Raw genomic sequence first — 115,343 nt, 5'->3', positions numbered from 1 at the left:
CGCAACTTAAGATTTCAGTCGGTGCTAAACGGCAAATTTCGTCTACAAGATCTTTCATGTTATCATATTCTTGTAGTAGAAAGGATCCCGTAGAGAAATCTAAGCATGCCAATCCAAAAAGAGCTCCAACACGGTTGATAGATACGATGTAGTTGTTGGCTTTTTCAGGAAGTAATGAAGATGAGAGTAGCGTTCCTGGAGTAATAAATCTTTGTAACTCTCTCGATAAAGGCTCGGACTTTCCTTTGTTATCCTGCGCCTCATCTAGTTGCTCAGCAACAGCAATTTTAAAGCCTTTGCTTACCAAACGATCTATATATCCATTAATTGTAGATACAGGAATCCCACTCATAGGAATTCCTTGTCTTTGCGTAAGAGTAATATCTAGATTTTGAGAGAGCACAATCGCATCATCATAGAAAGCCTCATAAAAATCCCCCATACGAAAGAGAAGGAGCGACTCTCCTGCTTTCTCCTTACATTGATGCCATTGCTTCATCATAGGTGTAGTTTTTTTTGATGTCATAGTTCTTCTTTGGGGAAAAGTATTACCTAGAGATTAACCTAGTCTAGTGGAAGAGAACGCTTAGCAATGTTGCTATTCCATAAATTAATAACTGCTGGTTAGATTAGCAAACTCCTGTAAAAGACCATAGAGATTTTGCCGAATTTTCCTATGCGTTAGCCTGCTAGGTTACTATATTTATTCTTCGGGATCAAGATGGGTTTCTCTTAGAGTTTTGTTGATAGCTGATTCATAAGACGAGCTGCCTTTCTTTTAAAGCGGTGATTATGGCATAACCAAGGAACAACGAAGATCATAACCTATGTACACGGAAGAAAGTTTAGATAATCTTAGACACAGTATTGATATTATCGAAGTGCTTTCGGAACACCTCCATTTAAAAAGAAGTGGGGGTACCTATAAAGCGTGTTGTCCTTTCCATGTTGAAAAAACCCCCTCGTTTATTGTTAATCCAACAGGTGCATATTATCACTGTTTTGGCTGTGGAGCTCATGGCGATGCTATCAGCTTTTTAATGAATCATCTTGGGTATTCATTTAGTGAAGCTGTTCTCACTTTATCAAAAAAATTCCATGTCGACCTTGTTATTAAGATTAAAGATACCCAATCACCGTTTGCTACAGGGGCGAAGGATGAATTGCGCCAGATTAACGCTGAGGCTGAAAAACTCTTTCGTTTTTGTTTATATCAACTTGCTGAGGGGAGGGAGGCTTTACAATATCTATATCGTCGAGGATTTTCTCCTGATACAATAGGGCGTTTTCATTTAGGCTATGCCCCAGAACAAACTTTATTTGTTCACGCGATGCGAGAAAAGGGTATTTCAGAAAAACAACTGGAAGACGCAGGTTTTATAGGGAATAAATGGTTTTTATTTTCTCGTAGAATCATCTTTCCTATACACGATTCTCTCGGCCATACTCTTGGTTTTTCATCAAGAAAATTTTTGGAAAACACGCGGGGAAGTAAGTATGTAAATACTCCTGAAACAATGATCTTTAAAAAATCCCGAGCTCTTTTCGGACTACATCTATCACGAAGAAGAATCGCAAAAGAAAAACGCGTTATTTTAGTTGAAGGGCAAGTGGATTGCTTGCAAATGATAGACTCCGGATTCAATTGTACTTTGGCCGCCCAAGGCACTTCATTTACTGAAGATCACGTAAAAGAGTTAAGTAAATTAGGAGTGCTTAAAGCATATTTGCTTTTTGATGGTGATGATGCTGGTATAAAAGCAGCCGTGCGCGTTGGCGACATGTGTCAGATGGCGGGTATTGCTGCTATGGTATGCCGTCTGCCTCAAGGAGAAGATCCGGATTCTTTTTTGATGCATAAGGGAGCAGGGGTTCTTGGAGAATTGTTAGATCAAAGTGAAGACTATCTTACTTTTCTTATCAGTCAAAAAATGCGCGTTTATCCGAATTTCTCCCCAAGAGAAAAGGCTCTAGTCATCGAGGAGACTATCACACAAATTAAAAAATGGGGGAACCCCATTGTTGTTTATGAACACCTCAAGCAATTAGCTTCTTTAATGATGATTCCAGAAAGTATGGTATTTTCTCTTGCGAAGCTAGAATCAGGAATTGCACCCGCTAAATCTTCTGTAGTTAATAAAGAGAGATTACCGAAAATTCATTCCGATGTGATTATTGAAACAGATGTTTTGCGCTGTATGTTATTTTGTAAAACCCACCACACGAGCATCCCGCACACAGCGAAAAATTATTTTACGGCTATGGATTTCAAACATCCTGAATGTAGAAAACTATTTTCTCATCTCATCGAATATTACGAAAAACATCAACGTAATCTTCCTTTTGACGAAGCCCTCTCCTTGTTAGAAGATAAGGTAATTATAGAATTACTCATAAAACGCCGTATGAATACTGATTGTCTCGAAACAGTGTTTGTACAATCTTTACAAAAGCTTGCGGATCGCCAATGGAAGGAGCAACGCCACCCCTTGTCAAGGCAGTCGAAAAGTGCTCAGGAAGAAACGCTGTCCATTCTAGAGGATTATGTTCGTCTACGTAAAGATAGAGTCATAATTACTCTTTTAGAGCCACAGGAATGTTAGTCTCCTATTTATAGTTTTTTTTACAGTCCTAATTAATTATAAATTTCTTTGTAAAGATTGAAAAATTAATAAATTTAATATAAAATACTACCTTGTTAATTTTGTTAATTTGTTGATTTTTATGAAAACTTTCAAGTTTCTTTTGCCTATTCTCTCCTGGGCTTTATGTTTTGGGGGGATGGTCACGGAATCCAACCACACTCGAGGGTTCATTGTTTCAGAAGCTATGGGGTTAGCGGCTGCACGGCGCACTTCTTTGGTTAGTCGTGTAGGTGAAGTTGCTAAGGCTGCTGGTTTGGGCTACGGTGCTTCTATTTTACTTCAAGAGTGGCAAAATCAGCAGGCAGTCGAGCTAGAAACTTTAATATCCAAAAACGAGGTTATTTAGAGCTTTCGTTCACATTTTGTAATAAAATTTTTACAAATGGTGATTTTATATCTCTGTTGTTTTATCTTTTTTCGAGACATTAGCGGGCTGTGGATCAAAAATCGCAGCCTGTTTTGCTTTCATAAATCTTGATAAGTAGGGATAGGTTTTATGCGTTTTTGTTGTTTTGTTCTTTTGTTGCTGACCTCTTCTTTATCTATGTGGGGGCAAGAGTTACCTTTAAAGGATCAAGGAAACGCTGTTTTCGACAAGTTTTCCCCTCCGCAATATGTACAGCTTTCTAATGGCGAAAGAATATGGTATTCGTATCACGACGCTTATCGAGATGCTGTAAAAAAGGGCAAATGTTGTATTTTCGTTTATTTTAACCCGAGTTCTGCAAAGATTTGGTCACACCTAGTCGATAAGAATTTTTGTTTCCCCAAAGCTTTAGCTGATTTCTGTAATATTGTTGTTCTTCAACGAGGTCTAATTAGTTCTATTGATTATTATCCTAAAATGGATCCCATGGTGTTGTATATGGGGGATTTCCAGGATCATTTTTGGGAGTTGGATCTTCGGGAACCTTGCGTGATTCTTATTACTATAAGTCCTAAGGGTTATGAAAAAGTACTCAGAGTTGTTCCCGCTTCCATGTCAAATTTTGTAGACCTATAACGCTACGCTGTTATGGTCTAAGATTATCAGGCGCATACCTATAAACGCCTGATAATTAATATTATAAGTTTTATTTCTATATATTTTATTAGATCGTTATAGTTATTACTATTTTAAAATTAAAATGAACTATGATTAAAACTAAAGCTTTGGTATCCTAGCCCTTCTTGCTTCACTGAAACTAGCAATGGAGGTGCCTCATGCACATCTTGTTATCAATACTCTCGCTGTTGTTAGTCCTGCCTGCCATCGGAGGAGAAACAACCACATCATTGAAAGATGAAGAAAATGACCAACAGCAGGTCGAAGATATTTCAATGAAACACCCTTCTATATTTTACTCTTATCAGGATTGTCTGAAATCGACACGACAGAAGGGCTTGAATACTCTCATTGTTCTATACAGTGATGAATGTACGGTTGCTTTCCAACAGCTGTTCTCTATAGCGATAAATATGGAAGATTCAGTGCTAAGTAAATATGCGAATTTTGCTGTTCTGAGTCCTACAGGAATTAATTTATTAATTTATCCTCCTGTTCCTGATCCTATGCTTGCAGAAATAGCAGCTTTTAAGGAGTTGTTCTCAGAAGTCAAAGATCTTAAGGGAGCATACTTACTTACCTTATCCATTTCTGATAGAGATGAAAAAATTATGGATATCGCCCCCATAGATCTACCTGTGGAGGATTCTATAAAGCCAATTATTTCTATACGTTAGTGATAAAACATAGTTTTCCTAGAAGTATCCCGATATCAAATTTTTAAAATCGGGATATCTTTTTTCTCTATCTCCTGCTATTGTGGTGGGCATTTTAATTAGGGAAAGTAGTTTTATGCGTATTTTATTAGCTTTATTATCATGTTTCTTATTGCCTGCTCATCTGATTCAAGCAGTAGATGAGCCCACTAGTGCACTGGTTTCAGAGGATTGCTGTCATTGCGTCTTCCAAGACTATGGTGCAGCCTTAAAACATGCCCAAGATGAAGGTATTCCTTTGGTCATTGTTTTGATGAGTCATCAACATCATCCACTTTTAGAAGAGCTGATTGAGGAAGGGCTTGATCTCAGTGATTTCTTCGGATGTTCATTCGATGGTCTAGCAGTTATAGCGGTTTTACAACCTGACAGCTGTGATGAAGAAAATTCATCTAAAGTTCAAGATTTTCAGAATAGATTCCCAGATACACAATTCCCTGATCCTGCATGTGGAGTATTCTTAGTAACTATCGTTGTCGATGGATTAACAGAAACTGTTCTAGATGTCACTTCATTAGAAGTATAAGATCCTATGTATTTAGGATTGAGAAAAGTGGCCATTGATAGGAATCTATCAGGCCACTTTTTTTTTGCTACAAGCTTCTCTTAACTTTTTAAAGATTCCCAATGATACGAAGAGAATTTCTCCATAGCTACTAGTAACAGATGAATGCGTAAGTTTTTTAATTCTTCGCTGCCACTAGTCACATGAACTTCATTTAAGAACAGATTAATGTTGTCTGCAAGTTCTCCAAGACAGAGGAAATACTCTTTTTTATTCTTAATATTTGCCGATGCATCAAACTGATGGAGAGCAGCTTTTAGACGACCTTCCTGTAGACCAAGTTCCATGGACGTGTGTTTATTCGTAGGGAGTTTCAAAGAAGCTAAAATCTTTTTTAAGCGATTATGCGTCGTTGTAATTTTTTCTAAAGTAGCCCCTTGATTCGCTTTCATTTCTTGAATGGCTGTCGCAGATTTTATAATTTCTACAGGGTTTTTCTCGGAGGTATCAGAAAGTACAGTCGCAATTTCATCTTTGCTGAATCCTAGAGAGGCCAAAAAGGTTTTTAGTCTTCCCCATATAAATGCTAGGAGATCTTTGATAACCGCAGGTTTATCCCAGGAAGTCCCTTCAACGGTAGAAGGAAAGTTATCCGCTAAATGATAAAGTAGATTTTCAAGATCCAGAGAAACTTCGGAAGCATGTAACAGTGTAAGAATCTCTAAAGACTGACGACGTAAGGCATAAGGATCATGAGATGAAGTCGGTCGGAGATTTAATATAAAACAAGAAAGTAAATTATCAAAACGATCTAGCAGACTTAATAGAGTTCCTGTCGTGGAGATCGTCTGACCATAAGTAATATGACGTAAATGTTCTCCTATAGCTACCGCAGATGCATGAAATAATCCCGCATGTTTCAGGTAATATTCTCCCATGATACCTTGAAGTTCTGCAAATTCATTAACCACAGCAGAAACTAAGTCAGCTTTACAGAACTCTATTGCTGTGTTTATGTCTTCTTCAGAAGATAAAGGCATGAGTGGGTAAACTATGTTTTTATGAGCTTTTAACCTTTGTACTTTGTCATAAAGTGAGCCAAGAGCTTCAAAATAGGTTACGGATTTTAGTTTATCCACAAAAGTTGTTAACGGAGTTTTTAGATCTTGTGCAAAGAGGAATGCTCCATCGGTGAGACGAGGAGTTAAGGCTTTTTCATTCCCTTGAATAATAATGTCATTGGGACAGTTGTCACAAACTAAAATAAACTGATTGGTAATTTGTTGAGCTGTATTTTGGGTAGGGAAGTATTTTTGGTGATTTACCATTTCAGCAATGAGAAGCTCTTTAGGTAGTGAACAAAACTCAGGATCGAATTGTCCGCAAGTAACAAAAGGATGCTCTGTAAGGAAAACAGTTTCCTCAAGTAAACGAGGATTAGTTATCGGCGAAACACTATCCGAGCTGTGTAACTTTAACCCTTGTTCAATAATTTCTCTTCGTTCTTTATGAGACACAATCACACATGCATCACGTAGTGTATCTATATAACGTTCACAAGAAGGAATGCGTACTTCTCTAGGATCCAACTGGCGATGTCCCCAGGAAATATTCGAAGCAGAGACTTTGCCAAAGGAAAAAGGAAGCACAGAGGTCCCATATAGAGAAACTAACCAACGAATAGGGCGAGCATATTCTACACCACTATCATCATAGGTCATTTTCTTAGGGAATTTCATAGACTGAATTAATTTAGGCAATTCATTGGATAGAATCACAGCGGTGTCTTTACGCACTTCAGGATGGAGAAGGAAGAGATATTGTACACCATTGATTTCACGAATATCGAACAAAGAGTGTTGTGAAAGCTCACTATAATGACGGATATCCACATGATGAGTAGCAAAGAATTGCTCACCCTGCGTAGTTACATCTCCGGAATCACTAAATAAAGAGGATAGGATGGGGCCCTTCTTCTCAACAGCTTTTTGTATGGCTGTCGGCTCTAAGTTGTAAATTAATAAAGCCAGTCTTCTTGGAGATCCTAAGACTTCTAAACTGTCATAACCAATATTGTAGTCAGATAAAAGCTTCTTCGCCAAAGATTCTAACTGCTGAATCCCGATGGGGACGAAAGTTGCAGGCAGTTCCTCAGCACCAATCTCTAATAGGAAATTTTCCGCAGTTTCCATTTTAGGACATGGAAGAGCTTGTGTATCTACATGCTTATCAGCCTTCCTATTGCGAAGTAATGGGTAATTTAAAGAGGCGCGCCAATCTACATAACCATCTGCAACAGCACGGGCTAATTGACGAATTCTAGTAATGTAGCGGGTACGCTCCGTAACAGAAATCACGCCTCGAGCATCAAGAATATTAAAGGCGTGAGATGCCTTAATAACAAAGTCGTAAGCAGGAACGGGTAACCCTTGATCTAGGGCAGCTAAAGCCTCTTGAGCAAAGTCTTCAAAGTGTTTTAACCACATCTGGGTATTGGCAGCATCGAAATTATATTCACTCCAAGCTTTTTCAGAAGCTCGAGTCACGTCTCCATAGGTGAGCTCATCACTCCAGAGAACATCGAAAATGGAGTTTTTCTTTTGTAGGTACATAGCAATGCGTTCAATGCCATAAGTAATCTCTCCACTGATTGTATCGAGAGGCTTGCTTCCTATAGCTTGGAAATAGGTCAACTGGGTAATTTCCATGCCATTTAGCCATACTTCCCAACCTAAACCCCAAGCACCGATCGTAGGATTTTCCCAGTCATCATGGACAAAACGAATATCATGCTCACGAAGATCCAAACCTATAATTTGTAGTGAATCTTTATATAAAGAGAGAAAATTTGTGGGGACGGGTTTAAGAAGTACCTGAAGTTGGTGGTAGTTTTGCAGGCGGTTGGGATGCGTGCCGTAACGACCGTCTTGAGGGCGTCTAGAAGGCTCTACATAGGCAGTTTGATAAGGCTCTGGACCTAGAGCACGCAAAAATGTTGCAGGGTTAAATGTTCCTGCACCTACCTCTAGATCATACCCCTGATGAATCACACACCCCTGTTCACTCCAGAATTGTAAAATTTTAGCAATCATTGCTTGTAAAGTAAGAGGTTGTGACATAGTAAAACTCCAATCAAAAAAAAACGTAGAAAAATCCGTGATTTACACGATAGATAGTGTTAGAAATGAGGATTTTTCTTAAGAATAAGGGCAAAGATATCACTACAAATAAAAACAAACAATACTAAGAAAAGAACTAGAGGCTGTCCTGTAGCAGAAAATACTATCTTCAAAAAATAGTTTTTTAACATTATAACACTCGATACTTGCGCTCTAATTCTTATCTATTTAATTTGTCTCTTAGGCATTCATTATAGTGCTGAGGTTCTCGTTTAAGCAATTTTTTGATAGAGGTATGGGGTGGGACTACCTAATTATCTAACTTTTTCCCGGCTATTTATAACGCCAATTTTCATGCTGCTCTATCTCAAAGGAAAGTGGCTGGGGATCACCCCCGTGGTTCTTCCCTATGTTTTACTGGCTCTTTTGGGCCTCTCAGAGCTTACGGATGCTATCGATGGCTATGTAGCTAGGAAGTTTTCTCAGGTGACTGATTTAGGGAAACTTCTTGATCCTATGGCCGATAGTATTTATCGAATTTCTCTATATCTCACATTCACTCAACCTCCGGTAAATTTCCCCTTAATTCTTGTGTTCATTTTTCTCGCTAGAGATTCTGTTATTAGTACATTACGTACTGTATGCGCTTTCCGAGGGGTTGTACTAGCTGCTAGAGCGAGTGGAAAATTAAAGGCTATTTTACAAGGTATCAGCTTTTTGTTGATTTTGCTCGCTATGATCCCTCATTCACTGGGAATGATTTCTGAGAGAGAGCTAGAGCTTTTTGCTTCGGTAGTTGGGTCTATAGTGGCTATCTATTCCGTATGTTCAGGAGCTGAGTATTTTTGGGTGAATAAGAATCACGTGCTACAAAGGGCGAAGTCTAAGGGAAACGATCAGAATAAGGAATTATAGACCTCTAAGTAATGGGTAGCCATGGTGGTGAGTCCTGATGGTCGTAACATGCCCTCTTCAACAAGTTGAAACCATACGTCAGGCTCATGCCTATAGGTAGAAACTGCTTGGGATAACATATGAAAGAAGTCATTGAAGTTATCCGTATGGGAAAAAGTAAAACCATTGACCCCCATAGTAACGGTATCAGCAAGACCCCCAGTAGATCTAACTAGAGGCACGGTTCCATAGCGCATTCCAATAAGTTGTGTAAGTCCACAAGGTTCAAAATGTGAAGGAATGCAGATCATATCCGCAGCACCATAAATTAAGCGTACTAGGGAATCATTATAATCCAAAATAATCCGAATATTCGGCGAAGCCGTTAAAGATTCTTGTAAATTGGTAAATTGTCTTTGAATTTCTTGATCGTAGCATGTGCCTGCAATGACTAGAGCATAGCTATTTTCCATAGCATGAAGAATAGCAGCTTTCATAAATTCAGGACCTTTTTGCTCAACAATCCGTGAGATTACACACATTAAAGGAGAGTATTCAAGAGATAGCCCTAATTTCTCATACAAGGAGATTTTGTTTTCTTCTTTCTTTGTAAATAGGACATCAGGAGACTCAAGCAAATTGTTACCATAATGCTCCGCTAAAGCAGGATCTGTTTCTGGATTCCAAATATTTTCATCTATACCATTCAAAATACCACAAAAAACATGACGTCTAGACATGATGGCATCGTGTATTTCGTAATCCGAATAATCATTGAGTATATCCTGAGCATATGAAGGAGATACGGTAGTAATGTAATCAGAACAATATAAGGCTCCTTTGAGGAGGACGCTCGTGTTCGGATCTCTAAATAATTGGTAATTGCTTAATCCGAAATCACTGATTTCAGAGGCTCCAAGCAATTGTGTACTGCAATAGCCTCGATAACTAAAGTTGTGAATTGTGAAAATTCTTTTTGGATAGCTAGGAAGATTAGGTTCTTTTAACAGCCCCGCTAAAAGTCCTACATGCCAGTCATGCATATGCACAACATCTACTTTATCTAATTTTTGAATATATGCAGCAGCAGCAGCAGAAAAAGCACTGAAACGTAGCGTGTCATCTTCGGTGTAGATCGTCGACGTGGAAAAAAGCTCCGATTGTGAGTCCAATGTAATCACAGTAAGAGTCATCCCTTCATATTCATAGGAGGTGGCGGTCGCATTTTGTCTTCCTAAAAAGTTATAAGAGAAAAATTGCTCATTAAGCGCTTTAGAAGAAAACGCAGGGAAGAGAAAAGGATAGAAGGGGAGGAGGATTTCAACGTCATGGTCGATAGATAATGCTTTCGATAAACCATAAACAACATCACCTAGTCCACCAGCTTTAATAAAAGGAGCACATTCTACAGAAGCTTGTATGATTTTCATGGCTTTCTCTTTTTACAGCTTATCTACGCGTCATAGCAAGCTAAGAACAAAAATCACAAGACGAAAAGGCCTATTTTTTGCCATAACCACTTGATGTTGTGGCAAAATTCTTAGCCATTTTGCAATTTTCTTATTTTCAAAAACTGAAGATTAGATAAACTATAACCTTATGCTGGGGTGTAGCCAAGCGGTAAGGCAGCGGTTTTTGGTACCGTGCATCGGAGGTTCGAATCCTTTCACCCCAAGGTTTCTGTTATTTCTTTTTTTTATTCCCCTCAGCATGGTTTGTCGTTCTGTTAAGGAAAACTTCATTTTAGGGAAAAGATTGACTTTTTCCGAGATAGAGCTATAATTTTGCCTCGAAAACTGTTCAGATATATGTTCTAGACATGACAGTCAATGGTCCCTGGGAAAGCGTGTTTTAACTCTGGGAAGAGGTGTTTTTGCAGAGGATTCTTTTAGCTCAAGATTATGGAGAATAGCACATTATGGAGCTCGTAGTTACAAGTCGCGAGACTGATAAAAAATCTTTGCTTAAAAAAATTCGTCAAACAGGAGGTATTCCTGCTGTTATTTACTCTGGCGGAAAGAGCCTAGCAAATATTGTTGTTGATGCTCACGTGTTTAGCAAATTTTTATCTAGCCTAGAAAGCGGTGCGCTATCTTCTACAATTTTTTCTTTATCTTACGAAGGTCGTACGATTAAGGCCTTAGTTAAAGATATTCAATATCAAGTGACCTCATATAAAGTGATCCACTTAGATTTTGAAGAACTTATAGAAGATCGTGATGTAAAATTAAATATTCCAATTCGCTGTATTAATGCCGTGGATTGTGTTGGCGTAAAACTAGGCGGATCTTTAAGACAAGTTATCCGTGCTTTACGTGTCGTATGTAAACCTAAAGATGTTGTTCCCTACTTAGAATTGGATGTCCGCTCTCTAGGATTGTCTCAGACAAGAAAGCTTTCGGATATTCAACTCCCTGCAGGGCTTCGACCTATCACCCCTCTGAAGGAAGTTGTTGTAACAGTATCTAGAAGATAATTTATTTATGACTAGTCTGGTTGTTGCCATAGGGAATCCGGGGCGCCAATATATATGGACGCGACACAACATAGGATTCCTATGTGTGGATAGGCTAGTTCAGCAGTTCCCCGGAGTGCATTTTAAAGAAGCTCCGAAATTATTTTCTGATATTGCCAAGGTAGAGTCGTCCCAAGGGTCTATGGTTTTTATAAAGCCTAGGACTTATGTTAATTTAAGTGGTAAGGCTGTTTTAGCAGTTAAGGGATATTATAATATTGCAACAGACCGTATTCTAGTTATCGCTGATGATGTGAACCAACCATTTGGTAATATTCGTCTTCGCCAAAGTGCTGGAGGAGGCGGTCATAAAGGGATAAAAAGTATCACACAAAGCCTAGGTTCGAATGACTATTGGCAGTTGCGTTTGGGTATAGGTCGACCTCAAAGAGAAAATGTAGAGTTGTCGGACTTTGTTCTCGGGCAGTTTACTGAAGAAGAACAGATTGGAATACAATCCTTATTTATCGAGGCCAGTGCGTTATTTTCTCAATGGTGTTCTGGGGCTCAAACAGCCTAGGAGATCCCTTAAGTAATTTTTGTAGACTGGGATATCTTAGGGAAATAAACTACTCTAGCTATGTTTAGGAGTTTTTAATGAAAGAAAAAACAACCCAACTATACGAAGGGGCGTATGTATTTAGTGTTACTCTCAGTGAAGAAGCTAGACGCAAGGCTTTGGAGAAGGTAACTTCAGGCATCACAAATTATGGTGGCGAAATTCTAAAAATTCATGATCAAGGACGCAAAAAATTAGCGTATACTATTCGTGGAGCTAGAGAAGGTTACTACTATCTTATTTACTTTACAGTAGTTCCTGGAGTGATAGCCGAGTTATGGAAAGAGTATCATCTTAATGAAGATCTTCTCAGATTCTTAACCCTTAAAACTGATGCAGTCAAAGAAGTTTTAGAATTCGCATCATTACCAGAATAATTGTTTAAGGAGAAAATATGAATAAGCCTGTTCATAATAATGAACACAGAAGGAAGCGTTTTAATAAGAAATGCCCTTTTGTTTCCGCAGGTTGGAAAACAATCGATTACAAAGATACGGAAACTTTAAAAAAATTTATTACGGAAAGAGGTAAGATCTTACCTAGAAGAATTACAGGTGTCTCTTCCCGCTTCCAAGGTATTCTTACCCTAGCTATTAAGAGAGCGCGTCATATAGGGTTTCTACCTTTTGTAGGAGAAGATTAATTTAGAGGAAAAGAGACAAAATGAAACAACAACTACTTTTACTAGAGGATGTTGAGGGTTTAGGCCGTAGTGGCGATATTGTAACTGCACGTCCTGGATATGTTCGTAACTATCTTCTGCCTCAACAGAAAGCTGTGATAGCAGGAGCTGGAACCTTAAGGTTGCAGGCTAAATTGAAAGAAGAACGGTTACTCCGTGCAGCAGCAGATAAGGCAGAATCTGAAAAATTAGCAGAAATTCTTAAAGATATCGTTCTTGAGTTTCAGGTCCGTGTAGACCCGGATAATAATATGTATGGTTCCGTCACAGTAAGTGATATTATTGCCGAGGCAGCTAAGAAAAATATTGTTCTTACACGTAAGAATTTCCCTCACGCTCATTATGCGATTAAAAATCTTGGAAAGAAAAGTGTACCTTTAAAACTAAAGGAAGACGTAACTGCAACTTTAATGGTTGAAGTATCTTCTGAAAGTTCGTACGTTGCCGTTCTTAATACGCAACCGTCTCAAGAACAGACAGCTGCTGAAGAATTAAATTAGGCAAGGTGGGGAGTCTGCTCCTCGCCTATACAAAATTGGTTTTATGGATCTTTTTTCTCCAGCAAAACTCAATCTCTTTTTAAAGCTTCACGGCAAAACAGCTCATGGCTTCCACGAGATGACAACCCTATACCAAGTCATCAATTTTGGAGATAGCCTGAGCTTAGAGAGTAGTAGTGAAGATTCTCTTATTTGTAATCTACCAGAATTAAATACTCCTCAAAATCTCATATGGAAAAGTGTTCAGGTTTTCAGAGACTACACCAAAATCTACAGTCCTGTTGCTTGGCGGTTGTATAAGCGTATTCCTATAGGATCTGGTATGGGAGGCGGCAGTAGCAATGCTGCTACAGCACTCTATGCTTTAAATCAACATTTCCAAACGCAACTATCCAATGATGTTCTGCAAGAGCTAGGGAAAAAGATTGGCATGGATGTCCCTCTGTTCTTCTCATTGGGATCTGCTCTAGGCATAGGATGTGGCGAGCAAATCCTTCCTTACGAAAACGATCGTGGCGATGAAAGGTATGTCCTCTATTTCTCAGACCAAGCTGTCTTGACTAAAGACGCTTTTTCTTATGTACGCCCCGAAGATTTTTCTAAAAGGGAAGAATGCTTATCTTTATACGAGAGAAACAATGATTTAGAAAAGTCCGTGTTTCGTTTTCGTAGGGATCTTGAAGAGAAAAAAGACATGCTAAAAAGGATATGGAGTCCTTTTGATGCTCACGTTAGTATGTCTGGGGCCGGGGCAACGCTATTTGTAAGTTATCCCAAGGAAATCGAAATAGACCCCTCCATAGTTAAAGCTATCCATGCAACTATCCACAATAGCCAGGGTATGCTCGTAAATAGCTTACGCAAATACACTGGATGGTTTGAGCATTGCGATAGTCTATTTACAACAACAAGACAATAAGGTTCCTTCAGCAACAGAAACTATCTTACTTGCCTCAACAGAAAGAGTACTCTCAGCTTGGCAAACTTCGTAAATCTGATCAGCATTTTCTTGTTCATGTGAAGATCCAAGAACACATGAATAAGCTGTGGTAATCCTTTGAAGTGCTTGTTTAAGCTCTTCAGTATTGTTGTCAGTAGTCAATAGTGTAATTGTATGCGTCATAATCAGACCCTCATCTCTTTCTCTTACTTATAGAAATAAAAAATTTTTTACAATTTCTTTCCCACATTCTATTTTCAAAAGGAAGTGATTTTCTAATTGCTGACTCTCTGAGTTAGGAAAATGCTTTTGAGTCTTTATTTTTACTCAAGATATCTCTATTGATAATTATAAGAATTGTCGTCTCCTAGGTTGTTTATGATTTTACCTCAATACTCTTCGTCATTGAAGACCGGAGCGGCTCTGCTTTTTTTCTGTTCTATACTGCATACATTTCTTACGCCTTGGTTGTTCAGACAATGTCAACGGTATCAGCATAAAAAAATGGTATTCCCAGAAAGGTGGAAGAAATATCTTTGGTTGAGTGAATTTTATCGATTAGTAAGTAGGGTAGAGCTAGTTTTCGTTCTTTGGGCAGCTCCGCTATTTTTATGGTTCCTCTATTCTGAAGGATATAGAGTGACTATGAGTTATTTCAATAGTAGGAACTACGTATTTTCCCTGTTTATTGTCATTATGCTCATTCTTCTTGAATCTCGACCTATCGTATACTTCTCAGAACGTGTTTTCTCCAATATTGCAAAAATAGGTAAGCAGTCCCCACGGTGCTGGTGGTGGACGCTGATGATCGCTTCGCCATTGTCTTCCATCCTTCTGAAAGAGACAGGCGCTATGATTATTGCTGCGACTTTGCTAGTTAGGAATTTCTACAAGTTTTCTCCAACCCCACGTTTTGCTTATGCAACCATGGGATTGTTATTTGCTAACATCTCTATCGGAGGATTAACTTCCGCATTATCTTCTAGAGCTTTGTTTATTATTTTACCCTCAGTGAAATGGGGAAATAGCTTTATTCTACAATATTTCTGTTGGAAAGCAATAATCGCTATCCTGTTGTCGACAACTATCTATTATCTCATTTTCAGAAAGGAATTTAATAACTTCCCTAAGGTAGTGAGAAATCCCTCTGTGATGAATGAACGTGTGCCAAAATGGATTATTTGTGTGCATATCATCCTTGTGGGCTCTGTTATTCTTGCAAGATCAGTTCCACTGTTAATGGCAGCTATCCTCATCTTTTATTTGGGATTTCAGAAATTTACAATTTTCTATCAACACGCAATCAACCTTTCTAAGGTGTGCTTTGTAGGATTATTTTATGCAGGTCTAGTGATTTTTGGAGAACTCCAAGAGTGGTGGGTGTTAGAGCTCATGCATAGAATGTCAGATTTTGGTTATATGATCACTGCGTATACCTTATCCATATTCTTGGATAATGCCTTAGTGAATTACCTGGTGCATAATCTCCCGGTGGCTACAGATTGTTTTCTTTACCTCGTTATCGCTGGGTGCATGTCTGCAGGAGGATTGACGATTGTTTCTAATATGCCCAACATCGTGGGCTATCTTATTCTGCGACCCTCATTTTCATCGTCATCATTATCTTTAGGATGGCTATTCTTATTTGCCCTAGGACCATCTATTATTTCTTTAATGACCTTTTGGTTTTTAAGAGATATTCCCGAATTTGTTTATTGTTTCTTTAGATGAAAACCTAACCCTCTTTTCCATGAATGTATACAGGAATTTCTGATCCTAATTTCTGATTGAGAAATTCCTGGCAGTAAACTTTAAAATCCGTGTAGTTCATATTTTTAGCAGCGGCAATTTTTTCGTTAGGTAGTGAAAATTGTACAGACGCTTTTTCAAAGGCTAGCGAAAATAATGCCGACCCCATAGATTCTAAGGAATGGGTAGGATGAGTAATATTTTTTATATAGGCGTCTTTTAAGTCAGAAAAATATGCCTCTGACATACCAAAATCCTCTACCGAAGCAGCAACACTTTGGATGAAAGCCTGTGTTTTCATTGCCAATTCTTGAGGAGTATATGCATTAGAACGGATGTACAGTATCCCTGAAGGACATAGTAGAGGTTCGTGGTAACATGCTCCTATAACGTAGCCTAATTGTTGTTCTGTATGCAAATGAGAGAAGGCGATGTGATGTAGCCATTTAAACATCATTTCTGTGGCAACGACATGGTCTATGGAAGAAGAACGTCTATCTTGAAGGACTAACAACATAGCGTTCCCTGATAAGGGATAATCTATGTTTATATTGGCGATGTCTTTCTCCTGCCTTTGATAGTAAAAACCGTCGACATCATATTGTGGATAGCAAGAAGAAAAATCCTTAACTATAGATAGTAGTTCGTCTTCTTGTTTTTTTGATGGCGGTCCAAGAACTAAAGCATCAACATGTAGTTGGTCAAATAGACTGTTTACAAAACTTTCTACCTCTTCAAAATCCATGGTTTTTAGAGAGGCAAGCTTTTCTTGATAAGAGTACACGTCGTGTAGTGTATACGACCACAGTTGATCGATCCCTGCACGTATAGGACATTCTGAAATCTTTCTCTGATATATTTCTAGAAGCTGTTGCTTCTGTATGTCGAACTTGTCTTTATCTATAGCAGGTTTCAAAGAAGATAAAATAGACTTCAGTAAGATAGGGGCCGTAGTAGTATATCCAGTAATTTCTAAATTCAACCCATCTCCACGCAAAGAAGTAGAGAAAGAAAGACCCGCTTGAGCTGCTAGGTAGTATTGTTTAACAAGATTTTCGTTAATAGCAAGAGCACATAAATCCGTAGCTATTAAGGAGCGGATATTCTTTCTAGAAATCTTGGGAGAGCGTATGCGTAAATTGATGGTGAGCTTAGGTGTGGTATAAAAGTTGTCCTCGCAATAGTAAAAGGTAAGACCCTTATCTTGATAAGCTAATCTAGGTAAGAAAGGAAATCCTTCTGTGTCTGTTTTAGACACGTTTGCAACCTCAATATTTTTCGGAATATAAATATTCGGTTGCGGCAAAGCCATACATCCTTTTGAGTCCGCTTCTTGGTAGGCTTGTAGATCCGATAAGGACTTTTCATAATAGACCATATCAAAAATCGTATCATGGTGTTGTAGGGCTTCTTGCCAATTTTTAGGGTTTTTTGTTGATAGCACATAACGCGCTTGGCTGGGATCTGAAAGCGTTTTTAAAATGCTTTGCTCTTCCTCAGAGGAATATTTGGGATAAACAAGAGAGCGATAGGGATATGTGGTTAAATCTTCGTCAATAAGATCTGCAATTTGTTCCTGCAGAGTTTTGAAAAGATTCGTGTTTGAGCCGTAGCAATACTCTAGAGTATTAATAGTAGTAATGTCTTTTAGACAGTGTTCAGGAATGCCCTGTTTTTGGATTTGATGTAAGTAGGCAAAAGTGTGGAGTAGTACTCTAGAGTATTCTCGTTCACCTTTTTCAGTGAGCTGATAGTATATTGTGAAACTCACTGTGTTGTCTGAGGTTTTATAAAATCCAGAATCTAACTCTGTAATGAGGTTTTCCTTTTTTAATAGATAGACAAGACTATCAGTTGCTTCGTGCTTTAAGATATAGGAAAGGGCGGCATAACAGCCTATGGGAGCTTGGGAGGTAGTATAGAGATGCCAGTAGACCTGCATACTTGCTGTAGGCTCCACCGCAGCATTTATGTAAAGTTTCCCCGATGAGAGATAGTCATCAACAGAAGATAACGTGGGATGTCGATGGTTTTTCTTAGAAGGAATTTGCGCAAAAATCTTGGGAAAGATTTTGATAGCCTTTTCTAGAGTTTCTGCTGTGTGGATGACTGCTATCATATTTTCAGGGTGATAACGCTGATGAAACCATTGATGCATGTCCTGAGCTTGAACTTGCGCTAACGTGGAAGCATTGCCACACCCAAATCTTTGTAGAGGATGTCCTTTAGGCGCAATAAGTTGTTGAATGCGGTGTACACGACGAAGATCCTGATTGAGATGCATAGAAAATTCCTGGTGTACGGCATGTTTCTCTCTGTCAATATCCTCCTGACGGAAAAGAGGGTGGATAAATAAATGCACAAATTGATTAATCGCTTCAATAAACGCTGAGTTTTTATAGAAAATAGGAAGCGTGTTGTATAGGAACTCGTATAGGCGTTGTATACGCCATTGTTGTTACTTAGGAAATGAGAAAACCCGTTGGTATCAGGATATTTGGCATTTCCTAGAAAGACACAGTGCTCTGTTAAATGTGCTAGCCCAGGAAAATCCTATGGATCTGGGGAGTTCCCCGTTTTCACTGCTAAAGCAGCTCCTGAGTTAGAAATCCCTGGATGGGAAATGATGAGCAACTGCAGTCCGTTGGGACAGATGATTTTTGCTGTTCTTTGATTGGCTATGGAAGGGGTACAAACTTTTAGGGGACAATGATCAGGAAGGATCTTGGAAGATTGTTTGCATGACGTTACTGCTATAGATATAAGTAAAGTAACGAATAGTGCCTTCCACTTCATTCTTATAATTCCTCGTACAACTGTGTTAGAATAGAAAATGCTTTTTTTGATCTCAAGGCTCGTTGGCTATGCTTATCACTTTGGCTAAGCTCGTCTTCAGAGCATAATTGGTCTAATAAAATCTCTTCACCAAAGCTAAAACGAATCGGAGCAAAGAAAATTGCTCTGTATTCTCCAATAGTGTCTTCTATTGTTGGTGGAGGAGGAAGAATGTCATAGGTTTTTAATGCAAATGGATAGAAATGAGCAGGTCTCCCTGATGCCTTGGTGAGCAAGCGAAACATCTCTACACTTTCAGGTTGAAATTCTGCAGGATAAAGAAGATTGTCTTGCGTTTTCCTATCTCTACCTCCTGCAGGGGCTACATAAATAAACTTGCCTCCTTCATGGAGTAGAGTTTTCAATGTTTTCATGCTTTTCTGGTTATGATGAAGCTTCTCTTCTTTTTGCTCTGGAGGATTGTTGATATGGCGTTTGGAGTAAATGCATAATAAATCGCATCCCATACTAAAAGGACGTGCTAAAGGATCGGAAGTTACACGATCTCCTGCAACAAAAATCATGTTTTCTAGAAGTTCAGGGTGGGTCTTCCCTAAGGCATAATACATCAGTTGGGGATCGCATTCTGTTTGATGATTGGCAAGCAAAATTACGTTATCTTTACGCCCGATGAATGCTTGAATGTGATCCAAATGATGAAGGTTATAAATTTTAGATTGCTCATCATCTACAAGTACTGAAAAAAATTGTTTGCCGAAATCAAACAGGTCTACCGGTGAACGGATTTTCTTATGGTACGGAGGGAAAACAAACGGCTCTTTGAGATCTTCAATGACAATTTTTAACCATTGTAAACACAATTCTTCTGCCTTTTCTAAAGAACATTTCCTCGTCGCTGCATCGATATAATTTTGATGATAAATCTGAAACTTCTGATACAAGGACTCAGGTAAGGATTGGTTGCCAAAGGCTTCTAGTAGATAGGTAGAAAAATGCATAACCATGCCTATAATTCAATACTCTCTCCTGTAACTAATGAAAAGAATTGGTAGTGATTGAGGTGAAGCGAGTCTGAGGTATTGATTTGTAATTTCGCTTTTAAATGTTTAGCCAATCGGATGAGTTCATCATCATCTTGTTCTTGTTTCATAAAACTGGCAATTTCAGGATGCACAACTAAACACAGGTGGGTGTGCTCCTTATGATTGATGACTTTTTTGAGATCGCGTTCAATTTCAATCACCACGCTTTCCGGGGTTTTGATAATCGCATTCCCACTACAGTAAGGACACGTAGTGAATAGTGTCTGCATTAAAGATTCGCGATTTCTCTGACGGGTCATCTCAACAAGACCAAATTCACTCATACTTAAAATCGTACAGCGAGCAGCATCGTATTTCATATGTTCTTTTAGGCGTTCTAAAACACGACGTTGGTTTTTCCGTGACTTCATATCTATGAAATCAATAATGACTAAGCCCCCAACATTACGTAAGCGGAGTTGTCTAGCAATTTCCTCAGCAGCCTCTAGATTGATTTGTACCAGAGTTTCTTCAACACCACTTTCTAGTTGCGTGCTTCTACCTGAGTTAACATCAATTGTATGCATCGCTTCTGTTTTATCGAAAAATAGATAACCACCGCTTGAAAGCCAGATTTTCCTTTTTGTTGCTTTATCTATCTCTTTTTCAATGTTAAAACGTTCAAACATAGGGATAGAATCACGATAGTATTCAATCTTTACAGAAGAATTAGGGGAATATTTTTTGAGCATACGCTTACATTTTTGATAGGTAGAGTAATCATCTATCAATAAGCGTTTATAATTCTTATCTATACAGGTGATAACAGCCTTTTTTAAGATATCAGTCTCTTCATAAAGTAGACAGGGCTGATCGGTAGAATGGAATTTCTCCAGGATGCCCTTCCATGTTGCAAGTAAGTCGTGAGCTTCATTGATTAACGCATCTGTAGAAGCAAGGACACTAGCCGTTCGACAAATTAAACCCATATCCTGAGGCATTTCAAAGGAGCGGATGAGCTGTTTCAATTGATCCCTCATATGCGGATCTTCTATTTTTCTAGATACACCACGATGAGGGGAGTTAGGAAGTAAAACTAAATAACGTCCAGGAATAGAAATGTTAGAGGTGAGACGTGCTCCTTTAGTGCCTATAGGTTCTTTCACCACTTGAACGAGTACAGGACTGTCTAATTTCAATAACTCTTCTATAGGAGCTTCTGGTTTTTCATTGTTTTCTTTGTGGAGAACATCGAAATCCATATCAAACATTTGTTCAAACTTCTTAGAGTTCTCCAATACGTCGGAAATGTGAATAAAGCCGTTTTCTCTTTCATCAATATTGATGAATGCGGATTGAATGTTTCTTAAGATATTAGTTACGCGACCCCGATAGATGTTGCCCTTGAGCTGGCGAATTTTTTTTCTTTCAATGATGAGGTCAAAAAGCTGGCCGTTTTTTAGATGAGCGTAGCGAATTTCTTTGGACTCTATATTTAATAAGATGTCGTTTTCCATGGTCTTCCTTGATGCCTAATCCGTATTTCCCTGCTTTTTTCTGGGACATAATTCAGGAATAGGTTTGTTTGTAGAGGCGTGGTCTTAAACTTCCTAGATATTTGTCTACTTGCTGAGAGAAAAATTATAAAAAAATTAGGTAAAAAATTCTACAGAAATGGTTTATTGATTCTTTTAATTTAAAATGATAGTTTTATTTATTGTCTCAATAGATTTACAGCATGTCTTTGTTTTCTATAATTACCTTGTTTGGTAAACTCCTGTCTTCAAACTCGCAGAAGCTTTAAACATTGCTTTGAGATTTTTTCTTATGGGAAACACAGACGATCTAAAATTATACATTTGCCGACTCAAACTTCCCGGAGAAAAAGAGGTAATAAAATATTCTTTAAGCCCAGCAAGTATACGTGAATCTGGTGAAGAAGAACTGTTTTCCAGTACCATTGATGTATCCGGAAGCTTAGAAAAAATAGATAATGAACAATGGATTTTGTCTTTAAATATCGCTACCGACTTAGGGTTACGTTGTTGTATTTGTGACAAAAGTTTTCTATACTCTGTGCATTTAATGGATGTATCTCACCTGATTTGCCATGAAGATGCGAAATCGGGTGTATTTGATTGCAAAGATTTAATTAGGCAAGAACTCCTCCTAGAGAGCGACCATTTTCAAGAATGTAATAAAGAAGGCTGCCCTGAAAGAGGAAATATCGTACAATTTTTAGAAGATAGAAAGAAAATCAAAGGGGAAACCCCTTTCGATAATTTATAAAAGGTGAGAGATATGGCAGTACCACGCAATCGACATAGCAATGCGCGAAAAAATATCCGAAGAAGTCATCATGCAAAACAAGCACGTCATGCGGCTGTCTGTAACAACTGCAAACAAGCTTTTATTCCTCATACAGTCTGTACTTCTTGTGGTTTTTATAACGGGAAAGCCGTTATGACTGTAGAAAAGAAATAACAAAATATTTGTGCTATGAACGTGCAAATTGGCATAGATCTGATGGGAGGAGACCACTCTCCTCTCGTTATTTGGGAAGTGCTAATCGATGTACTCAACTCTAGAGCTTCGAACTCGCACATTTCTTTTATTGCTTTTGCTTCTCATGAAGTGAAAGAGCAGATACTCAGTCACAGTACTTACAAGGGATATCCAGAGGTAATATCTTCAGAAAGCTTTATCACTATGGAAGATTCTCCCTTGTCGGCTATTCGCAAAAAGTCTTCATCCATGGCTCTGGGTTTAGACTATCTCAAAGAGGATAAGATAGACGCATTGATTTCCACAGGAAACACTGCGGCATTGATTACCTTATCACGAACAAAAATTCCTATGTTCCCTACAGTTCGTCGTCCTGCTTTACTTGTTCGTGTTCCTACTATGCACGGATGTGCGGTTATATTAGATGTTGGTGCTAATGTCTCTGTGAATCCTGAAGAGATGTTAGGTTTCGCTCGTATGGGGTTAGCCTACAAGCAATGTCTTGGGGATACAGAACATCCGACCGTGGGTTTATTAAATATTGGTTCAGAAGAACGTAAGGGGACGGAAGCACACAGACTGACATTTCGCTTGTTGAGAGAAACCTTTCAGCATGCCTTTCTAGGGAACATTGAAAGTGGTGATGTCTTCAGTGGTAGTGTCGATGTTGTTGTTTCAGATGGGTTTACAGGAAACATCTTTCTGAAGACAGCAGAAGGCGTTTTTGATTTTCTCAGTCATATTCTAGGGGATAAATTAGAGTCTGATGTGAAACGTCAATTGGACTATACGATTTATCCCGGTTCGATGGTATGTGGGCTATCGAAACTTGTCATAAAATGCCACGGGAAGGCTTGTGGCCGGTCTTTGTTTAACGGAATTTCTGGATCTATAGATTTAGTTCGAGCACGTGTCTGTGAGCGGATTTTATCTAGTCTCTCTTAGTGTTTGCGTTTACCCCTTTGTGATCTTTCTTTATTGACGGGATCGTGTTGATAGTGATAAACCTTTTGAAAACGAATACTGAAACATCTCTGAATTAGGTTTACGATGATCGAAAAAAAGGTATCCAGGTTTCAAAAGTCTACATTTTCTCACTCCGTAGTTTTAGCAATATTAGTTTCCACTGGGATGATCACCAATAATGATAAATTATATGGTTATGTACCAGCTTCAGAGGTGATTCTCGATACGCTTTCTATGCCTAAAGCAGAATTAGAAGTACCTTCTGCAGGTATTTTTAAGAAAGAAAAACCTATCCATGCGCAAGAACCTAAAAAAGGAGAAACGGATCAAGAGACTTCTCTTTTAGATAATACATCTACATGTGTGTACAAAGTTCTAGTTGCAGAGGATGAACAGAGACAACATTTAGAAAATACGAGCACCATATTTCAAACATCCAATGTTTTATCTTGGGAAAATCTAGATACCAGGTCTACAAATGCTGAAGCGGAGCAAGAGAAAACCTTTCCACAATACGCTGTAGAGGATCTCCAGCAGGGATTAGCATTCTGCTATAAAAACGCACCAGAGCATCTTGTAGACGCAAATACTCCTGGATTCTTAGGCATAGCCCTAAAGGGAACAGGAATGAAATCGGGCCTATCTCTCACTAACTTAAAATCTACAGCTGCAGGAGCAGCTGTGTATTCTGAAGAAGACGTCCTGTTCGAAAGCTTTAAGGAAAAACTCGTTTTTGATGGTTGTGAGTCTCAAGCAGGTGGTGGAGCTGTTTCTGGACGTAGTATCGCTATACATGGTTGTCATGCTGTTACAATAGCGAATTCTAAGACAGATTTAGAGCTTACACCTGCTTCTGGAGAGAGTTCGGATTTTTCCGTAGGGGGCGGTGCTTTTAACGCTAATCAAGTACATCCAGTGCATAAGTCTCGATTTGCTAGTGGAGACGTTGTATTCTTAGATAATCAGGGATCTGTTCTCTTAAGTGGGAATCATTCGGACAAGGCTAACGGAGGCGCTGTAGCTTGTGGCAGTTTTATTTGTTCTGTAAACCATAGTGATATCCATTGCCTCGATAATTATGCTTTATCTGGAGGCGCTGTATCTTCTTCAAAATCTATGGATTTTTGCGGAAATTTGGGATCCATAGAGTTTCTAAATAATCAGGCCTTGGCTTCTTCTGAAGGTTCTCCGTTCTTGGGAGGAGGAGCTTTAGCTGCTGGAGAGAGAATTAGTTTTCTAAATAATCATGGAATACTGTGTTCTAAAAACACTGCGAAGTGCCGTGGAGGAGCTCTTTTATCTAGAGAGGTAAGCATCGTAGAGAACGTTGGCAATTCTTTGTTTAAGGAAAATACAGCCGAAGTCACTGGTGGTGCGATTAGTTCTCGGCATCAAGTAGAAATTGATCAAAATTTTGGAAACGTTACCTTTGAAGGTAATACCTCTAAGTTCGGTGGTGGGGCTATTTATTGTTTGCTTCCTGCGCAACCTGATACAGATGCTCAAGAGCCACGTATTGGATCTGGTGATATTAAAATAGTCGATAATGTTGGAGAGGTTCACTTTACATCTAATGCGAACCTTCTAGATTCTCAAGAGACTCATAGCTATCTCGGTGGTGGGGCTCTTTATGGATCCAATGTGTTAATTTCTGGAAACATCGGAGCGATTACTTTTTCTAAGAATCAAGCGGGTCAATGTGAATCTTCTAGTACACACATTGGTGGCGGAGCGATTTTTGCTCATGAGGTGGTTACACTGTCCGGGAACTCAGGAGAAGTCACCTTCTCTTACAATAAAGGGCAAATTCTTCCCTTGCCTTTATCTCCAACACCTGCCGAAGAATCCAGTACCTCGAATGCTCCTATAGAATCTTCTACACCAGTAAATTTAGGGGTCCGTGGTGGCGGAGCGATTTTTGCTAAGAGTATAAGTGTAGAAGATAACTCTGCATCCGTGTCGTTCTCTGAAAACTCTGTGGAAATTAGAGATAACCAGGCGCAAAAAGAAAATCCTTTAGGAGGAGGAGCTTTGTTTGGGCTTGATTCTGTTGGTTTGAAAAATAACGTAGATCTTGCCTTTAGCAATAACCGAGTTTCTGGGGGAAATAGTAGTGGAGGAGCGATTCTATCTAAGGAGGTTGCCATTGCCCACAACGGGAAAGTTCAGTTCACTCGTAACTGTGCGAAATTTCTTGGGGGTGCTGTTTGCGCTTTAGGAGATACATTACGTATTGAGAATAATGAATCTACTGTATCTTTTGTTGGAAATAGAACAATTGCTGCTGGTGGAGCACTAGCAAGTGCCGCAGGCGCTGTGTCTATTTCTCAAAACCTAGGGAAAGTGGAGTTTAAGGATAACTTTGTTTTTGGGGATCCTTATATTGAAAATCTTGAGGAAGGACAGATCAATTCAGAAGGGCATCATAGCGGAGGAGGAGCGATTTTTGCTAAGACATCAGTAGTTATTCGAGGCAATGACAATAAAGTGCTTTTCTCAGGAAATTCTGCAGGATGTTTTGGTGGGGCCATTTTAACAGGTTCATTAACCTCAACCGAATCTCAAGAGCGTTTTGCCGCTAAAGTAGAGAGCGATAATACAAAAGTCGTGATTACCGAGAATACCGGAGATGTGATTTTTTCAGGAAATAGTACCACGGCTTCTAAACACCCTGAGCATAATTTATTTGGCGGTGGCGCTATTCATACTCAAGACCTGATCATTAAGAACAATGAAGGTTCCGTAGCTTTTTATAATAACTATGCTCCTACAGGGGGAGCTGTTCGTATTAGTGAAAAAGGCAGCGTGGTTTTACAGGCTTTAGGAGGGGATATAGTTTTCCAAGGCAATAGGAATTCTGAAGATGTCTCTAATGGGATGTACTTTTCAGGAAAAGAGTCGAAATTAGTTGAGGTTTCCGCTGCTGGAGAGACTTCTGTGATTTTTTCCGACGCTATTGTTTTTGAAGATTTGACCTTAAGAAAGGGCACAAAAGATCATGAGGATGCGTTAAATGATCCTACGTTGATATTTAATTCTAAAGCTAAAGATGATGCAGAAATTGCCCATTCTGGAAATGTACGTTTTTCTCATGCCACATCTAAAATCCCTCAGGTTGCTTTGTTAGAATCAGGAACTCTGATGTTATCTAATAAAGCTCAGTTATGGCTATGCGGCTTAAAACAAGAAAAAGGTAGTGAGATCTTACTTTCTGCAGGAACAGTTTTGCGTATTTTTGATCCGAATGCAAAGCCTACTGAGAAGATAAAAAGCCCTACATCTAAAGTGTATTATAGTGCGTACGAGTCTGTTAAACAGCCGGAAAATAAGACTTTGGCAGATATCAATTCTATTGGAATTGACCTAGCTTCATTTGTTTCCAGTGATGACGAGACGCCTTTACCTCCTCAGATTATTGTGCCTAAGGGCATGACAATTGGCTCAGGATCTCTAGATTTAAATCTTTTAGATTCAGCAGGTGCCGGTTATGAAAACCATGCTTTACTAGGTAAAGAAACGGATATTACTTTACTTTCGTTTAAGAGTGCCTCCTCGGTATTAGATACTCCTGATCTGGATCACGCTTTAGAAGAATTACGTGTTAAAGTTTCTGTTCCAACAATAACAGAAGACACTTATGGACATATGGGAAGGTGGTCTGATCCAAAAGTAGTCGATGGAAAATTGATGATCAATTGGAAGCCGACGAGTTATAAGTTAAATCCTGAGAAGAGTGGGGCTATCGTATTAAATTCCTTATGGGGGCATTGCGGAGATTTACGATCTTTAAAACAACAACAGTTAGCTCACAATATTACCGCACAAAGAATGGAGTTAGATTTCTCAACTAATATTTGGGGATCTGGGATGGGAACTTTCACTAATTGTGCAACAATTGGTAAAGTGGATGGCTTTACTCACCGTGCCGGTGGCTATGCTTTAGGATTGGATACTCAATTAATAGAGGACTTCTTAATTGGAGGAAGCTTCGCGCAATTCTTCGGTTACACCGATAGTCAATCTTATTCATCACGTAGTGATCAAAGTGGTTATTTAGGTTCAGGATACTTGGGTATCTTCACTGGGTCGTGGTTATTTAAGGGTATGTTGATTTATAGTAACGTGCATAATGACTTAAACACGCAATATCCTCAGCCGAATTTAGGTCGATCCAAAGGATCTTGGGATAGTCGTGGTATCTTGGCAGATGCTCACGTAGATTATCGTTATATTCTAAACTCACGTAGGTTGATTTCTTCTATTATTTCTGCGGTTGTACCCTTCGTGGAAGCGGAATACGTTTATGTGAATTTTCCTAAATTTACAGAGATAGGTAGTGAGGCAAGAACATTTGACGAAGGACATTTACAGAATATAGCAATCCCCTTTGGTGTAACCTTAGAACATAACTATTCCCTAGGGCAGCGTTCAGAGGTTAATAGCGTGAGTTTTTCTTATGCTATTGATATTTATCGTCAGGAATCCACTGTTCTTATTCACTTGCCAGAAGCTTCTTATTCATGGAATGGCGTTGGTTCTAGTCTTTCTAGAAAGTCTATGAAAGCTCAGTTTAGTAATGATACAGAGTGGAATTCGTATTTCAGTACTTTCTTAGGATTTACCTACGAATGGAGAGAGCATACTATAGCCTATGATTTGAATTGTGGTATGCGTTTGATCTTCTAAGGCGTATTGTTTGAGACTTGTAAAAGCAAAAAAGCGTTGTGAAATCTCTCACAGCGCTTTTTTATTGTTTAGCCTGACTATTTTAGGTGCTTTGAGGAACTATGATGTCCATAATGTAGAGTGGGTAGACGATTCCTTCGGGTTTGAGTTCATAATTTTCATTATAGAGACGATCAAGTACAACATTAATGCGAGCTCCTGTTTCAGGAAGATTGATTGTGTTAGTTACCATATCCAGTAGGTAGTTATAAATTTACGCTTGTATTTCTGGTGTTGATGTTATAAATGCGTTGTGTAGATAGGACACAAGTGGAGAATACTATGCTGTATAGGCTTGTTTGAAACTCTTTTTAAAAGCCTTGTATTTTTCTATGTTCTGAGGTAGTATTGGGGTTTGTCTTAGGGTTAGACTAGCAAGATTCTGATTTAGATGATGAATGGCTAAGCCAAGTTGTTTCTCATAGATATGTTTTAAGCCATTAATTTGATGCCATTCCTCTTCATGTGTAACGAGTTGTTGTTGTGTGAGTAAGTGTTCTTTAAACATTTGCAGCCACAAGAGTATCTGGTCTCTTCCAGAAGTTCTTGTATTGTACAGATGATTAATAGACCTGCAAATTGCTTCACCCCAAGTCGGTCGGCACATATTTGCATACGAAGAAATTTCATTAAGAGCGGAGAGTTTTTTCCGCAGAAATCGTGCGATCTTCTAGAGATAGAATGAGGTGGGTGCATCATGATAGGAAATGTCTCAGCATCGGGATGAGAAGGATCTTCCGATAATACAATAGTAAGATAATTCATGATGTTCTCCCAACCAGAATCCCAGCAATGCAAGTTATGAATTGGTCGTATTAACTTTTTGTAGTTACACGAAATTTTTTCACAAGATGCTGTCTCTAATGAAGTTAAAAATGGCGAAAGAATAGGAGTTAGGGACAAGATATCTTTGGACATCTATTAATTTCAAATTCATTAGTTAGATTTTGAAGAATGGATCGTTTTACCTCTTCAACGAAGGCTTCTTGTATTTCTGTTAAGGGTATAAGGACCTTTGTGAGGTTTCGGGAACCAAAGAGGTTCTCTGGGTCTTTCTGCAGTGGGGAAAGAGTTATTGCGGCAACTACTAATTTAATTGGAATAAGTAGCACACGAAGTATTAGAGAAGTAAGAACCAGGGGTAAGGTACGCTAGAGCAATGGCGAGTTAACCAAAAAGACTCTAGATGTTCGATACCAGATAGAGACTATTTTTGACAAGATGGTTGAAAATAAGGAACACAGAAATTCGCCTCTTTTATGCAAGTAAGTGATATGTTGGCAACACGATAGGTGAGGAAAAGAATAGAGAAATAAGGCGGTGTCAGCCGTGAGTTGCTTGGGTTAAGGTAATAAGGAACACGCTCATAGAGGTATTCTCTAAATATTAAAAATAGTTTAAGGTTTTTAATACCCTATCATCGTATTAATCTGATGCTAACCTAAACTTTGTTAGTGAAGTGCTTTAACTCTAGTTTTAAATATTAATTAAAATATACGGATCAGCCTACTTAGGATTGGCCTTAAAGAAGGAACTCAGCGATTCAAGCCAAGAGAATAACCACTCCGTATTGTGGATTTTAAACTTGAATCGAGAATATACGAGCAGCAATATCGGAATTATATTTTTAGAATGTACAATGGTACCATTTTTTGTTTGGGGTAAAAGATAGAGGCAACACAACTGTGTGGTGGTTATGTTGCCTTAGCTTCGGTGGGATATGTTGTGCTGTGAACTATTTCGATATTTTATTCGTTATAGTTTTGAGCGGTAATAACGCCTTCTTTAAGTAGTAAGTAACAGATAGCCTCTCTCGAAGGTTTGTAGTCATTTTCTTCCGAGAAGAAGACTTCTTCCATAATTTGAGCACGACATCCTTCAGGAATACCAGCAGCCTCTAAGTCTGCTAGGATGGTGTTGGTTAGAGCTTGTATCTGATCTTCAGAGCCTCCAAGAGCCTGTTCTAGAGCAGAGTTAATCAAGTCTTCACCACTATTTCGGTAAACACTTAGGAATCGTGAGAAATATTGGTTATGCTGATTAGTATATTGACGACCGGCTAGCATGGTTGTATATGGATCTAGAATAATACCCACATTGTCTAATCCCAATTCAGAACCGTAAACTATCTTGAAGGCTGTCATCATGTGCCATTCTCTTTGGTTCCTGAAGATTTCTGATAAAAGCCCTTCCTTAAACATTTGTACCCAAACAAGCACAATATTTGCTGTCTGATCGTTAGCATTAAAGACAGCTTGTAACTCCTGGCCAGCAACTCGGACCCAAGTAGGAGGACACCTATCACTGTATGAAGCTACGTTGCTTATGATGGATAATTTCTTTTCGTGCGTTATGTTCGAACTACTTATGAGCTTACGCATTTGATACATTGTAGAGCGGGAAAGAGCTTGGGCCTCGTATGAAGAAACTGATGCCTCCCTACCTCTAGATAGATCGAGCAGTATGCTATGCCAACTATAGCGTATCTGTTGGTTCTGTGCTAATCGTAAAGTTCGAGATCTAGGGTTTTGTACTTGTTGAAGAATACGACTGTCCTCAATATCTAGAACCTGTCTGATGTGATCTTCTAGTGGTTGACGGATTGGTTCCCAGGTATCAGGTACTTCTCTTGTTAATGAGGTTAGGTAGTGATCATTTTCCGGAGCGAGGTGGACATTACCCTCCTCTATGAACATAGGGCTTGATAGAAGGCTTCTTAACAGTTGGATATATCCATCTACTTCTTCAGGAGTTGCTTGAGTGGCTAGGGGAGGAAGAATTCGATTAGCAGGTGAGCCGATGCCTCCTACTGCACCCTCGGTATCAAAAAGAATGAACTCAGGTGTTATCTCATTTTGTAAAGCAATTTCTTCTTGCATAGCTACTAAACACATTGCCACAGAGTTTGGATCATAATGAGAGGCTATGTATTTTAATATGTCTGCTTTTCTTTCAATGGGAACCTCATTATTTTTTAAAATATAGTGAATTCTGAACAGGTAAGCACGAGCAGTATTACTTACATCTTCTATTTCAAATTCTGGACTGGTTTTATTAACAATCATGTCTATTATTGAGAACCATTGTCTACGTAAGTCTGCACTTTGAGTAGAGTTAGTAATATTGGTTCTTAGTCTATTTAGAAAAGACCAGTGATTAGGCGTGTTTGCTAGGAGATTCTGAATAAACTCGTTATTTCTTCTTACATATTCTTCGGGGGAGATATCCCCCAATCTTTCTTGCAAATCCTCTGAAGAAATCGGCTCATAATCTAGATTGGGTGTCGTATAAATAAATGCTTCCAAAGGTAATTCAAGAAGATTGAAGCTTGCTTCATCCAACCCAGAAAGTGAAGCTAGTAAATTAATGTGTCTGCTGTAATATTCAGGTTGTAGATCAGGAAAGTGTTTCTGTAGGAAAGCATATCGAGGGTCGTTTGGTGAAATTAGTTCTTCACTAGGAGGAGGCGTAACAGGTTCGACTTCTAGAGAATCATGGCGCAATAGTGTGTCACTGAGAGTTAAGGAGGAAGGACGTACGGGTTGTCCAGCAACTAGATCTGGGAAAGTAGTGACTGCGGAAAGATTAAGAACATCGTCATCACTGAGGGGCTCAGGAATGCCTTGAAGTCTTAGGTTTACACGAGCACTGCTAATAAATCTTGCGTGATCCATATTAGGATACAATCTATTTAACAATTCTCTGCCAGAGAGAGTGTGGTTAACTTCTACAACAGGAATAGTTTCAGACGTATCATTGACTAGAGAAGTTCGTCCAGTAGCTCCGCCACCTTGATTGTGAAAATCTTCTAGATCATCTTCTGGGCGTTCAAGAAACTCGGGTAGAGAATCAGCTAAAGATGCAGAAGACGGGTCAGCTTCATGACCTTGGAAGAGGGGGAGTTCAGATAGGTCACAACTACCAAAAAATAGAGATGCGGGGAGATCAAGAAGAGTATTTTCTTCTTGAAGATCTTCTGGTGTTAAAACTTTGATTCCTAAACTGTCTAGGGTAACAGTGTTTAAGTCGATTGTGGGGAAGTTTGCTTCCAAGAACTCTCTAAGAGTTATTTCTTGAGAACCTACTTCTCCTAAAGATTGAATTAAGGGTGGACTGAGAGGGGAAACAGGAATAAAAGAACCAGGAGAAAATCCAGATGCATCTAGTCCTGTAGCAGATGAAGAAAAGGCACTAACTCGTCTTCTTGCAGGCGAAACTGGGGGTCTTGAGGAAGATGTAACTTGGGTCGCCTCAAACCTTGTTGTAGGTTTAGATAAGCAAGGGCAGCAGCTTAATCCTAGAAGGATTAACTTCAAAGGGAGGAGGATAACACAGAGCAGAACCGTAATAATAGCAGATAAAATAAAGGCAAAGATCTGTCCTGCTTTATTAGAACCGGGCTCTGGATTTAAACAAAGACAAGAACTAATTTTATTTCTTAAGGCATTAAATATAGATAGAAAAGAAATCTTTTGATTGGCGGTTTTTATTAAAGAGGTTCCATGTAATGCTGAAGCAGGTTGCGAGCGTGCAGAGGCAGCCCAGAAATTATTGTTTTCTAGTGACATAGAAACTTACCTAAATAAAAAATAATTAGGCTAAAAAACTCTCCCCGACGGGGTCTATTTTCGCGCCTTTTTATGAAAAGATAAAGCATTATAGAAGAATTTGATATTAATTACAACTTTTATTGGTTATATAATTGAAGTTTAAGAATTTTTAACTCAACAATTGTTCGTGTCTTTTATAAAGATTTTTTATAATTCTATTTATTAACGGAGTGTCGAACAAAGTCGTTTTTTTTATTTTTTGGGTGGTTGTCTCTGGATTTGATCTTTAGGATCCTCAACCTGAGTAAGGTGAACGTAATCGGAGAGGTATTCAGATCAAGCGGTCAATAGAAGGGGGTAGAGAAAATTTCGTTTTCGGGGACTCTTCATGTTCTCATGGTTTCGCATAGATATTATCATAGATACAGTGACAGAGAGTTTTTTAGATCTTGAGAAGATTCGGAGATTTGATAGCGGGTGTGGGGTATTCAATAAGGTTTGATGCTGAATGTCTGTAACTAGAAATGAATCTTTTATAAACGCGGTCATATAGGCTTTGTTTTTTTAAGACAGGGTAGTCTGTAAATTGAATCCGTGCGAGGGAATCCATGTTCATCCTTAGGGAACACCTGTGGTAGTTTTTAAAGCTAGTTATGTAGTGTCCGGTGAAGAACGGTTCGTAATAAACCGCGGCAATTTTCTTGAACATTTGTACACACAGTAGGAAGTAGTTTACACTAGTTTCTTGTTTCTTATAGATCCTGGTCAGTTCTCGAAATATCACTTCTATTGATGTAGGAGGGTATGCATAAGATCCAATACAGTTTAACAGCTGTTCTTTTCTTTATCTTGTGATAGATGGGTCTTGTAATTCTGCTGTAAGTTTCTCTAGAACGGAATAATAAAGAGATTCTTCTAGGGAGTCTTGTTTGGCTAGAAGAGGAGTCGTTTTTTTTGTAAAACTTGGTGTTTACGTGGTTAAGAATTTTGAATAGGGGATCGGGTATATCGGAATATATTTTGCTTATCTCACTTTACAATAGGCATAACTTCAAGGATTTTAAAAAGGGAGAGGACTCAGGAGTTACATGAAGGGTATAGGTATTGATACACAGCGTTTCATTACATATATCCTGTAAATGACAAGAAAAAACCTTTATAGAGGGGATATTGTAGCTGTTTTAGCATCTTTCAAACATAGGCTGACTCCTAAGAGAGCGAGTTTTAACGGATAGAGAAATACGAAAAGAACACTACTGACAACTACAGAAAGAATAACAGTAAGAAGTATACGCGCATTCACTAGATTTGCAGTATACGGGTGACGGCTTCAACAAGGTAGTTGTGATGAAAAAGTAAAAGACGTATTGGTGGATGTTTCCTGCACATGTCTGTAAACGCTGTTTTAAAGATAATTCAGCAACGGGACTGGTGGAGTAGTTAGGAAACAATTCAGAGTGATGTTTGCTATAGAGATAGCTCAGTCTTACAAAATTCATGAAGCGGTCATTCAATATTGTATTCACACATGCGTGGTTAAGATTAGATGAGGAGCTCATTCATAAGCAATGTATGATTTGTGACTAAAAAGTAATTCTGAGGTGCTGTGTTTAATTACAGATCTCGGATATAGAAAGGGAGCGTCTAAGCAATAACTTTACGGATAAAGGAAGTCGATATAACTATAAAAAGAAGTAATTCTAATTAAAAAACATCTGAATGACAAATTATGAAAATAAACAAAATAGCGATTAAACAAAGGAATTTCCTAAAGATTAGTGAGATAATGTTTTTTCTGAAAGTATCTTCCACTTTTCTTTTTATACTTAGTTTGTTTACCTTCCTCAATTTCGCATTTTCCTTCAAAGTATGTAATTTTCTCAATGATAGCGCTTTTTCTTTTGATTTTAAATGAGTTGCATAAGTTCATCTAATCATAAAATCAGATTTTTAATAAGAGTTTGAAATAAAATAGAGTGGAAAATACCATGCCCCAGCCATTTGTAAATTGGATTGATTTTATATGAAATGTATTTCTCCTTGTTTCTATTTGAAATTGGGGAACTCTGAAGGTTGCTGCTGTAATTTTTCTGCTTCTCGAGTTCATTTTCTCATGACGATTGTATCATTAACAGCAAGTTTATTGATTACTACTAGATCTCTGTACTATAGCTGCTGTGATTCTATTCGGGAAGTAGTTAGGAGTACTGTATTCTACCACAATTATCGGTATATCTGTTGTTATTGGGGTATTACTTTTCAGCGCTAGTTTACAATGTTTTTCCTGTCACGTTGTAATATCTCACTCTCAGCGTTTTTCAGAAGATAATTCAAGATCTCGTAATCAATGATTATAGGCCATCACTCAGAAGTTACTATACTCATATAGGAAAGTGTAGCAACCATAGAAAGAGAATAATGAACTTTTTTGTCAGAATACGAGCAAGAGAGTCTCGCCTGCCAATGTTGTATCAGTCAGAGAGACCTATCAAAAATCAGCATGGGTAGGCGCTAGGGAGGAGCTTGACAACGCTATATACAGGTTCCCAAAGGTTCTAAGGATTGCTTATTATAGTCGAGGACGTTAGTAATCTCAACAACGAATGTCAATAGAGCTTGCCTAGATACAGAGAAAGAAGGATCAACCATGTACGTTTTATATGGAGTTATGAAGATCTTCTTCAGCAAATTCACTCTCATCATGATCTTATTGATTTTCGGAAAATTGTCCCCCCCATTATACACATCAGCAAGTTCGTATTTTAGTGCAGGAAAAAGATGAGTCGCAAACGCGTATACGTTTTTAGAAGATGCGTTCAGTCTAGGGTGATAGGGATTTCGCTGTCTTGTCTAGTATGAAAAGAGATTCGCACAGTTCAGTAGAAAAACTACAGAAGGAGAATATTGTGCACTTGTGGCTATTTTTAAGGCCTGGCGTATGTAAGGAACTCGTTCATTTCATTAAATATTAGTCCATAAGTTATTTGTCTATATTTTCACTTAAGTTTTTTATTTATCTTAACTCATAAAATTCTTGTATTTAAAACGTGATGACTGCTTCAATGTCCTGAGTTATGTTATTAAAAATGAGTGGTGTATGACAACCGGCCCTGTAAAGACTAATCCCATTGCGATTGCGACACATGTACCTATAGCGCAACACATGTTCTCCAGCAAATCGCCGATTAAATATCAACGAATTGCGACTACTATTGCTTTATCATCAGGCATGGTGCTTGTCGGGACTTTAATAGGTGCTTTGGTTTTCTTCGCCTTACCTACATCTATAACTCTAGTCGCTCTTGTATCTATTGCTTTACTAGCTAGTGTTATTCTTCTCTCCATGGCTATGTATAATTTAGTTTCTCAATCTCGAAGAGTTTCTAATCATGCTCAACTTTGTGAAGAAAATACACGTCTACAGGCAGAAATAATTGAGCTAAGAGAAAAGCTTAGTTTTGAAGTGTAGTTTGCAGAAGAATAAGAATATTATAGCGAGTTGTCAATGAGGTTAGTGTGCGTGCCATAGGTGATTTAGCACAAGCTAATTGAGAAAAAATTTCTTTAGAATCTAAAGTTCTCGCACTCCAGGAATTAGCAGCGAGCTATCTAGAAGTGTCGAAAGAAGTACAAAAAATTCAAGAAGAGTTGGGATAGAAGACCTCAGAGGTTGCTTCGGTCTAGAAAAACATAAGTGATTTAGAGGAAAACGTACAAAGTTTACAGGCGCAATTAACACAATTGGAAAAACGAATTCAAGTATATCAAAGCAAAATGACGAGCTGGAAGCTTGTTTGCAACAATTACAAGATGAGAGGGAGTTAGTACAGTAGTAGAGTTGCAAGGTAAAGTCATAGATCTTGTAAAAGAGAAAAATCTTGAATTTTATGATGAGAGTATTGGGAACCTTATAAGTCAAAATGTAGATCTTGTTACTACGGTGCAATGTCTTGAATCAAAGAAGGACAAGGATCGATAGAAGATCTTGAAGATCGAGTTTCTTTGTTGGCTTATATGATAGATGGATTAACGGAGGAGGTGAGAAATCTCTACTGTGATCTGGATACCCAAGTTGCAGCCAAGCTGTCTCTAGAAAAGAGAGTTCAAGAGCTGGAATAGGAAAAGAAAAAAGTAGAATAGGACTTCCTTAAGATGCAAAATCAAATCAAGGTACTAGGGGCTTCTGTACCAAGTAAAGTTAATGTAACAACAATGCAGGAAACAGCACGTCTCTTAAGTAAGGTTGCAGCATTAAATGATCGGCTTGACGAGAAGCAACAAGGAGATTAAACTTTTTCAAAGTGAAAAATCTAATCTGATAGCTAGGATAGACAGGCTGCACGCACATCTAGATCAATTACAAGAACAATTGGCAATGAGTGCTTCTAGTAGTATAGGTGATACAGCTCTCTCTGAGGCAGACAGTAGCGAAGTATCGGCTACAGATGATTATGTAGGCGGTTCTAGAAATTAGAACAATTTTGAGGGATAATTATAGAAAAGACTATAAATCAGATCTATAGTCTATTTAAAATAGTGTAATCTTTGCCCCATTGGGTAAATAGAGTCGGGTTTTTATCCATTCTTTTGATTCATTTATGATCTCATTTATATCTCTAAGTCTATATTTATCTGTATATCTTGTATAGTGAGCTGGATTACTTCTTCATCAGTAATAAACTCTTTATTCTTCTAAGAAAAATTTAGAGAGTAAAATGCAGTCTCGATCCTGCTTACATCCTGGGTAATTGTATCGGGATCGGGATAACAGTTAACCAACATATACTGGATTTTTAAGTATAAGCAAAGCCTTGTGTTACCTACATACGAAACTTTTGTTTTTCTCAATAGAGATGTTTTTTCATTTTGTTCTAGAGCAGGTATGAATTTAAACAGGATTTCTGTTCGTGGATTCCAAGGCCATTTTCTGTGGATAACCTTGAGTATAATCATCATTGCTGCGCAAACTATTATTTGTGTAGCCTCTCATATTTAGGTGGGATTTCTTTACATCATTGTTCTGACTCTTACCTTAATCGCTTCTATTTTCATTATTTGTGTCGCTGTTTACAACCTTTTTCATCTTCATGCTACTATTATGCAGTATAGCCGCGAAGAGTAAGAGAGATTATGTCAGTATATACAGAATCTAGAAGCGGTCGAGACAGAGTTGAATAGACAACTATAAGAATAGAGTTAGATTATCTTAGAGAGGAAATGGTCTCTCAATTGAAGAAGAAAAAGAAGATCTAGAACAATAATGACTCGTTATCAAAGGTGAGGTGGTTAATCTTTCTCTAGAATTAGATTCTAGATTAGCAGATGCTATTTGTGGATAATGAAGAAGATGATGATAATGCAGATTGGTTTGAAGCTAATCACGTTATAGGATCCTTATGTCAGGAATCCGGGAATGGTTTATATGGTGATAGAAGATAGTAATGCTGATGATGAGGAAAGTATATCTTCTAAACATGAATTTTCTAGATAATTTTATAGTTATTACAAATCTTAAAAAAGCCACCTTGCTTGTATTTAGAACTTTTTTGTGTCATATCCAGTCAGTGTCCCATTTTCTTAATTCTAGAAATAATTAACTTGCTAATAAATACATTACATATATTCTCCTAACTTATTCTATTTAGGATTAGTTGTTTATCATACTATGTTTAGGCGAGAAACTTATGAAACTTCTCTATCGCTTAGAACTTGCTAATGCGCAGCCATTAGGTTCTAGTCGTTATCATATTAATAAACCGTACATTGTTCTTATTACTTCTATACTCGCAGTTATTGCAGGTTTAGCCGTTATAGCGTCTGTGATAGCGTTACTTGTGATATACCATGCTCAATCTTCTGCAATTTTTAACGGAATTCTTATTAGTATAGTTCTCGGAGTTATATTGATTCTCTGCATAGGAGGAAGGCACTCCTGTATTATTTTGCAGTTAGCTCGTCTTCATAGTCCCGAAGTTTCGGGGTCTGAAAGTGTCATTCAGAAGTTACAAACATATTCACAGGATTTACAGAATCGTTTATCAGAAGAAGACTGTCTTCTCCAAAATCAACGGAATCATGAGATTGAAGAGGCTTTGCAAATGCAGACTCTCTTAAAGAGCAAGCAAAATGAATTAAATAGCCTCACACATAGGTATGCTGCGATGGCTCAAGAGCACGCTGATTTAGAGAAGATGGTTTCTCGTTTACGTAAGGAATGAGTAGAGTTGAAGCATACTCTAGAGGGAAATCAAGTTGCTTCTCATATAGTTATAGAGAGACTCCAGGCTAGTAATGAATTGCTTAAGAAAGAATCTATAATTGCTCGTCAGTCTGAACAGGCGGAAAAACTTATATCTGGTAGTCTTAGGTTTTGCTTCTTTAAACAGAACTCCGAGCTCCAAGGACACTCTGCGTTAATTTTTCTGAAAGATCAGACAATTGAAGAATTAACAAACAAAGTTGCTGAATTAAGGGGAAGGATTTCTAGCCTACAGCTTTTTCTTACAGATAATCTAGAGTCCAGAGAACAAAACCGGGGATTTTTTCTAGAGTTGAGTCAAAAACTTATCACATTGAAAAGTAAGTTACAAGATCTCTTGTTATTGATTACTGATAACACAAAAAACGATCAAATAACAACTCCTACGGGAAATAGCTTAATAGAATTTGTTAACGCATTGGATGTCTATGCCTCTGGTATTCAAGAATTCATGAATAATGCCTTGTTCTAAGAATAGAAAAGAGTAAGACTTACCTATATTTTTTATTTGGAGTGTTTGAGATTATGCATAATGTATCTTTTCCTAAGCGTTTAGAGCAAACGTGTGTTGATACCTTGACCACATATTCTTGTGAAAAGCAGTTATTAGTTTATACTACTTTGATAGCTATAAATGTTGTTTTCATTCTTTCTAATGTCATTGCAGTAGCTGCTTTTGCTTCTCTACTGCCTTCTTTTGTTGTTGTACTTTCTGTAACTTCAGTAATTTTAGGGTTGGCTTTATTGGCGTTAGGAGTGAAGCACATTTTTGCTTATCCTAGGAAAATTAAAACTGTAGATTTTGGTAAACATAATGAGTATCGGTCCACGATACAGAAATTGCTTTTAGAAATACAAGGTCTTCAAAATAAAGTTCTTGATTATAAACGCGGTGCACTTGAGATGAAAAAGGAATACGATTCTCTTGTACAAACTTGTATAGAAGACAAGGCTGCCTACATTGACAGTGAAGAAACTTGGCGCTTTGAAAATGATGAACTAGAATCCTGTATCGACAAGCTTAATGAGCGTATAAATGATTTGCAACAAATAAACGAAGATTGTGAGAATCGACTTCAAGAAGAACAGCGAATGCATTTTGAAAGTATGGTAGCTTATGAAACAGAGCTTTATAATGTGGAAGTAAGGCTCCAAGAATCTAATAATATAATTGAACGGCAACGATTACGCATACAGGAAATGAACAGGAAATTAATACAATCAAAAACAAGATCTGAAACATAGCTTTAAGATGGCATAGATGTCCATTTCATTAAATCGTTGTAAATTTGCATGTTTTTCCATTACCTTGTTCCAATCTAATTAGGAAGAAAGGCAATATCTTGTTTTAGTCAAACACAAATCATTGAAAGTTTTAAAGACTAGTCCTGATATCCTTTTGGACATAGTTTCCCAAGTAATCATTTTCTGTATGAAAACGACTTTTTAATGAGTGTATAGTTTGTAAACATTCTTGAACCGTTACGACATTTGTTTCCATTGTTTCAAGAAGTGTCTGACACGCACGTTTTTGTTTTTCTCTAGATTTGGGATTAGCAAGGATATCAATAGCTGCTGCTACTTCTTCAGGAGTAAAGTCAGATTTACCTCCTATAAATTCTGGGAAGATAATGGATTTGGTAATGATATTGGGGAGGGAATATGCAGGCATAAAGATCTTGAAGATATACTTTGCTAAAAAGATATCAAAAGGTCGAAGAAGACAGGTGACAATTGTAGGTGTTTGATTTAAAGCTGCTTCCAAGACAATAGTTCCACATTTCGCTAAGGCACAATCGCAATCTCGCATAAGGTGATAACGGTACATCGCTGGGACAGTTTTACCACAACAACCTTCCTTTTCTAAGAGATCGAGGATGGTCTGATCGTGTTTCGGGTTGTAAGAAGATACCAGAAGTTGATGTGATTCTGCTAATGATGAGGCAAGAAATGCACGAATTTGTACTTGTAAATTTCTGAGAATATCCCGAGGTCGGCTACCCGGAAACAGGGCGACAATAGGTTGATCAGAAATAGCGAGTGTTTGTTTCCAGGATTTGCAATGTTGGAAATTCGATACCGTCTTTACTAAAGGATGTCCTAGATAGATTGTTTTTAAAGGGGAGTTTATGAAAAGCTCATTTTCAAAAGGAAGTACGAGCAAAAGGGTATCTAAGTACTTTTCTAGGATCTTTTTTCTTTTAGGTCGCCATGCCCAAATACTCGGACAGACATAGTGAACGATTTTTCCTGTATAACCGCATTTTCTTAGCTTTTTAATAAGGAAAAAATGGAAGTCTGGGAAATCTATGCAGAAGACTATCTCAGGATTTTCTTTAAGAATAGCTGTGTATAGCTTTCGGTATTTCTTAAGCAGAGTAAAGATAGAGGTGAGGATTTCTAAGAATCCTGACACCTGAAACTCTTCCATGTGGATTAGAGGTTCAAAACCTTCTTTGCGCATTAAAGGTCCTCCAACGCCAAAACAGCGCTTATCGGGGTGAAGAGCTTTGATATGGCGAAGAAGGTCGCTGCCTAAAGTGTCGCCACTAGCTTCTCCAGCAGATATGAAGTAGCTGGGGTTGTGAAATTCCGAAAGACGTGATTTCTTATATATAATACGTAAATTGGCTATGGAGGGAAACAATCCACAACCATAACTCAGAATATTTACGGGATCTCCTGTGCGTATAAAATAAAGAAAGGCCAGGAAACCTCCCACAAAACCTACCTGCCAGAATAGCTTCGGTAATGTCGATTGATTATTTATTTCTAAGTGGCACCACTGAATAAAGAATCTACACGAAAAAGTGAACAATCCTAAACAACCAATCATATGCCAATACATATTCGGTGGGGGTAGAGGAAGGTGAAAGATATTAGGAGAAGCCATCCACTGCATGTTAGGATGATAGTAAGCTTCTAAGGCAAAAGGTAATGCAGTGAGAAGCAGTGTTACAGCAAGAATGATCAAAGTTGTTTTTAAAGAGAGCTTACGGGAAGAGGAGATATTTAGGTTCCTAAAATAGATAACCAAATTTGCCCCGTGGAGAACTGCTATAGGAAATTGACTTTGAATAAAGCCGTGGGCAATCATCAAAATCGCCCCTATGGATGAAAAGATCCAAAAAGCCTTAGGGACACAAGCTCTTTTGTGTCTTTCACTTAGAAACCACTGGAGAGTAAACGCAAAACCAAAAAATAGATTAGCTATTAGTCCTATGGGATACAGCAGACGAACCAGATAAAGAGGAAACATGGCTAGTTTAAACTCAAGAAGGAAGTTCCTTTTTAAATTGTAATGCTTGGTAATGCCTTATCCAAGCAGCAAGTATTTTATCTAGCTTAGGATAAACTAAGCTACGTATTTCTAATAGGGAAAGAGCTTCAGAAAAACGTACGTGGTTTAAAAACTTCCGGTTAAAGAAGTGGATTTTTTTCGTGGGTACTATTGGGGTTAGCCGATATTGCATCTGCAAAATCAAAGCTGTTAAAATAAAATTTTTTTTAGAACAACTGGTAAATGAATCTGCAAAAAACTTTCCTAAAAAATTTTTAATGTAGTCAAAGACAGATGTGAGTGAAAGGCTCGGGTACTGGCGGTGCTTATAACGTACATTAAAGTTTACAATAGGAAATAAAAATATCGCCATGAGCTGATGACGGTCATAGTTATGTTTTTTGTTGACTATGTGCCTATCTAAGACATCCAAACAGGCAAAGGTTTGTTCTTCTAGAGTCTTATTGAGACGAAACGCTTTGTCCATATAAGGGAAAAGAATTTCTAAAATCTGATATTTTGCCGTTAATTTAAAAAATTGCGAGGAAACTCCCGAACCTAGCATTTTTATGAGTTCTTCAAACACACGCGCTTGGGAACTCTTAATTAACTCATAACGGCACTCTTGAAGAGCTTCTAATGTTTTGGGATCCACAGTGAAATGCGCTCTCGCGAGTATTTTTAATAAACGCAACATTCTTACGGGATCTTGTTTAAAACGAACAAAAGGATCGCCAATAGTCCTTAAGTACCGATTCTCTAAATCGCTCACACCCCCAGTATAATCTATGATAGTTTCTTCTGTAGGATCATAGAACAGACCGTTGATGGTAAAATCCCTTCTTAAAACATCTTCTTCAGCAGTTCCCCAAAGGTTATCTTTGGTAATGAGGCAGTCTTCATCAGCACTTCCCGAACGAAATGTAGATACTTCAATGATTTGATTTGAGAAACGAATATGCGCTAAGCGGAAGCGTTTCCCAACAAGTATACAATTCTTAAAAACGGCTTTGATTTCCTCAGGCTTCGCTGATGTAGAAATGTCAAAGTCTTTGGGAGTTGTGTTGAGTAGTAAGTCGCGGATACATCCGCCAACAATATAAGCTTTATGTCCAGCTTTTCGTAGGGTCTTTACTACGGAAAGTGCGTGTGGAGAAAAGTCTTTAAGTTTGATGTTGTGGTCGGCAGCTGAGTAGATAATTGGAGTGGGTGCAGATTTAGAAATTTTTCTAAACAATTCTAAGCCTCTACGCAAGAGAGTTTTGTTGTCACAGACCATTTATTATAGATATCGGGTGTTAAAAAGTCTTGGAAGAAAAAGGGTTTATATGAGCACTCTTTTTTCTAGGGGAATTTCACCATAACAAAAACATTGAAGTTTGCAAGAACAAAATGCCTAGCAGAAAGACACACATTTATACCTCATACAAGGATTTTTATGATTATTTATCTACGTTTCTTTATAGAATTTTCATTTTACTTTTCTGTGATTTCTAAACTACACCAATTTTCCGATAATTAGACCAGACGGTGTCTTAAGAAAATCAGTGTTTTCATCACGAACGAGGACAATTTTATAAAAATTCATAAAGAACAAGATCATAATTTTTAGAAAAATTTTACACATATCGACAATTCCACCTAGGATGAGAGCTTGTCAGGTTCAAAAATAACTGAACCACATGATTTTTCTAATAACAATTCTAATTTTTATGATAGAAAATTTAAAAAGTGTGAGGGAGAGATGAAAAGAACTTTAAATTCAATAATCGTAAACACTTGTTGTCTAAGAATATCCTAACAGTGTTTCTAGAGCATCTTGCCTGTTATAAACCGAAAGAGTGAATCACTCTTAATCTGTTGAGAACGAATCTTTAAGGGAATAAATGACTAAGGAAGTAAAGCAACTTTTTGGCACGGATGGGGTGCGTGGGAAAGCAAATTATGAACCTATGACTGTAGAGCTTTCGGTATTATTAGGAAAAGCTGTTGCAGGTGTTCTACAAGAAAGTAAATCCGGGAAACACCGTGTTGTCGTAGGTAAGGATACACGTTTATCGGGATATATGTTTGAGAATGCCCTGGTTGCGGGTTTGACTTCTATGGGGATAGAAACCTTAGTATTGGGGCCCATTCCCACTCCAGGAGTAGCGTTTATTACCCGTGCTTACCGTGCCGATGCTGGGATTATGATTTCCGCATCTCATAATCCTTATTGGGATAATGGGATCAAGATTTTCTCGTCTGAAGGATTTAAAATTAGTGATGTCATAGAACGACGTATTGAGCAAATGGTTGCTCTTAGAGAGTTTGGAAATCTCCCTGATGATTGTGCTGTAGGGAAGAACAAACGTGTCGTGGATGCTATGGGAAGGTACATAGAGTTTGCTAAAGCTACTTTCCCCAGAGGAAGAACACTAAAAGGGTTGAAGATAGTTTTAGATTGTGCCCACGGGGCAGCCTATAAAGTAGCGCCTTCTGTTTTTGAAGAACTTGATGCTGAAGTGATTTGTTATGGTTGTGAACCTACAGGAAGTAATATTAATGATGGCTGTGGGGCTCTTTTCCCTTCCGTGATTCAAAAAGCTGTGATTGAGCATAAGGCAGATGTAGGTATTGCCTTAGATGGTGACGGTGATCGCGTGATCATGGTGGATGAGAAAGGGCATATTGTTGATGGAGATATGATTTTAAGTATCTGCGCTAATGATCTAAAGAAAAAGGATCTCTTACGAGGTAATCGTGTTATAGCTACCGTTATGACCAATTTCGGTGTATTGAAATATCTTGAAAGTGTAGGAATAGAAGCATTAATTTCTCCCGTGGGCGATCGTCATGTCTTACAGAATATGTTAGAGTATGATGTCAACCTTGGTGGTGAGCAAAGTGGTCATATGATCTTTCTGGATTATAATACTACAGGAGATGGTATTGTTTCTGCTTTGCAGGTTTTGCGGATTATGATTGAAAGCGAATCTACGTTATCAGATTTAACATCCCTGATTGTAAAAAGTCCTCAAGCACTGATCAATGTTGCAGTGAAAGAAAAAATCCCCTTAGATACCTTGCCTTTAGTTCAAGAAGCACTTAGAGATGTTAGATCATCTTTAGGTGATTCTGGTCGCGTTTTATTAAGATATTCTGGAACGGAAAATATTTGTAGGGTTATGGTTGAGGGTTTAAAGAAGCATCAAGTAGACTCTCTCGCTAAGACTATAGCGGACATCGTTGATTCTGAGTTGGGAGTAGGCGTGGTAGAGTAAGGTAATGTATGTGCGGAATATTCGGATATCTAGGTTCTAAATTAGCTATTCCTGTAGTTTTAGATGGTTTGGCTAAGCTAGAGTACCGTGGATACGATTCCGCAGGATTAGCTTCTATTCATCTTGGACGCCTGTTTGTGCGAAAGACGCTAGGACGTGTCGATGAACTTAGACATTCTTTAGAACAAGAAAACATACAATCTTTATTAGCTATCGGCCATACGCGTTGGGCAACGCATGGCGTGCCTACAGTAAGTAATGCTCATCCCCACGTAGATGAGAATTCTACTTGTGCTGTTGTTCACAACGGGATTATTGAAAATTTTAAAGAATTAAAATCCTTCCTTCTTTCTGAGGGGATTTCTTTTTCTTCAGATACAGATTCTGAGGTGATCGCCCAGCTTTTTGCATTTCATTATCAAACTACAGCAGATTTAATCCACAGCTTCTCCTCGACCTTATCTCAACTGCAGGGGAGTTTTTCGTGTGGCCTGATTCATAAAGATCATCCTGATGTTTTACTTTGTGCATCTCAAGAGAGCCCTTTAATTATTGGATTGGGAGAGGGGGAAAATTTTATAGCTTCAGATAGTCGAGCCTTCTTGAAACACACGCAGAGTATTCAGGCTTTAGCTTCTGGAGAATTGGCGATTGTAGGTCTTGGTAATGAAGTCGAGACGTACAATTTTGCATTAAAGCGTATTTGTAAACAAGTTCGTCAGGTCACGTATACCGATTCCGGTTCGGATAAGCAAGGATATAGCTATTATATGCTTAAGGAAATCTATGAGCAGCCGGAGGTTTTGGAACGTCTTGTTCATAAATATATAGATCCTCAAGGATGTATTAGTGAGAAATTTTTACAAGGTTTTCCTTTAGAAGATTTTGATGAGATTTCTATAGTTGCTTGTGGTTCTTCTTATCATGCCGGGTTTTTGGCGAAGTACATTATAGAGTCTTTAGTCTCAATTCCTGTTCACGTTGAAGTGGCTTCAGAATTTCGGTATCGAAGAGCATATATTGGACAGAAGACATTAGCGATTTTAATTAGCCAATCTGGAGAAACAGCCGATACTTTAGCAGCTTTAAAAGAGTTTCGTCTTAGACAAGTGGCTTGTGTTCTAGGGATTTGTAATGTTCAAGAATCTGCGTTAGCTACAGGAGTGGATCATTGCTTATTCCTAGAAGCAGGTATTGAAATTGGTGTAGCTTCAACAAAAGCTTTTACTGCCCAATTACTTTTACTTATCTTATTAGGATTAAAATTAACAGTTTCTAAACATACGCTAAGTTTAGAAGAACATTGTGCTTGTGGAAAAGGGTTGCTGGAACTTCCAGAGTTATGCAATCGTTTATTGGCAAATGAAAATTTACATTCATGGGCACAGGCTTATTACCATGAGGATAGATTCATATTTTTAGGACGTCGCCTAATGTATCCTATCTGTATGGAAGCAGCCTTGAAGTTGAAAGAAATTGCATATGTTGAAGCAAACTGTTATCCTGCAGGTGAAATGAAGCATGGACCCATTGCTTTAATTAGCAAAGGATCTCTGGTGATTACCTTCTGTGGTGACTCTACTGTCTATGAGAAGATGGTTGGATGTATTATGGAAGTGAAAGCTCGGCAAGCACACGTGATAGCTGTGGCTTCGGAAGCACAAGAAGACATTGCTGCTGTTTCAGATTATCAAATATATGTTCCTAATAGCCATCCTTTAGTATCTCCTATTCTTTATACGATAGTGGGACAAATTATGGCCTACACCATGGCTTTGAAAAAAGGCAATGAGATAGATTGCCCTAGGAATCTAGCAAAATCTGTAACTGTTGAATAAAGTAAGAGCTTGGTGTTTTCATTCCAATTATCATTAATTCTAAAGTATAATACAAAATTCTAAAGGTTTTTCTATGTCTAGCAAGGTCTTGGGTGGTTCCCTTATTATTGCGGGGACAGCCATAGGTGCTGGTGTGTTAGCAGTTCCTGTATTAACAGCATATTCAGGATTTCTTCCTACAACTCTTCTTTATGTTCTTTCCTGGCTGTTTTCTATGGCGTCTGGACTTTGCCTTCTTGAAGTTATGACATGGTGTAAGGATAAGCAACAGGTCAACATGTTATCTATGGCACAATATACCCTAGGGGATATTGGGAAGATTTTGATGTGGCTTGTGTATCTATTCCTCTTCTACTCTCTCTTGATTGCTTACTTTTGTGAGGGAGGGAATATTTTATTTCGTATTTTTGGCTGTCAAGGATTGGATATTCCCTGGATACGTCATGGGGCTCCTTTGGCATTTGCAATTTTGATTTGTCCTACTTTAATGATGGGAACAAAAGTTATCGATTATTGTAACCGGTTTTTTGTTTTTGGATTAGCCGTTGCTTTTGCAGTATTTTGCATTTTAGGTGTTTTAGCATTGCAACCCGGACTACTTTTACGTGGTTCCTGGGTGCGCTCCTTAGATGGATTATCCATCCTTTTCCTGTCCTTTGGTTTCCAAAGTGTAGTCCCTTCGCTGTACTACTACATGGATAGAAAAGTTAAAGATGTAAAAAAAGCAATCGTTATCGGGAGTTTGATCCCCTTAACCTTATATGTAATTTGGGAAGGACTGGTTTTAGGAGTTATCCCATTAGATTTTCTTATAAAAGCTCAGGAAAATGGATTCACAGCTGTAGAAGCTATGAAAAATTCATTACAGTGTTCTATGTTTTATGTTGCAGGGGAATTCTTTGGTTTCTTTGCTTTGGTTTCTTCATTTTTAGGTGTAGCTTTAGGAGTTATGGATTTCCTAGTTGACGCTTTTCAATGGAGCAAGAAAAAACATGGTTTCTCTATTTTCTTTTTAACTTTTATTGTCCCTCTAGCATGGTCGATGTGCTACCCTGAGATTGTTCTCAAATGTCTCAATTATGCCGGAGGTATAGGCGCGGCTTTAATTATAGGAGTATTTCCTGTACTTATGGTCTGGAAGGGGCGCTATGGGAAAAGACACTACCAAGGAAAGCATTTAGTCCCAGGAGGGAAGTTTATTTTATTATTAATGCTCTTGGTAATAGTAATTAATTTAGCTAGTCTTTATTATAAATTTTAAATAAATAATAGCAAGTCTGTTAATTTTAAATTATATGTGAGTATAGGAGGTTAAATGGGACTATACGATCGCGATTATGCACAGGAATCTCGTTTGCCGGGAACGTTTACATCCAGAGTATATGGTTGGATGACTGCGGGTCTTGCTGTCACGACTTTTGTATCATTAGGATTATACTTTTCTGGAATGTATAGAAGTTTATTTTCGTTCTGGTGGGTTTGGTGCATCGCTACTCTTGGAGTATCGTTCTACATCAACGCGAAGATTCATAAGCTTTCTGTTCCTGCAGTTATAGGACTTTTCTTAGCATATTCCGCTTTGGAAGGTTTGTTTTTTGGAACTTTAGTTCCTGTATATGCCGCACAATATGGTGGAGGTATTGTTTGGGCTGCTTTTGGATCCGCCGGTTTGATTTTCGGTTTGTCGGCAGCTTATGGAGCTTTTACTAAAAGTGATCTCACACAGATGAGTAGCATTTTGATGTTTGCTCTGATTGGTTTGATGTTGGTTTCCGTTATATTCGGGGTGGCTTCTTTATTTGTTTATATGCCGCTGTTCTACCTATTAATTTGCTATTTAGGATTAGCCATTTTTGTAGGATTAACTGTCGTAGACGCGCAAGCTATCCGTAGAGCAGCTCAAAATGTAGGCAATGATGGCGATTTAAGCTATAAGCTATCTTTAATCATGGCATTAAAGATGTATTGCAATGTGATTATGATATTTTGGTACCTTCTGCAAATTTTCTCTTCCTCAAAAAGAAACTAAAATATCTTTTAAGGGAAAAGCTTTGCTAAGAACCTATCTATATGAAACTCTTCAAGGTCCCCTATAAGTTCGCCGTAGCCGACGAATTTTGTAGGGATCTTTAATTGTTTTGCCACACGAAATAATGTCCCGCCTTTAGCAGAACCATCAACTTTGGTTAGGATGAGTCCCGATAGAGGAATGGCGTCATGGAAAACTCGTACCTGCTCAATAACATTTCCTCCCAAAGTCGCATCTATAGTCATGAGTCGTTCGTGCGGAGACCCTGGGTGTATTTTATTACATACTGAAACAATTTTTGATAATTCATTGAGTAAGTTGGTATGCGTGTGCAAACGACCTGAAGTATCAATAAGTACACGGTCGTAACCTCGAGACATAGCAGAAGCAATGCCGTCATAAGCAATAGCAGCAGGATCGCCGCCAGGCTTCCCTGATACGAATCCACAACCTAATTTGTCTGCCCAACAACGCATCTGATCCATGCCAGCACTACGGAAAGTATCCGTGGCAACAATCATAACTTTCTCTGATCGAGACATGTGGTAGTGGGCAAGTTTAGCCACAGTTGTGGTTTTCCCCGAACCATTTGTTCCCAATATCAAAGAAACCATAGGAGCTTGTCCTTGACAAGGTTCTACATGAGGTAAGTTGTCTAGAGTTTCACGAAGTAATGAGGAAACTAGATCTTTAACAGTAGACGCATCTGGTTTACGACATTTGCGCAAACGAGAACACAACTCTTCAGTAAGATCTGATCCAAAATCTGCTTCATAAAACAAACTTTCCGTAAATTCTAAAAGATCGGGGGAGAGAGTTTTTTTAAATAGAGACTGAATCTTGCTACTAAAGAACTTGGACACGGATTAGAGCAAAGTTAGTTGAAGTAAAAGGAATGATACAAGATAAGGAGGAAAATTCAAAGGGTTATTTATGCACCTTCATGAATACCAAGCTAAAGACCTCTTAGCCTCTTATAATATAGCTATTCCTCCTTATCGTGTAGCCTCGTCTGTTGAAGAAGGTAGACATACGCTCAATGAGTTAGGAATCAGCGCAGGTGTGGTTAAAGTACAAGTACATGCTGGAGGTAGGGGGAAAAACGGTGGTGTCATTGTTGCGAAATCTCCTGATGAGATTCTTGCAGCTGTGGATAAATTGTTACGCATGCGTTTTACCAGTAATCAAACTTCTGGAGAAGCTTTACCTGTAGAGAAAGTTCTGATCACACCCTTAGTGAATATTGCTACTGAGTATTACCTAGCAGTAATCATGGATAGGAAAAATCGCTGCCCAGCGATTATGTTATCGAGAGCCGGAGGTGTTGATATTGAAGAGGTAGCTCAAAAATATCCTGACCAATTGCTTACTATACCCCTGACTCCTTTTGCTCGTATATATAATTATCAACTTAGACAGTTGATTAAATTTATGGGTTGGGAAGGCGATACAGGGAAACAAGGCGTACAGCTGATTAAAAGTCTTGTTCAATGTTTCTATGATAATGACGCTTCTTTACTGGAAATTAATCCTTTAGTGCTTACTCAAGAAGGAGATCTTCTTGTACTAGATGCTAAGGTCACTATTGATGATAACGCCTTATACCGTCATCCAAAACTTGAAGTATTGTACGACCCTTCTCAAGAAAATGTTCGTGATGTACTTGCTAAGCAGATAGGACTTTCCTACATTGCTCTAGATGGCAATATTGGGTGCTTAGTTAATGGTGCCGGATTAGCTATGAGCACATTAGACATTCTTAAGATTCATGGAGGATCTGCAGCAAATTTCCTTGATGTAGGCGGGAGCGCTACGGAACAACAAATTCAGGAAGCCGTATCTTTAGTGCTATCAGACGAAAATGTAGAGGTTCTTTTTATCAATATTTTCGGTGGCATTATGGATTGTTCTGCAGTTGCCTCGGGACTTGTTGCTGTGATGCAAACTAGGGAAAATCTCATTCCTACAGTAGTGCGTTTAGAAGGAACAAATGTAGAACTTGGCAAAGAAATTGTACAGCGTTCAGGAATCCCCTGTAAATTTACCGATTCCTTAAATACGGGCGCACAGCTTGCTGTAGCATTAAGTAAATAAGGTTAAGGAGCTCTATGTTTTGCTCATTAAGTAAAAACACCCCGATTATCACTCAAGGAATCACAGGAAAAGCCGGCTCGTTTCATACAGAGCAATGCCTTGCATATGGATCAAATTTCGTAGGAGGAGTCACTCCTGGGAAAGGAGGGACAAAACATCTAAATCGTCCTGTATATGATTCTGTATTAGAAGCAAAACAAGCAACGAATTGTCGCGCAACAATGATATTTGTCCCTCCTGCTTATGCTGCAGAAGCGATAATTGAAGCTGAGGATGCAGGAATCGAGCTGATTGTTTGCATTACAGAAGGTATCCCTGTCAAAGATATGCTCGAAGTGAGCCATGTGATGCAATATAGCTCTTCCCGATTGATAGGTCCTAATTGCCCAGGAATTATAAAGCCCGGTGTATGTAAAATTGGTATCATGCCAGGATATATCCACCTTCCCGGGAGTGTAGGTGTCGTTTCAAGATCAGGAACATTAACTTATGAAGCTGTTTGGCAACTCACTCAACGGAGTATAGGACAAAGCTTATGCATAGGTATAGGTGGAGACCCTTTAAACGGGACTTCGTTTATTGATGTTCTAGAAGAATTTCAAAATGATCCTCAAACAGAACTCATATTGATGATTGGAGAAATAGGAGGTAGCGCTGAAGAAGAAGCTGCCGAATGGATCCAAGCTTACTGTACCAAACCTGTTATCGCGTTTATTGCTGGGGAAACCGCTCCTAAAGGAAAGCGTATGGGTCACGCTGGAGCTATTATTTCTGGAAATTCTGGAGATGCTAAAAGTAAGAAAGAAGCTTTGAGAAGAGCCGGAGTTTGTGTTGTTGAATCTCCAGCTTTAATTGGAGAAACTGTAGAAACCTTATTACGCTCTCTATAATTTACAAGCACTTCAGCTATAATTATTTAATAATCAACCTATTTCTATAGTTGGCAAGAATATAGAAGTTTGTAAGTCGAGAATATGACTCTGTATTTCTTCTTGCTTTCAAATTCTTTATAAGAAGATATAAACTCTTTCAGAAAGTTCTTAAGATAAAAATTCTTTGTAGTAATATCTTGCTACAATATAATCCGCTTTTCGTGATTATATCCGAAGCGGCATGTGAATCACTGTCCTTTACAATGTCTATTTAAAAAGTATTAGAATTCATAAGCTTTCACAAACATGAGCACGAGATCTAGACAGAATCTAGAGCCTATAGGGAAAAAGGTATGACGAAGAAGCCAATACATGTATTATTAGCCACAGCAATGTTTTTAAGTATTTCTACGCTTTCTCCTTTAGGATTTGCTGCTGTGAAAAAAGATTCGCGGATAGCAGAAGTCCCTCAAGAAGTGCTGCTGAAGGAGATTTCTGGAGGTTTTTCTAAGGTCGCTGAACAAGCAACACCTGGTGTTGTGTATATCGAAAGCTTTCCTAAGTGTAACCGTCCTGTGCATCCTGTTCCTGGGCGTAGGGGACCTTACGATAATCCTTTTGATTATTTCAATGATGAATTCTTCAATCGTTTCTTCGGTTTGCCCACACAAAAAGAGCGTCCGATGTCGAAAGAGGCTGTTCGTGGTACAGGATTTATAGTTTCTCCAGATGGGTATGTCGTCACTAACAATCACGTAGTTGAAGATGCCGGAAAGATTCATGTTACCCTGCATGACGGTCAGAAATATCCTGCTAAGGTTATCGGTTTAGATCCTAAAACTGATTTAGCAGTGATTAAAATCAATGCGAACAAGCTTCCACATCTTACCTTTGGAAATTCTGATAATTTGAAAGTGGGGGATTGGGCAATAGCGATTGGGAATCCTTTCGGCTTACAAGCTACAGTTACCGTAGGAGTGATTAGTGCTAAAGGAAGGAATCAGCTGCATATAGCCGATTTCGAAGATTTTATTCAGACAGATGCAGCTATTAATCCCGGAAATTCTGGAGGTCCTCTTCTTAATATCGATGGGAAGGTAATTGGAGTGAATACGGCTATTGTTAGCGGTAGTGGAGGTTACATCGGTATTGGTTTCGCTATCCCTAGTTTAATGGCTAAGAAGATCATCGATCAATTGATTAGCGACGGTCAGGTAATTCGTGGGTTCCTGGGAGTTACTCTACAACCTATAGATGCTGAATTGGCGGCTTGCTATAAACTAGATAAAGTTTATGGAGCTTTGATTACAGATGTCGTTAAAGGGTCACCAGCAGATAAGGCAGGATTAAAGCAAGAAGATGTAATCATTGCTTACAATGGTAGAGAAGTAGAATCTCTTAGTGCATTCCGCAATGCCATTTCCCTGATGAATCCTGATACAAGAGTATTACTAAAAGTAGTTCGTGAAGGACAGGTTTTGGAAATTCCTGTTATAGTTTCTCAAGCTCCTCAGGACGACGGTGTCTCTGCTTTAAATCGCGTGGGTATCCGAGTGCAAAATCTCAACCCAGAAACTGCTAAGAAATTGGGAATGACTCCTGATAGTAAAGGTGTGCTGATTATTTCTGTCGAAGCAGGTTCTGTCGCTAGTTCTTCAGGTATAGCTCCGGGACAGCTTATCCTCGCCGTCAATAGACAAAAAGTTTCTTCAGTAGAAGAACTGAATACTGTTTTAAAGGATGGAAATAATGAAAGCATCCTCCTAATGGTTTCACAAGGAGAGGTAATTCGCTTCGTAGTATTAAAACCAGAAGACTAGGCCTAAGTTTTTCCATTACACAATTTTAATGAAAGCACTCTCTTAGAGAGTGCTTTTTTGTGCTTTTGCTAATTTATCTAAAAGAAGACAAATAGAAAGGAAACCGTTGCGCATTTGCTCTAGGGAGAAGTTTTCTTCTGCAGCATGAATGGCATCACTTACATAAGATGTGCCGCAAATAATCGGTTCTGTTTTTGAGATGGCACCTAATAATGAAGCTATAGGAATAGTAGCTTCCATAAATACTCTCAGACACGGCTGGTGATACAGTTGGGAGTAAATCTCTTGTAAAGCTAAAACAATGGGTAAATTGGGAGAACTTCTCCATCCCGGAGAACCCTCAAAGATCTCATAAGAGAATTTCAATGTAGGGGGAACGAGTTTTTCTAAATGCTGGATAACTTGCTTTACTGTTTTCTGAGGATCCTGTTTAGGAACTAACCTGCAAGAAAGATAAGCAGTCGCTTTATAAGGAATGACTGTTTTAAATCCCGGTCCTGTATAACCTCCAGAGATACCATTGATATCTAAAGTAGGATAAATACTCAAAGCTTCTTCTACAGTTGTTGCTGGAGAATATAGAGTAGGACGAAATCCTAAACTTTTTTCCCCATCTTTTAAAAGATTGCTTTTCGGATTGTCACTGCGCTCACTCTCTTCAGGAAGAACAACGTCATCATAAAAACCTTCTACAGCGATAGAATTATCCTTGTGGTGTAGTGATGCCAGCATTTCTGCTAAAGCCCTATTTACGTTATAGGCAATACCACCAAAAATGCCTGAGTGCATATCTTTCTGGCCTTCTTCTAAGGTGATTTTCATAATTGCTAAACCTCGAGCGCCTATACTAACAGCAGGAGCTTTTGCAGAAGAAAAACCCCCGTCAACAATTAGGAAATAATCAGCTTGTAATTGCTCTTTCTTCTCTTCAAGAAAAGCCTTTAATGCAGGGCTGTCGCTTTCTTCTTCTCCCTCAATGATCCAGGTAATGTTTGCCGGGAACCCTTTTCTGGATTGATAATAGTGTTCAAGAGCCTTCCAGGTATAGAAACACTGCCCTTTATTATCGGAAGCTCCTCGAGCAATCAGATGTTCTCCTTTTTTTCTCATTGTAAAAGGATCGGCTAACCATCCATCTGCCATATCCGCGGGTTGTACATCGTAATGATTGTAGAGAAGTAGGGTGGGGGCTGTTGAACCTGCTTCACGGTAAGTAGCATAAATTATAGGAGGGTGGCCCGGTTTTTCCCATAATTCTATTGAGAATACATCTTTAAGATTGTCAACTAAGAAAGCAGCGCAGCTTTCACAGTTGGATAGACAACTAGGATCTGCAGATATAGAACGAAAGTGAAGAAAATCTGAAAATTCCTTGAGTAATTTTTGATAATGACTTTCAAAATAATTGAGATCATTGTTCATAACTTCCCCCAGGAGTTATTGAAAATAATACCCAAGGTAACTTAACTTGGTTTTGCTGAAAAGCAAGAACATTATAGTGTAATTAACTCTATAAAATTAAAAAAAGATGGAGAACACCTGATGTGTCACATTAGGGATTTGGATAGAGTATGAAAGCTGGAGATACATATAGAAATTTCGTCGTTAAGTTAAGTCAAGATCTCCCTGAGATAGAAAGCAAATTACTCGAGGTGGAACATAAACCTTCGGGCGTTTCTATTATGATGATCGTTAATAACGATGATGAAAATGTTTTCAATATTTGCTTCAGGACTTGCCCGTCAACTTCTAATGGAGTGGCTCACGTTTTAGAGCACATGGTGCTTTGCGGTTCCAATAATTATCCAGTGCGAGATCCTTTTTTCTCCATGACACGACGTAGTTTAAATACGTTTATGAATGCCTTTACAGGTGCAGATTTTACCTGTTATCCTGCGGCATCACAAATCCCAGAAGATTTTTATAATTTACTCAGCGTATATATAGATGCCGTTTTCCATCCTTTACTGACTGAAAATAGCTTTTTACAAGAAGGATGGAGATATGAACTCAATCCTGAAAATGCCCTAACTTATACCGGTGTGGTTTTTAATGAGATGAAAGGCGCGATGATGTCAGGAGAATCTCGGTTGTCAGAGGCATTAAATGCGGCTTTATTCCCTTCGGTTACCTATGGTGTAAATTCTGGAGGCGAACCTAAGGAAATTCTTACCCTATCTCATGAAAGTGTTATAGCGTTTCATCAGAGCCAGTACACTCTTGGACGTTGCTTATTTTATTTTTATGGAAATATTAAACCTTCTAGACATTTGGATTTTCTCGAGGAAAAGCTATTACGTCATGTAGGGAAGCTAGAAAAACAAACAGTTACTGTTCCTCTGCAAAAAAGATTTAAAGAACCTGTAAGGAATATCCTTAAATATCCTTCGGATACACAAGATGAAGACAAGGTTCTTTTTGGTTTATCGTGGTTGACATGTTCTATATTAGACCAACAAGAATTATTGGCTTTGCATGTTCTTGATGTTGTTTTAATGGGTACCGACGCGGCTCCTTTGAAATCTCGCTTGTTAAAATCAGGTTTTTGTAAACAAGCCGATATGGGAATTGATAGTGAGATTCGAGAGATTCCTATCACCATCGTGTGTAAAGGATGTTCTCATGGAGGAGCTCAAAAATTAGAATCATGGATTTTTGCTTGTTTAGAAGAGATCATCAGAGAAGGTATCCCGAATCATTTGGTTGAAGCTGCTGTACATCAACTAGAATTGGCAAGAAAAGAAATCACAGGGTATTCCCTTCCGTATGGCTTATCTTTATTTTTCCGTTCAGGATTGTTGCGACAGCATGGAGGGCATGCTGAAGATGGATTAAGAATTCACAGCTTATTTGCTGATCTTCGAGAAAAGCTCAAACAACCAGATTATCTTCCAAAACTTATCAGGAAGTATTTTCTAGATAATCCCCACTTTGCTCGTGTGATACTTCTTCCTGATTCTGATTTGATTGCTATAGAAAATCAAGAAGAGCAAGCTCTTCTTAAAGAGATTCAACAGAAGCTTTCTCCTGAAGATATTGAAAAAATTCGTCTAACTTCTAAAATTTTGGAAGAATATCAATCTCAGAATGAAAATTTAGATAAGATTCTCCCAAACTTTTCTTTAGATAAGGTACCAAATTCAGGAAAAGAATTTCCCCTTGTTAAGGAGAATGTATCTCGTGGGGAAGTTCTCCATCATGATTGCTTTACCAATGACTTGATCTTCGCAGAATTGGTAATGGATCTTCCTCCTTTGTCTGTTGAAGAACTGCCCTGGTTACGTCTGCTTGTTTTCCTAATGTTACAGTTAGGTTGTGGAGGAAGATCTTATAAAGAGCAGCTGGAATTTCTCCTAGAGCATACAGGAGGTGTCGATGTTTCCTATGAGTTCTCTCCACATGCTAATAACAACACTGTGTTATCACCATCAATAGGTGTGCGTGGGAAAGCTTTGATATCGAAAGCTGATAAGTTGTTTCAAGTTATGGGAGATACTCTCCTCAGTATTGATTTTACAGACGTAGCAAGAATCAAGGAATTACTCATGCAGCATAACGAGGCATTGACAAATAGTGTGCGCAATAGCCCTATGAGTTATGCTGTCAGCATGGCTTGCATGGATAAATCTATAACCGCAACGATGTCTTATTTAGCTTCAGGCCTGCCTTACGTAGATAAAATTCGTGATCTTACGAATAATTTTGATAAGGAAATAGACAATGTCGTCGGTATTTTACAATCCTTATATAAAAAGTGTTTCTTTGGTAAGCGTCAACTCGTTCTTAGTGGCAGCAAGGCAAATTATCAACACTTATATGAGAATAATTTCTATGGGATTTTAGATGTCGAAGGTCAATCGTGCGAACCTTGGGTAAATCCTTCTATAGATATGGTCCTAGGATCACAGGGTTTGTATATTCCTGCTCGTGCAGCCTTTAATGCTCTAGCTTTCCCTATAGGAGATTTGCCTTATGATCATCCTGATGCTGCTGCCCTTACCGTAGCTGCAGAAATTCTTGATAACACCGTGTTGCATACAAAAATTCGTGAACAAGGTGGAGCCTATGGATCAGGAGCAGCAGTGAATCTTGGTAGGGGAGCATTTTATTGTTACAGTTATCGCGATCCTGAAATTTTTGATTCCCATCAGGCATTCCTCTATGGTATCGAGGAAGTCGCTAAAGGAAATTTCTCGAATGATGATATTCATGAAGGAGTTCTTGGCGTTATCCAAAATTTAGATGCTCCAATTGCTCCAGGCACTCGTGCTTCTACAGGATATTATAGATTACGATGTGGAAGAATTCCTGCTTTACGGCAAGCATTCCGTAGAGCTGTCTTAGCTGTAACTAAAGAACATATCTGTTCTGTTATGAAGAAGTACCTACAGGATCACAAAGATAAAGCCACATTCATTTCCTTTGCTGGGAAAGACATGCTACAAGATAACGCTAGCCGATTTGATCAAGAGTTATCGATAAAATCAGCTTTATAGGTATTACAGCTTATCTTCTTGGAATAAGCGATCTTCTGAAGCGATGTCATCTTCTTCGCAGCCTGGAAGAAAAGATATTGCAGGATTATGGATAGGAGATGGATCCTCTACTCTGTGTAGAGAAGATGTTATCTCTAAATCTTCGAATTTCCGTAGTGTTGGTAATATCCTATGCTGCAAGCTAGACGACATATCATTATAGCTTTGCACAGTATTGTTAAGATTTTTCCCAATCTTGTGGAAATAGTTAAAGACCACATGTAAACGATGGTGTAACTCTTTTCCTAATTGTCCTATTTCCTGGATCTGTGCTCTTAAGTTTTCCTGTTTCCATGTATGAGCAACAGTTTTTAATAAAGCGAGTAGTGTTAAAGGTCCCGATAGAATGACATTAGAAGTGGCTGCGATATCGATAAGTTCAGGAGCAATACGTAGAGCATCATTAAAAATACTCTCGCCAGGAAGGAAAAGAATGACAAATTCTGGGGAGTAATGAAATTTTTCCCAGTAGCTTTTTGATTTTAGTGTTTTGATATGATCCTTGATTTTCCCTACCAAGTCAGATTTATCAGAAGTATCCCCAGACAAATATGTTTCTGAAAATGGAGCCTTGGAATCGATGATCAAACAGCGTTCGTGAGGGAGACGGATGACCATATCAGCTCGTACTGAACCTTCAGTATCGGTAGCTTGTGTTTCATAATCGCAATATTTAAGCATACCTGAAAGCTCTAAGATTCTTTCTAACTGAATCTCTCCCCAACGGCCTCGTGATCCTGGATGTTTTAAGATATCCGTCAAAGCTTGAGCTTCTTTTTCAAGTTTTTTTTCCGCAGCAAGAAGCTGGGAAATTTGTTCTTTTAAGGAACCACGATCTTCAGCATGCTTAGTCTCGAAAGTTTCTAAGTTTTGCTTAAAAGCAGTCAGCGTAGCCTGAACAGGAGTTAATATAGATTCAATAGTTTTAGATTTCTCAGAGAAGTAGCTCTTTGTTTCTTCTTTCATCTCTTTAATAAGAGATTGTGAAGAAACAGCAAGTTTATTGCTGAAATCCTCCATCAGTTGTTCTTGACGACGTGATAACTCTAAAGAACTTTTAAGGAGTTCATTTTCATGCTCCAAATTTCTTCTTGCTTCGGAATGCGAAGATTCTCTCTTGCGATAATAATAAGAAGATAAAGAAATCCCTAAGCCGAGGCCAAGGCAAGCAACAAGAAGATGTGTTATTGAAAAGTCTATCATAACCGTTTTGTCTTTCTCTGATATGTGATCGCAAAAATAGGGAACGCTACCAAAACATATAACCAAGAAACTAAGAAAAATACTTCGGTAAAATGATCAACAAGACCTAGGAAAAACAAACATGCGACTAAGCCAGTAGTAACGACAAGTAAAAAAGAAGAAACTTTAAAACGTAGGTTTTTGAGCCCTGGGAATTTCCAAGGGGAGATCATCAAACTTCCAATAAATAGTAGACCTAAAGAAATCAAAGTAACACGCACTTGTACCGGAAGTACTGTACCAAAGTCAGAGGCTATGAATAAAGCTAAAGAGACAACACATGCAGCAGCAGCAGGAATCGGCAAACCGATAAAGCATGGAAGCCGTGTTGTTTCGTTCGGTTTTTTAGAGAATAAATTATAACGGACTAGCCGTAACACTCCACACAAGGAGTAAATTATAGAAGTGACTAAAAGCAGAGAAGAAAAAAATCCTCCAGCGTACACACCATCAAGACTCTTAATTGCAATGAGTGGAGGAGCTATACCGAATGTGACCGCATCAGAAAGAGAATCAAATTGTGCTCCGAAAGCACTTTCAGCTTTCATAATGCGAGCAATAGCACCATCAGAAAAATCTGCAATCATTGCACTAATTAACAAAAGCGAAAGCCCCTGTAAACGATGCAAGAGTTCTACAGAAGATGATGTCTTTAAAACACTCTTAAAAATAATAAAAAGTCCACAACAGAGACCGAAGGCTGTGATAGCGTTCGGAGTCACGACTCGACGCTTGCCTCGGATTTCTGGTTCCAATTCTGCCATGAGAATTCCGGAAGTTCGTTACAGGTCTAAGCATAATATATTCATCAAAAATCAACAAGTTTTTGCCAAAAAGATCATCGTATATCTAAGTTAAAAAATGTTCCTCAGAAGGATATTTTTTTCCAGAGAATGATCGTACTTTTCAATTGCACGAAACGTTGTCTATTCCTATATATGGTATACAAGTGCATAATGTTTCACTACATATTGGGTTTTCTAGAAGAAACGTCTTCTAGGAAAGGGAGACTTTTCTCTAAGTTTTTTGATGTTCAACTATGAGAGATCTTCTGGGATTTTCCTAAGTGTTTAGTCGAATTCCGTTATTGCTTAGAAATACTTATTTTGAATCGAAAATACAGATTTTAGGGGATGATATATGGTCGAGGTAAAAGAGAAACATTATACTATTGTAAAACGTAATGGCATGTTTGTTCCCTTTAATCAGGAACGGATTTTCCAAGCTTTGGAAGCTGCTTTTCGTGATACACGTAGTCTGGAAAATGATTCTCCCTTACCCAAAGATTTAGAAAATGCTATTTCCGATATCACTCATAGAGTTGTAAATGAAGCCGTTCAAAAAATTAGAGAAGGTCAGGTTGTTACTGTTGAACGTATTCAGGATATGGTAGAGAACCAGTTGTATGTGAATGGTTTGCAAGATGTCGCTAGAGATTATATTATCTACAGAGACCAGCACAAGGAACAACGAGAAGGGTCTTGGCATTGTGTTTCTGTCATACGTAGGGATGGAAGTACTGTAAAATTCAATCCCATGAAGATTTCAGCAGCCTTAGAAAAAGCTTTTAGGGCCACACAGAAAATCACAGATGTTTCTATTCAAGAGATTCTTTCTGAGATCAATGGGCTGACGAATAAAATAGTAGAAGAAATCTTAGGCGTTTGTTCTCCAGAAAAAACTATTGATATAGAAGTCATACAAGATATTGTTGAAAAACAATTAATGGTAGTTGGCCATTATGACGTAGCTAAAAATTATATTTTGTATAGAGAAGCACGTTCTAGAATTCGTGAAAACAAGCAACAGATAGATGCTCAGAAAGATCCTGTTGAAGAAGTATATGATGTCGTTAAAAGTGACGGAACTACATATTCGATAAATAAATCTCAGCTAATTGATAAATTTATTTGGGCGTGTCAAAGATTCCCTGAAACAACAGATCCCCACGTGCTTGCTGATATGGCATTTGCCAATTTCTATTCTGGAATTAAAGAATCAGAAATTGCTTTGGCCTGCATTATGGCAGCGCGAGCCAATATTGAAAAAGAGCCTGATTACGCATATGTAGCAGCCGAGCTGCTCATGGATGTGGTCTATCAAGAGACCATGGGGAAAACCGCAACGGATTCTGATCTTGCTGAAGCGCAAAAGCAATGTTTTAAAAACTATATTCTTAATGGAGAAACGTATCGGTTAAATCCTCGTTTGAAAGAGTATGACCTTGATGCTTTGGCCGAAGCTTTAGATATATCTAGAGACCAAAAGTTCTCTTATATGGGAGTACAAAATCTTTATGATCGTTATTTCAATCAACATGAAGGGCTTAGAGTAGAAACAGCTCAAATTTTTTGGATGCGTGTTTCCATGGGGCTTGCGTTGAACGAAGGTGATGATAAAACTTTCTGGGCCATTACTTTCTACAATCTCTTGTCTACATTCCGTTATACGCCAGCAACACCTACCCTGTTTAACTCTGGAATGCGTCATTCACAATTAAGTTCTTGCTACTTGTCTACAGTACAGGATGACCTCGCGCATATTTATAAAGTCATATCAGATAATGCTATGCTTTCTAAATGGGCTGGAGGTATCGGTAATGACTGGACTGGAGTACGTGCTACAGGCTCTTTGATTAAAGGAACTAACGGAAAAAGCCAAGGTGTCATTCCTTTCATTAAAGTAGCGAATGATACAGCAATTGCTGTGAATCAGGGAGGTAAACGCAAAGGCGCTACGTCCGTATATCTAGAGACATGGCATCTAGATTACGAAGATTTCTTAGAGTTAAGAAAGAATACTGGTGATGAGCGTCGACGTACTCATGATATCAATACTGCAAGCTGGATTCCCGATTTATTTTTCAAGCGTTTAGAGCAGCAGGGTATGTGGACTCTATTTAGTCCCGATGATGTTCCTGGATTACATGAGGCTTATGGTATCGAATTTGATAAGCTTTATGAAGAATACGAAAGCAAAATAGATACAGGAGAAATCAAATTATATAAGAAGATACCGGCTGCAGATTTGTGGCGTAAGATGTTAAGTATGCTCTACGAAACAGGACATCCATGGATGACCTTCAAAGATCCTTCTAATATTCGTGCTGTGCAGGATCATGTTGGTGTTGTACGTTGTTCGAACTTGTGCACAGAAATTTTGTTAAACTGCTCAGAGAATGAAACAGCAGTTTGTAACTTAGGTTCTGTAAACTTGGTAGAACATATTGAAAATGGTGATATCAATGAAAAGAAACTTGGGGAAACGATATCAATAGCTATTCGTATCTTAGATAACGTCATAGATCTTAACTTTTATCCAACTCAAGAAGCGGCTAACGCTAACTTATCTCATAGGGCTGTTGGTTTAGGAATTATGGGTTTCCAAGATGCCCTTTATAAACTGAATATTAGCTATGCATCTCCAGAAGCTGTAGAGTTTGCTGATAAGAGTTCAGAGCTGGTTGCATATTATGCCATACTATCTTCAAGTTTATTAGCTAAAGAACGCGGAACATATAGCTCTTACAAAGGTTCTAAATGGGATCGAGGTTATCTCCCACTAGATACCATAGAGTTATTGAAAGAATACCGCGGAGAACAAAATGTTTTGATGGATACATCATGTCGTAAGGATTGGACTCCTGTGCGTGAAGCAATCAAGTCTTATGGAATGAGAAACAGTCATACTATGGCAATTGCTCCAACAGCAACTATATCCAATATTATCGGGGTCACTCAATCCATAGAACCAACATATAAGCACCTGTTTGTGAAATCCAATCTTTCTGGAGAGTTTACAATTCCCAATGTCTATTTGATCAATAAGCTCAAGGAATTAGGAATATGGGATGACGATATGTTAGATGATTTGAAGTACTTTGACGGCTCTTTATTGGAAATAGAACGGATTCCTGATGATTTGAAAAAGATCTTCCTTACAGCCTTTGAAATTGAGCCTGAATGGTTAATTGAATGTGCTTCTAGAAGACAAAAATGGGTAGACATGGGTCAATCCCTCAATTTATATTTATCGGAACCTAACGGTAAAAAACTTTCTGCTATGTATCTCACAGCATGGAAAAAAGGACTGAAAACTACGTATTACTTAAGGTCCTTAGCAGCCACCTCTGTAGAAAAATCGTTTATTGATATCAATAAACGAGGAATTCAGCCTAGATGGATGAAAAACAAGTCTGCTTCTACAAGTATAGTCGTAGACAGAGCTAAGAAAACACCCGTCTGTTCTTTCGAAGAAGGTTGCGAATCTTGCCAGTAATATAAAAGAGAAGGATGGAAACAATGGAAGCAGATATTTTAGAAGGTAAATCAAAACGCGTCCAATTAAATAGCAAGCGCTTGGTTAATTGTAATCAGGTGGATGTGAATCAGTTAGTCCCTATTAAGTATAAATGGGCTTGGGAACACTATTTAAATGGATGCGCGAATAACTGGCTACCAACAGAAGTCCCAATGGCTCGCGATATCGAATTGTGGAAATCAAACAATCTTTCCGAAGATGAACGTCGAGTTATTCTTTTAAACCTTGGGTTTTTCAGTACAGCAGAAAGTTTAGTAGGGAATAACATTGTTTTGGCTATTTTTAAGCACATTACAAATCCTGAAGCACGCCAATATTTATTGAGACAAGCATTTGAAGAAGCTGTGCATACGCATACGTTTCTTTACATTTGTGAGTCTTTGGGACTAGATGAAGCAGAGGTTTTCAATGCTTATAACGAGCGCGCAACGATTAGGGCTAAGGATGATTTCCAAATGACCTTGACTGGGGATGTTTTAGACCCTAATTTTTCTACGAATTCGTTAGAAGGATTGAGCCAGTTTATTAAAAACTTGGTCGGCTACTACATCATTATGGAAGGGATCTTTTTCTATAGTGGTTTTGTAATGATCCTTTCTTTCCATCGTCAAAATAAGATGACTGGAATCGGAGAGCAATACCAGTATATTTTACGAGATGAGACTATCCATTTGAATTTCGGTATCGATCTTATCAACGGAATTAAAGAAGAAAACCCCGAGGTATGGACTCCAGAACTTCAAAGTGAAATTATCGCACTTATTGAAAAGGCTGTAGATTTGGAAATCGAATATGCTCGTGATTGCTTGCCACGTGGGATTTTAGGATTAAAAGCTTCAATGTTTATTGACTACGTACGTCATATTGCTGATCGTCGTTTAGAAAGAATTGGTTTGAAGCCTATTTATCATTCTAAGAATCCTTTCCCATGGATGAGTGAAACTATCGATCTTAATAAAGAGAAAAACTTTTTTGAAACTCGTGTAATAGAATACCAGACTGCTGCGAATTTAAGTTGGTAGTTTTTTGAAATCATTATTATATACGTACTTTGACGACTTTTGGGATTCCCAAAGGTCGTTTTTTTTTCTGATATAAATTGTATTTTCTCTCTTTTTTTCTTGAAAAGAAAACTCTTAAAGAAAACCGAAAGAGCTTCTATAATTTCTTGAGTTGTAATCTCTTATTATTATTTCTAAATGAAACCACAAGATTTAAAAGCTCCTTTTTTTTGGGAAGAACGTAAAACCCAAATCAAGGATGATGTCCTTTACATTCCTGAACATTATTTCAAACATGATCAGTTTGAGATGCCTAGTTGGGAAGAATTTTTCGGGAATAATCACCCAATTTTCTGTGAACTTTGTTCAGGGAACGGTGATTGGGTAGTTGCGCAAGCTAACAAAAACCCGAATATGAATTGGATAGCAGTTGAAAAACGCTTTGATCGGGTAAGGAAAATCTGGTCTAAAATGCATAATTCTCAAGTGAGAAACTTGAGGATTGTTTGCGGTGAAGCTCAAACCTTTTTCCGTCATTATATTCAGAATGAGGTTATACAACGTATTGTTGTTAACTTTCCTGATCCATGGCCAAAGTCTCGTCATCGTAAACATCGTTTATTTCAAGATGAGTTTATGAACGATATTGTTAGGGTTCTAGTAGACTCTGGAATTATCATTCTCGCTACAGATGATAAAAATTACCTTCTTCAGGCTATCAAGATTATGCAACAACGCTTACTGCCTCAATTGGAAGAGCCTTATTATTGTAAGATGCTGGAGAATTACGGAGATTCTTGGTTTGAAAGGTTATGGAGATCTAAAGGACAGGAAATTTTCTACACAGAATTTGTAAAGAAAGTTGGGATATAGCTGACTTGAACAGCTGACCTTCACGATGTCAACGTGACGCTCTAACCAACTGAGCTAATACCCCAAAAACTAGGGTATAATGTTATCGAGAAAAGAGTATCTTTGCAATAGGCTTATTGATGTTTAAAGGAATAGGATTGCTTCAAGGAAATGTCGTCCGGTTATCTCACGAAATCTTTCAACATGTTCTTACTCCTGGAGATACCGCTGTGGATGCGACTTGTGGGAACGGTAAAGATTGCTTGATTTTAGCCCGTATACTGCAAGGAAAAGGGAAACTGGTAGCCTATGATGTGCAAAGAGAAGCTTTAACAAAGGCTTCTCTTTTGTGTTCTAAATCTTTGTCTAATGAAGAAAAATCTATTATAGAATTTAAAGAGATGTCTCATGAACATATTAATGAGTCAGGAGCTAAACTATTTCATTATAATTTAGGTTACCTTCCTAATGGCGATAAGAGTATTACTACTTTAGAAAAAACAATTATCATGAGCATTCAAAAAGCACTTACCTTAGTAGCTCCTCAAGGGGTAGTTACCGTAGTATGCTACCCAGGTCATGCAGAGGGAGCAAATGAGATGTGTTCTGTCGAGGGACTGGCATGTACATTAGATCCTAAGCTTTGGGAAGTGGGCTCTTTCTATATTATGAATAGATATAAGGCTCCAAGACTTTTTGTGTTCCGTTCTCTTAGGGTAGTTGGTAAGGAATAATACGCACTTCTTCTTCTAAGTTGATTCCTTGTGATTGTAACTTGTCTCGAACCATTTGAATAAGCTGTTTCACTTCTTGAGATGTTGCTCTGCCCGTATTCACAATGAAATTAGCGTGCTTTGGAGATATTTGTGCTCCTCCTAGAGAAAAGCCTTTTAAACCAGCTTCATCGATGAGCTTTCCCGCGGAATTTCCTGGGGGATTACGGAAAATGCATCCCGCAGAAGGTTGTTGGTAGGGTTGAGAAAGTAACCTACTCCGAAGCAAGTCTTTTGCAATTTTTGCGGATGAAGAATTTCTAGATAGGCGGAAAGTTGCCGAAAGAATAAATTCATTGCAATCTTGAAAACGCGATGTCCGGTAACCAAATGCGAGTTCTTCAGCATTATACGAAAGGATTTCTCCTTGAGAATTAATGACTTCCACGCTTTCAATTACAGAGGCAGTGTCTTGACTGCCGATTCCAGCATTCATAAATACAGCCCCACCAACTGATCCTGGAATACCTACTGCAAATTCTAAACCTGAATATCCTGAAGAAGAAAGAGTTTTCCCTAGAAAAGAAAAAGAAGTTCCCGAATAGACTTTGATAGTAGTTTCAGAGATAAATTCTTTTCCTTGTATACCATTACACAAAACAAAACCATCAAACCCTCGGTCATCGAATAAGCAATTCGAACCTTTCCCGACGATAATAAATGGATAGTTGTGACTGTGTAAGAACTGAATCACTTGCTGTGCTTCGCTAGCTGAACGCACTTCTTTAAAGTAATTCGCAGGACCTCCGATACGAAACGTAGAATACTTATTCAACCAAACACTACGGCGAACTGAAAAGGGGAAACGAATGGCAGTAGATGCTTTCACATTTAGAATTCCAGATAAGTTTAAAATAACATTAGGTTTAACAACACATTAGAGAAGTATCAGGGTGTGCTATCGGCGTAGCTAAACGAAAAATATCATTTAAAACTGCATGAACAAAAGAGCAAGCTTCAACATAGCTAAACTTCTTGACCAGCCTTGTAGCTTCCGCAATCAAGATAGCGGTATTGATAGGCTGCCCGTGAAAGTGCTCATATAATGTTAAACGCAAAACGTTTTTTTCCATCAAAGTCAGCTTCTCAAAAGAGGTATTTTTAACTGTTTGAGCAATTAATAAATCCAATTCAGAAGACTTTGCAAGGATTTCTTTTGAAAAATTTAAGGCAGAAGAAGCGTGTTTTTGAGTAACGGCAGTCTCTGACATTAAGAGAGGAACAAGGCTCTCTTCAGACATAGGATCCATGTCCAAGGCATAAAGCATTTGCAGTACGATCTCCCGCATTTTTTGTTTGGGGAGAGGACGAGGAAGTTTGACGTAAGACCCTAAGGAGCTTTCAGGAGTCAGAGTAGACATTATGACACCAAAACAACAATGATTTATTAGTTATAAAAATACATTTTCAGTTTGCTAAATTAGGCACTTAGTATAGAAAGACGCGAAATGAGAAAGTACTAAGGTTATATTTTATAAAGTTTTAAATGCAACAAAAAATCATAAACCTCAGGATGACTTTCAACCATTTTCTATTTAGAGAATTGTAAAAACAAGTTTTGAAAAGATGGGATTTGCCTATGTTAGGAGATGAAAAGTTCTCAAACAAGCTATTGAGCAATGGGATTTCAATTGCTTTTCTTTTAAGGATTCTCTAAGATTCTATCTTTCTTTGTCTAGATGAAGGGAAGATTGTTTCTATAGGTTTTCTCCAGGGCAAAGTACTAGCCTCTGATCATTTAAAGAATCGTGTTAACGAGCAACTGGGATAGAGTGTGGCATTAAATTTAAAAATTAACAGACAGATACGAGCTCCTAAAGTCCGTCTTATAGGTTCTGCTGGTGAGCAATTGGGCATATTGAATACCAAAGATGCTCTAGACTTAGCCAGGGAGTCCGATTTAGATCTTGTGGAAGTTGCTTCAAACAGCGAGCCACCTGTATGTAAAATTATGGATTATGGCAAATATCGCTATAATCTAACCAAGAAAGAGAAAGACTCTAAAAAAGCTCAACACCAAGTCCGTGTTAAAGAAGTCAAATTAAAGCCAAATATTGATGACAATGACTTTGCTACAAAGCTAAAACAAGCACGAGGCTTTATTGAGAAAGGGAATAAAGTAAAAATTACGTGTATGTTTCGAGGCCGTGAACTTGCCTATCCAGAACATGGGTACAAAGTTGTACAAAAGATGAGTCAAGGTCTTGAAGACGTAGGATTCATAGAATCTGAGCCAAAATTAAATGGCCGTTCCTTAATTTGCGTAGTCGCTCCGGGAACGGTAAAAACTAAGAAAAAGCAGGACAAAATCAATGCCCAAGATGAAAAGCAATAAGTCCGTTGCGGCGCGTTTTAAGTTGACAGGTTCTGGCCAGTTAAAGAGAACTCGCCCAGGCAAGAGGCATAAATTATCGAAAAAATCTTCGCAGGAAAAACGCAACCTATCTAAGCAGCCTTTAGTAGATAAGGGACAGGTAGGTATGTATAAGCGAATGATGCTTGTTTAAAGGTAAGGGAATTGTATTATGGTGAGAGCAACAGGTTCAGTAGCTTCCAGGCGCCGTCGTAAGCGTATATTAAAACAAGCTAAAGGCTTTTGGGGAGATAGAAAAGGCCATTTTCGTCAAAGCCGATCCTCAGTAATGAGAGCTATGGCGTTCAATTATATGCATAGAAAAGATCGTAAAGGTGACTTCCGTAGCCTTTGGATTGCTCGTCTTAACGTCGCTTCTAGAATAAACGGTTTATCCTATAGTCGTTTAATTAACGGCTTAAAGTGCGCAGGAATCGATTTAAATAGAAAAATGCTATCAGAAATGGCTATTCATAACCCTGCGGGTTTTGCAGAAGTGGCTAATCAAGCTAAAAAAGCTTTAGAGGCAAATCTTTAGGAAGTAAATCTCATGGCGATTCAAGAGGAGCTTGAAGCTACAAAGCAACAATTTTGTGCAGAACTAAATCAAGTTAACTCTTCAAAAGATCTTTTTGACCTAAAGGTTCGTTATCTAGGAAAGAAAGGTCTTTTCCGTTGTTTTGCAGATAAGTTAAGGGAGTGTCCTGCAGACCAAAAGGCTCTAATGGGTGCTTCCATAAATGACTGTAAGACCTATATCGAAAACCTAATCCGTGATAAAAATAACGCTATCCTTTTGGCAGAAGAAGCCGAGGGATTCTTAAGAGAAAAGATTGATATTACCTTGCCAGGAGAACCGCATTGTCCTGGAGGGAAACACATCGTGAAAAAAGTTTTAGACGATGTTGTGGATATCTTTGTTCATCTCGGTTTCTGTGTTCGCGAAGCTCCAAACATCGAAAGTGAAGAAAATAACTTTTCTTTGCTGAATTTTGAGGAAGATCATCCCGCGAGACAAATGCATGATACTTTTTACTTAGATGCTAAAACAGTATTACGCACACATACATCTAACGTCCAGGTTAGAGAATTACGAAAAGGGAAACCCCCTATAAAAGTCGTTGCCCCAGGTCTATGTTTCCGTAACGAGGATATTTCAGCACGCTCTCATGTGATTTTCCATCAAGTAGAGGCTTTTTATCTTGATCGTCATGTAACACTTTCTGACTTGACAGCGATGCTTACGGAGTTTTACCATACGTTCTTTGAAAGGGAAATAGAGTTGCGTTTACGTCACAGCTACTTTCCTTTTGTTGAACCAGGCATAGAAGTCGATGTTTCTTGTGAATGTCGACAAGCAGGGTGTTCCTTATGTAAACATACTGGTTGGCTAGAAGTAGCTGGAGCTGGTATGATACACCCTCAAGTTTTGCGTAACAGCGGAGTTGATCCTGAAATCTATACAGGATATGCTGTTGGCATGGGTATCGAGAGGTTAGCTATGTTAAAACATGGTATTTCCGATATTCGTCTTTTCTGTGAGAACGACTTAAGGTTTTTACAGCAGTTTTCTTAAGGAAGAATGGCAGAGCGGTTTAATGCACCTGTCTTGAAAACAGGAGACCTGAAAGGGTCCGGGGGTTCGAATCCCTCTTCTTCCGTTTCTTTCTAGATATCAATCTTTTAGCGCATTTCAAGCTTTTCTCTTGTTTTTATCTTCTCTTATTTTTTTTTATCAGTTTTTAATTTCTTTAATTCAACGTTTTATTAATCGTAGTTTCATTTTCTTTTTAAATTAGTTTGATGGTTAAATTATTTTTATAATAAACTAATATAACGATTGTAAGATAATAATCTAATTTTTTGATTCGTTTATAGAGTAAATATGCGAAAGTCTGGTCATAATTTTGAAAAAGCATTGCAGCATTTAGAGAAGTTAAAAAAGATTTCTTATAATTCGCCATCGTCTTTCATTAATAGCACCAGGTCGGATGATATATTTTCTGAAGATCATCATGTTGATGAAATGAAACAGGCGATCAAGAATATAGAGGATTATCTTAAGAAAGCCGGTTCTCTACCTAAGAGCGAAGCAAATAAGGCCTTACAAGAGTCTAATTTCCTTATCGCAGGGGTACAAAACGTATTTTCTTTCCTAGAAAGTAGAGAACGAGAGTTGTATCAGAGTTTAGTTCATGATTATTCTGAGCTAAGTAGGGTTTACAATAAAACGCAAGCCAATCTCAGCCGAAAGATTATTAAGGAGGAAGAAGAAGAAGAAAACGAAGAACTCATCGAACGGGAATTAGAAGAAATGCATGAGGAAGAGCATTTCTTAAATAACTTAGTAGAAGTGAAACGAGACCGTTCCTATGAGCTTTTCTACATGTCTGACGAGGAGAATAAGCGTTTTTATACAGATACACTCACTCAGATTATCTGCAAACAAGGGAAGATTCATGAAACAGCTCATGAAGGTGATCCTTTAACAAAAACATCGGTGTGGAATAGCGAAGAGCTTCATAATTTAGCGTCTTCATTAGTATTCACGAACGATATGCCTATACGGTTATTTTATCAGAAGGCTTTGAGTAATCTAGAGATTAAATCTACAGAAAAAATACACAATGCTGTCATGGGGCTATTCTTATCTAGATATCAAACCACCGTGGTTTCTAATAATCCTAAGAAAGATAACCTTCAATACTTCAATGATTTTCTCTATTTCTTGAGAGATGCATGGAAAACTCAAAACACTGTTCCTGATAATCAGACGCATTATCGACATACACACACTCTCATGTCTTCTTTAAGTAGTGGGATTTTTGAAACTAAACTGACATTTACAGAAGCAGCTCGATATTTATATTTTCATATAAACTCAAAAATCCAAGCTCAGGAAGATAAGAAACCTCTATCATCAGGACAATATGTTTCTGAGGTGTACGAAGAATTGTATCGGTTATTTTCTAAATACCCAAGCGGTCCTTTATTTAAAGCGATAGACAGAATATTAGACTCGCGCGCCACAGTGTTTGATCCTATTGTTTTAGGAGTATTTCCGGGATTAGAAGGAACATTGAAGTTGGGAGATAAATCAATAAATATCATAAGATCTCCAAGCCCTATCACACAAAGCTCTATACTCTATGCGAATTGTAATGAGGAATTTATCGGGTTTCTCAATGCTAAGGAAGACCTAGGAGATATCACACTAATTTTAAACATACAGAATCGTTTATCTAGGAAAGATCGTGCAAGAAGCCGTGTGATAGAAGAAAGCTTAGATAGAATTGATAAGGCACATATATTTTCATTCCCAGAACCAGAGGATCTATTAAAACATATTGAAAAAGTTCACGGAGAACAAGAAACCTTTTTTGGATTCTTTTCGATTTTCAAAGAAGAATTCAATAAATCCGGATCTTTATCATTATTTTCCGTCCCAGGTATATCCAGAGGCCAAATTTATGATTTTCTTGACGCTAGCCTCTCAGTTCTAAAAGACACATTCTTTTCTAAGAAAAAGATTTTATTTAAAAACGATAAACTCTTGCTGTTGCATATTATTTCCTACCTAACCGTCTTCAAGCTTATAGAAATTATAGATCCAAATAACCTGATAGTCATGTCTAAGGATGGGTTGGATTACGCATCGATATTCATTGCAGGGTTGACTTTCTTTTCTAGTGAAGAAGCCTGGGATGAGCACAGATTAAAATTGCTTATGACAAAGGTTCTTGCACCCACTTTAGTAGCTAGAGACCGGCTTGTATTTGCACATCATATTGAATTGATGAGTAAATTTTTAAATTGTTTGAGGAAAAATAGACAAAACCTTTCTAACCTTAAACCGTTCTACAATTATGATTTAGAAAAATGGCAGTTCTCAGGTTATCTCAATGAAATTATTGAAGCTTAGCATAAGCATAGTTTGTGAATATAGCTAAGATAATTAATGGGAATAACATTACAGGTAATATCGGTAAAACACTACTGTTAGACAGAACCATACCTGCTTTTAAGAAGATAAAAAAAGTATTTATCGTTCCTAAAGGCACAAGGTAGGCAAGAGTCACTGCAGGAACACGACTGAATCTTAAACAAAGATACGCAGAGATAATCATCGAGGATATGCAAGCTAAAGGAGAAATTAGCATATAGTAAAACGTAGACAATAAAGATAAGATTCGCTGAGGAATAGTTGTAGACAACCCTAAGCCTGTGGCATTCCAAGGAATAGCTTGGAACGACTCCGAAAGGCGATTTTTACCTCCGGCCGTGAAAATTTTAGAAAAAGGATTATCGTAGAATCCAAATTCAATTTCAGGGAACTCTTTCATATCAGAGTATTCACTAAGCTCTATACTTCCAGATTCTGTTTCGGAAAAGCGTATAACATCAAGTCCTATAGGAAGAGATGGTGTTGTAAATGCCAGTTTTTCCATGGTGTAGATCGTTTTAGGATTTTTAATCCAAAACACCTGATTAAGAGTTAATGTTTTCTGCTCAATAGAAGAATAAAGTAGAACTGTTTGATCTTTAAGATAGAGAGCGGGGACTTTGTCATGGACTTTATCTAGAGTGCCTCTGTCCATATGCTCTTTGGTTATGGATATTTGTTCACATATAGGATGTAGCCATTGGAAATTCGCATACAAAAGTAGTGTAATAATAAAACTCGAATGGATCAAAGGAGCTGTTAAAGACTTCAAAGAGAGTCCGGAGGCTTGTAGGAGAAGGACTTCACGTTTATTTTGCATTGAAAATAGAGTGATGGTAGTTGCCACAGCAACTAGCTGGGGAATGAGAAATTCTGCTTTAAGAGCTATCTGTGATAGATAATAAAGAATAGAAAGCTTTAACGATGCCCCTGAAGCCAGAGAGGTAGTATTCCCTTTGATAGTATGAAGGGAGTGATGAATAGAGGCATAAAAAACAAAAGCCAATACAATTAATGATACTAAAGAAAACCAAAACTTGGTTAATACATAACGTTTCCAAATATACATGACTTATGCATAACCCCTATTTTCTCGATATGCTTTGATCGCAAAAACAATCCAAGAAACTACCTGAGGGAAAATAAACAACATAAGAGCAGGAAAGAGAGAGGACGTGTTTTTGCCAACTATTAATAAAATTAAATCTATAACGGGGAAAATACAATAAAGAGTTATTGATTTGCGAAATCTTGGTTTATAGGTTCCTAAAACCATGCCAGAATAGGTAAGAGTAATACAGAGCAAACCTATACCGATTCTTCTTAAGGTTTCGGGTAAATAGGTGCGGCTAAATGATTGTTTTACAAGTTGCTTCCAAGGTAAATAATCTGTCCGTGTTTTCATGTAAGATTTTCCAGCAAATAACGTTGAAGTTATCTTAGGAATTAACATTTCATCCAAGGTCTCTATATAGTATTCTTTAGAATTCGAAGAGCGTTGATCTGTCAGTGTGGAGGGCAGCTTTGAGATCATAACAACACCCCGTGCTTGTACAGTATCATTAGCAACATCAGGAATGATAGTTTTAATCAGCCCTACATTAGCAATTTCTTTGTCTCTTTTTAAAGCAATAATCACATTATCAAATTTGCTTTTGGCACAATGATCCACAGTAATAAAAATACGATTGCTTTCTTTCTTCTGTAGTGTCTGGAGTAATAATGTCGGAGAAGTCATAGCCATATTGGCAATTTCTTTACAGGTTTGAAAACGACAAATAGAAGCCAATTCAGAACATGTATAAAAATTTACACAACAAATGGCGCAAGAAACCATAAGAACAGGAAAAGTGATGATCGCTTGGGAAGCTCCAGATGCTTTAAGGAAGGTGATTTGGTTATTATCAGACAATCCTCGAAAAAGCGTAAAAGCAGAAATAAAGCAAGAAATCGGAAGAATAAAGGGCAATAAGTAGGGAATCTGGTAAGCTGTTAGTCGCAAAACTGTCGGATAAGGAACATCTTTTGCTATGTAGCTAACGATTTCCTGAAGGGAACTAATAACAGAAATACAGATAAGGCTAAGCGTGCAAAAAGTCACAGTTTTTAAATAACGGAAAATTAGGACTTTCCATAGAATGGGCATAGCATACCTGGTATCAGGAGTTCTTCAAGGTTAAGGACAAAGTAAGCATATATCTGTAAGTTGATAAGCCTTAAAGTATTTGTAATGCATTTACACGGACATGTATTTAGATTATGTTATCTTGCCTACTCAGAAATGATAAGCGATTAGAAGTTTTTTTTTCTGCTTTAGATATGAAAAAAAGCTATCTGCTTGCTTTATCAGGAGGAAGCGATTCATTATTTCTCCTCTATCTTCTTAAATCTCGGGGAGTCTCTTTTACTGCTGTTCATGTAGATTATGGATGGAGAGAGTCATCCTATCGTGAAGCTGAGGAGCTTAAGCTTAGATGTCAAGAAGAAGGTGTCCCCCTTATAGTCAATCATGTTCCTTCCAAAGATAAAACATCAAAAGATCCAGAAAATGCTGCGAGACGTTATCGCTATGAATTATTTTATAAAATTTGTCGGGAAGAAAATCTTGCAGGGATCTTTTTAGCTCATCATGCTAATGATCAAGCAGAAACTGTTTTAAAACGCGTGTTAGAGGGAGCACATTTAGGAAATTTAAAAGGGATGACTAGTGAAGCATCCTACAACGGAATCCCTCTTTTAAGGCCTTTATTACATATCCCCAAACAGATTTTAATTCATACTTTAGATGCTGAAAATATTCCCTATGTTCATGATGTAACAAATACTGATGAACGGTATCTACGTGCTAGAATGCGTAATAAGATATTTCCTTGGTTAGAAGAGATTTTTGGTAAAAACATCACGCAACCTTTACTCACACTCGCTCAAGATTCTGAGGAACTTTCCTGTTACATGAAACAACAAGCACAACCCTTTCTTGAAAATATACGGCAAGAACATACAACGTGGTCTATTGAAATTCCTAAATCATTGATAGAACAAGTTTTTCTTGCTAAGTGGGTGTGTAAGGAGTTCTTTTATAAGGTTGGTATTGTTGTCTCAAGGCATTTTTTACAAATGGTTTATGATCATTTGAGCCGTAATTTACCAGCAGAAATGCGACTTCGAGATAAAAGAGTCATCGTAAAAGCTGGGGTAGTAATGATAGAATAGAAAGTATATAATGATCGTTCTTATACTGTATTCGAAGATGATGAGTAGTAGGTCATTGTATAAGCAGATTTTCATATTTTTTATTTTATAACTTGGTTTTATAAACAAAATAATAAAAAATATGCTACATTAAATAATTACCTGTCTGATTGATTAGCTTAGTTGTGTAGTTTATGTCTAAAGATAAAAAAATGAAGCCCGAATCGAAAAAAAATTTTCCTACGGTATTTTTTTTCCTTCTATTTGGTGTAATTTTCGGCGTGATTGCTGTTCAAAATTTCCTAGTTGCCAAGAAAGCCCGGGTCAGTTTTAGCCATCAGCTAGAGCATTTAGTAAATTTAAAATTGATTTATCCTGAAGATAGTAGAAAAATTGCTCTAAATGATAATTTGGTGTCGTTTAGTGGGCGTTTTCGTGAATCTCCAACAGCTGAAAGTCAGCTGCGCTATCATTACTTAGAGTTGATAGATCAAAAACATCAATTAGAGTTTGATCTTCAGGAAGCGAGTAAGAATGTCGATAATTTTGCAAAAGAGGTAGAGAGCTCTGTTTCGTGGTTTTCCGCAATTTCTGGGGTTCCAATTCCTGAAACAGGTTATTTGATATCTCCTAGTGTGGAATTAGGAAAGTCTTCTTTGGGAGCTCTTGTCGTTCATGGTTCGAATAATTTCCAAATTATCAATTTGCGTTCTTTAGAGCAACGTTATCAGACACTTCCTCGATCTAGTGAAACTTTACGTACGTTTGGTTCCGATTTATATGAGCTTATTGGGAAATATCTATCCCCAGCTTTGGGCATAGGTTCTGAGAGTATAAAGCGAGAACTAAAAGATTTTTATCAACAGGTTGAGCTTTCTCTAACTCAGTCGATGGATGCTGAACAGCTAAGTGTTCTTTATGAGAAAGTTTTATCTTCTCTACAGAGGATTTCTACATCACTAGTTTTATCTGATAGAGGAGACCATTTTGGACAATTGCGTTCTGTACGTTTATATCGTGAAGAACGTAGTAAATATGAAAAACTTATAGAAGATAGTCAGATTAATCAAGCACAGTTAGATAAGCTTCGTGGTGAGCTTAGCCAGGTTGTTTGGTATTTTAATAACCAAGAGCTATCTTCTCGAGCATTGGAAAAACAAGACCCTGAGGTATTTGCTCATTGGTTTTCTGGAGCTAAACAAGAGTGGGAAGGATTCTCCAATAACCGTGCTTTAACTTTCAAAGCTCCGGATCAGCCACGGAATTTAGTGTTAGAGAAAACATTTAAGAGTGAAGAGCCTGCGCCGCATTACATAGGATATCTGTTTACTTTCTTACCCATTATACTTGTGCTTGTCTTTGTCTATTTTGTCTTTTCTAGACAAGTGCGTGGTATGAACGGTTCAGCCATGTCTTTCGGGAAATCTCCAGCGCGCTTGTTAATGAAGGGGCAGAACAAAGTCACTTTTGCTGATGTTGCGGGTATAGAAGAGGCAAAAGAAGAATTAATAGAAATCGTAGACTTTCTTAAGAACCCTACGAAATTTACGAGTTTAGGGGGAAGAATCCCTAAAGGCGTGTTGTTAATAGGACCTCCAGGAACAGGAAAAACTTTAATAGCTAAAGCTGTGTCCGGAGAAGCTGACCGACCATTTTTCTCTATAGCCGGATCTGATTTTGTAGAAATGTTTGTTGGTGTTGGAGCTAGTCGTATTCGTGATATGTTCGAACAAGCGAAGAGAAATGCTCCTTGCATTATATTCATTGATGAGATCGATGCTGTAGGTCGTCATCGGGGCGCGGGTATAGGCGGAGGTCATGATGAACGTGAACAAACATTAAACCAATTACTTGTGGAAATGGATGGCTTTGGCACGAATGAGGGTGTTATCCTTATGGCTGCAACTAACCGTCCTGATGTTTTAGATAAGGCCTTATTACGTCCTGGACGTTTTGATCGTCGTGTGGTTATGAATTTACCTGATATTAAGGGTAGATTTGAAATTCTTTCCGTACATGCTAAGAGAATCAAATTGGATCCTACAGTAGATCTTATGGCAGTAGCACGAAGCACTCCCGGAGCTTCAGGAGCGGATTTAGAGAATTTATTAAATGAGGCTGCTCTTCTTGCTGCGCGTAAGGATCGTACTGCAGTAACTGCTGTAGATGTTGCTGAAGCTCGTGATAAGGTTCTTTATGGTAAAGAGCGTCGTAGCTTAGAAATGGATGCGGAAGAACGAAAAACAACAGCCTATCATGAATCAGGTCATGCGGTTGTGGGGCTTTGTGTTCAACATGCCGATCCTGTGGATAAAGTAACTATTATTCCTAGAGGTTTATCTTTAGGAGCTACGCATTTCCTTCCTGAGAAGAACAAACTTAGCTATTGGAAAAAAGAGTTGTTTGATCAGTTGGCTGTTCTTATGGGAGGTCGAGCCGCAGAAGATATCTTTTTAGGGGATATTTCTAGTGGTGCTCAGCAAGATATTTCTCAAGCTACGAAATTAGTTCGTAGTATGGTCTGCGAGTGGGGAATGAGTGAGCAATTAGGTACTGTAACTTATGATGAGCGTTCAGATACCTCTACAGGTTATGGCTCTTATCATGAGAAAAGCTATTCAGAGGAAACTGCAAAAGCTATTGACAGTGAGTTGCGTTCCTTATTGGATGCTGCGTACCAGCGCGCATTAACAATCATCAGAGAACATCGTGATGAAGTTGAATTGATGACGCAGATGTTAATAGAGTTTGAAACTCTAGACGCTAAAGACGTTAAAGAAATCATGGATCACACTTGGGACCCAGAGAAAAAACGAGCACGTTTAAAAGAAGAAGGTATGATGTTTAAGAAAGTTTCTGACGACTTACCTCCTCCTCCTCCTCAAGAAGATGCTATGAAAGATGGTACGTTAAAACTGAATAACACCACTACCTAATCTAATAGATTAGGTACTGATGTGAAAAGCCCCGAAATTCGGGGCTTTTTTTTTGTCTTTTCAAAACGATCTAAAGAAAAACAACAAAGGAAAACGAGGAAACTACTCACTGAGAGTAGCTTTATGGCTGAGTTTGTATTGTCCTTTTTCGTTGATGCTTAACAGCTTAACAGTTAGGGTGTCTCCCTGTTTAACGAAATCACCAACGTTGTCTATACGTTGTTTAGAAAACTCAGAAATATGGCAAAGACCCTCTTTACCAGGGAGAATTTCAACAAAGGCTCCAAAAGGAACAACAGAGGTTACGCGACCTTCGTAAATCTTACCAACTTCAACTTCACCAACTAAACCTTCAATAATAGATTTAGCTTTCTCTATTGCTTGTGGTGAAGAAGCAGAAATACTGACAAGACCCGAGTCATTAATATCAATTTGTACTCCAGCTTCTTCAATAATTTGACGAATCTGCTTACCTCCAGGCCCAATAACAGTAGCGATTTTATTAGGCTTAATTTGCATTGTTTCAATGCGAGGAGCGTATTGAGATAAGTCTGTTTTAGGAGCTGCAAGAGCTTGTTTCATAGTTTCAAGAATATCTTGACGACCATCTTTAGCTTGGGCTAGGGCAGCTCGCATAATAGCAGGAGTAATGCCTTCTACTTTGATATCCATTTGGAATGCTGTAATTCCTTCGGTATTTCCAGCAACTTTGAAATCCATATCACCTAAATGATCTTCTAATCCGGAAATATCTGAGAGAATAGTTACATGGTCATCATCTAATATTAATCCCATGGCTATACCAGCTATAGGAGTTTTAATAGGAACTCCGGCATCCATTAAAGCTAAGCAACCTCCGCAAACAGATGCCATAGATGAAGAACCATTAGATTCAGTAATGCTGGATTCTATTCGGATAGTATAAGGGAACTTCACAGGATCGGGTAGCGTATGACTTAATGCTTTTTCAGCAAGTTTACCATGACCGATTTCCCTTCTTCCTGGGGAGCCGATCCTTCCTACTTCTCCAACAGAGAAGGGAGGGAAGAAGTATTGTAAATAAAATTTGGCTAGTCCTTCACCATTTAAATCTTCATAACGTTGGGCCATGGCTTCACTACCTAAAGTACAGACAGCCATAGTTTGGGTTTCTCCCCGAGTAAATAAACAACTACCGTGAGTTCTTGGGAGGAAAGATGTTTCAATAGAGATAGGACGAATAGTAGTTATAGAACGTCCATCGGAACGTATGCCTTGTTCACGTATCAGACTACGCATGAAGTTAGACTTTGCTTGTTTAAAAGCAATTTTAATATTGAACTCAGTGAAAACTTCGTTTTCTTCTTGGAGTTGTTCTACGACTTCATTTTCTAATTGTTTTGAAGCAGCTTCAAAAGCTTTCTTTTCCTTAATTTTCAGGAGGTCAACAAACTTTCCTTCCACAAGTGCGTTTACAGCAGATTGGACTTCTTCTGGGAGAGAAACAATTTGACTTGTATTCTTTTCTTTACCTATTTGTTTTTGCCAATCCTTGAGTGCTTTGCATATAGTGACAATGTGTTTGTGACCAAATTCAATAGCTTCGATAACCTGCTCTTCTGTAAAGAAATCGCAGTGTCCCTCGATCATTAAAATAGCATTTTCTGTTCCTGCTAACACGAGTTCCATTCTGGAAACATCCATTTCAGCTTTTGTTGGGTTAACTACCCAACGATTGTTCACAAAGCCAACACGAACACCAGCTACAATACTAGTCTGAGGAATGTCAGAAATTGCTAGGGCTGCAGAAACACCACAAATTGCTATAGGATCAGGAAGAGTTACTCCGTCGTATGACCATACGTAAGATAAAATTTGAACATCCTGCATTAACCGGTTAGGTAATGAAGGACGCATGGAGCGATCTATGAGGCGAGAAGTTAAAATTTCTCTTTCTGTTGGGCGGCCTTCCCTTTTAATAAACCCACCTAAAGTTTTTCCTATAGAAGAAAACTTTTCTTGGTAATCAACTCTTAGAGGTAGAAAGTCGACAGCTTCCTCAAGGTTAGCCGCACAAACAGACGAAAAGACCCATGTTTCTTGCATGCGAGCAAGAACCGCGCCGTTAGCCTGACGAGCTATTTTCCCCGTTTCAAATACTAATGTTTTGCCTTCTTCAAGGGTAACAGAAATAGTTTCAAATGTCATGAAGGTCTCCTAATTAGATTTTTTTGTCGGGGAAAATAAATAAAGATTATTTTCTTAGATTTAATCTTGAAATTAAATTTTTATATCTTTCGGTGTCTGTAGAGTTAAGATACTCTAAGAGCTTTCGTCTTTGTCCTACCAACTTAAGCAGGGCTAGTCGAGAATTTTGGTCTTTAGGAGATCTCTTGAGGTGTTCTTTTAGTTCTGTAATGTGTTCTGTTAATATGGCGATTTGCACATCTGCTGAACCGGTATCCTTTTCATGAAGCTGAAATTTTTTTGTAATTTCTTCTTTAGTTCCCTTATCCAAAGACATTGGATGTCTCCTTAAAATAAAATAATTGCCGCAAAAGCCAATTATACTTGAGAGGTTTGTTAATGTACACCTTTTGGTATAGTGAGGCGGGTTTTTTTGATTTGAAAATAAAAATTCTACGTTTTTGATCTGATTGAAAAATGGCCGTTAAAGTAATATGACGACTTTTTACTATTTCTTATTAGGCAATTTTTTTCTTATAATCCGATGCAAAAAAGTAGTTTTGCGCTATCTAATATAAAGTCGATGAATATAGAAAAAGATATATTTTTTATGAATCAGGCTCTTAAGGAGGCTCGCCAGGCTTATGATGAGGACGAGGTTCCTGTGGGCTGTGTGATCGTAAAAGATAATAAAATCATTGCTCGAGGTCATAACACGACCGAAAAACTTCAAGATCCAACAGCTCATGCTGAAATTTTATGTATTGGAGCTGCGGCACAATATTTGGAGAACTGGCGTTTAGTTGATACTGTGCTCTATTGTACTCTTGAGCCGTGTTTGATGTGTGCCGGAGCTATACAACAGGCCCGTATTCGTAGAATAGTTTGGGCAGCCCCTGATTTGCGTTTGGGAGCCGCGGGGAGTTGGATCAATGTTTTTAAAGAAAAACATCCATTTCATCAGGTAGAGTGTTGCTCCGGAATTTGTCGTGAAGATGCTGAGCAATTAATGAAACAATTTTTTATAGGGAAGCGAAAAGAGAAAAATGAAAAATAAAATTCATGAGTTGTTGAATCAGCTTTATGAAAATCAAAAATCTCGTTTACAAAACATGGGGGAGCAAATCATTCCTAATTTAACTTCGGATGATGTGTTGCAGCCCATGGATTTTTCTTTATTGGAAGAAAACCCTTTTTTCCGTTTTGAAGAGGGTGTCCTTTCCGGATTAGGTGAGGCTAGAGCAGCAATTCTAGCTTTATTTGCTGATGAAGCTTAAAAGATTCGAGATATTCTGTAAGGGTTAGGAATTTTTTCTTTATAGCAAAATAGAACGCCCAGCATTAATGAGAGTATGGATCCGAAGAATAAGGCAAAGGCTCCAGAAAATAGTAGAATCAGGAAGTAAAACGCTGCCAAAACTACAAATCCCCATTTACGGGATAGGGTAATTGGGAAGGGGTGAAGTCCAAGGCGTTTTTCTGGATCTAGGAAAACCCAAATGAGCAAAAGTGTGCTAATTAAACATTCTGGTCCGAATAGGGCTTGCGAACTATGAAATAATTTGAGACATGCCCAAACCGCGACTCCTGTTATTAGGACTTGGCTGATAACAAGAATAAGAAAAGTTATCGATCCTAGTTTTCGAATAATGTGGTTAGTTGCCTTATAGAAAAAGGTGAAACCTAATACATTTCTCACGAGTAAACGTTGTGTTATGTCCATGCAGCCTTCTTTATGGATGCATAGAGAGTCAGCCGTAATGAGAGGATAGGTAATAAACTGCCAGAAATTATGTTTGTGAATTCCTGCAGTAGATAGGGCTAGAGTTTCGATAATCCCTGGAATACCGAATAACCTTTTCATCAGGTAGGAAAGCAGAGGGGATATACACGAGGTGATTAAGATAAACGAAGGAAGCTGTCTAAGTACCTGAGTGAGAAACGGGTTTTTGTTATGTTTATCTGGGAAGATAACCCTCATAGAGGTTTGACCTGATTCTTTTCTTTTTAGCCATGCCTTATATTAGATTATGGATTGTTTTATTAGAAGTCATTAAATAATTAATCAGACGGAGATGTCGTTAGATTTGCTTTAATAGTATATTCTTTTAATGAAGATAGGAGAGCTGTAGTTGCTTGCAATAACTTCATAGACTCTGTAGAAGTTGCATTCACTGCCTTTTGATTTGCTTGAGCTCTTTGTTGTGCTGCGGAAAGCTCTTGTTGGATAAGCTGTCGGTTGGCAGTGATTTGTTGGTTTGAAGTCTGGTATGCTTGGATTTCAGTTTGGTTTTTATACTCAGGCTTTTCCTCATTAAAGTTATCAGCTTTTTGAAGATCAGGGACTTTTAATAAGGGTAGGTTGATTAGCTCTTTTGTTTTCTTTTGTTGAGCTATCGTATTATCTTGTAACACTGCCATGATCGATTTTCCGAATTCTGTAGTCGATGTAGATAACTGTAGCATAACCGAAATACAGAAGTAGATAGCTGAGGGTTTATTAATTACAATGCTATCAGACACAACTTTTGTCGATGGGGGAACTACTGTAGGGACTTTATCCACATTTGGTGCTATAGAAGAGACGTTCATTATGCTAGGTTCCTTATAATTAAATGTTAGCTATCAAGCTCACAATTTGTGAGAATGTTTGAATTAAAGCCTGACCAACTTGTAGAGACTGTTGGATAATGTTATTATTGGTATTCAAGTTACTTGAAATCACTTGGGAGCCATTTCCTAGTCCTGAAATTTGGTTTTGTAGTGCTTGTCTAGAAGCTCCAACAGCTTGGTTCGTCGCTTGAACATCTTGCAAGAATGCCGATGAGTTATCGTTTAATTTATTTTTAGGGATAGTTGTGTATTGGTATAAAGCTTCTTGGTTGTTTAGAAAAGTTTGAGCAGAAGCATTAGCCTGAAGTTCTTGAGCGATAATAGATAAGTTGTCTTGAGCGACCAATACCGATTGGTATACATAGTATACGGTAATAATCAGCGGATTGGAATCTTTAGCAAATTTTGCAATAATTTCGTCAGCTGTTGCTGTATTGGGACCGCCTGTGATAGACGTTCCTGGAACCTCGATAGCGGCTCTTGGGTTAGCTTGCAGTGGTGTAGAAGAGAACCACATAATTTCCTACCTATTTATCTTCAATTAACTTTAAGTTGTTTCCCTACTTGCTTATGAAGGAGGTTTATTTAATTGGTTTACTGTACTTCCAATAGAACTGGTTGTTTTTAAGAAGGAAGAATCTTGAGAAGCTAATTGTTGGATGATGTTGATATTCGTAGATGCGTGTGAGAGGATAATTTGTCCGTTTTGTCTAGCAGTAACCAATTCATCTTGAATATTTGATCTTTGAGCAGAGTAGTTCTGGTTTTGGTTTTGTACACGAGTAATTTCGTCTTCTTTAGCCCCAGCGCTTACCACAGCAAATTTGATTTGATTAGTTGCTTGGTTTAATTGTTGTTGAATATTAGTATTATCATTTAATTGTTGTGATTGAGTCAGAACTGTTTGTTGTCGAATTTCAATCGCTTGTAAAAGAAGCTCGTAAATGCTAAAAAGCAAAGCGCCAATAGGAGGTGTATTTAGTGGATCCAAGGGGGGAAGTTGAGTAGCCTGCGTCGCTTCTCCAGATGCTATTAAAGCTGTAGATGTGGTGCTAATAGGTTGTACTGCCATAATGGAAAATTTTTTAGTTTTGTTTAGTTTTATTTTACCAATAAACAAAACGTTTTATTAAATAATAAATTCAAAAAATACTTATTTTGTTTATTAAGTTGTTTTCCTTTAGCGACAAATAAAATTAAAAAATTTTGCAAGGAAAGTAATAAAGTTTTTATCTCTAAAATTTAGAGTTTCTAAAGAAAATAAAGGACTTGCTATCAATCGGTGAACACGAGGTTGCTTGATTGAGAATAGCATCCTTTAGCTAGCGAGGAGAAGGAAGTGTCTGGAAACGAACGTGATGACGGTGCAGGAACTTTCGATGAGGATGTGAGTGCTTATGTACTGGTGACTTGCGCGCATGTGTCTTCAGACGGCAAGATGAAAGTGGAGATGACCTATGAGGGAGATCCCGCTGTAATTAGCTATTTATTAACTAAAGCTCATGACTCTTTAGAAGAGTCCTAGGCGTATTCTTGTATGGGATTTGAGGCCATGCACGTTTTTAATAAGCGTCTTTATCGAAAAGTTTATCAAGGATTTAGGTGGGGAACTTTGTTGGGAAGGTGTAGATCTTTCTCAATAGAATGGGTGTTTCTATCGTCTATGATTTTAATTTTCAGTGGATTAGGTTGTGCTTATATAGTTGATGCAACTGTATTTCTACTGACTATGTTTTTTTCTGCTTTAGCATTAGTTGCGTCTGTATATTTGCGTTTTTGGGGATACGGTATCGTGTCCTGTTTATTTTTATCAGTATATTATTACAAATATATTAATGTAAGTTCTTCATTATTATGGGCTTTAGGCTTGTTTTTAGCCTTTTTATTATCTTGGGGAATTTTTGTTTTTGGTATTTCCTTTGTTGATGAAGAAAATAACGAACAACAACAGAAATATAATCAATTAGCGAATGAGTATAGTGAGATACAAATATCTTATGATAAAGCAGTTCATGATAAATCTATAGCGTGTGAATTTTTAGAAAAGCGTGCACATGCTTTAGAATCTGAGCTGAAAGAGTGCCGAGCTTTGTTACAGGATTCTTGTAAGAAACAAGAACATATGGCTTTGGATTTGCAAATTCTTGCTGATCAGAAAAATAGTTGGCTAGAAGATTACGCTGTTTTGCATAACGAATATGTACGTCTTGTAGCTGGAGATGAGACTACTTCTGTATTTTCTTGGGTGTCTGGAAAAGACACAGTTTCCAATAGAGAGGACGGGGAAACTGAGTTATGGTTACGTGCTTTACGAGAAAAAGACGAAAAAATGACCTCTTTAGAAAATGAGCTTATCGAAGAAAAGCTTTTAAGGAAGAGTTTAGAAGATCGATGTGAAAGTTTTAAAGCCTATGTTCAGGAAGTAGAGCAGTTACGCTTAAGGTTAGAAGAAGTACAGAATCTTTTAAATCAAAAGGATGAAGAAATTATAAAGCTGCATGCTTTTATAAAAGAACAAGAAACTGCTATTAAAACACCGTCTGATAACCATGAAATTAAGTCCTATAAGGATAAATACATTCAATTACGGGGACAGTTTGCAGAAAAAACTGAAGTGTTAGCAGAAGTTCGTAAGGAGCTGTTCTTAGTTCGAGAAAAGTATCTTGCTCTACAAAAACAAGAGGAAAATGTCTCTGTCTTCACAGACATGAGAGACATTGAGATAATTCAGAATCTTCTAGAGCATATAGAATCTCTGGAAGAAGAGATTATTTCTCTAGAAGAGTTAGTATCTCATAACCTGTCTCAGTAATCAGTAGGGTGTGTTCCCACTGTGCGCTAGGTTGATTATCGCAAGTTCTTGCTTCCCAGTGGTTTTTGGGATCTATAATCCCTTCTTTTTTCCCTACGTTGATCATGGGTTCTATGGTAAATATCATTCCAGGAGCTAAGGGTATAGCACTACGATTCCTGTAATGCGGAACATAAGGGTTTTCATGGAATTTTATACCCACACCGTGACCTACAAACTGATCGACTACAGAAAATCCATAACTATCAGCACAAGCTTCTATGGCTTCACCGATTTCGTATAGAGGTAAGTTGGGCTTTAACTTAGCAATTGCTGCGTTCAAACAGTCTAAAGATGCTTGACAGACGCGTTTTTTTATTTCAGAGACCCCTCCAATCATTACCATCTTGCTACAATCTCCGTAATACCCATCAACAATACAAGAAACATCGATGTTCATGATATCGCCGTTTTTTAAGGGGGTATTATTAGGAATGCCGTGGCAGATCACTTCATTAAGTGAAGTGCAAATCGTTTTTGGGAAAGGAGGAGAGCCATAATTTAGAGGTGCTGGAATTGCGTCATATTCTTTATGTAATTGACGGGAGAGTTGGTCTAGGTCTTCTGTAGTCACACCTTCTTTAGATGCTTTGCAAAGAGCATCAAGTATACGTGCAGTTACTTGACAAGCATAACGGATTTTTTCGATTTGTTTTGGAGTCTTTAAAATAATATCGTATTGCGAAGCGTAATATTGTTTTTGTTGTTCCCAAGATATTTGAGGGGACTGGGCATGGCAATGTTTCCATTTGCGTTTGCTTCCACACCAGCAGGGATCATTTCTTTTCATTTATCTACACTACTTAATATAAAATCCTATGTTAAATGCTATTGAAATACCTTTAAGCATGAGGTTTGCAGACATTAATAATAACGCAATGCTGAATAATCTTTCTAAGGCTACTAACCCGGAAGATCCCAGAATTCGATTAAAAAAGCTCGAACTTAGTAAAGTAAATACGGAAAGTACCCAAGCGATTATCATAGCACTGAAAATAATTTCTTTAGATAACAAAGCTTCTTCCATATAGCTGAGTAGAGAAGTAATTACAGCAGGGCCAGTGATTACAGGGAAAGCTAAGGGAAAGAAGATAGGTTCTGATTGTGGTTCAGAAGAGTCTGATTCTACTGGTGGGGGTACAAGCATCATTTTCAATGAAACCGAGCAGAGTAGAACCCCTCCGATAAACTGAAATGCGTACAAGGAAATGTCAAGAAATTGGAAGAATTTTCTTCCGAAAGTGACAAAAAGTAGTAGGGTAACAAGAGCAAAAATACATTCTCGGAGGATGATACGTTGTTGCCTTTTGGCAGAGAAGCGCTTTAACAGAGATACGAAAACAGGAACAGATCCAGGAGAATCAAAAAGTACGTAAAATAATAAGCTAAGATTAATCAGAGTTAGCATAAATGTCTCTTTTATAAGAAGGCAAGTTGTAATCCGGACATGAGTAGTTGGGTACCCACGATCGTTGCGAAGAGACCAAGCACTGTTTGGGTGGCAAGGAGTACCTTTGCCTTATCTTTTCCTCCGCTGACAAAAACTTGTAAGATTATAGTAGTTAGAGAAATAAAGACCCAAGAAAGAATGAGAATAAGAGAAATTGAAGCAAAGCTGTAGCGTTTCCCTATCAAAATGCAACAAGCTGCTAGCCAAGAAGGACCGATCATTAGAGGCAAAGCAATGGGTGTTACCATAGATAGGGAGGAGGGGGTAGTAAAACCTTTCCAACTATTTTCTTTACTTAGATTTAAAATAGCCCTCATTCCCGTCAATGTGACGGCAATACCCCCTACAACTTGTATTGCACATAGGGGAGTTTTTAACACGTACAAGGTGCCCAAGGCTGCTTCATATAAAGCAAACATGCTAAAAAGAGCGAACACACTTTCTCGTACTAACAGTGACAAGCGTTCTTTTCTTGAATAACGTGCCAATACGTGATTTAACACTAAAACATTAGTTAAGGCATCTGCTGCTAACAAGAGTATACAAGCTTGAGGTAATAAAAAATAAAAAGTGTCCATGGGGAGAATTTTTATATGCTAGGGCTATTATTTTTCAAGGTAATCAACTAAAGTGCGGAGAAACATGCAAAATAGGATCTAAAATATCTTATGATCGATAAATTGATAGCTGAAAGTATAAAACTCTATACTAAACCTTTTTCTTCCATTCTTTTATTTGGTCCTCCCGGTGCTGGTAAAGATTTATTAGGAAATTTTATAGCACATGGTGGTAGCCAAGTTTATGTTTCTTTAGGGGATATTTTCCGTTGTTATCCTATAGAGTCTCCTATTCGACAACTTTTTCATAAATATGCAGTGTCCGGGTCTTTGATCCCCGATGAAGATGTTATTGCTGTTTGGAACTATTATGTTCAGGGTCTGATAGCTACTGGGAAGTTTCTTCCAGATCGTCAGGATTTACTTATTAGTGGGCTTCCAAGAACGGTAGATCAAGCAAAGCTTCTTGATTCCTACATTCATGTGCGTCATGTAATTATTTTAGAAGTACATGAAGAAGCTAAGTTGCTCGAACGCACTCAAAATTCTCTCTATAGTAAGGGAAGAATTAATGAGGTTGGTATTGAAGTATTGCAAAAGCGTTTGCAATCCTATCAAAAAGACATAGATGCGATTATTCAACATTATCCCATTCACAAGGTGTCGCGCATTAGTGCTGAGCAGAAGCCAATGGAAGTTCTTCGAGATGTGCTATCGCGTCTTGCTCACGTTTTTTCTCATCCTGGCAGACCTGTGAATTAGATGGGTATATCTGATCTGGAGAGAAACTGATTATTTTATCCGAAAAGTTGGGGTAGCGCTTTAGGATAGCTTGTAACAAGGTGTCGATTAGATGTTTATTTAATGGCTCTTGGGATTTCGACAATAGAGGGAGAGTGACTTTCCATTGAAGAAATTCGTCTGTAATGATTTTCGGTATGTCATGCGTAGCTTTGATATACGCTTGGAAGGATTTTTTAGGGTGTTTTTGGCAATAGTCAATGCTTCTTTGAAGAGCTATTTGTATGGCCTCAACAACTTCTGGAGATGTAGCTCTCGTATTTTTTTTTCCACATAGGAGGAGCTGAGGTCCTGTAGGAAGACCGTAGGAATCAGAGAGGAAGCAGCCTACAGGCATTCCCAATGTTTCTAGTTTCACGCCTTCTATATTGTAAAAAGCTCCATAGAGGAAATCGATTTTTTTCAATAACATGGGCGAGATTAAATCTGAGCTTACATTTCGTACTTCCGAGGGAACAACACCGTGTAGACGTAACGTTTCTAGTAAACAGGAAAGATCGCGTGAGTTGTTTAAGCAGAATCCTAAAACTTTATTATTCAAATCTTCTATTTTTGAAATATTATTTTCTTTCCTATAGATAAACCCTTGTAATGTAGAGTCAATTAAAGACCCGACTACTTGTATATCAGCTCCTTGTAGAGAGGTTTTTATTATTCCAAGAGCGTGGTATAGGGTAAGGTCTACTTGTTCGAAGAGAACATGGGGAATAACAGCACCTGTATCTGTACTTTTTTGAATGCGTAAATCTATACCTTGATCGCGGAAAAATCCTTTGGATACTCCTACATATAGCGGGATATGGTTAGGGTTAGGAGTCCAGTCTAGAAGTAAAGTTATAGGTGTGAGATGAGTTTGGTGTACTGGCTTAGTCTTAAACTTCCATAGAGGTAGAATGAGTAAGGGGATGAGTAAACAAGCGAATTTTCTATTAGGCAGTCGATATTTCTTTGTTGTTTTTTCTATGCGAAAGAGGGCAAAGGTTAGCTTCTCAATGAGTAAAATGCTTTGAAACAGAGTAAATGTGAGAAGGGTTAAAGCAAACAATCCTGCAAAGGTCATTTCCATATCATAGTTTCGTCGACTTTCTAGAATGAGGATCCCTAAACCAGATTGTGAAGCCAACCACTCTCCAGCTATTGCTGCAAATCCTGCAGATCCCATAGCAATTTTAAGTCCTGAAAATATATGAGGAAGAGCATGGGGGAGACGTAGCTTAATGAAAATTTGTTGTTTGGTTGCTTGATGTAAAATAAATTGCTCTAGAAGTTCTTCAGGAGTTGATGTTATCCCTTGATACATCGTGATTGTTAATGGGAAAAATACTGTAAGCGCTGTCGGGACAATTACGGCATTCAATCCCCAGCCAAACCATAGTACGATTAGAGGTGCTAAGGTAAACATAGGAGTACATTGCACCAATATGAAAAATGGGTTCAGGAGATCTTTTGCTGGTTTATAGGCTAGCATAAGGATTACGAGCCCTATAGACAATAATAGGGCTAAAAAGAATCCCCCTAAAATCCCTTGGAGGGTATAGCAGGAAGAAGAAAAAATAAGATTTGTAGAATTTAAAAAACTAGCAGCTATTTTCGATGGTGGAGGGCATAAAAAGGAAAAGGATGGATTATTTTTAGAAAAATACTCCCAAAACAAAAGTAAAAATGAAGTAGTTAGAAAATAACATAAAAGTTTTTTTTTCATTTTGTAGATGTAGAGGGAAAAATAAAAGGGAATCATAGGGGAATAGAATATATGCGGCAAGAAAATGATAGTTTAGGAATTGTAGAAGTCCCTGAAGACAAGTTGTATGGAGCACAAACAGCGCGTTCTCAGAAGTATTTTTCCTGGGCTCCTGAGGTTATGCCTCAAGAAGTTATTCGAGCTTTAGTATGGATTAAAAAATGTGCTGCTAAGGCAAATCGTGATCTAGGTTTTCTAGATTCAAAATATTGTGACATGATTGTTTCTGCTTCTGATGAGATTATAGCAGGCAATTTTGATGAGCATTTTCCTCTAAAAGTTTGGCAGACAGGTAGTGGAACGCAATCAAATATGAATGTGAACGAGGTGATTGCGAATCTAGCTATTCAACGTCACGGTGGTGTTTTAGGTAGCAAAACACCAATACACCCTAATGATCATGTAAATAAATCCCAATCTTCTAATGATGTGTTCCCCACAGCTATGCATATTGCTGCAGTGATGAGTCTGAAGAAGAAATTAATTCCTGCTCTGGATCATTTACAGCGGGCGTTAGATGCTAAGGTTGCTGAGTTTCGAGATTGTGTCAAGATTGGCAGAACACATTTAATGGATGCTGTTCCTATGACATTAGGACAAGAATTTTCTGGTTACAGTAGCCAAATACGTCAATGTTTAGAAAGAGTCGCTTTTTCTCTTACACACATGTATGAGTTAGCCATAGGAGGAACAGCGGTAGGAACAGGATTAAATGTTCCTGAAGGTTTTGTAGATAAGGTGATTCATTATTTGCGTCAAGAAACCGGAGAGCCTTTTATTGCTTCATCGAATTATTTTTCAGCATTATCGAATCACGATATTTTAGTACATGCTCATGGTGTTTTAGCTACTTTATCCTGTGCTTTAACAAAGATTGCCACAGATTTAAGTTTTTTGGGATCGGGTCCTCGATGTGGTTTAGGGGAATTATTATTTCCTGAGAATGAACCGGGATCTTCGATAATGCCTGGGAAGATCAACCCAACGCAATGTGAGGCTTTGCAAATGGTTTGTGCTCAAGTTATCGGTAATAACCAGGCAATCATTGTTGGCGGAAGTCGAGGGAACTTCGAACTTAATGTAATGAAACCTTTGATCATTTATAACTTTTTACAATCTGTAGATATACTCTCTGGCGGTATGCAAGCCTTTGCTGATTATTTTGTTTCAGGTTTGCGAGTGAATAAGCTAAGACTTAAAGAATACTTGGATAACTCTTTGATGCTCGTTACTGCCTTAACTCCTGTTTTAGGTTATGATAAATGCTCTAAAATGGCTTTGAAAGCTTTTCATGAAAATCTAAGTTTAAAAGAAGCCTGTATACAGATGGGCTACTTATCAGCAGAAGAGTTCGATCGTCTTGTTGTTCCCGAATCTATGGTGGGGAAACATTAATGAGACGACTTGCTTTCTAAATTAATTAAGGCTTGAGCGAATAAGAGAGCGCTCTTCGTATTCGAGAAGATATGATCAACACCGATAAGTTCATCTAAATGATAACGTTTAAGATCACTTAGCGGTGTTTTTTTTACTCCTGCTAAGAGTAAAAGCGTTCCCTGGCGATCACACTCAAGGAAGAATTCTTCTAGAGCGTGCATAGCAGATGCATCAATTGTAGGTACGCGACTCATGCATAATATGAAGATTTTAGGAGGTTTCTCTATTTCATTTAGAAGATTTTTCAATCTATCAGCAATTCCAAAGAAAAATGGGCCGTTGATTTCATAAATTTCTGTATGAGCAGGAACTTCAGATTTAGAAAAGAGATCATCATCTTTTGTCTGCTTATTTTCATCGAAGAACTTTGCTGTGGATATTACGTCAGAAAGATCACTCATTTGTTTCATAAATAGAAACGCGGCTAACATCATCCCTACCTGCACTGCAGAAGTGATTGTTGTCATAACCGTAAGAATAAAAACGGTTAGGAGAACAACAACGTCTTTTTTAGGTGCGGTAAATAAATGAATGAAGTGATGAATTTCACTCATATTCCAGGCAATAAGAATAAGGACAGCTGCTAAACAGGTAAGAGGGATTTTTACTGTTAAGGGTGCTAAAGCTAAAAGAATTACGCAAATAAAAGCGGAGTGAATTAACCCTGCGATAGGAGTGGTTGCCCCAGATTTAATACTTGCAGCTGTTCTTGATAAAGAACCCGTTACAGGCATCCCTGCAAAGAAAGATGTTCCGATATTCGCAATGCCTTGAGCTACGAGTTGGCAGTTGGATTGATGTCTCCATCCAGTCATACCGTCAGCAACTACAGCCGAAAGCAAGGTTTCTATCCCTGAAAGAACTGCAATGGTTAATGCATCTGGCATGAGTTGTAAAATCTTTGTCAGACTGAGATGGGGGAATGCAGGTAAAGGTAGAGATTGTGGTAGAGCTCCGTAGCGACTGCCGATCGTTGGAATGTCAATTTTTAGCAACCAAACTAGTGTTGAAGCTACGATAATTGCTATCATAACTCCTGGGTATCGTGGTTTGTAATTACGGAAGTAAATCATGATGAGTAGAGTGAACAGCCCTACAGCAAAAGCTTTGCTATCCCATGTCCATAAGTAATCCCAATAAGCTACCCATTTAGCAATAAAATCTGTAGGGATAGTATCCCCCATTTGTAGACCTAAAAAGTCTCTAATTTGAGAGGAGAAAATGATAACAGCTAACCCCGTTGTTAGTCCTGTGACGACGGGATAGGGCATATATTTAATGAAGGTTCCTAATCCAGTAAGTCCAAAGGCGACTAGGAATATCCCTCCCATTAGGGTGATTGTAAATAACCCTTCAACCCCGTATTTTGCTGAAATGCAATAAAGTATAGAAATGAAAGCACTAGTCGGTCCTGATATAAGAACACGGCTACCACCTAGCGCTGAGGCTATAAATCCTCCGATGATGGATGCTAGCAAACCTTGTATAGGGGATACGCCGACACCGATAGCGATAGCAATGGCAAAAGGAAATGCTAATACACCTACAGTAAGTCCGGCTATAAAGTCTTTTTTAAATGTATTAAAGGTATAACCATCCTTAATACACGTATAGAGTTTGGGAATAAGATGTTTAAACGATAAGGCGACTTTCACTAGACTCCTAACGCAGATTTAGAACTAGGGAACTTTATTATTGTTCTGTTCTTTTGTATCTTTGTCAAATAGTTCGTTATATTTATAAACGTTTTGTTGCTTCAAATCTAAGCTGCAAGAATATAGAATTTTTCTATAAAACGGTGCTAAATAACAAATTTTGATTTTAGTGTGTAAAAAAACAAAAGTTTTTCTTATTCATAGAAGAATTTTTTCCTACTTTACCTAACCTGTAAATAGGAGTACACTAGTTCGTAGTATTATTTTTGAGGTCATTATGTTGAAATTCCAATTGTGTGCTCTGTTTTTATTTGGATACATCGCGATTGTTTTCGAACATATTGTGCGAGTCAATAAGTCTGCTGTAGCACTGGCTATGGGAGGTTTGATGTGGCTAGTTTGTTTTTCTCATATACAACATGCTGATCATATGATTCTAGCTGAAGAAATTGCTGACATGGCTCAGGTCATTTTTTTCTTATTCGCGGCGATGGCTATAGTGGAACTTATAGATGCACACAAAGGGTTTTCTCTTATAGTGCGGTGTTGTTACATACAATCTAGAACTTTATTGCTTTGGGTGCTTATAGGGCTTTCTTTCTTTTTATCAGCTGCTCTAGATAATTTAACTTCTATCATCATTATTATCTCTATTTTGAAACGCCTAGTGAAATCTAGAGAAGATCGGTTACTTTTAGGCGCTATTTGTGTGATTAGTGTGAATGCTGGGGGGGCTTGGACACCTTTAGGAGACGTAACAACAACAATGTTGTGGATCAACAATAAAGTGACTTCTTGGGGAATTATTCGTGCTCTCTTTGTGCCTAGTTTGGTGTGTGTGCTTATTGCGGGAATTTGTGCTCAGTTCCTACTTAAAAAACGCTCTTCGGGAATGATTTCTAAGGATATTGAGATAGAAGGATCACCTAAAAAAAGTGGTTTAATCATTTGTATTGGTTTAGGTTCATTGTTAATGGTCCCGGTGTGGAAAGCATGTTTAGGAGTGCCTCCGTTTATCGGTGCTTTGTTAGGTCTTGGGCTCGTTTGGTTAGCCAGTGATTGGGTTCATTCTCCTCATGGTGAGGATCGTTACCATCTGCGTATTCCTCATATTTTGACGAAGATAGATATTTCCTCAATTACTTTCTTTATAGGTATCTTATTAGCCGTCAATGCTCTAACTTTTTCAAATGTTCTTTCTGAACTTTCTATAAGTATGGATAGAATATTTTCTAGGAACGTAGTTGCTATTTTTATTGGTCTTATTTCAAGTGTATTGGATAATGTTCCTCTTGTTGCTGCGACTATGGGTATGTATCAAGTTCCAATTGATGATACTTTATGGAAATTAATCGCTTATGCGGCAGGCACTGGGGGAAGCATTTTAGTCATTGGATCAGCTGCTGGAGTTGCCTTTATGGGTATCGAGAAAGTTGATTTCCTGTGGTATCTTAAGAAAATTTCTTGGATTGCCTTGGCCAGTTATTTTGGCGGTTTGTTTTCGTATTTTATGCTCGAGCGTATCGCTATGTTTTTTTGATGTGGTTGTTTTTTGAGTAAAAAAATTTTTTAAAACTTTGTTTTAATAAAATCTTTATACCTCTATCATACCACCTCCTTATAAATATTCTCTATTTGGAAGAGAGGTAAATATGAAAATAAAACACATTACAGTCTTGGTTTGTTCCCTGTTACTAGGTTTTTCCTTTTCAGGTTCTGCGAAGACCTTAGTCCACCAAAGCGCATGTGCGGATTTGGATTTTTTAGAACACTTATTGGATATTAAATATGCTCCTAAAGACTGGAAGCATAAGCTTTTCCGTTGGGATCTTAAAGATGTAACAGATCAAGCGCGTTTAAAGATAAAATTAGAGGAAAATCCCTCGATAAAGTATTGCCAAGGGGTTCTTGCTGAGTATATTTCTAGTTTAAACGACTTCCATGCAGGGATAACATTCTTTGCTACAGAGAGTTCTTATTTACCTTATACACTAAAGTTAAGCAGCAATAATAGATGTTTTGTTGTCGACGTACATACATACCACTCTGACATATCTGTAGGTGATGAAATTTTGGAGATGGATGGTGTACCAATTCTGGAAGCGATTGAAAGTATACGTACGGGTAGAGGAGTTCCTTCTGACTATGCTGCAGCTACACGTATGCTCTTTTCGCGTTCTGCTTCTTTGGGGCATCAGGTTCCTGTGGGAATAGCTACGTTAAAAATTCGTCGTCCTAGTGGTTTAACGCGTACGTTAAAAGTGAAATGGCGTCACACTCCTGAACATATTCGGGATTTATCTTTGATATCTCCTTTGGTAAAAAATCCTGTAATAGAGATGAAGTCCCCACGTGCTTTACCTCTATTATCCAGTGTTGCTGACAAATGTTTGTTTACAAATGAAATGGTCCCTTATTTCTGGAACGAATTACGTGAGCAGTATAAACGTGGTTTCTACAGTGATTATAATATTGGAAGTAAAAAAGGCTTTTTCCCTGATTTTGGGAAAGTGACATGGAGAGCCAAAAGTGGGCCATATCATGCTTACATATTTACAGTTGCAGATGACCAAGGGCAACCTCATTCAATCGGATTCCTGAGAATTTCTACATATTCTTGGACCGATATGGAAGATCGTAGTGTTGAGAATATGAATTCCCCATGGGAAGATTTTAACGAGATCATCGACGTTCTTGAATCTAAGTCAGAGGCTTTAATTATCGATCAAACAAATAATCCTGGTGGTAGTGTTTTCTATCTTTATGGGTTATTGAGTAGATTAACGGATAGACCTTTAGAAACACCTAAACATAGAATGATACTAACTCAAAGTGAAGTTCAAGCAGCAGTCAAATGGTTAGAGATGCTTGAGGGTGTTGAAACGGATGAGCAAGCAAGAAATGCTCTTGGTCAAGATATGGAAGGTTATCCAATTGATATGCATGCTGTGGGGTATCTACAAAAATTCTCACACGCAGTTTTAAAGAGCTGGGAAAGTGGAGAGATCAATCTCACTACTCCTATACCTTTATTAGGATTTTCCCATATATGCCCGCATCCTGAGCATCGTTACTCACATCCTATTTGTGTCTTGATCAATGAAGAGGATTTCTCCTGTGGAGATTTATTGCCTGCGATTATGAAAGATAATGGTAGAGCTCTCATTGTTGGAACGACTACAGCAGGAGCTGGAGGTTTTGTCTTTACTGTTGATTTCCCTAGTAGAACAGGAATTAAAAGTTGTTCTTTAACAGGATCTCTAGCAGTAAGATCCGATGGTTCATACATAGAGAACTTAGGAGTGTCTCCTCACGTATTTTTAGGCTTTACAGATGCTGATGTGCAAACAGGAAAGTACGGGGATTACATTAGTAATGTAAAACGTATGGTTCTTCAACTTATTCAAAAAGAAGAAAATGCAATGGAAGAAGGTGGGAACACAATAACTGAGTCGTAATAGGCATTACAATATAAAAAATCTTCAGTTATATTAAATAACCTTTAGAAACAATGTTGTTCTAAAGGTTTTTTTTATTAAGCATCGCACTCATTTTGGAGAATGTATGCGTAGAGTTATTTTAAGTAACCCTAGAGGATTTTGCGCTGGGGTAGTTCGTGCTATCCAAGTTGTAGAATCTGCTTTAGAGAAATGGGGAGCTCCTATTTATGTAAAACATGAAATTGTTCACAACCGTCATGTAGTTGATGATCTCAAGAGACGCGGGGCAATTTTTATAGAAGATCTTAAGGATGTTCCTCGTGGAGAAAAGGTGATTTATTCTGCTCATGGTATCCCTCCAGAGGTTCGTGAGGAGGCGAAAGCTCGGAATCTTTTTGATATAGATGCGACTTGTGTCTTGGTAACTAAGATTCATTCTGCAGTTAAGCTTTATGCAAGCAAAGGTTATCAAATTATTTTGATAGGCAAGAGCAAGCACGTGGAAGTTATAGGGATTCGAGGTGAAGCTCCCGAGAGTGTCACCGTAGTCGAAAAAGTAGAAGATGTTGAAAACTTACCCTTCAGTGTGAATGATCCTTTATTTTTTGTAACTCAAACCACTTTGAGTTTGGACGATGTTGCGGAAGTTACCCAAGCATTAAAGGTGCGTTATCCTCATATTATTACGTTACCGAGTTCTTCAGTCTGTTATGCTACACAAAATCGTCAAGAAGCATTACGTTCGATACTTCCTAAGGTGAATTTTGTTTATGTTATTGGAGATGTCCAAAGTTCTAACTCTAACCGTTTACGTGAGGTTGCTGAAAAAAGAAATATCCCCGCACGGCTAGTGAATAGTCCCGAGGATATTTCTGATGAAATTTTAAACTATTCTGGTGATATTGCAATAACAGCAGGAGCATCAACTCCTGAGCATATTGTTCAATCTTGTATTTCTAGGTTGAAAGAATTAATACCCGATTTACAAGTTGAAGAAGATATATTTACTGTAGAAGATGTCGTATTCCAACCGCCTAAAGAGCTTCGTACTTAAGAAGTCTTCATTCTTATACGTATTGCGCGTATTGATTTATAGAATATGGTTTTCTATTAGAGAATACGTTTGTTTATCCTTATCGCTCTATATTCAATATCCAAAATTGCTTTTATATGATCTAGCAAAGTTTGTTTATTCTTTATTAAAAAATCCTTACCGAAAGTTGCGTCGTTCTCCACAATCTTCATTATTGAGAGAAGGGAATGTATATGGAGAAACTCCTTGGTTGGCTTTGAATAAAGTGAGTAGGGAATTTGGGGTTACTTCTCAAGATGTTGTTTATGATTTAGGTTGTGGATTAGGAAAAGTCTGTTTTTGGTTTTCGCATATTCTTAGATGTCAGGTTGTCGGTATAGATAATCAGCCCGCTTTTATAAACTTTTCCTCTTATCTACATCGTCTCTTATCTGTACAACCTGCGGTATTTTTGAAAGAACATTTCCATGAAACACCGTTGTCTCAAGCCTCTTGTGTTTACTTCTATGGTTCTTCGTATTCTTTAAAGGTACTAAAAAGTGTTTTAAAGGCTTTGAAAGAGCTTAAACCAGGAAATATGGTTATCAGCATTTCTTTTCCTTTGGATTCTTTACCTGGAGGGGATCAGCTGTTTTTCACTGAGAAAAGCTGCGAGGTCATTTTCCCTTGGGGGAAGACAAAAGCATATAAAAATATAAGGAAATAGCAGCCTTTTATTGGTAGAGGCTACGAACGGCATCATGCTCTGTTTGTAGTATTTGTAAGAGAAAATTATCCATATTTTTCCAATGGTCTTTCACCTCTTCAATAGATCGGGTGATTTCATCATGTTCCATGCGGAATATCTCTTTATAGTTTTCTGCGAATGTTCTTGATGCTGTTTCTTTTAATTCATAGATTTTAGACGAGGCTTCTGTAAGTTGTGATAGGGAGGAACAAACTTTTCCGACACCTCTGAAGAAGGTGTGTGCTGTGGCTTTTTTCCAAAATCCCGTATGCTGCTGGATGAATCCAAGAATCTGTTTTCCAGAGATCTCTCCGATGATAGGAGCAGCAGCACCTACAATTCCTAAAGTTGCTGTGGCGACTCCTAACCATTGAGAAATCTTAGCTTGATTTTCATAACTTTCAATAAGTTCTCTGGCTTTTTCTAAAAGATGTTTTCTAGCTTCTAAACGAGCGAGATTATCTTGCTCTCTACTATTCAACATCAGCTTCATAATTTCTGCACAGATTTTGAGAATATCGAGATTCGATACGCGCATATGCATCAATGAGCTCAGCTGAGCCTCTGTAAGGGCGAATTCAACAATCTCATCAGGTAACATACAAGATTGCGTATAACGAAGAGATGTTTGATTAGAAAGCTCTTCAATAGCAAAGCCTTTTTTCTGTTTATGATGATGTTGCTCTTGCTCTTGATGTTCTTGTTGTCCTTTTTCTCCCTGACCTTCTTCTTTTTCTCTCGATTTGGTATCGAGACGTGTTTCCGTAATTTCTTTTTGTACATGGCTGAATAGAGCCAGAGGACTGAGAGAAGAGGTAGAAGGTTTTGGCAAAGAAGGTGAGGATTTTGCAGATTCTTCAGAGGTTTTAGTAGAGTTTTTAGAGCTATGTGCTTTTATTGTTTCCTTGTCGTAGGTGTGAACTTGAACTTTTGTTGGACACAGATGAAGAGAAGACTGATCTCGCATACCTCCATCCTCTTTAGATTCTGGCAGGTTTAAGAGTACGATTGTTGTTTTTTCTATGAGATTTGCGTCTTTAGGAGCTGGACAAGAAAAAAATACTGTACTCGCTTGAGTTTTTTCTTCTTTTGCCGAGGTGAGATTAGAATACAGGCTAGCTTGTTGTAAATAGGGGTTTCTCTCAGTTGAAGAAAATGTATCCAGTGACTTTTGTGAGGAGAGATTTGGTAGGCATGAAGATTTCATCAACATACCATTTTTTGCCATGAGAGTTTCTGAAGGCGCAGGTTTGTTTTGAGGAGAAAATTGTGAAAATACGGAACCTGATTGGTTTAATAAGCTTAGACAGGCATCCGACATCGAACGCAAGATAGCCATCTGACAGCAATCAGGAACACTAACTTCAGCGTCGGTTGTTGACGAGGCTTCAGTTGCCGATGCTGTATTTAGTAAATCGATCTCTGTACTCTCTGAAGTTGTATCGGTTGTTGTTGCACAAGATGCTGTCATAACATTCCTTACAAAAGAATTTACCTTAGAGATTCCAGAAACATTCTGTCGATTTCTCTGCACAACTGTAACACGCGCGCGAGATTTTCGAAAGAATCATGAAAACTTTCTAAGATTTCTTGAGTACGAGCGATGTAATCATCCCTTTCTAAACTGAGAAGTTCGATTTTTGTTTCAAGAAAAACGTAGTGAGACTTCATTTTGAATAATTTTGAGCGTGTCCACAGCATAGCTCCGCGTAGCAGGCTTAAAGCGCCTTCTAAAGCGGGGGTTATCCCACGCAAGACTCCTTGAACAAATTGGGGTAGCCCGAGACATTCTAGCTTTAAAGTAGCAATGGATAATAGAACTGCTATTACAAAAAGGACAATTCGTACAATTTTCAGTATTTTTTGTTTTGTTTGCCTATCTTTCCCTGGGATTAATTTTTCAATAGCTTCCCAACCATTTAAAGCATCCAATAAGGTGAGTGTTAGTGCAATAAGACCGGATAGTACACCTATCCAAGAGAAAATCCCTTCACCCATAATTACAGAAACAGTAGAGGCTCCCAAGGTTGCCCAGGGTAAAATCCATTCTACAATAGTTGCTAAAGAGCCCCAGCGTTGCGCTTGCTGTTCCTTCTCGATAGATTTTTCGATTTGTTGCATACGCTCGATATGCGTTGCTTCAAGTTCTTTTTGCGTAGCTTCCACACAATCTTTATAGGATGCGTAAGCTGAAAAATCAGAGAGTATCCCTTGTTTTGTGAGTAGGTAACTTAAGGTAAATATACCAATAGAAGGAGGATTAATAATAGGAACAACAGAAGCTGCTCGCGTTTTTTTATTTTTTTGGGATTTTTTAAAGAAACATTTTTGAGAGTGCTGTTTTCCTGGATGCTCATCCTGTGATAATCCTTTGCTATATTTTCCTAGGGGCGATTTTAAAATTAGTCGGTGTTCTTCTTTATTACGAAAATCAGCATCCCGAGAAGAAAGAAATGTCTCCTCGGATCGTGTGTTATATTCTGTATCTTCTGTAGATTCACAGAACGTCTTAGATCTTTCTAAAGCATGTTGAGTTTTTGGCTGTTGTTTACATTGTATGTGTGTTTCCGTGTAGGGAGTTTTCTCAGAAAAGACTCTCTTCTCAGTAGCTGCTTCTTTAGATTTTGGCATCATTAAGTCTTTGAGAAGAGCTGTCATCGATTCTTTAGAATTTTTTTGTGAAAAGAGATTCCAAGGAGAAGACGATGAAGTCTGTTCTTTTCTAGGTAATTGTGATGTTAGAGAACTTCCAAATTGTAGGATTTTTTCTCTAGGACTTGCAGGGGTAAGGGGGCGATTTGTGACAACTTGCACATCATCTTTTGTCAGCAATCTCTCACTTTGCTTGTTGATAAAAATTTTTGTTAAGGATTGCCCAGAAGATTCTGTAGCTTGAGTAATAGAATATTTTATGCTTGCAGTGGCTTCAGATTGTTTAGGACTATCTGGGATATACGGCTGTTGGTTTAAGAGGATTTCTGTAGATTGTGCGAGCCAGGAAGACATAGTCAATTCCCCATAGTTATGGGATTATGCATGGTTTTTTATATCCAGAATTTCTGCTTTTAGTTCTTGGTAAGCGCTATGATGTTTGGCACGTTCCCATGCAAGCTCTAAAGCCTTATTTGCGTTCTCGTGTTCGTCCATAAGTGTATAGCAAATGTAAGCATAGTAATGAGGATAGGGATCTTTATCTCTTAATAATGCAGTTACTGCATAGGCATGTAAGGCTTGAGGGTAGAGCTTGCTCATATGTAAAGAAGCTCCTAAAGAAAACCAAAACTTCGAGACGAAAGGATTAAAGAATACTAACCAACGGAAAGTTTCACTACTTACTTGATATTCTCTATTTAAGTAGGCGTTATAGCCTTCTTTATACACACGTTCTAGTTCTTCTGAAGAGATTTTGAATAGCTTTTGGTACGTATCTAAAGGAAGATCTTGATTTGGAAAATATCCTGCAAGATAACTTTCTAAATCATCAGGAAAAGGAAAATCTTCTTTGCTAGAAGCTGCTATTTTTTCTAATAAATACGTTAAATATGACATTACGGACGCAGGTTGTAAATAAAGGTATCCATGAGTTCTTTGAGAAGTTTCAATACATTGGAGCGTGCCTGGTGACATTGCGAGACTTCTTGAAGATGCCTTTGCATGTCTGTTCTTTCGAGTTGGGTGATTTTCTCCATGTTTTCTTTGCGCATCTGAATATTTTCTTTCAGAAGCTTTTTCTCTTCTTCAGTCCATTGTAACGTATCGGATATGGTGACATCGAGTTTTCTAGCTTGTTCAACAAGAGCTTTCATTTCTGGGTTATCTCTCCAATCAATGGCACCTTTCTCAGAATTGATTTTAGAAAGTAATAGAGTTAAAGTGTCAACATTATCTGTACGTTCTTTAACACGAAGATAGAGTTCTTGAGCCTCAGCTTCCGCCTGTCCCAGGATTCTTGCCATAAGTTTCATAAAACGTATGAATACGTTTTCGATTTTTGGCGTTTGAATGGGAGCATACCCTTGAGTAGGATTCCCTGAAGCAAACAACGACATCGGAGATTGCGCTTTTCTCTTAAAAGTTTTTTCTTCCTCAACGTTGATGTTTCGAGATTGACGTACGTCTTCAAAATACCGAAGTTGCTCTATAGATAATTGAGAAGATATCTTTTTACTTTTGTCGACGTTAAACTGCGACTTGTAGTGTTTTTCTCTCTGTTTTTCTTGATTATTCTCTTCTTGATGCTGCCCGTTGCGTTGTTGATCTTGCTTTTGATCTCGGTTTTCTCGGTCTTGTTTGGACTCTTGAGATTTCGTTGTAAAGATTTGTTGTTCTTTTTTCTCTGTGGTGTAGGCAGGGTAAGATTGATAAGAAATAAGATCACTATCTTTTTCTGTTCGAGGTTGCTGAGATGGTGTAGAAGAATGAGAAGCTCGTGATGTAAATTGTTCTGAGTTATGAAGAATCGTTGAAGAGTTTGCCCAAGGCCGGGAATCGGAAGTTTTCGCAGAAGTATAACCAGAAAACGTTTTTGCGGGCTGTTGTAATGTTTTGGATGAGCCTTGGATGTCTTTTGCTGATCTTGGTGCTACTTCCTGAGGTTCAGATCCCTTGTTGAGTAAGCTCTGTTCTTGTTGCTTATAACTCGTTTTTTCTTCGTTAGTTGTTTGAGGAGTTATCGTTTCTAAAGTTTGCAAGAGGTCGGCGATTTGTATTTCAATATCAATTGTTTCAGGAGATAAGAATACCAAATTATGAGCACAATCTTGAAACAGGTGAGTATTTTCGTTAGCAATCGCAGAAATTTGTGCCAAGGCAAGTGTAGCAAGAGAACTTAACGAAGCTGGTGCTGACCCCTCTGAAGAAAATATAGAAAGTACAACGTCGCCAGCTGCAGTTTTTAAAACACTGCAAGATGTTGAGGCAGAGGACGAAGCAGAGGCGTCTTCCTTTAGAGTTACATTGGTAGACGGGACTGCTGAAGGCAGGGGTGTATTCATACTAATTTTCGCACGAGTAATTTATGGGGACATAGAAGCGATGAAAATTATATAAAACGTAATTTTCCTGCAAGTTTGATTATAAAAGGGTTAGACTATGAGAGAGAATCCTAGAGAATATAGGGTTTTCTATTTACAAAAACAGTCAGAGGAACCAAAATGATTTTGCTAGCCATCATAGAGTGTTTTTTTCTGCCCAGGTGGTGAAATTGGTAGACACGCTGGATTTAGGATCCAGTGCTTCGCGGCATGTAGGTTCAAGTCCTATCCTGGGCATTTCAACGCTTTTTCCTTTATAGACACATCATTAAATTCCCATCCGTAGTAAAATAAAATCTAGAGTTTTAGATTTTTTTGAGGAAGTTTATGAAGAAAAAGCTTCTAGCCCTAGCATGTTTCCTAAGTGCTTGTTTTTCTTCAGCTTTTGGAGAAAATTCCTTTGTATCAGAGTCCGCATTCTTAGCAAAAGTGGTTACTGTTTCAGGATTGCAGTTCCAGGAGCAGAATGGTCATGTGCCCTACAGCTTTTACTATCCCTATGAATACGGGTATTATTATCCTGAGACTTATGGAGGATATACTGGAACATCACAAGGAAACGAAGATTGTTATTCTCACCTAGAGAATGGTACATTTTTCTATCAATGTGATTAGGAGAGATTTCTCGGGTGATAGGAAAGAAAGTTTTCCATTAGGGTGTCTGCTGCTACATGTGTATAGACTTCCGTAGAGGCAATGCGCGCGTGACCGAGCATTTCTTGAATTACTCTGAGGTCGGCCTTATTGTCTAATAAATGTGTAGCAAAGGCATGCCTTAGAGAGTGTGGTGAGACGCGTTTGTGGGTGACTTGCTTTGCGTAATAATGGATTCTTTTCCATACGCAAGAACGCTCGAGTTTACGTCCGCGTATAGAGAGGAATAGGTGGTGCTCCTCAGGTTGTTTTTTTTGGAGGTTTTCTCGAAAAGGACATAGATAGGCGTCTATTGCTTCGCTCGCAAGTTTCCCTAAGGGAACCAGTCGTGTTTTAGAACCTTTCCCTGTAACTCGAAGAAAGTCATCGCTAACATCTCCTATGTGTAAACCACAGAGCTCAGATACACGTATACCTGTAGAGTATAGCGTATGGAGAATTGCCGTATCTCTAGTAGAGATCATAGAAGAGGTTGTAGTTTTCTTAGGAATCGCTAAAAGGGTGTCCACTTCTTTTGGTGTGAGTACGGTGGGTAGGCGTTTCCAAATTTTAGGATGTTCGATAAGAGGAGGGTGTTCAAGAAGTTTTGCCTCTTTGAGAAATCGGAAAAATACTTTTAAGGCGATCAGACGACGTGCTAAAGTGGCTTCAGCTTCTTTGCGTTTATGTAGCTGATCAACAAATAGATGCACACTGTCTTGAGAGATTTCTGCAATTGATGTAATGGCGTTTATTTTTAGGAATAGAGTAATGTCCTGAATATATGCGGAAATCGAATTGCAGCTAAGACCGCGATCTACTGATAGAAAAAGAGTAAATTGTTCAAGGATAGCATCGCAAAACTGGGCTGAGGTCATAAAATCTAACTTCGGCTGGTAGAGTTTTTAGTATAGGTTTTGGGTAGATTTTAAGCTAGGATGAGGTAGATGATGGATAGAAAAGGCTTTCTGGATAGCCCCTCAACAAAGATATTACAAGATTTGGCTGTTGCGCCTATAGACTTAACTACCCCTGGAATAATTTCACAAGAGCGTGTAGAAAGATTTTCGTTATCCATAGAAGGTTTCACCCTAAGTTATGCTACAGAACGAGTTGATGAAGGTGTTTTATCCGCATTAACGGATTTAGCTTCTGAGCGCGGTCTCGTGGCTTCCATGCAGGCGATGCAAAGCGGGGAGGTCGTCAACTATATTGATAATTTCCCTAGTGAATCTCGCCCTGCCTTGCACACAGCAACACGTGCTTGGGTTAAGGAAATCCCTTTAACAGGAAATGCAGAGGATATTGCTTTAAGATCTAAAATTGAAGCACAACGTTTAAAAGACTTCTTAAGTAAGTATAGAGATGCTTTTACTACGATTGTGCAGATTGGCATTGGAGGGTCAGAGCTTGGTCCTAAGGCTTTGCATCGTGCCTTAAAAGGCTGTTGTCCTTCGGATAAGAAAGTCTATTTTGTTTCTAATATTGACCCTGATAATGCAGCAGAAGTTTTACAGGAGATCGAGTGTTCTAAAACTTTAGTTGTGACTGTATCGAAATCAGGAACTACATTAGAAACTGCTGTTAATGAAGAATTCATTGCTGATCATTTCTTAAAACAGGGTTTAAACTTTCGCGACCATTTCATTGCGGTTACTTGTGAGGGTAGTCCCATGGACGACACAAGTAAGTATCTTGAAGTTTTCCATATTTGGGATAGCATCGGGGGAAGATATTCCTCTACATCTATGGTAGGCGGTGTTGTTTTAGGCTTTGCTTATGGATTTGATGTTTTTCTGCAGCTTCTTGAAGGAGCTGCAGCTATGGATTTAGCTGCTTTGGAACCACACATGGTTGAAAACCTCCCTATGCTAGCAGCAATGTTGGGAATTTGGAATCGTAATTTCTTGCGTTACCCTACCTCAGTGATTGTTCCCTATGCTGCGGGTTTAGAGTATTTCCCTGCGCACTTACAGCAATGTGGTATGGAATCAAACGGGAAAAGCATTGCTCAAACTGGAGAGATCATCAGATTTGCTACAAGTCCGATTATTTGGGGAGAAGTCGGTACCAATAGCCAACATTCCTTTTTTCAATGTCTACACCAAGGTAGCGATATTGTTCCTATAGAATTTATTGGTTTTCTTGAAAATCAGAGGGGAGCAGATATCGTCATTTCTGGATCTACCTCGTCTCAGAAACTTTTTGCCAATATGGTCGCGCAATCTATAGCTTTAGCACAGGGGAGAGAAAATACTAACCCGAATAAGAGCTTTAGAGGAAATCGTCCTTCTTCTCTTCTTGTTTCTGAGAGACTGACTCCTTACACTATGGGAGCTCTTTTGGCTTTCTATGAACATAAGATAGTCTTTCAAGGTTTCTGCTGGGGCATTAACTCTTTTGATCAGGAAGGAGTGACTCTAGGCAAAGATCTAGCAAACCAGGTTCTGGGAATTATGCAGGGGCAGGCTAAAGAGGGGGCGTGCCTTGAGGCAGAAGCATTGTTAAATCTTTTTAACAGTACACAGAAGAAAAAATCCTAAAGCTTTTCACCAGAGGGGAAACTCATTTTCCCTCAGTGTTTTAATAGTTTTTGTGATATAATAGCGTCTTCATTTTTTAAGCGATGGATGGAAACGCTATGTTTTTTATTCGTGTGCGTTCAGTAGGTTTTTTAGATATTCACGGTGTTTTATCTACGCGTAAGGGAGAACAGGTGATGAAATCTCGTTCAGGGGTTTGGGTAGGTGCTCGAGGAGCCATTTTCTATCGTATAGCTTCCTGATCGCATTTCTTGACTTCCAACAGTTCTTAAGACGCAAAGGTCTTTCTTTTTTATCTTTTTGCCCAGCAGTATTTTTTTTGCAGCACGTTACTCTGATTTTACTCAGATATCTTTGGTATTTACAGGGTTTATGATGACAACTAGGGTTTGACAGAAACGTTAGTAAAGCATAAGTCTTGGTATAGAATTCAGACGCGGAGTATTGTGGATAGGAGCGTAACGCTTGTATTTATTTCGCCTCTTGACACGGTTTTAGCTTAGGAATCGCTTTCTCTTGGCTATCACAAAATAGACGCGCTTGATTTTGTTTTTATTTAAGGATTATAGTGTTTTTTTTAGGGAGGCGTGGTTATGAAACTAACGCGTACGGTTAGCGTTGCTGTTACAGGGGGGACAGGGCAAATTGCCTATAGTTTTCTATTTGCTCTAGCTCATGGTGATGTTTTTGGTAGTGACTGTGGGATAGATTTACGTATATATGACCTCCCTGGGCTAGAGAGAGTGCTTTCAGGTGTTCGTATGGAACTTGATGATGGTGCTTATCCTCTTTTGCAGTCTCTGCGTGTTACAACTTCCCTAGAAGATGCTTTTGATGACATTGATGCGGCTTTTCTTATAGGAGCAGCGCCGCGAGGCCCTGGTATGGAACGATCGGATCTTTTAAAGCGTAATGGAGAGATCTTTTCTCTTCAGGGATCTGTGTTAAATACTTCTGCAAAGCGTGACGCGAAAATTTTTGTCGTTGGTAATCCTGTAAATACTAATTGTTGGATTGCTATGAACCAGGCTCCAAGATTGAATAGAAGGAATTTCCATTCTATGTTGCGGTTAGATCAGAACCGGATGCATACAATGTTGGCTCATCGTGCGGAAGTGCCTTTAGACGAAGTTTCCCACGTTGTTATTTGGGGAAATCATTCTGCAAAACAAGTTCCCGATTTTACTCAAGCGTTAATCTCAGGAAAACCTGCTGTTGAGGTGATTAGTGACCGTGATTGGCTTGAGAATATTATGTTCCCCTCTATTCAAAATCGAGGAAGTGCTGTTATAGAAGCTCGCGGAAAATCCTCTGCAGGATCTGCTGCCCGTGCTTTAGCAGAGGCGGCACGCTCTATTTTCCTCCCTAAAGATGGAGAGTGGTTTTCTACTGGAGTATGCTCTGACTATAATCCCTATGGTATTCCTGAAGATTTAATTTTTGGTTTTCCATGTCGTATGCTGCCATCTGGGGATTATGAGATTGTTCCTGGATTGCTTTGGGATACCTTTATAAAAAATAAGATTCAAATTTCCTTGGATGAAATTTCTCAGGAAAAAGCCAACGTATCTTTGTTATAGCACAAGTTAATGGGGTGATTTATGACTCAATCTTTTGACGTATTAAGTCAAAATGCTTTTAAAAAGATTTTTAATAAACAGCGATTTCTTTTTATTTTTTCTAGTTTGTGCTGTTTTGGTTTTGTTTTTTCTATATTTTTAAAATTATGCTCACAATTTGTTCTTAGTTTTTCGCTATCAACACTAGGTCTGGGAGCGTTTTTTTCTTCCTTTAGTATTGTGTGTGCTTCTGCTGTGGTTGTACAGGCGTTATTAAAACAAGAATCTGTGGGTAATGTAGAAAAAATCACAGCAACATTTCATAAGAATTGGAAATCACTGTGGTTATCTTTACTTGTTTCTATGCCATTTTTCATTGCGATGGTTGTAGTAAGTACAATAATTTTGTTATCGATGTTTTTAAGTTCTTTGCCTTGGATTGGTAGAGTTTTCCATACATTGTTAATTTTTGTTCCCTATCTTTCGGCAACAACTTTGATCTTACTCTTTCTAGGTTCTTTCATATCTTTATTTTTTTGCATACCTGTGCTTAGCGATCATGAAAGCGTTGATTATATGCAGTTATTAAGCTGTTTTAAAGGTAACGTGTTGAAACAGTCTATTGGATTTATCATAGCAGCGACGCCTTTAGCATTGTGTAGCTGGCTCGCCTTAGATTCGTTTTATTTGATGTCACATCTTGTGTGTTTATCAGATATGAATACAGGATCGTTTTTAATGGAAGTCTTGGTATTAGTTATGCCCATAGCTCTTATTCTGACTCCAGCTCTTTCTTTTTTCTTGAATTTCTCTTTTGATTTTTACTTGATGAAGCAAACCTCTCAAGACAATTTGATTAAAGAGTAAATAAGAACTCTTTAGCTATGTAAGCTGTAGATTGTTTTAAAACAGCTTGAGCTAGCATGTCTCCGGTAAGGCCATGATAAAGTAGACCTTTGGATCCTAGACCTCCTAGGAACCAAAGGTTTTCTTTTATCCTGCTAATCAATGGTAAACGTGTAGAGCTGGATGAACGCATGCCTGCATAATAATTCAGGATAGTCGCATCTTTGAGATCTGGAAATAGAGAGAGAATAGGGGGCATGATTTCGTTATAGGCAACATTTTCATCAGGAACAATTTCGGGTTGATTATGTTCGAAAGTAGATCCTAAAATACAGGTGTTGTTTTCCGTATTTGCTACCATATACTTACGGCCATTGATGCTGAATTGTGGCATAGCCAGATCCTTAGGCCAGGAGATTTCTATAAGCTGGCCTTTTACATTGGATAAGGGAAGTTTTTGTAATTCGGGGAGGAAATGGGCATTAGCTCCTGGTGTAACGATAATATGCTCATAAAACTCCTCAATATCAGAGATATTTTCTATAAGCTCATCGTAAAACTGAGTGCCAAGATTCGCACAAGCATCCCAAAGACCATTAATGTACGCGTTATTATTTATGGTTACACCGTTCTTTATGAACAAAGCTCCGAGATTCGCAACAATACCGGGGACAGTCATTTCACAACGTGCTTTCTCCCACCACTCGAGTTCATTAGGAAATTCCTCGACACGCTTCATAAAAATCTCCGCCTGTTCATCGTCTACTGCTGGGCGGATGATCCCTCGGGAAAGAACAATCGGGATATGTAATGCTTTGCTAGCTTCTGTGATTAAGCTATGAGTAGAGGTAATTCCTAAATCAGCGAGGGGAGGTTTCATGGCTTTCTTTCCAGTAAATCCGTGAAGAAGACCCGAAGACAATCCCGAAGCTCCTTGACCTAGAGGAACTGGATCAAAAAGATCAATAGTTGCTGTTCCTTGAGAATGCAGTAGTAAATGCCAAGTTACAGAAAGCCCGGCGTATCCCGCTCCTAAAACTGCTATACGCATAAGTTTACCTTGAAATCTAGAATCTGAATTTAGAAATTCACTCTATATCTCTCCTGAGGATAAGCAAATAATGCATTAAATAACAGAGAGGAATGTGGAAGGAGAGGGAACTAAAAAAAATGAGAGAGGCGCAAGGGCCTCTCCCCAAGGGTGATTGGATCATTGGGTTATAAACGGATTTTCTCCGTTGAAAAGAGGAATATAGCGAGTAATGCTAAAAAAGCAATTATTGTAATTTCTGTAATCTCTTTTTTTGCAAAAAAAGTTTTTGCATTCCTGCCTTTTTTCCCAGCATCAATGTAAAAAGGAATACCTAAAGCCAAGAGAATAATCGCCATAAGTAGATATTTCAGTCCTCCAGCATAGATGAGCCAAATAGAATAAGCAGCACCAAGGAGTCCTGTAATTTTTGCAGTAAAGGCTTTGATTGGTCCCTTATTTGGGTATTTTTTGTCTTTACTAAACTTCACAAGAAAAGCAGCGCTTGCAAAATAGGCAGGTAAAACCATGACGCCTGTAATGCTCAACATCGTATTCCATGCGTTGGTTGAAAAGTACACCAGAAGCATAGCGACTTGCATGAGAGCGCTAGTGATGTATAACGAAACTTTCGGAGAGCGATCAGCATTTTCGATAGTGAAAATCTCTGGGAATGTACCATTTTTTGCCGCAGAATAAGGGATCTCAGCAACGATCATCGTCCAGGATAACCAACTAGAGAGTATGGCAACAAGGAGACCGACGTTCATTAAAACTTCTCCCCATTTTCCTACGAGAATACCTAATACTCCCGCGGTTGAAGGGTTGGCAATACCTGCGAGTTGATGTTGAAATAAGGAGCCAAACGGTAAGATAGATAAAAGTACGTAAACGGTAAGACAACCAGTAAAACCTAAAATCGTAGCTTTTCCAACAGCACTGGGACTTTTTGCACGTGCGGACATAACTACAGCTCCTTCGATTCCTATGAAAGCCCACAAGGTAACTAACATGGTGCTTTTTAGCTGACTAGTTACAGATCCTAATAACGGTTGTGTTTTTGTAACCGTATCCCCCCAAAAATCTGTTTTGAAAATCGCAAGTTTGAAAAGAAAGGCTGTAATGATAATGAATACAATAAGAGGAACGAGTTTGCATACGGTTCCGATGACGTTAATGAACGATGCCTGACGGATGCCCTTCAAGACGATGAAATTGAAAACCCATATGAGTATGGAGCCTCCTATAATTGCGGGTATCGTATTTCCTCCTTGAAAGTAGGGTGGGAAGAAATAGTTTAACGCATCCATGGTCATTACAGCATAACCGACATTACCAAAGATCTGGCATAACCAATATCCCCACCCAATGGTAAATCCTATGTAGGGGCCAAATCCTTCTCGGCTGTACATATAGATCCCTGTCGTTAAGTCAGGGCGCACTAATGAGAGAATTTTAAAAGTATTGGCAATGAAAAACATGCCTACGCCTGTTAGGATCCATGCTAAGATAATTGCTCCTACTCCTGCAGATGCTGCCATATTTTGGGGAAGGCTGAAAATTCCTCCCCCAATCATGGAGCTAATTACCATACCTGCCAAAGCTATGGCTCCGAGATTTTTCCCGGATTTACTCCCATTAGAAATCATGTATTCTCCTTACTTAATTGTTACCGGATCGGCATTTTCAAAGTTGAGGAACCCTAACGCAGTTAATGCGAAACCATATTTTTGCTTAATGTTAATGTAGTTATGGAAATACTGAAATTCACTGTGTTTTACAACTGAGCGAAGATCCAGTTCATGTTGAAGGGATTTCTTCAACCACATTTTAGCATGAGATTCTGCGATTTCATCGTTAATCCATGTAGGGAAAAACTCTACGTATTCTGCTGCCCATCCACCGATAAGCTCGCCATTTTTATCTTGTCCCCAGCAAATACCTACACCGGTAGCAATTGCATGAGTGCCTTCTGCTGTGGAAGCTCCGCGTCCAGCCATGATGACTTCTAAAACAGCACCATGTTTGAAGAATTTTACACATTGATCTACAGGGACAATATTTCCAAAGAGTTCTTTAGGTAGTACTGATGTGTAAGGGACAATATTAAAATTCTCTATTTTTGCTTGTAATAGAGCTGAGTCATAACAGAAAGTTTCAAAAGGTTGAGGAGGCATTCCATCATCAGATTCACCGACTCCTCCGGTATGGAAAGCTAATGTGGGATAGCGTGTTCCGTAAGGCATGTACAAACTCCTAAGGATATCAAGTTATAGGATATTAGGTAGAGAAATTAGCTCGGATGCCGTAAACTTTAGCAGAACGTTTATCAGGTCTCCGTGCAGGATGAATATAGATTTGCAGATCTGGAGTTAAGGATATGTGAGGTCCAAATCCTATGGTTGCGAATGTTTCTATTACAGTTTCGTATTTGCGGATTCTCTTTTCTGTAACTACTTTAGGATTGACTTTGCTCATGGAGCACGCAGCCCCTAAAAGATCTTGAGGATTGCGATTTATTGGATTTGCTGATGCTAATCCAAGAACATAAGAGCGGTTGAGATTCAGCGCTGTTCCTGTGGCACCATTCCATCTTCCAAATACGTAAAGTTTCTCTCCTAAGTGCTGTCCGAAGTTTAGCGACCATCCTGTTGTTTGCGTAGGTTGTTCTGGTACCTTTCTTGTAGAATAGATTAATGCAGAATATTGTCCACTACCTAAAGCACTTTGAGGTGCCCAAGAGAAATATCCATAAAAGTTATAGCGGTTTCTTGTAAGATTATAAATGTCGAAAGAAGAGCCTAAAATATTGTAAGCATCTTGGAAGCCTGCTTGAATATTTATAGAGGGTGTAGGTGTAAATTGTAAATAGGCGCCAACGCTTCCTAATGAATATGTCGCACTAGCATTTTGTGATAACGCGTAACTTATGAATCCTGATTGTTGATCGTTATCGTACAATGTCCCATCTATAGAGTATAAGCTGTATTGACCAACTGAAATCGTAAGAATATTCCCCGGGAATGTTTGAGAAAACGTCAGCTGAGATAACGTATTAGCTCGGGTACTGTAATCATTAATTCCACCCGCAATTCCTATGGCGTTGTTAGCATTTTGTGCGTTGTTTCTCCAGTAACGTATTAAGGTATAGGAGAAATCGATACTCCCTACACCTGCAGTAGGGCTATTGTAGAGTTGCCAAGAAACGTTAGGACTCATGTAAAATTGCCAAGTCGGCTGCTTCTCATCAATTGCCGTTAGCAGACCTTTTTTAGGATAAAACCATTGAGGGAGAATGGTAAAATCCACAGAAATTTGTGAGTTTGTTTCTTTTTCTATCGAGTTGAACAATTTGGAGATCGACAACCCCTCGTCGCAAGGGCGATCTGCTAATACATTACGTATTGGGGTAAGTACATGACGACGAGGTTCTTGGCTTGAGGTTGCAGAGGATTCTTGTATCGAGGAAGAGGAAACATAAGAATCTTCCGTGTGCCTTTTTTGCAATCTTTCGGAGTATTTATGATGGTGGAGCTTAGGATGATTCGGATCAATAGCATAGGCGGGCATGATCATCATGCCATAGGTACATAAAGCAGTTAATAGAGAAGAACGAAAAGACGCCATGAACTACCAAAAGAAAAGATACGTGGTTCTTTTTTGTGACTCTAAAAAAAAAAGTTTTTTTTATGCCATCATTTTTGGTGAAAATAGAGGAATTATCATCTTAATGCTATTCCATCATTTGGTGTCTTAGTAATAAAGCAGCAGCCTCATTGCTAAGAAGTTTTTGTGTGTATGTGTATTGAACCTTAGAGATTTCAGGATGATATACTGGAGGCAAGAATTTTTTAGCTGAGTAAGTAATTCCAAGATAAGAAATTTTTTTTAATTTGCATAACTCACCAACACGTGCCACATTTTCTTTGGAATTATCCACATAGATAATTTTTTCAGGACGGGCTGCGATGGTATCTAAGAAAATTTGGAGTCCAGGTCCTTTGTGGAGTTCTTCTCCAAACAAGACCCCAGAAGAAAAAAGGATACTTTTTGGAAGTTCATGAGTTACAACAGGGGCTGTACTTTCTAAAGATAGACCTAAGCTTTTTAGCTGTTGTAGAGTAATAGATTTTGAGGAATGTTTACGCTCAGTATAAACAAATAGTGTTTTCTGTTTTTCTTGGACTTTTGAG

The 115,343-nt window shown here is 38.3% G+C and carries 95 protein-coding genes, 4 tRNA genes and 3 pseudogenes (2 of these 102 cut by a window edge); 59 read left to right on the top strand and 43 right to left on the bottom strand.

The window, feature by feature from the left end; genetic code table 11:
- Positions 1 to 526, bottom strand: partial view of a DNA mismatch repair protein MutS gene (gene mutS / locus FI836_RS01740; protein ID WP_006343491.1) — the start only. It extends 1,955 nt beyond the left edge of the window; only the first 526 of its 2,481 coding nucleotides appear in the window; the start codon lies at positions 524 to 526; the stop codon falls past the left edge of the window.
- A 301-nt stretch (positions 527 to 827) separates the two neighbouring features.
- Between mutS and dnaG the strand changes: the two genes are divergently transcribed.
- From dnaG to FI836_RS01715, 5 genes are all read left to right on the top strand, one after another.
- Entirely contained in the window at positions 828 to 2,603 is a 1,776-nt protein-coding gene (gene dnaG, locus FI836_RS01735) for a DNA primase (protein ID WP_013462731.1), read from the top strand.
- Between the two features lie 121 nt (positions 2,604 to 2,724).
- Positions 2,725 to 2,991: a hypothetical protein gene (locus FI836_RS01730; protein WP_006343489.1), complete on the top strand. Its 267-nt coding sequence runs from the start codon at positions 2,725 to 2,727 to the stop codon at positions 2,989 to 2,991.
- A 150-nt stretch (positions 2,992 to 3,141) separates the two neighbouring features.
- On the top strand, positions 3,142 to 3,648 hold the full coding sequence (locus FI836_RS01725) for a hypothetical protein (RefSeq protein ID WP_006343488.1): 507 nt from the start codon (positions 3,142 to 3,144) through the stop codon (positions 3,646 to 3,648).
- 200 nt (positions 3,649 to 3,848) lie between these two features.
- Entirely contained in the window at positions 3,849 to 4,367 is a 519-nt protein-coding gene (locus FI836_RS01720; protein WP_014944004.1) for a hypothetical protein, read from the top strand.
- 115 nt (positions 4,368 to 4,482) lie between these two features.
- On the top strand, positions 4,483 to 4,932 hold the full coding sequence (locus tag FI836_RS01715) for a hypothetical protein (RefSeq protein ID WP_006343486.1): 450 nt from the start codon (positions 4,483 to 4,485) through the stop codon (positions 4,930 to 4,932).
- 80 nt (positions 4,933 to 5,012) lie between these two features.
- Here FI836_RS01715 and FI836_RS01710 read toward each other — a convergent pair whose 3' ends face one another.
- On the bottom strand, positions 5,013 to 8,030 hold the full coding sequence (locus tag FI836_RS01710; protein WP_139934565.1) for a glycine--tRNA ligase: 3,018 nt from the start codon (positions 8,028 to 8,030) through the stop codon (positions 5,013 to 5,015).
- A gap of 300 nt (positions 8,031 to 8,330) precedes the next feature.
- Between FI836_RS01710 and pgsA the strand changes: the two genes are divergently transcribed.
- Positions 8,331 to 8,945: a CDP-diacylglycerol--glycerol-3-phosphate 3-phosphatidyltransferase gene (gene pgsA / locus FI836_RS01705; protein WP_013462729.1), complete on the top strand. Its 615-nt coding sequence runs from the start codon at positions 8,331 to 8,333 to the stop codon at positions 8,943 to 8,945.
- Here the strand turns inward: pgsA and glgA are convergent.
- Positions 8,927 to 10,354, bottom strand: a complete 1,428-nt coding sequence (glgA, locus tag FI836_RS01700) for a glycogen synthase GlgA (protein ID WP_014944001.1) — start codon at positions 10,352 to 10,354, stop codon at positions 8,927 to 8,929. The two genes, pgsA and glgA, sit on opposite strands and share 19 nt — an antisense overlap.
- Positions 10,355 to 10,527: 173 nt before the next feature.
- Here glgA and FI836_RS01695 point away from each other — a divergent pair.
- The 7 genes from FI836_RS01695 (at position 10,528) to ispE (ending at position 14,099) form a co-directional block, all read left to right on the top strand.
- A tRNA-Gln gene (locus tag FI836_RS01695) sits at positions 10,528 to 10,599 on the top strand.
- A gap of 243 nt (positions 10,600 to 10,842) precedes the next feature.
- Positions 10,843 to 11,400 (top strand): 50S ribosomal protein L25/general stress protein Ctc, encoded by a 558-nt coding sequence (locus tag FI836_RS01690; protein WP_014944000.1) that lies wholly within the window; start codon positions 10,843 to 10,845, stop codon positions 11,398 to 11,400.
- Positions 11,401 to 11,407: 7 nt separating this feature from the next.
- Positions 11,408 to 11,959, top strand: coding sequence for an aminoacyl-tRNA hydrolase (pth, locus tag FI836_RS01685; RefSeq protein ID WP_006343480.1), 552 nt, complete (start codon positions 11,408 to 11,410; stop codon positions 11,957 to 11,959).
- A 77-nt stretch (positions 11,960 to 12,036) separates the two neighbouring features.
- Positions 12,037 to 12,375, top strand: a complete 339-nt coding sequence (gene rpsF / locus FI836_RS01680) for a 30S ribosomal protein S6 (protein ID WP_006343479.1) — start codon at positions 12,037 to 12,039, stop codon at positions 12,373 to 12,375.
- Positions 12,376 to 12,392: 17 nt separating this feature from the next.
- Positions 12,393 to 12,641, top strand: a complete 249-nt coding sequence (gene rpsR / locus FI836_RS01675) for a 30S ribosomal protein S18 (protein ID WP_006343478.1) — start codon at positions 12,393 to 12,395, stop codon at positions 12,639 to 12,641.
- A 20-nt stretch (positions 12,642 to 12,661) separates the two neighbouring features.
- Entirely contained in the window at positions 12,662 to 13,180 is a 519-nt protein-coding gene (gene rplI / locus FI836_RS01670) for a 50S ribosomal protein L9 (protein WP_006343477.1), read from the top strand.
- A gap of 43 nt (positions 13,181 to 13,223) precedes the next feature.
- Positions 13,224 to 14,099, top strand: a complete 876-nt coding sequence (gene ispE, locus FI836_RS01665) for a 4-(cytidine 5'-diphospho)-2-C-methyl-D-erythritol kinase (RefSeq protein ID WP_014943999.1) — start codon at positions 13,224 to 13,226, stop codon at positions 14,097 to 14,099.
- Here the strand turns inward: ispE and rbp7 are convergent.
- The gene (gene rbp7 / locus FI836_RS01660) at positions 14,076 to 14,303 is read right to left on the bottom strand and encodes a reticulate body protein Rbp-7 (RefSeq protein ID WP_006343475.1); all 228 of its coding nucleotides are present in this window, start codon (positions 14,301 to 14,303) and stop codon (positions 14,076 to 14,078) included. The two genes, ispE and rbp7, sit on opposite strands and share 24 nt — an antisense overlap.
- Positions 14,304 to 14,498: 195 nt before the next feature.
- Here rbp7 and FI836_RS01655 point away from each other — a divergent pair, with 195 nt between their 5' ends.
- Positions 14,499 to 15,851 (top strand): putative Na+/H+ antiporter, encoded by a 1,353-nt coding sequence (locus tag FI836_RS01655; RefSeq protein ID WP_014943998.1) that lies wholly within the window; start codon positions 14,499 to 14,501, stop codon positions 15,849 to 15,851.
- Positions 15,852 to 15,855: 4 nt separating this feature from the next.
- Here the strand turns inward: FI836_RS01655 and FI836_RS01650 are convergent.
- The 3 genes and pseudogenes from FI836_RS01650 to FI836_RS01630 all read right to left on the bottom strand — a co-directional run bounded on the left by FI836_RS01650 (position 15,856) and on the right by FI836_RS01630 (position 21,204).
- Positions 15,856 to 18,665, bottom strand: a pseudogene (locus FI836_RS01650) (insulinase family protein).
- Positions 18,666 to 18,667: 2 nt separating this feature from the next.
- Positions 18,668 to 19,663 carry a 1-acyl-sn-glycerol-3-phosphate acyltransferase gene (locus tag FI836_RS01635; protein ID WP_014943995.1) on the bottom strand — a complete coding sequence of 332 codons (996 nt, stop codon included), beginning with the start codon at positions 19,661 to 19,663 and terminating at the stop codon, positions 18,668 to 18,670.
- 8 nt (positions 19,664 to 19,671) lie between these two features.
- A complete protein-coding gene (locus tag FI836_RS01630) occupies positions 19,672 to 21,204 on the bottom strand; it encodes an Rne/Rng family ribonuclease (protein WP_014943994.1) in 1,533 nt (510 codons plus the stop codon).
- A gap of 310 nt (positions 21,205 to 21,514) precedes the next feature.
- On the opposite strand from FI836_RS01630, the gene FI836_RS01625 reads away from it, so the two are divergent.
- From FI836_RS01625 to pmp18D, 4 genes are all read left to right on the top strand, one after another.
- A complete protein-coding gene (locus FI836_RS01625) occupies positions 21,515 to 21,976 on the top strand; it encodes a hypothetical protein (protein ID WP_014943993.1) in 462 nt (153 codons plus the stop codon).
- A 12-nt stretch (positions 21,977 to 21,988) separates the two neighbouring features.
- Complete coding sequence (gene rpmF / locus FI836_RS01620) at positions 21,989 to 22,171, top strand: 50S ribosomal protein L32 (protein WP_006344383.1); 183 nt, start codon at positions 21,989 to 21,991, stop codon at positions 22,169 to 22,171.
- Between the two features lie 15 nt (positions 22,172 to 22,186).
- Positions 22,187 to 23,137, top strand: coding sequence for a phosphate acyltransferase PlsX (gene plsX, locus FI836_RS01615; protein ID WP_020351110.1), 951 nt, complete (start codon positions 22,187 to 22,189; stop codon positions 23,135 to 23,137).
- A 105-nt stretch (positions 23,138 to 23,242) separates the two neighbouring features.
- Positions 23,243 to 27,844, top strand: a complete 4,602-nt coding sequence (gene pmp18D, locus FI836_RS01610) for a polymorphic outer membrane protein Pmp18D (protein WP_014943991.1) — start codon at positions 23,243 to 23,245, stop codon at positions 27,842 to 27,844.
- An 82-nt stretch (positions 27,845 to 27,926) separates the two neighbouring features.
- Here pmp18D and FI836_RS05410 read toward each other — a convergent pair.
- The 4 genes and pseudogenes from FI836_RS05410 to FI836_RS05310 form a co-directional block, all read right to left on the bottom strand.
- Positions 27,927 to 29,270, bottom strand: a pseudogene (locus FI836_RS05410) (DUF1548 domain-containing protein).
- Between the two features lie 361 nt (positions 29,271 to 29,631).
- Positions 29,632 to 32,451: a DUF1539 domain-containing protein gene (locus FI836_RS01590; RefSeq protein WP_139934564.1), complete on the bottom strand. Its 2,820-nt coding sequence runs from the start codon at positions 32,449 to 32,451 to the stop codon at positions 29,632 to 29,634.
- A 424-nt stretch (positions 32,452 to 32,875) separates the two neighbouring features.
- Positions 32,876 to 33,223, bottom strand: coding sequence for a DUF1548 domain-containing protein (locus FI836_RS05315; protein ID WP_234885811.1), 348 nt, complete (start codon positions 33,221 to 33,223; stop codon positions 32,876 to 32,878).
- A gap of 366 nt (positions 33,224 to 33,589) precedes the next feature.
- Complete coding sequence (locus FI836_RS05310; protein ID WP_014943986.1) at positions 33,590 to 33,736, bottom strand: hypothetical protein; 147 nt, start codon at positions 33,734 to 33,736, stop codon at positions 33,590 to 33,592.
- A 720-nt stretch (positions 33,737 to 34,456) separates the two neighbouring features.
- Between FI836_RS05310 and FI836_RS01580 the strand changes: the two genes are divergently transcribed.
- From FI836_RS01580 to FI836_RS01555, 5 genes and pseudogenes are all read left to right on the top strand, one after another.
- Positions 34,457 to 34,702, top strand: coding sequence for a hypothetical protein (locus FI836_RS01580; protein WP_139934563.1), 246 nt, complete (start codon positions 34,457 to 34,459; stop codon positions 34,700 to 34,702).
- Between the two features lie 828 nt (positions 34,703 to 35,530).
- Positions 35,531 to 35,902: a hypothetical protein gene (locus tag FI836_RS05305; protein ID WP_234885810.1), complete on the top strand. Its 372-nt coding sequence runs from the start codon at positions 35,531 to 35,533 to the stop codon at positions 35,900 to 35,902.
- 786 nt (positions 35,903 to 36,688) lie between these two features.
- On the top strand, positions 36,689 to 36,907 hold the full coding sequence (locus FI836_RS01570; protein ID WP_014943979.1) for a hypothetical protein: 219 nt from the start codon (positions 36,689 to 36,691) through the stop codon (positions 36,905 to 36,907).
- A 1,210-nt stretch (positions 36,908 to 38,117) separates the two neighbouring features.
- Positions 38,118 to 39,164: pseudogene (locus FI836_RS05395) on the top strand (IncA family protein).
- Positions 39,165 to 39,217: 53 nt separating this feature from the next.
- A complete protein-coding gene (locus tag FI836_RS01555) occupies positions 39,218 to 39,937 on the top strand; it encodes a membrane protein (RefSeq protein WP_014943973.1) in 720 nt (239 codons plus the stop codon).
- Positions 39,938 to 40,067: 130 nt separating this feature from the next.
- On the opposite strand, the gene lpxB is transcribed toward FI836_RS01555, so the two are convergent.
- Both lpxB and pcnB read right to left on the bottom strand, forming a co-directional pair.
- On the bottom strand, positions 40,068 to 41,951 hold the full coding sequence (lpxB, locus tag FI836_RS01550; RefSeq protein ID WP_014943972.1) for a lipid-A-disaccharide synthase: 1,884 nt from the start codon (positions 41,949 to 41,951) through the stop codon (positions 40,068 to 40,070).
- 13 nt (positions 41,952 to 41,964) lie between these two features.
- Positions 41,965 to 43,251: a polynucleotide adenylyltransferase PcnB gene (pcnB, locus tag FI836_RS01545; protein ID WP_014943971.1), complete on the bottom strand. Its 1,287-nt coding sequence runs from the start codon at positions 43,249 to 43,251 to the stop codon at positions 41,965 to 41,967.
- Positions 43,252 to 43,858: 607 nt separating this feature from the next.
- Between pcnB and glmM the strand changes: the two genes are divergently transcribed.
- The 4 genes from glmM to FI836_RS01525 all read left to right on the top strand — a co-directional run bounded on the left by glmM (position 43,859) and on the right by FI836_RS01525 (position 49,102).
- Complete coding sequence (glmM, locus tag FI836_RS01540; protein WP_006343452.1) at positions 43,859 to 45,235, top strand: phosphoglucosamine mutase; 1,377 nt, start codon at positions 43,859 to 43,861, stop codon at positions 45,233 to 45,235.
- An 8-nt stretch (positions 45,236 to 45,243) separates the two neighbouring features.
- The gene (glmS, locus tag FI836_RS01535) at positions 45,244 to 47,073 is read left to right on the top strand and encodes a glutamine--fructose-6-phosphate transaminase (isomerizing) (protein WP_014943970.1); all 1,830 of its coding nucleotides are present in this window, start codon (positions 45,244 to 45,246) and stop codon (positions 47,071 to 47,073) included.
- A gap of 73 nt (positions 47,074 to 47,146) precedes the next feature.
- Positions 47,147 to 48,334 carry an aromatic amino acid transport family protein gene (locus FI836_RS01530; protein WP_006343450.1) on the top strand — a complete coding sequence of 396 codons (1,188 nt, stop codon included), beginning with the start codon at positions 47,147 to 47,149 and terminating at the stop codon, positions 48,332 to 48,334.
- 54 nt (positions 48,335 to 48,388) lie between these two features.
- Positions 48,389 to 49,102 carry a Bax inhibitor-1/YccA family protein gene (locus FI836_RS01525; protein WP_139934562.1) on the top strand — a complete coding sequence of 238 codons (714 nt, stop codon included), beginning with the start codon at positions 48,389 to 48,391 and terminating at the stop codon, positions 49,100 to 49,102.
- Positions 49,103 to 49,110: 8 nt separating this feature from the next.
- On the opposite strand, the gene ftsY is transcribed toward FI836_RS01525, so the two are convergent.
- Positions 49,111 to 49,965 (bottom strand): signal recognition particle-docking protein FtsY, encoded by an 855-nt coding sequence (gene ftsY, locus FI836_RS01520; protein WP_014943969.1) that lies wholly within the window; start codon positions 49,963 to 49,965, stop codon positions 49,111 to 49,113.
- A 70-nt stretch (positions 49,966 to 50,035) separates the two neighbouring features.
- Between ftsY and sucC the strand changes: the two genes are divergently transcribed.
- The 3 genes from sucC to htrA all read left to right on the top strand — a co-directional run bounded on the left by sucC (position 50,036) and on the right by htrA (position 53,888).
- Positions 50,036 to 51,196 carry an ADP-forming succinate--CoA ligase subunit beta gene (sucC, locus tag FI836_RS01515; RefSeq protein WP_014943968.1) on the top strand — a complete coding sequence of 387 codons (1,161 nt, stop codon included), beginning with the start codon at positions 50,036 to 50,038 and terminating at the stop codon, positions 51,194 to 51,196.
- A 14-nt stretch (positions 51,197 to 51,210) separates the two neighbouring features.
- Positions 51,211 to 52,086 carry a succinate--CoA ligase subunit alpha gene (sucD, locus tag FI836_RS01510; protein ID WP_006343446.1) on the top strand — a complete coding sequence of 292 codons (876 nt, stop codon included), beginning with the start codon at positions 51,211 to 51,213 and terminating at the stop codon, positions 52,084 to 52,086.
- A gap of 335 nt (positions 52,087 to 52,421) precedes the next feature.
- Positions 52,422 to 53,888: a serine protease HtrA gene (gene htrA / locus FI836_RS01505; protein WP_006343445.1), complete on the top strand. Its 1,467-nt coding sequence runs from the start codon at positions 52,422 to 52,424 to the stop codon at positions 53,886 to 53,888.
- Between the two features lie 42 nt (positions 53,889 to 53,930).
- On the opposite strand, the gene FI836_RS01500 is transcribed toward htrA, so the two are convergent.
- Complete coding sequence (locus FI836_RS01500; protein ID WP_139934561.1) at positions 53,931 to 55,310, bottom strand: M20/M25/M40 family metallo-hydrolase; 1,380 nt, start codon at positions 55,308 to 55,310, stop codon at positions 53,931 to 53,933.
- A gap of 149 nt (positions 55,311 to 55,459) precedes the next feature.
- On the opposite strand from FI836_RS01500, the gene FI836_RS01495 reads away from it, so the two are divergent.
- Positions 55,460 to 58,384, top strand: a complete 2,925-nt coding sequence (locus FI836_RS01495) for an insulinase family protein (protein ID WP_014943965.1) — start codon at positions 55,460 to 55,462, stop codon at positions 58,382 to 58,384.
- A 3-nt stretch (positions 58,385 to 58,387) separates the two neighbouring features.
- On the opposite strand, the gene rmuC is transcribed toward FI836_RS01495, so the two are convergent.
- The gene (gene rmuC, locus FI836_RS01490; RefSeq protein ID WP_006343442.1) at positions 58,388 to 59,626 is read right to left on the bottom strand and encodes a DNA recombination protein RmuC; all 1,239 of its coding nucleotides are present in this window, start codon (positions 59,624 to 59,626) and stop codon (positions 58,388 to 58,390) included.
- Complete coding sequence (locus FI836_RS01485; protein WP_014943964.1) at positions 59,623 to 60,429, bottom strand: CDP-alcohol phosphatidyltransferase family protein; 807 nt, start codon at positions 60,427 to 60,429, stop codon at positions 59,623 to 59,625. The genes rmuC and FI836_RS01485 overlap by 4 nt, the downstream gene beginning before the upstream one ends.
- Positions 60,430 to 60,805: 376 nt before the next feature.
- On the opposite strand from FI836_RS01485, the gene FI836_RS01480 reads away from it, so the two are divergent.
- From FI836_RS01480 to trmB, 3 genes are all read left to right on the top strand, one after another.
- Positions 60,806 to 63,943 (top strand): ribonucleoside-diphosphate reductase subunit alpha, encoded by a 3,138-nt coding sequence (locus tag FI836_RS01480; protein WP_014943963.1) that lies wholly within the window; start codon positions 60,806 to 60,808, stop codon positions 63,941 to 63,943.
- 23 nt (positions 63,944 to 63,966) lie between these two features.
- Positions 63,967 to 65,007, top strand: a complete 1,041-nt coding sequence (locus tag FI836_RS01475; protein ID WP_006343439.1) for a ribonucleotide-diphosphate reductase subunit beta — start codon at positions 63,967 to 63,969, stop codon at positions 65,005 to 65,007.
- Between the two features lie 177 nt (positions 65,008 to 65,184).
- Entirely contained in the window at positions 65,185 to 65,859 is a 675-nt protein-coding gene (gene trmB, locus FI836_RS01470; protein ID WP_013462721.1) for a tRNA (guanosine(46)-N7)-methyltransferase TrmB, read from the top strand.
- Here the strand turns inward: trmB and FI836_RS01465 are convergent.
- Positions 65,850 to 65,923, bottom strand: a tRNA-Val gene (locus tag FI836_RS01465). The genes trmB and FI836_RS01465 overlap by 10 nt on opposite strands.
- A gap of 55 nt (positions 65,924 to 65,978) precedes the next feature.
- Between FI836_RS01465 and FI836_RS01460 the strand changes: the two genes are divergently transcribed.
- Positions 65,979 to 66,572: a class I SAM-dependent methyltransferase gene (locus FI836_RS01460; RefSeq protein WP_014943962.1), complete on the top strand. Its 594-nt coding sequence runs from the start codon at positions 65,979 to 65,981 to the stop codon at positions 66,570 to 66,572.
- On the opposite strand, the gene murB is transcribed toward FI836_RS01460, so the two are convergent.
- Positions 66,550 to 67,440, bottom strand: coding sequence for a UDP-N-acetylmuramate dehydrogenase (gene murB, locus FI836_RS01455; RefSeq protein ID WP_014944365.1), 891 nt, complete (start codon positions 67,438 to 67,440; stop codon positions 66,550 to 66,552). The genes FI836_RS01460 and murB overlap by 23 nt on opposite strands.
- Before the next feature lie 37 nt (positions 67,441 to 67,477).
- The gene (gene nusB, locus FI836_RS01450) at positions 67,478 to 67,972 is read right to left on the bottom strand and encodes a transcription antitermination factor NusB (protein WP_006343436.1); all 495 of its coding nucleotides are present in this window, start codon (positions 67,970 to 67,972) and stop codon (positions 67,478 to 67,480) included.
- 413 nt (positions 67,973 to 68,385) lie between these two features.
- Here nusB and infC point away from each other — a divergent pair, with 413 nt between their 5' ends.
- The 6 genes from infC to FI836_RS01420 all read left to right on the top strand — a co-directional run bounded on the left by infC (position 68,386) and on the right by FI836_RS01420 (position 72,886).
- The gene (gene infC / locus FI836_RS01445; RefSeq protein WP_006343435.1) at positions 68,386 to 68,946 is read left to right on the top strand and encodes a translation initiation factor IF-3; all 561 of its coding nucleotides are present in this window, start codon (positions 68,386 to 68,388) and stop codon (positions 68,944 to 68,946) included.
- Positions 68,924 to 69,118: a 50S ribosomal protein L35 gene (gene rpmI / locus FI836_RS01440; RefSeq protein ID WP_011006725.1), complete on the top strand. Its 195-nt coding sequence runs from the start codon at positions 68,924 to 68,926 to the stop codon at positions 69,116 to 69,118. Before infC ends, rpmI begins: the two co-directional genes overlap by 23 nt.
- Before the next feature lie 18 nt (positions 69,119 to 69,136).
- Positions 69,137 to 69,502, top strand: coding sequence for a 50S ribosomal protein L20 (gene rplT / locus FI836_RS01435; RefSeq protein ID WP_006343433.1), 366 nt, complete (start codon positions 69,137 to 69,139; stop codon positions 69,500 to 69,502).
- 12 nt (positions 69,503 to 69,514) lie between these two features.
- Positions 69,515 to 70,540 (top strand): phenylalanine--tRNA ligase subunit alpha, encoded by a 1,026-nt coding sequence (gene pheS, locus FI836_RS01430; protein ID WP_006343432.1) that lies wholly within the window; start codon positions 69,515 to 69,517, stop codon positions 70,538 to 70,540.
- A tRNA-Ser gene (locus tag FI836_RS01425) sits at positions 70,541 to 70,625 on the top strand.
- Between the two features lie 224 nt (positions 70,626 to 70,849).
- Positions 70,850 to 72,886 (top strand): hypothetical protein, encoded by a 2,037-nt coding sequence (locus tag FI836_RS01420; protein WP_014943960.1) that lies wholly within the window; start codon positions 70,850 to 70,852, stop codon positions 72,884 to 72,886.
- Here the strand turns inward: FI836_RS01420 and FI836_RS01415 are convergent.
- Complete coding sequence (locus FI836_RS01415; protein WP_014943959.1) at positions 72,873 to 73,976, bottom strand: LptF/LptG family permease; 1,104 nt, start codon at positions 73,974 to 73,976, stop codon at positions 72,873 to 72,875. The genes FI836_RS01420 and FI836_RS01415 overlap by 14 nt on opposite strands.
- Positions 73,977 to 73,979: 3 nt before the next feature.
- Positions 73,980 to 75,053, bottom strand: a complete 1,074-nt coding sequence (locus FI836_RS01410; RefSeq protein WP_014943958.1) for an LptF/LptG family permease — start codon at positions 75,051 to 75,053, stop codon at positions 73,980 to 73,982.
- 113 nt (positions 75,054 to 75,166) lie between these two features.
- Between FI836_RS01410 and tilS the strand changes: the two genes are divergently transcribed.
- Together tilS and ftsH are read left to right on the top strand one after the other, a co-directional pair.
- Positions 75,167 to 76,120, top strand: coding sequence for a tRNA lysidine(34) synthetase TilS (gene tilS / locus FI836_RS01405; protein WP_006343428.1), 954 nt, complete (start codon positions 75,167 to 75,169; stop codon positions 76,118 to 76,120).
- 173 nt (positions 76,121 to 76,293) lie between these two features.
- The gene (gene ftsH / locus FI836_RS01400) at positions 76,294 to 79,035 is read left to right on the top strand and encodes an ATP-dependent zinc metalloprotease FtsH (protein ID WP_006343427.1); all 2,742 of its coding nucleotides are present in this window, start codon (positions 76,294 to 76,296) and stop codon (positions 79,033 to 79,035) included.
- Between the two features lie 102 nt (positions 79,036 to 79,137).
- Here ftsH and pnp read toward each other — a convergent pair whose 3' ends face one another.
- Positions 79,138 to 81,222, bottom strand: a complete 2,085-nt coding sequence (gene pnp, locus FI836_RS01395) for a polyribonucleotide nucleotidyltransferase (protein ID WP_006343426.1) — start codon at positions 81,220 to 81,222, stop codon at positions 79,138 to 79,140.
- Between the two features lie 46 nt (positions 81,223 to 81,268).
- Positions 81,269 to 81,538, bottom strand: a complete 270-nt coding sequence (rpsO, locus tag FI836_RS01390; protein WP_006343425.1) for a 30S ribosomal protein S15 — start codon at positions 81,536 to 81,538, stop codon at positions 81,269 to 81,271.
- A gap of 246 nt (positions 81,539 to 81,784) precedes the next feature.
- Here rpsO and tadA point away from each other — a divergent pair, with 246 nt between their 5' ends.
- Positions 81,785 to 82,258, top strand: coding sequence for a tRNA adenosine(34) deaminase TadA (gene tadA, locus FI836_RS01385; protein WP_139934560.1), 474 nt, complete (start codon positions 81,785 to 81,787; stop codon positions 82,256 to 82,258).
- Positions 82,248 to 82,478, top strand: coding sequence for a hypothetical protein (locus FI836_RS01380; RefSeq protein ID WP_006343423.1), 231 nt, complete (start codon positions 82,248 to 82,250; stop codon positions 82,476 to 82,478). The genes tadA and FI836_RS01380 overlap by 11 nt, the downstream gene beginning before the upstream one ends.
- Here the strand turns inward: FI836_RS01380 and FI836_RS01375 are convergent.
- The 4 genes from FI836_RS01375 to FI836_RS01360 all read right to left on the bottom strand — a co-directional run bounded on the left by FI836_RS01375 (position 82,475) and on the right by FI836_RS01360 (position 84,886).
- Entirely contained in the window at positions 82,475 to 83,182 is a 708-nt protein-coding gene (locus FI836_RS01375) for a hypothetical protein (RefSeq protein ID WP_006343422.1), read from the bottom strand. The two genes, FI836_RS01380 and FI836_RS01375, sit on opposite strands and share 4 nt — an antisense overlap.
- 80 nt (positions 83,183 to 83,262) lie before the next feature.
- Complete coding sequence (locus FI836_RS01370; protein ID WP_006343421.1) at positions 83,263 to 83,793, bottom strand: CT847 family type III secretion system effector; 531 nt, start codon at positions 83,791 to 83,793, stop codon at positions 83,263 to 83,265.
- 19 nt (positions 83,794 to 83,812) lie between these two features.
- Positions 83,813 to 84,331 carry a DUF720 domain-containing protein gene (locus tag FI836_RS01365; RefSeq protein WP_006343420.1) on the bottom strand — a complete coding sequence of 173 codons (519 nt, stop codon included), beginning with the start codon at positions 84,329 to 84,331 and terminating at the stop codon, positions 83,813 to 83,815.
- A gap of 51 nt (positions 84,332 to 84,382) precedes the next feature.
- Positions 84,383 to 84,886, bottom strand: a complete 504-nt coding sequence (locus FI836_RS01360) for a DUF720 domain-containing protein (protein ID WP_006343419.1) — start codon at positions 84,884 to 84,886, stop codon at positions 84,383 to 84,385.
- A 267-nt stretch (positions 84,887 to 85,153) separates the two neighbouring features.
- On the opposite strand from FI836_RS01360, the gene FI836_RS01355 reads away from it, so the two are divergent.
- Both FI836_RS01355 and FI836_RS01350 read left to right on the top strand, forming a co-directional pair.
- Positions 85,154 to 85,339: a hypothetical protein gene (locus FI836_RS01355; protein WP_006343418.1), complete on the top strand. Its 186-nt coding sequence runs from the start codon at positions 85,154 to 85,156 to the stop codon at positions 85,337 to 85,339.
- Positions 85,340 to 85,477: 138 nt separating this feature from the next.
- On the top strand, positions 85,478 to 86,626 hold the full coding sequence (locus tag FI836_RS01350; protein ID WP_006343417.1) for a hypothetical protein: 1,149 nt from the start codon (positions 85,478 to 85,480) through the stop codon (positions 86,624 to 86,626).
- Here FI836_RS01350 and FI836_RS01345 read toward each other — a convergent pair.
- Genes FI836_RS01345 through FI836_RS01335 form a run of 3 tightly spaced genes read right to left on the bottom strand, consistent with a single transcriptional unit; the run spans position 86,583 to position 88,693 of the window.
- Entirely contained in the window at positions 86,583 to 87,455 is an 873-nt protein-coding gene (locus tag FI836_RS01345) for a methionyl aminopeptidase (protein ID WP_014943956.1), read from the bottom strand. The two genes, FI836_RS01350 and FI836_RS01345, sit on opposite strands and share 44 nt — an antisense overlap.
- Positions 87,456 to 87,464: 9 nt before the next feature.
- Positions 87,465 to 88,073 (bottom strand): MarC family protein, encoded by a 609-nt coding sequence (locus FI836_RS01340; protein ID WP_006343415.1) that lies wholly within the window; start codon positions 88,071 to 88,073, stop codon positions 87,465 to 87,467.
- Between the two features lie 11 nt (positions 88,074 to 88,084).
- Positions 88,085 to 88,693 carry a MarC family protein gene (locus FI836_RS01335; protein WP_006343414.1) on the bottom strand — a complete coding sequence of 203 codons (609 nt, stop codon included), beginning with the start codon at positions 88,691 to 88,693 and terminating at the stop codon, positions 88,085 to 88,087.
- Between the two features lie 90 nt (positions 88,694 to 88,783).
- Between FI836_RS01335 and FI836_RS01330 the strand changes: the two genes are divergently transcribed.
- Positions 88,784 to 89,434 carry a nucleoside monophosphate kinase gene (locus FI836_RS01330; protein ID WP_006343413.1) on the top strand — a complete coding sequence of 217 codons (651 nt, stop codon included), beginning with the start codon at positions 88,784 to 88,786 and terminating at the stop codon, positions 89,432 to 89,434.
- On the opposite strand, the gene FI836_RS01325 is transcribed toward FI836_RS01330, so the two are convergent.
- A complete protein-coding gene (locus FI836_RS01325) occupies positions 89,343 to 91,175 on the bottom strand; it encodes an ABC transporter substrate-binding protein (RefSeq protein ID WP_041460090.1) in 1,833 nt (610 codons plus the stop codon). The two genes, FI836_RS01330 and FI836_RS01325, sit on opposite strands and share 92 nt — an antisense overlap.
- Before the next feature lie 51 nt (positions 91,176 to 91,226).
- Between FI836_RS01325 and fumC the strand changes: the two genes are divergently transcribed.
- The gene (gene fumC / locus FI836_RS01320) at positions 91,227 to 92,609 is read left to right on the top strand and encodes a class II fumarate hydratase (RefSeq protein WP_006343411.1); all 1,383 of its coding nucleotides are present in this window, start codon (positions 91,227 to 91,229) and stop codon (positions 92,607 to 92,609) included.
- Here the strand turns inward: fumC and FI836_RS01315 are convergent.
- A complete protein-coding gene (locus tag FI836_RS01315) occupies positions 92,606 to 94,306 on the bottom strand; it encodes a solute carrier family 26 protein (RefSeq protein WP_006343410.1) in 1,701 nt (566 codons plus the stop codon). The genes fumC and FI836_RS01315 overlap by 4 nt on opposite strands.
- A gap of 277 nt (positions 94,307 to 94,583) precedes the next feature.
- On the opposite strand from FI836_RS01315, the gene FI836_RS01310 reads away from it, so the two are divergent.
- From FI836_RS01310 to FI836_RS01295, 4 genes are all read left to right on the top strand, one after another.
- Positions 94,584 to 95,846: an NhaD family Na+:H+ antiporter gene (locus tag FI836_RS01310; protein ID WP_014943954.1), complete on the top strand. Its 1,263-nt coding sequence runs from the start codon at positions 94,584 to 94,586 to the stop codon at positions 95,844 to 95,846.
- A gap of 112 nt (positions 95,847 to 95,958) precedes the next feature.
- On the top strand, positions 95,959 to 97,764 hold the full coding sequence (locus tag FI836_RS01305) for a protease-like activity factor CPAF (protein WP_014943953.1): 1,806 nt from the start codon (positions 95,959 to 95,961) through the stop codon (positions 97,762 to 97,764).
- Between the two features lie 106 nt (positions 97,765 to 97,870).
- A complete protein-coding gene (ispH, locus tag FI836_RS01300) occupies positions 97,871 to 98,800 on the top strand; it encodes a 4-hydroxy-3-methylbut-2-enyl diphosphate reductase (RefSeq protein WP_006343407.1) in 930 nt (309 codons plus the stop codon).
- Complete coding sequence (locus tag FI836_RS01295; RefSeq protein WP_006343406.1) at positions 98,763 to 99,485, top strand: class I SAM-dependent methyltransferase; 723 nt, start codon at positions 98,763 to 98,765, stop codon at positions 99,483 to 99,485. The genes ispH and FI836_RS01295 overlap by 38 nt, the downstream gene beginning before the upstream one ends.
- Before the next feature lie 7 nt (positions 99,486 to 99,492).
- On the opposite strand, the gene FI836_RS01290 is transcribed toward FI836_RS01295, so the two are convergent.
- The 4 genes from FI836_RS01290 to FI836_RS01275 are packed head-to-tail and all read right to left on the bottom strand — an operon-like array spanning position 99,493 to position 104,500.
- On the bottom strand, positions 99,493 to 100,977 hold the full coding sequence (locus FI836_RS01290; protein WP_014943952.1) for a hypothetical protein: 1,485 nt from the start codon (positions 100,975 to 100,977) through the stop codon (positions 99,493 to 99,495).
- Between the two features lie 20 nt (positions 100,978 to 100,997).
- Entirely contained in the window at positions 100,998 to 102,512 is a 1,515-nt protein-coding gene (locus FI836_RS01285) for a hypothetical protein (RefSeq protein WP_139934559.1), read from the bottom strand.
- Positions 102,513 to 102,536: 24 nt separating this feature from the next.
- A complete protein-coding gene (locus tag FI836_RS01280; RefSeq protein ID WP_006343403.1) occupies positions 102,537 to 103,055 on the bottom strand; it encodes a SycD/LcrH family type III secretion system chaperone in 519 nt (172 codons plus the stop codon).
- The gene (locus tag FI836_RS01275) at positions 103,055 to 104,500 is read right to left on the bottom strand and encodes a hypothetical protein (protein WP_014943950.1); all 1,446 of its coding nucleotides are present in this window, start codon (positions 104,498 to 104,500) and stop codon (positions 103,055 to 103,057) included. The genes FI836_RS01280 and FI836_RS01275 overlap by 1 nt, the downstream gene beginning before the upstream one ends.
- Positions 104,501 to 104,694: 194 nt before the next feature.
- Between FI836_RS01275 and FI836_RS01270 the strand changes: the two genes are divergently transcribed.
- Positions 104,695 to 104,776: transfer RNA gene (locus FI836_RS01270), tRNA-Leu, on the top strand.
- Positions 104,777 to 104,866: 90 nt separating this feature from the next.
- Complete coding sequence (locus FI836_RS01265) at positions 104,867 to 105,154, top strand: hypothetical protein (RefSeq protein ID WP_006343401.1); 288 nt, start codon at positions 104,867 to 104,869, stop codon at positions 105,152 to 105,154.
- On the opposite strand, the gene FI836_RS01260 is transcribed toward FI836_RS01265, so the two are convergent.
- A complete protein-coding gene (locus tag FI836_RS01260) occupies positions 105,151 to 106,050 on the bottom strand; it encodes a site-specific tyrosine recombinase XerD (RefSeq protein ID WP_013747388.1) in 900 nt (299 codons plus the stop codon). The genes FI836_RS01265 and FI836_RS01260 overlap by 4 nt on opposite strands.
- 72 nt (positions 106,051 to 106,122) lie before the next feature.
- On the opposite strand from FI836_RS01260, the gene FI836_RS01255 reads away from it, so the two are divergent.
- From FI836_RS01255 to FI836_RS01240, 4 genes are all read left to right on the top strand, one after another.
- Positions 106,123 to 107,715, top strand: coding sequence for a glucose-6-phosphate isomerase (locus FI836_RS01255; protein ID WP_006343399.1), 1,593 nt, complete (start codon positions 106,123 to 106,125; stop codon positions 107,713 to 107,715).
- 98 nt (positions 107,716 to 107,813) lie between these two features.
- On the top strand, positions 107,814 to 107,957 hold the full coding sequence (gene ltuA, locus FI836_RS01250) for a protein LtuA (protein WP_013462711.1): 144 nt from the start codon (positions 107,814 to 107,816) through the stop codon (positions 107,955 to 107,957).
- A 351-nt stretch (positions 107,958 to 108,308) separates the two neighbouring features.
- Positions 108,309 to 109,295, top strand: coding sequence for a malate dehydrogenase (locus FI836_RS01245; protein WP_006343397.1), 987 nt, complete (start codon positions 108,309 to 108,311; stop codon positions 109,293 to 109,295).
- Positions 109,296 to 109,316: 21 nt separating this feature from the next.
- Positions 109,317 to 110,141, top strand: a complete 825-nt coding sequence (locus tag FI836_RS01240; RefSeq protein ID WP_006343396.1) for a hypothetical protein — start codon at positions 109,317 to 109,319, stop codon at positions 110,139 to 110,141.
- Here the strand turns inward: FI836_RS01240 and FI836_RS01235 are convergent.
- The 5 genes from FI836_RS01235 to FI836_RS01215 all read right to left on the bottom strand — a co-directional run.
- Positions 110,131 to 111,171, bottom strand: a complete 1,041-nt coding sequence (locus FI836_RS01235; RefSeq protein WP_006343395.1) for an FAD-dependent oxidoreductase — start codon at positions 111,169 to 111,171, stop codon at positions 110,131 to 110,133. The genes FI836_RS01240 and FI836_RS01235 overlap by 11 nt on opposite strands.
- Positions 111,172 to 111,338: 167 nt before the next feature.
- Positions 111,339 to 112,799, bottom strand: coding sequence for an arginine/agmatine antiporter AaxC (aaxC, locus tag FI836_RS01230; RefSeq protein WP_006343394.1), 1,461 nt, complete (start codon positions 112,797 to 112,799; stop codon positions 111,339 to 111,341).
- A 9-nt stretch (positions 112,800 to 112,808) separates the two neighbouring features.
- Positions 112,809 to 113,396: a pyruvoyl-dependent arginine decarboxylase AaxB gene (gene aaxB / locus FI836_RS01225; protein WP_006343393.1), complete on the bottom strand. Its 588-nt coding sequence runs from the start codon at positions 113,394 to 113,396 to the stop codon at positions 112,809 to 112,811.
- 34 nt (positions 113,397 to 113,430) lie between these two features.
- A complete protein-coding gene (aaxA, locus tag FI836_RS01220; protein WP_014943949.1) occupies positions 113,431 to 114,777 on the bottom strand; it encodes a porin AaxA in 1,347 nt (448 codons plus the stop codon).
- Between the two features lie 106 nt (positions 114,778 to 114,883).
- A protein-coding gene (locus FI836_RS01215) for a DUF2608 domain-containing protein (protein ID WP_013462709.1) crosses the window boundary here: on the bottom strand, positions 114,884 to 115,343 show its 3' portion. Its footprint extends 335 nt past the window's final position; only the last 460 of its 795 coding nucleotides appear in the window; its start codon lies off the right edge, out of view; it ends in the stop codon at positions 114,884 to 114,886.

It is taken from the genome of Chlamydophila parapsittaci (assembly GCF_006385615.1).
Lineage (GTDB): Bacteria > Chlamydiota > Chlamydiia > Chlamydiales > Chlamydiaceae > Chlamydia > Chlamydia psittaci.
The sequence above is the reverse complement of the archived record's forward strand: the minus strand, read 5'-3'. Positions and strand labels throughout refer to the sequence as shown.

Bases quoted from the DNA above. Each gene is read 5' to 3' on its own strand.
- dnaG (WP_013462731.1), top strand. From the start codon at position 828: ATGTACACGGAAGAAAGTTTAGATAATCTTAGACACAGTATTGATATT.
- FI836_RS01730 (WP_006343489.1), top strand. From the start codon at position 2,725: ATGAAAACTTTCAAGTTTCTTTTGCCTATTCTCTCCTGGGCTTTATGT.
- FI836_RS01725 (WP_006343488.1), top strand. From the start codon at position 3,142: ATGCGTTTTTGTTGTTTTGTTCTTTTGTTGCTGACCTCTTCTTTATCT.
- FI836_RS01720 (WP_014944004.1), top strand. From the start codon at position 3,849: ATGCACATCTTGTTATCAATACTCTCGCTGTTGTTAGTCCTGCCTGCC.
- FI836_RS01715 (WP_006343486.1), top strand. From the start codon at position 4,483: ATGCGTATTTTATTAGCTTTATTATCATGTTTCTTATTGCCTGCTCAT.
- FI836_RS01710 (WP_139934565.1), bottom strand. From the start codon at position 8,030: ATGTCACAACCTCTTACTTTACAAGCAATGATTGCTAAAATTTTACAA.
- glgA (WP_014944001.1), bottom strand. From the start codon at position 10,354: ATGAAAATCATACAAGCTTCTGTAGAATGTGCTCCTTTTATTAAAGCT.
- FI836_RS01690 (WP_014944000.1), top strand. From the start codon at position 10,843: ATGGAGCTCGTAGTTACAAGTCGCGAGACTGATAAAAAATCTTTGCTT.
- pth (WP_006343480.1), top strand. From the start codon at position 11,408: ATGACTAGTCTGGTTGTTGCCATAGGGAATCCGGGGCGCCAATATATA.
- rpsF (WP_006343479.1), top strand. From the start codon at position 12,037: ATGAAAGAAAAAACAACCCAACTATACGAAGGGGCGTATGTATTTAGT.
- rpsR (WP_006343478.1), top strand. From the start codon at position 12,393: ATGAATAAGCCTGTTCATAATAATGAACACAGAAGGAAGCGTTTTAAT.
- rplI (WP_006343477.1), top strand. From the start codon at position 12,662: ATGAAACAACAACTACTTTTACTAGAGGATGTTGAGGGTTTAGGCCGT.
- ispE (WP_014943999.1), top strand. From the start codon at position 13,224: ATGGATCTTTTTTCTCCAGCAAAACTCAATCTCTTTTTAAAGCTTCAC.
- rbp7 (WP_006343475.1), bottom strand. From the start codon at position 14,303: ATGACGCATACAATTACACTATTGACTACTGACAACAATACTGAAGAG.
- FI836_RS01655 (WP_014943998.1), top strand. From the start codon at position 14,499: ATGATTTTACCTCAATACTCTTCGTCATTGAAGACCGGAGCGGCTCTG.
- FI836_RS01635 (WP_014943995.1), bottom strand. From the start codon at position 19,663: ATGCATTTTTCTACCTATCTACTAGAAGCCTTTGGCAACCAATCCTTA.
- FI836_RS01630 (WP_014943994.1), bottom strand. From the start codon at position 21,204: ATGGAAAACGACATCTTATTAAATATAGAGTCCAAAGAAATTCGCTAC.
- FI836_RS01625 (WP_014943993.1), top strand. From the start codon at position 21,515: ATGGGAAACACAGACGATCTAAAATTATACATTTGCCGACTCAAACTT.
- rpmF (WP_006344383.1), top strand. From the start codon at position 21,989: ATGGCAGTACCACGCAATCGACATAGCAATGCGCGAAAAAATATCCGA.
- plsX (WP_020351110.1), top strand. From the start codon at position 22,187: ATGAACGTGCAAATTGGCATAGATCTGATGGGAGGAGACCACTCTCCT.
- pmp18D (WP_014943991.1), top strand. From the start codon at position 23,243: ATGATCGAAAAAAAGGTATCCAGGTTTCAAAAGTCTACATTTTCTCAC.
- FI836_RS01590 (WP_139934564.1), bottom strand. From the start codon at position 32,451: ATGTCACTAGAAAACAATAATTTCTGGGCTGCCTCTGCACGCTCGCAA.
- FI836_RS01580 (WP_139934563.1), top strand. From the start codon at position 34,457: ATGAAATGTATTTCTCCTTGTTTCTATTTGAAATTGGGGAACTCTGAA.
- FI836_RS05305 (WP_234885810.1), top strand. From the start codon at position 35,531: ATGACAACCGGCCCTGTAAAGACTAATCCCATTGCGATTGCGACACAT.
- FI836_RS01570 (WP_014943979.1), top strand. From the start codon at position 36,689: ATGATCGGCTTGACGAGAAGCAACAAGGAGATTAAACTTTTTCAAAGT.
- FI836_RS01555 (WP_014943973.1), top strand. From the start codon at position 39,218: ATGCATAATGTATCTTTTCCTAAGCGTTTAGAGCAAACGTGTGTTGAT.
- lpxB (WP_014943972.1), bottom strand. From the start codon at position 41,951: ATGTTTCCTCTTTATCTGGTTCGTCTGCTGTATCCCATAGGACTAATA.
- pcnB (WP_014943971.1), bottom strand. From the start codon at position 43,251: ATGGTCTGTGACAACAAAACTCTCTTGCGTAGAGGCTTAGAATTGTTT.
- glmM (WP_006343452.1), top strand. From the start codon at position 43,859: ATGACTAAGGAAGTAAAGCAACTTTTTGGCACGGATGGGGTGCGTGGG.
- glmS (WP_014943970.1), top strand. From the start codon at position 45,244: ATGTGCGGAATATTCGGATATCTAGGTTCTAAATTAGCTATTCCTGTA.
- FI836_RS01530 (WP_006343450.1), top strand. From the start codon at position 47,147: ATGTCTAGCAAGGTCTTGGGTGGTTCCCTTATTATTGCGGGGACAGCC.
- FI836_RS01525 (WP_139934562.1), top strand. From the start codon at position 48,389: ATGGGACTATACGATCGCGATTATGCACAGGAATCTCGTTTGCCGGGA.
- sucC (WP_014943968.1), top strand. From the start codon at position 50,036: ATGCACCTTCATGAATACCAAGCTAAAGACCTCTTAGCCTCTTATAAT.
- sucD (WP_006343446.1), top strand. From the start codon at position 51,211: ATGTTTTGCTCATTAAGTAAAAACACCCCGATTATCACTCAAGGAATC.
- htrA (WP_006343445.1), top strand. From the start codon at position 52,422: ATGACGAAGAAGCCAATACATGTATTATTAGCCACAGCAATGTTTTTA.
- FI836_RS01500 (WP_139934561.1), bottom strand. From the start codon at position 55,310: ATGAACAATGATCTCAATTATTTTGAAAGTCATTATCAAAAATTACTC.
- FI836_RS01495 (WP_014943965.1), top strand. From the start codon at position 55,460: ATGAAAGCTGGAGATACATATAGAAATTTCGTCGTTAAGTTAAGTCAA.
- rmuC (WP_006343442.1), bottom strand. From the start codon at position 59,626: ATGATAGACTTTTCAATAACACATCTTCTTGTTGCTTGCCTTGGCCTC.
- FI836_RS01485 (WP_014943964.1), bottom strand. From the start codon at position 60,429: ATGGCAGAATTGGAACCAGAAATCCGAGGCAAGCGTCGAGTCGTGACT.
- FI836_RS01480 (WP_014943963.1), top strand. From the start codon at position 60,806: ATGGTCGAGGTAAAAGAGAAACATTATACTATTGTAAAACGTAATGGC.
- FI836_RS01475 (WP_006343439.1), top strand. From the start codon at position 63,967: ATGGAAGCAGATATTTTAGAAGGTAAATCAAAACGCGTCCAATTAAAT.
- trmB (WP_013462721.1), top strand. From the start codon at position 65,185: ATGAAACCACAAGATTTAAAAGCTCCTTTTTTTTGGGAAGAACGTAAA.
- FI836_RS01460 (WP_014943962.1), top strand. From the start codon at position 65,979: ATGTTTAAAGGAATAGGATTGCTTCAAGGAAATGTCGTCCGGTTATCT.
- nusB (WP_006343436.1), bottom strand. From the start codon at position 67,972: ATGTCTACTCTGACTCCTGAAAGCTCCTTAGGGTCTTACGTCAAACTT.
- rpmI (WP_011006725.1), top strand. From the start codon at position 68,924: ATGCCCAAGATGAAAAGCAATAAGTCCGTTGCGGCGCGTTTTAAGTTG.
- rplT (WP_006343433.1), top strand. From the start codon at position 69,137: ATGGTGAGAGCAACAGGTTCAGTAGCTTCCAGGCGCCGTCGTAAGCGT.
- pheS (WP_006343432.1), top strand. From the start codon at position 69,515: ATGGCGATTCAAGAGGAGCTTGAAGCTACAAAGCAACAATTTTGTGCA.
- FI836_RS01420 (WP_014943960.1), top strand. From the start codon at position 70,850: ATGCGAAAGTCTGGTCATAATTTTGAAAAAGCATTGCAGCATTTAGAG.
- FI836_RS01415 (WP_014943959.1), bottom strand. From the start codon at position 73,976: ATGTATATTTGGAAACGTTATGTATTAACCAAGTTTTGGTTTTCTTTA.
- FI836_RS01410 (WP_014943958.1), bottom strand. From the start codon at position 75,053: ATGCCCATTCTATGGAAAGTCCTAATTTTCCGTTATTTAAAAACTGTG.
- tilS (WP_006343428.1), top strand. From the start codon at position 75,167: ATGTTATCTTGCCTACTCAGAAATGATAAGCGATTAGAAGTTTTTTTT.
- ftsH (WP_006343427.1), top strand. From the start codon at position 76,294: ATGTCTAAAGATAAAAAAATGAAGCCCGAATCGAAAAAAAATTTTCCT.
- pnp (WP_006343426.1), bottom strand. From the start codon at position 81,222: ATGACATTTGAAACTATTTCTGTTACCCTTGAAGAAGGCAAAACATTA.
- rpsO (WP_006343425.1), bottom strand. From the start codon at position 81,538: ATGTCTTTGGATAAGGGAACTAAAGAAGAAATTACAAAAAAATTTCAG.
- tadA (WP_139934560.1), top strand. From the start codon at position 81,785: ATGAATATAGAAAAAGATATATTTTTTATGAATCAGGCTCTTAAGGAG.
- FI836_RS01380 (WP_006343423.1), top strand. From the start codon at position 82,248: ATGAAAAATAAAATTCATGAGTTGTTGAATCAGCTTTATGAAAATCAA.
- FI836_RS01375 (WP_006343422.1), bottom strand. From the start codon at position 83,182: ATGAGGGTTATCTTCCCAGATAAACATAACAAAAACCCGTTTCTCACT.
- FI836_RS01370 (WP_006343421.1), bottom strand. From the start codon at position 83,793: ATGAACGTCTCTTCTATAGCACCAAATGTGGATAAAGTCCCTACAGTA.
- FI836_RS01365 (WP_006343420.1), bottom strand. From the start codon at position 84,331: ATGTGGTTCTCTTCTACACCACTGCAAGCTAACCCAAGAGCCGCTATC.
- FI836_RS01360 (WP_006343419.1), bottom strand. From the start codon at position 84,886: ATGGCAGTACAACCTATTAGCACCACATCTACAGCTTTAATAGCATCT.
- FI836_RS01350 (WP_006343417.1), top strand. From the start codon at position 85,478: ATGATTTTAATTTTCAGTGGATTAGGTTGTGCTTATATAGTTGATGCA.
- FI836_RS01345 (WP_014943956.1), bottom strand. From the start codon at position 87,455: ATGAAAAGAAATGATCCCTGCTGGTGTGGAAGCAAACGCAAATGGAAA.
- FI836_RS01340 (WP_006343415.1), bottom strand. From the start codon at position 88,073: ATGCTAACTCTGATTAATCTTAGCTTATTATTTTACGTACTTTTTGAT.
- FI836_RS01335 (WP_006343414.1), bottom strand. From the start codon at position 88,693: ATGGACACTTTTTATTTTTTATTACCTCAAGCTTGTATACTCTTGTTA.
- FI836_RS01330 (WP_006343413.1), top strand. From the start codon at position 88,784: ATGATCGATAAATTGATAGCTGAAAGTATAAAACTCTATACTAAACCT.
- FI836_RS01325 (WP_041460090.1), bottom strand. From the start codon at position 91,175: ATGAAAAAAAAACTTTTATGTTATTTTCTAACTACTTCATTTTTACTT.
- fumC (WP_006343411.1), top strand. From the start codon at position 91,227: ATGCGGCAAGAAAATGATAGTTTAGGAATTGTAGAAGTCCCTGAAGAC.
- FI836_RS01310 (WP_014943954.1), top strand. From the start codon at position 94,584: ATGTTGAAATTCCAATTGTGTGCTCTGTTTTTATTTGGATACATCGCG.
- FI836_RS01305 (WP_014943953.1), top strand. From the start codon at position 95,959: ATGAAAATAAAACACATTACAGTCTTGGTTTGTTCCCTGTTACTAGGT.
- ispH (WP_006343407.1), top strand. From the start codon at position 97,871: ATGCGTAGAGTTATTTTAAGTAACCCTAGAGGATTTTGCGCTGGGGTA.
- FI836_RS01295 (WP_006343406.1), top strand. From the start codon at position 98,763: ATGTCGTATTCCAACCGCCTAAAGAGCTTCGTACTTAAGAAGTCTTCA.
- FI836_RS01290 (WP_014943952.1), bottom strand. From the start codon at position 100,977: ATGACAGCATCTTGTGCAACAACAACCGATACAACTTCAGAGAGTACA.
- FI836_RS01285 (WP_139934559.1), bottom strand. From the start codon at position 102,512: ATGTCTTCCTGGCTCGCACAATCTACAGAAATCCTCTTAAACCAACAG.
- FI836_RS01280 (WP_006343403.1), bottom strand. From the start codon at position 103,055: ATGTCATATTTAACGTATTTATTAGAAAAAATAGCAGCTTCTAGCAAA.
- FI836_RS01275 (WP_014943950.1), bottom strand. From the start codon at position 104,500: ATGAATACACCCCTGCCTTCAGCAGTCCCGTCTACCAATGTAACTCTA.
- FI836_RS01265 (WP_006343401.1), top strand. From the start codon at position 104,867: ATGAAGAAAAAGCTTCTAGCCCTAGCATGTTTCCTAAGTGCTTGTTTT.
- FI836_RS01260 (WP_013747388.1), bottom strand. From the start codon at position 106,050: ATGACCTCAGCCCAGTTTTGCGATGCTATCCTTGAACAATTTACTCTT.
- FI836_RS01255 (WP_006343399.1), top strand. From the start codon at position 106,123: ATGGATAGAAAAGGCTTTCTGGATAGCCCCTCAACAAAGATATTACAA.
- ltuA (WP_013462711.1), top strand. From the start codon at position 107,814: ATGTTTTTTATTCGTGTGCGTTCAGTAGGTTTTTTAGATATTCACGGT.
- FI836_RS01245 (WP_006343397.1), top strand. From the start codon at position 108,309: ATGAAACTAACGCGTACGGTTAGCGTTGCTGTTACAGGGGGGACAGGG.
- FI836_RS01240 (WP_006343396.1), top strand. From the start codon at position 109,317: ATGACTCAATCTTTTGACGTATTAAGTCAAAATGCTTTTAAAAAGATT.
- FI836_RS01235 (WP_006343395.1), bottom strand. From the start codon at position 111,171: ATGCGTATAGCAGTTTTAGGAGCGGGATACGCCGGGCTTTCTGTAACT.
- aaxC (WP_006343394.1), bottom strand. From the start codon at position 112,799: ATGATTTCTAATGGGAGTAAATCCGGGAAAAATCTCGGAGCCATAGCT.
- aaxB (WP_006343393.1), bottom strand. From the start codon at position 113,396: ATGCCTTACGGAACACGCTATCCCACATTAGCTTTCCATACCGGAGGA.
- aaxA (WP_014943949.1), bottom strand. From the start codon at position 114,777: ATGGCGTCTTTTCGTTCTTCTCTATTAACTGCTTTATGTACCTATGGC.